This is a genomic window from Pseudomonas sp. GW456-12-1-14-TSB6 (assembly GCF_059424205.1).
The window spans coordinates 226309-313018 of record NZ_JBWKZE010000003.1 but is presented as its reverse complement, the minus strand read 5'-3'; the positions used below and the strand labels follow the sequence as shown (position 1 = coordinate 313018).

At 60.5% G+C, this 86710-nt stretch carries 98 protein-coding genes (1 of these 98 cut by a window edge); 58 read left to right on the top strand and 40 right to left on the bottom strand.

Annotation, left to right across the window (positions count from 1 at the left end; all coding sequences use genetic code 11):
- The 31 genes from AC07Y2_RS04650 to bfr all read left to right on the top strand — a co-directional run.
- The coding region (locus AC07Y2_RS04650; protein ID WP_494990410.1) for an EF-Tu C-terminal domain-related protein at positions 1 to 672 on the top strand (672 nt) is incomplete at its 5' end.
- Positions 673 to 829: 157 nt separating this feature from the next.
- On the top strand, positions 830 to 1141 hold the full coding sequence (gene rpsJ / locus AC07Y2_RS04645; RefSeq protein WP_003186070.1) for a 30S ribosomal protein S10: 312 nt from the start codon (positions 830 to 832) through the stop codon (positions 1139 to 1141).
- Positions 1142 to 1221: 80 nt separating this feature from the next.
- A complete protein-coding gene (rplC, locus tag AC07Y2_RS04640; protein ID WP_007955641.1) occupies positions 1222 to 1857 on the top strand; it encodes a 50S ribosomal protein L3 in 636 nt (211 codons plus the stop codon).
- A 12-nt stretch (positions 1858 to 1869) separates the two neighbouring features.
- Complete coding sequence (rplD, locus tag AC07Y2_RS04635; protein ID WP_003228735.1) at positions 1870 to 2472, top strand: 50S ribosomal protein L4; 603 nt, start codon at positions 1870 to 1872, stop codon at positions 2470 to 2472.
- Positions 2469 to 2768, top strand: a complete 300-nt coding sequence (gene rplW, locus AC07Y2_RS04630) for a 50S ribosomal protein L23 (RefSeq protein WP_002555488.1) — start codon at positions 2469 to 2471, stop codon at positions 2766 to 2768. The genes rplD and rplW overlap by 4 nt, the downstream gene beginning before the upstream one ends.
- Positions 2769 to 2782: 14 nt before the next feature.
- Positions 2783 to 3607, top strand: coding sequence for a 50S ribosomal protein L2 (rplB, locus tag AC07Y2_RS04625; protein WP_003186055.1), 825 nt, complete (start codon positions 2783 to 2785; stop codon positions 3605 to 3607).
- 16 nt (positions 3608 to 3623) lie between these two features.
- On the top strand, positions 3624 to 3899 hold the full coding sequence (gene rpsS / locus AC07Y2_RS04620; protein WP_011336172.1) for a 30S ribosomal protein S19: 276 nt from the start codon (positions 3624 to 3626) through the stop codon (positions 3897 to 3899).
- 11 nt (positions 3900 to 3910) lie between these two features.
- A complete protein-coding gene (gene rplV, locus AC07Y2_RS04615) occupies positions 3911 to 4243 on the top strand; it encodes a 50S ribosomal protein L22 (protein ID WP_003103908.1) in 333 nt (110 codons plus the stop codon).
- Between the two features lie 13 nt (positions 4244 to 4256).
- Positions 4257 to 4943: a 30S ribosomal protein S3 gene (gene rpsC, locus AC07Y2_RS04610; protein WP_003176422.1), complete on the top strand. Its 687-nt coding sequence runs from the start codon at positions 4257 to 4259 to the stop codon at positions 4941 to 4943.
- Positions 4944 to 4955: 12 nt separating this feature from the next.
- Positions 4956 to 5369, top strand: a complete 414-nt coding sequence (gene rplP / locus AC07Y2_RS04605; protein ID WP_003228729.1) for a 50S ribosomal protein L16 — start codon at positions 4956 to 4958, stop codon at positions 5367 to 5369.
- On the top strand, positions 5369 to 5560 hold the full coding sequence (gene rpmC / locus AC07Y2_RS04600) for a 50S ribosomal protein L29 (RefSeq protein ID WP_002555481.1): 192 nt from the start codon (positions 5369 to 5371) through the stop codon (positions 5558 to 5560). Before rplP ends, rpmC begins: the two co-directional genes overlap by 1 nt.
- Positions 5561 to 5562: 2 nt before the next feature.
- Complete coding sequence (gene rpsQ, locus AC07Y2_RS04595; RefSeq protein WP_003194644.1) at positions 5563 to 5829, top strand: 30S ribosomal protein S17; 267 nt, start codon at positions 5563 to 5565, stop codon at positions 5827 to 5829.
- A 23-nt stretch (positions 5830 to 5852) separates the two neighbouring features.
- Positions 5853 to 6221, top strand: a complete 369-nt coding sequence (rplN, locus tag AC07Y2_RS04590) for a 50S ribosomal protein L14 (protein ID WP_002555479.1) — start codon at positions 5853 to 5855, stop codon at positions 6219 to 6221.
- Positions 6222 to 6232: 11 nt separating this feature from the next.
- Positions 6233 to 6547, top strand: coding sequence for a 50S ribosomal protein L24 (rplX, locus tag AC07Y2_RS04585; RefSeq protein ID WP_003186046.1), 315 nt, complete (start codon positions 6233 to 6235; stop codon positions 6545 to 6547).
- Positions 6548 to 6567: 20 nt separating this feature from the next.
- The gene (gene rplE, locus AC07Y2_RS04580; RefSeq protein WP_003210069.1) at positions 6568 to 7107 is read left to right on the top strand and encodes a 50S ribosomal protein L5; all 540 of its coding nucleotides are present in this window, start codon (positions 6568 to 6570) and stop codon (positions 7105 to 7107) included.
- A 13-nt stretch (positions 7108 to 7120) separates the two neighbouring features.
- Entirely contained in the window at positions 7121 to 7426 is a 306-nt protein-coding gene (gene rpsN / locus AC07Y2_RS04575) for a 30S ribosomal protein S14 (RefSeq protein WP_007955639.1), read from the top strand.
- Between the two features lie 209 nt (positions 7427 to 7635).
- Positions 7636 to 8028 (top strand): 30S ribosomal protein S8, encoded by a 393-nt coding sequence (gene rpsH / locus AC07Y2_RS04570; protein WP_003228724.1) that lies wholly within the window; start codon positions 7636 to 7638, stop codon positions 8026 to 8028.
- Positions 8029 to 8040: 12 nt separating this feature from the next.
- Complete coding sequence (gene rplF, locus AC07Y2_RS04565; protein ID WP_011336170.1) at positions 8041 to 8574, top strand: 50S ribosomal protein L6; 534 nt, start codon at positions 8041 to 8043, stop codon at positions 8572 to 8574.
- Between the two features lie 10 nt (positions 8575 to 8584).
- On the top strand, positions 8585 to 8935 hold the full coding sequence (gene rplR / locus AC07Y2_RS04560; protein ID WP_003186037.1) for a 50S ribosomal protein L18: 351 nt from the start codon (positions 8585 to 8587) through the stop codon (positions 8933 to 8935).
- Between the two features lie 3 nt (positions 8936 to 8938).
- Positions 8939 to 9439 carry a 30S ribosomal protein S5 gene (gene rpsE, locus AC07Y2_RS04555; protein WP_007955637.1) on the top strand — a complete coding sequence of 167 codons (501 nt, stop codon included), beginning with the start codon at positions 8939 to 8941 and terminating at the stop codon, positions 9437 to 9439.
- A 2-nt stretch (positions 9440 to 9441) separates the two neighbouring features.
- The gene (gene rpmD / locus AC07Y2_RS04550; protein WP_003176408.1) at positions 9442 to 9618 is read left to right on the top strand and encodes a 50S ribosomal protein L30; all 177 of its coding nucleotides are present in this window, start codon (positions 9442 to 9444) and stop codon (positions 9616 to 9618) included.
- 3 nt (positions 9619 to 9621) lie between these two features.
- A complete protein-coding gene (gene rplO / locus AC07Y2_RS04545) occupies positions 9622 to 10059 on the top strand; it encodes a 50S ribosomal protein L15 (RefSeq protein WP_003228720.1) in 438 nt (145 codons plus the stop codon).
- Positions 10060 to 11388, top strand: coding sequence for a preprotein translocase subunit SecY (gene secY, locus AC07Y2_RS04540; RefSeq protein WP_003228718.1), 1329 nt, complete (start codon positions 10060 to 10062; stop codon positions 11386 to 11388). It begins immediately after the preceding gene.
- 27 nt (positions 11389 to 11415) lie between these two features.
- Entirely contained in the window at positions 11416 to 11532 is a 117-nt protein-coding gene (gene rpmJ, locus AC07Y2_RS04535; RefSeq protein WP_002555468.1) for a 50S ribosomal protein L36, read from the top strand.
- Between the two features lie 130 nt (positions 11533 to 11662).
- A complete protein-coding gene (rpsM, locus tag AC07Y2_RS04530; RefSeq protein WP_009045849.1) occupies positions 11663 to 12019 on the top strand; it encodes a 30S ribosomal protein S13 in 357 nt (118 codons plus the stop codon).
- 30 nt (positions 12020 to 12049) lie between these two features.
- A complete protein-coding gene (rpsK, locus tag AC07Y2_RS04525) occupies positions 12050 to 12439 on the top strand; it encodes a 30S ribosomal protein S11 (RefSeq protein WP_002555466.1) in 390 nt (129 codons plus the stop codon).
- Between the two features lie 18 nt (positions 12440 to 12457).
- Positions 12458 to 13078 carry a 30S ribosomal protein S4 gene (rpsD, locus tag AC07Y2_RS04520; protein WP_011336168.1) on the top strand — a complete coding sequence of 207 codons (621 nt, stop codon included), beginning with the start codon at positions 12458 to 12460 and terminating at the stop codon, positions 13076 to 13078.
- Between the two features lie 26 nt (positions 13079 to 13104).
- Positions 13105 to 14106, top strand: coding sequence for a DNA-directed RNA polymerase subunit alpha (locus AC07Y2_RS04515; protein ID WP_003186012.1), 1002 nt, complete (start codon positions 13105 to 13107; stop codon positions 14104 to 14106).
- Between the two features lie 42 nt (positions 14107 to 14148).
- Entirely contained in the window at positions 14149 to 14535 is a 387-nt protein-coding gene (rplQ, locus tag AC07Y2_RS04510; RefSeq protein WP_007955635.1) for a 50S ribosomal protein L17, read from the top strand.
- A gap of 238 nt (positions 14536 to 14773) precedes the next feature.
- Positions 14774 to 16228: a catalase gene (locus AC07Y2_RS04505; protein WP_074691683.1), complete on the top strand. Its 1455-nt coding sequence runs from the start codon at positions 14774 to 14776 to the stop codon at positions 16226 to 16228.
- A gap of 149 nt (positions 16229 to 16377) precedes the next feature.
- Entirely contained in the window at positions 16378 to 16845 is a 468-nt protein-coding gene (gene bfr, locus AC07Y2_RS04500; RefSeq protein ID WP_064382244.1) for a bacterioferritin, read from the top strand.
- A gap of 65 nt (positions 16846 to 16910) precedes the next feature.
- Here the strand turns inward: bfr and uvrA are convergent, their stop codons facing one another.
- Positions 16911 to 19745, bottom strand: a complete 2835-nt coding sequence (gene uvrA, locus AC07Y2_RS04495; RefSeq protein ID WP_103385521.1) for an excinuclease ABC subunit UvrA — start codon at positions 19743 to 19745, stop codon at positions 16911 to 16913.
- 191 nt (positions 19746 to 19936) lie between these two features.
- On the opposite strand from uvrA, the gene AC07Y2_RS04490 reads away from it, so the two are divergent.
- Positions 19937 to 21334, top strand: a complete 1398-nt coding sequence (locus tag AC07Y2_RS04490) for an MFS transporter (protein WP_039771979.1) — start codon at positions 19937 to 19939, stop codon at positions 21332 to 21334.
- Between the two features lie 9 nt (positions 21335 to 21343).
- Positions 21344 to 21862: a single-stranded DNA-binding protein gene (locus AC07Y2_RS04485; protein ID WP_007966163.1), complete on the top strand. Its 519-nt coding sequence runs from the start codon at positions 21344 to 21346 to the stop codon at positions 21860 to 21862.
- A gap of 76 nt (positions 21863 to 21938) precedes the next feature.
- Here AC07Y2_RS04485 and AC07Y2_RS04480 read toward each other — a convergent pair whose 3' ends face one another.
- The 7 genes from AC07Y2_RS04480 to AC07Y2_RS04450 all read right to left on the bottom strand — a co-directional run bounded on the left by AC07Y2_RS04480 (position 21939) and on the right by AC07Y2_RS04450 (position 27114).
- A complete protein-coding gene (locus tag AC07Y2_RS04480; RefSeq protein WP_103385520.1) occupies positions 21939 to 23096 on the bottom strand; it encodes a glutathionylspermidine synthase family protein in 1158 nt (385 codons plus the stop codon).
- Positions 23097 to 23098: 2 nt separating this feature from the next.
- Positions 23099 to 23791: a DUF1190 domain-containing protein gene (locus AC07Y2_RS04475; RefSeq protein ID WP_039771974.1), complete on the bottom strand. Its 693-nt coding sequence runs from the start codon at positions 23789 to 23791 to the stop codon at positions 23099 to 23101.
- A 17-nt stretch (positions 23792 to 23808) separates the two neighbouring features.
- On the bottom strand, positions 23809 to 24234 hold the full coding sequence (locus AC07Y2_RS04470; protein WP_074691674.1) for a DUF350 domain-containing protein: 426 nt from the start codon (positions 24232 to 24234) through the stop codon (positions 23809 to 23811).
- A gap of 13 nt (positions 24235 to 24247) precedes the next feature.
- Entirely contained in the window at positions 24248 to 24898 is a 651-nt protein-coding gene (locus AC07Y2_RS04465; protein WP_103385519.1) for a DUF2491 family protein, read from the bottom strand.
- 123 nt (positions 24899 to 25021) lie between these two features.
- Positions 25022 to 25720, bottom strand: a complete 699-nt coding sequence (locus AC07Y2_RS04460) for a PspA/IM30 family protein (RefSeq protein ID WP_103385518.1) — start codon at positions 25718 to 25720, stop codon at positions 25022 to 25024.
- A 17-nt stretch (positions 25721 to 25737) separates the two neighbouring features.
- On the bottom strand, positions 25738 to 26406 hold the full coding sequence (locus AC07Y2_RS04455; protein WP_039771966.1) for a YjfI family protein: 669 nt from the start codon (positions 26404 to 26406) through the stop codon (positions 25738 to 25740).
- A gap of 153 nt (positions 26407 to 26559) precedes the next feature.
- Positions 26560 to 27114: a cysteine hydrolase family protein gene (locus AC07Y2_RS04450; protein WP_085668109.1), complete on the bottom strand. Its 555-nt coding sequence runs from the start codon at positions 27112 to 27114 to the stop codon at positions 26560 to 26562.
- Positions 27115 to 27214: 100 nt separating this feature from the next.
- On the opposite strand from AC07Y2_RS04450, the gene AC07Y2_RS04445 reads away from it, so the two are divergent.
- The 3 genes from AC07Y2_RS04445 to AC07Y2_RS04435 all read left to right on the top strand — a co-directional run bounded on the left by AC07Y2_RS04445 (position 27215) and on the right by AC07Y2_RS04435 (position 30242).
- Entirely contained in the window at positions 27215 to 28210 is a 996-nt protein-coding gene (locus AC07Y2_RS04445) for a GlxA family transcriptional regulator (RefSeq protein WP_103385517.1), read from the top strand.
- Between the two features lie 177 nt (positions 28211 to 28387).
- Positions 28388 to 29494 carry a DUF3182 family protein gene (locus tag AC07Y2_RS04440; RefSeq protein WP_103385516.1) on the top strand — a complete coding sequence of 369 codons (1107 nt, stop codon included), beginning with the start codon at positions 28388 to 28390 and terminating at the stop codon, positions 29492 to 29494.
- A complete protein-coding gene (locus tag AC07Y2_RS04435; protein WP_007955615.1) occupies positions 29484 to 30242 on the top strand; it encodes an alpha/beta hydrolase family protein in 759 nt (252 codons plus the stop codon). Before AC07Y2_RS04440 ends, AC07Y2_RS04435 begins: the two co-directional genes overlap by 11 nt.
- Here the strand turns inward: AC07Y2_RS04435 and AC07Y2_RS04430 are convergent.
- From AC07Y2_RS04430 to AC07Y2_RS04410, 5 genes are all read right to left on the bottom strand, one after another.
- A complete protein-coding gene (locus AC07Y2_RS04430) occupies positions 30230 to 31231 on the bottom strand; it encodes a lysylphosphatidylglycerol synthase domain-containing protein (RefSeq protein ID WP_103385515.1) in 1002 nt (333 codons plus the stop codon). The genes AC07Y2_RS04435 and AC07Y2_RS04430 overlap by 13 nt on opposite strands.
- Positions 31228 to 32514 (bottom strand): cardiolipin synthase ClsB, encoded by a 1287-nt coding sequence (gene clsB, locus AC07Y2_RS04425; protein ID WP_103385514.1) that lies wholly within the window; start codon positions 32512 to 32514, stop codon positions 31228 to 31230. Before clsB ends, AC07Y2_RS04430 begins: the two co-directional genes overlap by 4 nt.
- On the bottom strand, positions 32511 to 33308 hold the full coding sequence (locus AC07Y2_RS04420) for an endonuclease/exonuclease/phosphatase family protein (RefSeq protein ID WP_039771952.1): 798 nt from the start codon (positions 33306 to 33308) through the stop codon (positions 32511 to 32513). The genes clsB and AC07Y2_RS04420 overlap by 4 nt, the downstream gene beginning before the upstream one ends.
- Positions 33305 to 34231, bottom strand: a complete 927-nt coding sequence (locus AC07Y2_RS04415) for a DUF72 domain-containing protein (RefSeq protein ID WP_039771950.1) — start codon at positions 34229 to 34231, stop codon at positions 33305 to 33307. Before AC07Y2_RS04415 ends, AC07Y2_RS04420 begins: the two co-directional genes overlap by 4 nt.
- A 101-nt stretch (positions 34232 to 34332) precedes the next feature.
- Positions 34333 to 35544: an MFS transporter gene (locus tag AC07Y2_RS04410; RefSeq protein WP_103385513.1), complete on the bottom strand. Its 1212-nt coding sequence runs from the start codon at positions 35542 to 35544 to the stop codon at positions 34333 to 34335.
- Between the two features lie 331 nt (positions 35545 to 35875).
- On the opposite strand from AC07Y2_RS04410, the gene AC07Y2_RS04405 reads away from it, so the two are divergent.
- Entirely contained in the window at positions 35876 to 37981 is a 2106-nt protein-coding gene (locus AC07Y2_RS04405) for a mechanosensitive ion channel family protein (RefSeq protein ID WP_103385512.1), read from the top strand.
- Here AC07Y2_RS04405 and AC07Y2_RS04400 read toward each other — a convergent pair.
- Positions 37975 to 42270 carry a DEAD/DEAH box helicase gene (locus AC07Y2_RS04400; RefSeq protein ID WP_103385511.1) on the bottom strand — a complete coding sequence of 1432 codons (4296 nt, stop codon included), beginning with the start codon at positions 42268 to 42270 and terminating at the stop codon, positions 37975 to 37977. The genes AC07Y2_RS04405 and AC07Y2_RS04400 overlap by 7 nt on opposite strands.
- A gap of 179 nt (positions 42271 to 42449) precedes the next feature.
- Here AC07Y2_RS04400 and AC07Y2_RS04395 point away from each other — a divergent pair, with 179 nt between their 5' ends.
- Together AC07Y2_RS04395 and AC07Y2_RS04390 are read left to right on the top strand one after the other, a co-directional pair.
- The gene (locus AC07Y2_RS04395) at positions 42450 to 43334 is read left to right on the top strand and encodes a sugar nucleotide-binding protein (RefSeq protein WP_039771944.1); all 885 of its coding nucleotides are present in this window, start codon (positions 42450 to 42452) and stop codon (positions 43332 to 43334) included.
- A complete protein-coding gene (locus tag AC07Y2_RS04390; protein WP_103385510.1) occupies positions 43327 to 44256 on the top strand; it encodes an NAD-dependent epimerase/dehydratase family protein in 930 nt (309 codons plus the stop codon). The genes AC07Y2_RS04395 and AC07Y2_RS04390 overlap by 8 nt, the downstream gene beginning before the upstream one ends.
- Positions 44257 to 44433: 177 nt before the next feature.
- On the opposite strand, the gene AC07Y2_RS04385 is transcribed toward AC07Y2_RS04390, so the two are convergent.
- The 5 genes from AC07Y2_RS04385 to AC07Y2_RS04365 form a co-directional block, all read right to left on the bottom strand.
- A complete protein-coding gene (locus AC07Y2_RS04385) occupies positions 44434 to 45132 on the bottom strand; it encodes an OmpW/AlkL family protein (RefSeq protein ID WP_039771940.1) in 699 nt (232 codons plus the stop codon).
- Positions 45133 to 45287: 155 nt separating this feature from the next.
- Complete coding sequence (locus tag AC07Y2_RS04380; protein WP_103385524.1) at positions 45288 to 45806, bottom strand: DUF3299 domain-containing protein; 519 nt, start codon at positions 45804 to 45806, stop codon at positions 45288 to 45290.
- Between the two features lie 11 nt (positions 45807 to 45817).
- Positions 45818 to 47083 carry an ABC transporter permease gene (locus tag AC07Y2_RS04375; protein WP_085648658.1) on the bottom strand — a complete coding sequence of 422 codons (1266 nt, stop codon included), beginning with the start codon at positions 47081 to 47083 and terminating at the stop codon, positions 45818 to 45820.
- A 1-nt stretch (position 47084) separates the two neighbouring features.
- Entirely contained in the window at positions 47085 to 47795 is a 711-nt protein-coding gene (locus AC07Y2_RS04370) for an ABC transporter ATP-binding protein (RefSeq protein ID WP_064599743.1), read from the bottom strand.
- A 14-nt stretch (positions 47796 to 47809) separates the two neighbouring features.
- On the bottom strand, positions 47810 to 48403 hold the full coding sequence (locus tag AC07Y2_RS04365) for a DUF2796 domain-containing protein (RefSeq protein ID WP_103385509.1): 594 nt from the start codon (positions 48401 to 48403) through the stop codon (positions 47810 to 47812).
- A 134-nt stretch (positions 48404 to 48537) separates the two neighbouring features.
- On the opposite strand from AC07Y2_RS04365, the gene AC07Y2_RS04360 reads away from it, so the two are divergent.
- Positions 48538 to 48897: a hypothetical protein gene (locus AC07Y2_RS04360; protein ID WP_103385508.1), complete on the top strand. Its 360-nt coding sequence runs from the start codon at positions 48538 to 48540 to the stop codon at positions 48895 to 48897.
- Positions 48898 to 48901: 4 nt separating this feature from the next.
- Here the strand turns inward: AC07Y2_RS04360 and trxA are convergent, their stop codons facing one another.
- From trxA to AC07Y2_RS04345, 3 genes are read right to left on the bottom strand one after another with little or no spacing between them, the layout of a single operon-like run.
- Complete coding sequence (trxA, locus tag AC07Y2_RS04355) at positions 48902 to 49774, bottom strand: thioredoxin (protein ID WP_007955581.1); 873 nt, start codon at positions 49772 to 49774, stop codon at positions 48902 to 48904.
- 39 nt (positions 49775 to 49813) lie between these two features.
- The gene (locus AC07Y2_RS04350) at positions 49814 to 50470 is read right to left on the bottom strand and encodes a class I SAM-dependent methyltransferase (RefSeq protein ID WP_103385507.1); all 657 of its coding nucleotides are present in this window, start codon (positions 50468 to 50470) and stop codon (positions 49814 to 49816) included.
- Positions 50467 to 50931, bottom strand: coding sequence for a YbaY family lipoprotein (locus tag AC07Y2_RS04345; protein WP_011336139.1), 465 nt, complete (start codon positions 50929 to 50931; stop codon positions 50467 to 50469). Before AC07Y2_RS04345 ends, AC07Y2_RS04350 begins: the two co-directional genes overlap by 4 nt.
- Positions 50932 to 51059: 128 nt before the next feature.
- On the opposite strand from AC07Y2_RS04345, the gene nrdR reads away from it, so the two are divergent.
- From nrdR to AC07Y2_RS04285, 12 genes are all read left to right on the top strand, one after another.
- Positions 51060 to 51524, top strand: coding sequence for a transcriptional regulator NrdR (gene nrdR, locus AC07Y2_RS04340; protein ID WP_003228656.1), 465 nt, complete (start codon positions 51060 to 51062; stop codon positions 51522 to 51524).
- Positions 51521 to 52654, top strand: coding sequence for a bifunctional diaminohydroxyphosphoribosylaminopyrimidine deaminase/5-amino-6-(5-phosphoribosylamino)uracil reductase RibD (gene ribD / locus AC07Y2_RS04335; protein ID WP_103385506.1), 1134 nt, complete (start codon positions 51521 to 51523; stop codon positions 52652 to 52654). The genes nrdR and ribD overlap by 4 nt, the downstream gene beginning before the upstream one ends.
- 47 nt (positions 52655 to 52701) lie before the next feature.
- Entirely contained in the window at positions 52702 to 53364 is a 663-nt protein-coding gene (locus tag AC07Y2_RS04330) for a riboflavin synthase (protein ID WP_039771924.1), read from the top strand.
- A gap of 16 nt (positions 53365 to 53380) precedes the next feature.
- The gene (gene ribBA / locus AC07Y2_RS04325) at positions 53381 to 54472 is read left to right on the top strand and encodes a bifunctional 3,4-dihydroxy-2-butanone-4-phosphate synthase/GTP cyclohydrolase II (RefSeq protein ID WP_039771922.1); all 1092 of its coding nucleotides are present in this window, start codon (positions 53381 to 53383) and stop codon (positions 54470 to 54472) included.
- Between the two features lie 91 nt (positions 54473 to 54563).
- Positions 54564 to 55040: a 6,7-dimethyl-8-ribityllumazine synthase gene (gene ribH / locus AC07Y2_RS04320; protein ID WP_003228649.1), complete on the top strand. Its 477-nt coding sequence runs from the start codon at positions 54564 to 54566 to the stop codon at positions 55038 to 55040.
- Positions 55037 to 55537: a transcription antitermination factor NusB gene (gene nusB, locus AC07Y2_RS04315; protein WP_024014489.1), complete on the top strand. Its 501-nt coding sequence runs from the start codon at positions 55037 to 55039 to the stop codon at positions 55535 to 55537. The genes ribH and nusB overlap by 4 nt, the downstream gene beginning before the upstream one ends.
- Before the next feature lie 27 nt (positions 55538 to 55564).
- Entirely contained in the window at positions 55565 to 56530 is a 966-nt protein-coding gene (gene thiL / locus AC07Y2_RS04310) for a thiamine-phosphate kinase (protein WP_103385505.1), read from the top strand.
- On the top strand, positions 56527 to 57030 hold the full coding sequence (locus AC07Y2_RS04305; protein WP_007910933.1) for a phosphatidylglycerophosphatase A family protein: 504 nt from the start codon (positions 56527 to 56529) through the stop codon (positions 57028 to 57030). Before thiL ends, AC07Y2_RS04305 begins: the two co-directional genes overlap by 4 nt.
- A 28-nt stretch (positions 57031 to 57058) precedes the next feature.
- Positions 57059 to 57784, top strand: coding sequence for a substrate-binding periplasmic protein (locus tag AC07Y2_RS04300; protein ID WP_039771917.1), 726 nt, complete (start codon positions 57059 to 57061; stop codon positions 57782 to 57784).
- A gap of 132 nt (positions 57785 to 57916) precedes the next feature.
- On the top strand, positions 57917 to 58534 hold the full coding sequence (ribA, locus tag AC07Y2_RS04295; RefSeq protein WP_007955551.1) for a GTP cyclohydrolase II: 618 nt from the start codon (positions 57917 to 57919) through the stop codon (positions 58532 to 58534).
- Positions 58531 to 58950 (top strand): hypothetical protein, encoded by a 420-nt coding sequence (locus AC07Y2_RS04290; RefSeq protein WP_011336131.1) that lies wholly within the window; start codon positions 58531 to 58533, stop codon positions 58948 to 58950. The genes ribA and AC07Y2_RS04290 overlap by 4 nt, the downstream gene beginning before the upstream one ends.
- A complete protein-coding gene (locus AC07Y2_RS04285) occupies positions 58950 to 59750 on the top strand; it encodes a cobalamin-binding protein (RefSeq protein WP_103385504.1) in 801 nt (266 codons plus the stop codon). The genes AC07Y2_RS04290 and AC07Y2_RS04285 overlap by 1 nt, the downstream gene beginning before the upstream one ends.
- Here AC07Y2_RS04285 and AC07Y2_RS04280 read toward each other — a convergent pair.
- The 5 genes from AC07Y2_RS04280 to AC07Y2_RS04260 all read right to left on the bottom strand — a co-directional run bounded on the left by AC07Y2_RS04280 (position 59747) and on the right by AC07Y2_RS04260 (position 66120).
- Entirely contained in the window at positions 59747 to 61630 is a 1884-nt protein-coding gene (locus AC07Y2_RS04280; RefSeq protein WP_103385503.1) for a TonB-dependent receptor domain-containing protein, read from the bottom strand. The two genes, AC07Y2_RS04285 and AC07Y2_RS04280, sit on opposite strands and share 4 nt — an antisense overlap.
- 139 nt (positions 61631 to 61769) lie before the next feature.
- Positions 61770 to 63668 (bottom strand): 1-deoxy-D-xylulose-5-phosphate synthase, encoded by a 1899-nt coding sequence (gene dxs, locus AC07Y2_RS04275; protein ID WP_085668093.1) that lies wholly within the window; start codon positions 63666 to 63668, stop codon positions 61770 to 61772.
- Positions 63669 to 63759: 91 nt separating this feature from the next.
- Entirely contained in the window at positions 63760 to 64647 is an 888-nt protein-coding gene (gene ispA / locus AC07Y2_RS04270; protein WP_007955546.1) for a (2E,6E)-farnesyl diphosphate synthase, read from the bottom strand.
- Complete coding sequence (locus tag AC07Y2_RS04265) at positions 64644 to 64886, bottom strand: exodeoxyribonuclease VII small subunit (RefSeq protein ID WP_007894317.1); 243 nt, start codon at positions 64884 to 64886, stop codon at positions 64644 to 64646. Before AC07Y2_RS04265 ends, ispA begins: the two co-directional genes overlap by 4 nt.
- An 88-nt stretch (positions 64887 to 64974) precedes the next feature.
- Positions 64975 to 66120, bottom strand: a complete 1146-nt coding sequence (locus AC07Y2_RS04260) for a Fic family protein (protein ID WP_103385502.1) — start codon at positions 66118 to 66120, stop codon at positions 64975 to 64977.
- A gap of 277 nt (positions 66121 to 66397) precedes the next feature.
- On the opposite strand from AC07Y2_RS04260, the gene AC07Y2_RS04255 reads away from it, so the two are divergent.
- From AC07Y2_RS04255 to AC07Y2_RS04230, 6 genes are read left to right on the top strand one after another with little or no spacing between them, the layout of a single operon-like run.
- Positions 66398 to 67189: a YfaP family protein gene (locus tag AC07Y2_RS04255; protein ID WP_085648667.1), complete on the top strand. Its 792-nt coding sequence runs from the start codon at positions 66398 to 66400 to the stop codon at positions 67187 to 67189.
- Between the two features lie 35 nt (positions 67190 to 67224).
- Complete coding sequence (locus AC07Y2_RS04250) at positions 67225 to 68937, top strand: DUF2138 domain-containing protein (protein ID WP_103385501.1); 1713 nt, start codon at positions 67225 to 67227, stop codon at positions 68935 to 68937.
- On the top strand, positions 68907 to 69572 hold the full coding sequence (locus tag AC07Y2_RS04245; protein ID WP_041475438.1) for a DUF1175 domain-containing protein: 666 nt from the start codon (positions 68907 to 68909) through the stop codon (positions 69570 to 69572). The genes AC07Y2_RS04250 and AC07Y2_RS04245 overlap by 31 nt, the downstream gene beginning before the upstream one ends.
- Complete coding sequence (locus AC07Y2_RS04240; protein WP_103385500.1) at positions 69569 to 74134, top strand: alpha-2-macroglobulin family protein; 4566 nt, start codon at positions 69569 to 69571, stop codon at positions 74132 to 74134. Before AC07Y2_RS04245 ends, AC07Y2_RS04240 begins: the two co-directional genes overlap by 4 nt.
- Before the next feature lies 1 nt (position 74135).
- Complete coding sequence (locus AC07Y2_RS04235; RefSeq protein WP_103385499.1) at positions 74136 to 75755, top strand: DUF2300 domain-containing protein; 1620 nt, start codon at positions 74136 to 74138, stop codon at positions 75753 to 75755.
- A gap of 3 nt (positions 75756 to 75758) precedes the next feature.
- Positions 75759 to 76571, top strand: coding sequence for a YfaP family protein (locus AC07Y2_RS04230; RefSeq protein ID WP_103385498.1), 813 nt, complete (start codon positions 75759 to 75761; stop codon positions 76569 to 76571).
- A gap of 23 nt (positions 76572 to 76594) precedes the next feature.
- Here AC07Y2_RS04230 and AC07Y2_RS04225 read toward each other — a convergent pair whose 3' ends face one another.
- The 13 genes from AC07Y2_RS04225 to eutC all read right to left on the bottom strand — a co-directional run.
- A complete protein-coding gene (locus AC07Y2_RS04225) occupies positions 76595 to 77029 on the bottom strand; it encodes a hypothetical protein (protein ID WP_039772002.1) in 435 nt (144 codons plus the stop codon).
- 15 nt (positions 77030 to 77044) lie between these two features.
- Positions 77045 to 77602, bottom strand: coding sequence for a hypothetical protein (locus AC07Y2_RS04220; protein ID WP_039771897.1), 558 nt, complete (start codon positions 77600 to 77602; stop codon positions 77045 to 77047).
- Between the two features lie 187 nt (positions 77603 to 77789).
- Positions 77790 to 78875 (bottom strand): type II toxin-antitoxin system antitoxin DNA ADP-ribosyl glycohydrolase DarG, encoded by a 1086-nt coding sequence (gene darG, locus AC07Y2_RS04215; protein WP_039771896.1) that lies wholly within the window; start codon positions 78873 to 78875, stop codon positions 77790 to 77792.
- A complete protein-coding gene (gene darT / locus AC07Y2_RS04210; protein ID WP_074691609.1) occupies positions 78872 to 79516 on the bottom strand; it encodes a type II toxin-antitoxin system toxin DNA ADP-ribosyl transferase DarT in 645 nt (214 codons plus the stop codon). Before darT ends, darG begins: the two co-directional genes overlap by 4 nt.
- Positions 79513 to 80094 (bottom strand): DarT ssDNA thymidine ADP-ribosyltransferase family protein, encoded by a 582-nt coding sequence (locus tag AC07Y2_RS04205; protein ID WP_103385497.1) that lies wholly within the window; start codon positions 80092 to 80094, stop codon positions 79513 to 79515. Before AC07Y2_RS04205 ends, darT begins: the two co-directional genes overlap by 4 nt.
- Before the next feature lie 185 nt (positions 80095 to 80279).
- Entirely contained in the window at positions 80280 to 81200 is a 921-nt protein-coding gene (locus tag AC07Y2_RS04200; RefSeq protein ID WP_039771891.1) for a restriction endonuclease, read from the bottom strand.
- A gap of 130 nt (positions 81201 to 81330) precedes the next feature.
- Entirely contained in the window at positions 81331 to 81762 is a 432-nt protein-coding gene (locus tag AC07Y2_RS04195; protein WP_080770657.1) for a hypothetical protein, read from the bottom strand.
- 453 nt (positions 81763 to 82215) lie between these two features.
- Complete coding sequence (locus AC07Y2_RS04190) at positions 82216 to 82956, bottom strand: S24 family peptidase (RefSeq protein WP_039771890.1); 741 nt, start codon at positions 82954 to 82956, stop codon at positions 82216 to 82218.
- 221 nt (positions 82957 to 83177) lie between these two features.
- Positions 83178 to 83705 carry an inorganic diphosphatase gene (gene ppa / locus AC07Y2_RS04185; protein ID WP_007990564.1) on the bottom strand — a complete coding sequence of 176 codons (528 nt, stop codon included), beginning with the start codon at positions 83703 to 83705 and terminating at the stop codon, positions 83178 to 83180.
- Positions 83706 to 83820: 115 nt separating this feature from the next.
- Complete coding sequence (locus tag AC07Y2_RS04180; protein ID WP_085668087.1) at positions 83821 to 84633, bottom strand: M90 family metallopeptidase; 813 nt, start codon at positions 84631 to 84633, stop codon at positions 83821 to 83823.
- Positions 84634 to 84637: 4 nt separating this feature from the next.
- Positions 84638 to 85288, bottom strand: a complete 651-nt coding sequence (locus AC07Y2_RS04175; protein ID WP_039771888.1) for a DedA family protein — start codon at positions 85286 to 85288, stop codon at positions 84638 to 84640.
- Positions 85289 to 85515: 227 nt separating this feature from the next.
- Positions 85516 to 85977, bottom strand: a complete 462-nt coding sequence (locus AC07Y2_RS04170; RefSeq protein ID WP_074691599.1) for a GNAT family N-acetyltransferase — start codon at positions 85975 to 85977, stop codon at positions 85516 to 85518.
- 116 nt (positions 85978 to 86093) lie between these two features.
- Positions 86094 to 86710 carry the 3' portion of an ethanolamine ammonia-lyase subunit EutC gene (gene eutC, locus AC07Y2_RS04165; protein ID WP_408980492.1) on the bottom strand. 217 nt of this gene lie beyond the right edge of the window, so the window shows 617 of its 834 coding nt (coding positions 218-834); its start codon lies off the right edge, out of view — the gene reads right to left on this strand; it ends in the stop codon at positions 86094 to 86096.

Genomic DNA, 86710 nt, shown 5'->3' with positions numbered 1-86710 from the left:
GCTCGTATGGCGCTGGAAGGCAAAGACGACAACGAAATGGGCACCACCGCTGTTAAGAAGCTGGTGGAAACTCTGGACAGCTACATCCCAGAGCCAGAGCGTGCTATCGACAAGCCGTTCCTGATGCCAATCGAAGACGTGTTCTCGATCTCGGGTCGCGGTACTGTTGTAACTGGTCGTATCGAGCGCGGTATCGTTCGCGTTCAGGACGCCCTGGAAATCGTTGGTCTGCGTGACACCACCACCACCACCTGCACCGGTGTTGAGATGTTCCGCAAGCTGCTGGACGAAGGTCGTGCTGGCGAGAACTGCGGCGTTCTGCTGCGTGGTACCAAGCGTGACGACGTTGAGCGTGGTCAGGTTCTGGTTAAGCCGGGTTCGGTTAAGCCGCACACCAAGTTCACCGCAGAAGTTTACGTTCTGAGCAAGGAAGAAGGCGGTCGTCACACTCCGTTCTTCAAAGGCTACCGTCCACAGTTCTACTTCCGTACTACTGACGTGACTGGTAACTGCGAGCTGCCAGAAGGCGTTGAAATGGTAATGCCAGGTGACAACATTCAGATGACTGTTACCCTGATCAAAACCATCGCGATGGAAGACGGTCTGCGTTTCGCAATCCGTGAAGGCGGCCGTACCGTTGGTGCTGGCGTCGTAGCTAAAATCATCGAGTGATCTCTTTATTGAGTCAGCTCTGATGAGTTGAAAAAGCCCCCGCTTAGCGGGGGCTTTTTTATTGGGTTGACACCTATCTGGGGCGTCTATAGAATTGCGCCTCCTTTTAACGGGCGTATTGCGCCCGGTGGGAATAGCAGCCGGAGTCTGAAATCCAATGCAAAATCAGCAAATCCGTATCAGGTTGAAGGCTTTTGACCATCGCCTGATCGACCAATCAACCCAGGAAATCGTGGAAACCGCGAAACGTACTGGTGCTCAAGTGCGTGGTCCAATTCCACTGCCTACCCGTAAAGAGCGGTTCACCGTTCTGGTTTCCCCGCACGTCAACAAAGACGCGCGTGACCAGTACGAAATCCGCACTCATAAGCGCGTTCTGGACATCGTTCAGCCAACGGATAAAACCGTTGATGCACTTATGAAGCTTGATCTTGCGGCCGGTGTGGAAGTGCAGATCAGCCTCGGCTAAGACTCGGTCTTGGTCGTGTAACGCTCTGAAATGGGCGGCCATAGCGGGTGAAAGCCCCGTACACTCATGAGGTTTACAACATGACTATTGGTGTAGTCGGTCGTAAAGCGGGTATGACCCGTATTTTCACCGAAGAAGGTGTCTCCATTCCGGTCACGGTCATTGAGATCGAGCCGAATCGCGTCACCCAGTTCAAAACTGAAGAAACCGATGGCTATCGTGCAGTGCAAGTCACTGTCGGCGAGCGTCGTGCTTCCCGTGTTACAGCTGCTCAAGCTGGCCACTTCGCCAAGGCGAACGTTGCCGCTGGTCGTACCGTAATGGAATTCCGTCTTGAAGAAGGCGAGTACCAGGCCGGCGATCTGATCAACGCTGAAATCTTCGCTGCTGGTCAACTGGTTGATGTAACCGGTCAGTCCAAAGGTAAAGGCTTCCAGGGTACGATCAAGCGTTGGAACTTCCGCGGGCAAGATAACACCCACGGTAACTCCGTATCCCACCGCGTCCCAGGCTCTATCGGCCAGTGCCAGACTCCTGGTCGTGTATTCAAGGGCAAAAAAATGTCCGGTCATATGGGCGCTGAGCGCGTGACCGTGCAGTCCCTGGAAGTAGTGCGCGTGGACGCTGAACGCAATCTGTTGTTGGTCAAGGGCGCTGTACCTGGCGCTACTGGCGGCAACCTGGTTGTACGTCCGGCAGCCAAGGCTCGCGGTTAAGGGGAAGCTGACATGCAATTAAATGTAAATGACGCTCAAGCGATCGAAGTTTCCGAACTGACATTTGGCGGCGAGTTCAACGAGACGCTGGTTCACCAAGCAGTCGTGGCCTACATGGCTGGCGGCCGTCAGGGTAGCAAGCAGCAGAAGACCCGTTCCGACGTTCGTGGTGGCGGCAAGCGCCCATGGCGTCAGAAAGGTACTGGCCGTGCTCGTGCCGGTACTATCCGCAGCCCAATCTGGCGCGGCGGCGGCACCACCTTTGCAGCTCGTCCACAGGATCACTCCCAGAAGCTGAACAAGAAGATGTATCGCGCAGCAATGCGTTCCATCCTTGCTGAGCTGGTGCGTACTGATCGTCTGGTCGTGGTTCAGGATTTCGCAGTTGAAACTCCGAAAACCAAAGACCTGCTGGGCAAACTGAATAACATGAGCCTGACCGATGTTCTGATCGTGTCGGACGCTGTTGATCAGAACCTGTACCTGGCTGCTCGCAACCTGCCACACGTTGATGTACGTGACGTGCAAGGTTCCGATCCAGTTAGTCTGATCGCATACGACAAGGTGTTGATCACCGTGTCGGCCGTGAAGAAATTCGAGGAGCTGCTGGGATGAACCAGGAACGCGTATTTAAAGTTCTGCTTGGCCCGCACGTTTCCGAGAAGGCTACGGTTCTGGCAGACAAGAAAGGCCAGTTCGTTTTCAAGGTTGCTACTGATGCAACCAAGCTGGAAATCAAGAAGGCCGTCGAAAGCCTGTTCAGCGTGAAAGTTGAGCGTGTTACTACCCTGAATGTTCTGGGTAAGAGCAAGCGCACCGCTCGCGGTCTGGGCAAGCGTAATGACTGGAAGAAGGCAGTTATCTCCCTTCAGCCAGGCCAAGATCTCGATTTCAGCAGCAGTGCTGAGTAAGGAAGGGGTGCATCATGGCAATCGTTAAATGCAAACCGACTTCCCCTGGCCGCCGTTTTGTGGTCAAGGTGGTCAACCAGGAGCTGCATAAAGGCGCTCCTCACGCACCGCTGCTCGAGAAAAAATCGAAGTCTGGTGGTCGTAACAACAATGGCCGTATTACCACTCGTCACATCGGTGGTGGTCATAAGCAGCATTATCGTCTGGTCGACTTCCGTCGCAACGACAAAGATGGCATCGCTGCCACTGTCGAGCGTATCGAATACGATCCAAACCGTACTGCTCACATCGCTCTGCTGCTGTACGCAGATGGCGAGCGTCGCTACATCATCGCCCCTAAAGGCGTGAGCGCTGGCGACCAGCTGATCGCAGGTGCTCTGGCACCGATCAAGCCGGGCAACGCTCTGCAACTGCGCAACATTCCAGTTGGTAGCACCGTACACGGCATCGAACTGAAGCCAGGTAAAGGCGCGCAAATCGCTCGTTCCGCTGGCGCTTCGGCTCAGCTGATCGCTCGTGAAGGCGTTTACGTGACCCTGCGTCTGCGTTCCGGTGAAATGCGTAAAGTACTGGCTGAGTGCCGTGCGACCCTGGGCGAAGTCTCGAACTCCGAGCACAGCCTGCGTTCGCTGGGTAAAGCTGGTGCCAAGCGCTGGCGTGGCGTTCGCCCAACCGTTCGTGGTGTTGCCATGAACCCGGTTGACCACCCACATGGTGGTGGTGAAGGTCGTACCTCTGGTGGTCGTCATCCGGTATCGCCATGGGGCTTCCCGACTAAGGGCGCGAAGACTCGTGGTAATAAGCGTACCGACAAAATGATCGTCCGTCGTCGCAAGTAAATAGAGGGATACGACAGTGCCACGTTCTCTGAAAAAAGGTCCTTTTATTGATCTTCACCTACTGAAGAAGATCGAAGTGGCGGCGGAAAAGAACGATCGCAAACCAATTAAGACTTGGTCGCGTCGTTCGATGATCCTGCCACAAATGGTCGGTCTGACCATCGCAGTACACAACGGTCGTCAGCACGTCCCAGTTCTCGTTAACGAAGACATGGTCGGCCACAAACTGGGCGAGTTCGCCGGTACCCGCAACTATCGCGGGCACGTGGCAGACAAGAAAGCCAAGCGTTAAGGGGTAAGGAAATGGAAGTAGCCGCTAAGTTGTCGGGCGCTCGAATCTCCGCCCAGAAAGCCCGCTTGGTCGCCGACCAGATCCGCGGGAAGAAGGTGGGCGAAGCGCTCAACCTGTTGGCTTTCAGCAGTAAGAAAGCCGCCGAGATCATGAAAAAAGTGCTGGAGTCGGCCGTAGCCAACGCCGAGCATAACGAAGGCGCAGACGTTGATGACCTGAAGGTCAGCACTGTTTTCGTCAACGAAGGGCGTTCGCTGAAGCGCATCATGCCACGTGCCAAAGGCCGTGCTGATCGCATCGTCAAGCGGTCTTGCCATATCACTGTCAAGGTTGCTGACAAGTAACGGAGTCGAAGAGATGGGTCAGAAAGTACATCCCATTGGCATTCGCCTGGGAATCGTCAAGGAGCACACCTCCGTCTGGTACGCAGACGGTCGGACTTATGCGGACTACTTGTTCGCTGATCTGAAGGTGCGTGAATACCTCCAAGACAAACTAAAAAGCGCGTCCGTAAGCCGTATCGATATCCATCGTCCGGCTCAAACTGCACGCATCACCATCCACACCGCTCGTCCAGGTATTGTTATCGGGAAGAAAGGTGAAGATGTTGAGAAACTGCGTCAGGACCTGACCAAGCAAATGGGTGTGCCTGTGCACATCAATATCGAAGAGATCCGCAAGCCGGAGCTCGACGGTATGCTGGTTGCGCAGAGCGTAGCTCAGCAGCTGGAGCGTCGTGTAATGTTCCGTCGCGCCATGAAGCGCGCTGTACAGAACGCCATGCGCATTGGTGCCAAAGGCATCAAAATCCAAGTGAGCGGTCGTCTCGGCGGTGCTGAAATCGCACGTACTGAATGGTATCGCGAAGGTCGTGTGCCACTGCACACCCTGCGTGCCGACATCGACTATGCCAACTACGAAGCTCACACCACTTACGGTGTGATCGGTGTAAAGGTTTGGATCTTCAAAGGCGAAGTAATTGGTGGTCGCCAAGAAGAGCTGAAGCCACAAGCACCAGCGCCTCGTAAAAAAGCTGCTAAGTAAGGGGTACGCCAAATGTTGCAACCTAAGCGTACGAAGTTCCGCAAGCAGATGACCGGCCACAACCGTGGTCTGGCACTGCGCGGTAGCAAAGTCAGCTTCGGCGAGTTCGCGCTGAAGTCTGTAGCTCGTGGTCGTCTCACCGCTCGTCAGATCGAGTCAGCGCGTCGTGCACTGACCCGTCACGTAAAACGTGGCGGCAAGATCTGGATCCGTGTATTCCCGGACAAGCCGATCTCCAAGAAGCCTCTCGAGGTTCGTATGGGTAAAGGTAAGGGTAACGTGGAGTACTGGGTTGCCCAGATTCAGCCAGGCAAAGTCCTGTATGAAATCGAGGGTGTTTCTGAAGAGCTGGCGCGTGAGGCTTTCGCCCTGGCTGCTGCAAAGCTGCCGCTCGCCACCTCCTTTGTTAAACGGACGGTGATGTGATGAAAGCGAATGAACTTCGTGAAAAATCCGCACAGCAGCTGAACGAGCAACTGCTCGGCTTGCTGCGCGACCAGTTCAATCTGCGTATGCAGAAAGCAACTGGCCAGTTGGGGCAGTCTCATCTGCTCTCGCAAGTTAAGCGTGACATCGCTCGCGTGAAGACTGTGCTCAACCAGCAGGCAGGTAAGTGATCATGGCTGAAGCCGAAAAAACTGTCCGTACGCTGACTGGCCGTGTTGTCAGCGACAAGATGGACAAAACCATCACCGTTCTGATCGAGCGTCGCGTTAAGCACCCGATCTACGGTAAATACGTTAAGCGTTCGACTAAGCTGCACGCGCACGACGAAACCAATCAGTGCCACATCGGCGACAAAGTCACTATTCGTGAAACTCGTCCGATGGCCAAGACCAAGTCTTGGGCGCTGGTTGATGTTCTCGAACGCGCTGTGGAAGTCTAAGGGCTAGGGGTCGGAGAAATTATATGATTCAGACTCAATCCATGCTCGATGTGGCCGATAACAGCGGCGCTCGCCGTGTTATGTGCATCAAGGTGCTGGGTGGCTCCCATCGTCGTTACGCTGGTATCGGTGACATCATCAAAGTTACCGTGAAGGAAGCAATTCCTCGCGGTAAGGTGAAAAAAGGCCAGGTGATGACTGCTGTTGTAGTCCGCACTCGTCACGGCGTACGTCGTGCTGATGGCTCCATTATCCGCTTTGATGGCAACGCTGCTGTTCTTCTGAACAACAAGCAAGAGCCGATCGGCACCCGTATCTTTGGGCCAGTGACCCGTGAACTTCGTACTGAGAAGTTCATGAAGATCGTCTCGCTCGCCCCAGAAGTGCTGTAAGGAGATCCGACATGCAAAAGATTCGTCGTGACGACGAGATCATCGTGATCGCCGGCAAAGACAAAGGTAAGCGCGGTAAGGTGCTGAAGGTTCTTGCTGACAACCGTCTGGTTGTTGGTGGTCTGAACCTGGTCAAGCGTCATACCAAGCCTAACCCGATGTCGGGCGTACAGGGCGGTATCGTCGAGAAAGAAGCGCCACTGCACGCTTCCAACGTCGCCATCTTCAACGGCGAAACCAACAAGGCTGACCGCGTTGGTTTCAAAGTAGAAGACGGTAAGAAAATTCGTGTCTTCAAGTCGACCCAAAAAGCGGTTGATGCTTGAACACTGCTAGGTAGAAGACCATGGCACGACTAAAAGAGATTTACCGGAAGGAAATCGCTCCGAAACTTAAGGAAGAACTTAAGCTTTCGAACGTGATGGAAGTTCCGCGCGTTACCAAGATCACCCTGAACATGGGTCTGGGCGAAGCGATCGGCGACAAAAAAGTCATCGAGCACGCTGTTGCTGACCTGGAAAAGATCACCGGCCAGAAAGTCGTTGTGACCTACGCTCGCAAATCCATCGCTGGCTTTAAAGTCCGTGAAGGTTGGCCGATCGGCGTCAAAGTGACCCTGCGCCGTGAGCGTATGTACGAGTTCCTGGATCGTCTGCTGTCGATCTCCCTGCCTCGGGTTCGCGACTTCCGCGGCCTGAATGCCAAGTCCTTCGATGGTCGTGGCAACTACAGCATGGGCGTGAAAGAGCAGATCATTTTCCCGGAAATCGACTACGACAAGATCGATGCTCTCCGCGGTCTGGACATTACCCTGACCACCACTGCTAAGAACGATGACGAAGGCCGCGCTCTGCTGCGTGCTTTCAAATTCCCGTTCCGCAACTGATTGGAGTAGGAAAATGGCCAAGAAGAGCATGAAAAACCGTGAGCTGAAGCGTCAGCTCACCGTTGCTAAATACGCCGTCAAGCGTGCAGCGCTGAAAGCTATCATCGTCGATCTGAACGCAAGTCCAGAAGCGCGTTGGGAAGCTACCGTAGCTCTGCAGAAGCAACCGCGTGACGCAAGCGCTTCGCGCATGCGTAACCGTTGCCGTCTGACCGGTCGTCCGCACGGCGTTTACCGCAAGTTCGGCCTCGGCCGTAACAAACTGCGTGAAGCGGCAATGCGTGGTGACGTACCAGGTCTGGTTAAAGCCAGCTGGTAATTGCTGTCAAAGCCTTGATGGTCGGGGTCGCAAGAACCTGACCATCGGTGGCCTTGAACTTGAATCAAGCCCCTTTTGGGGCTTGATTCATTTCTGGGGTATGTCTAGAATGACCGGCTCGCCTGAGCCCGTGTTTTTTACGCCCGGAATTCCTCGGCGACAAGTAGTAGCCGCAAGGCTAATTTTTCTGTATTAGGAGCGTCTAGCCCATGAGTATGCAGGACCCGTTAGCGGACATGCTAACTCGAATCCGTAATGCCCAGATGGCTGAAAAGTCCGTCGTAAGCATGCCGTCTTCCACGTTGAAGGTGGCTGTAGCAAAAGTCCTGAAGGACGAAGGTTACATCGCGGGTTATCAGATCAGCAGCGAAACCAAGCCGCTGCTGTCCATCGAGCTGAAATACTTCGAAGGCCGTCCGGTCATCGAAGAAGTGAAGCGCGTTAGCCGTCCAGGCCTGCGTCAGTACAAGTCCGTCGAAGATCTGCCAAAGGTACGTGGTGGTCTCGGTGTGTCTATCGTCTCCACCAACAAAGGTGTGATGACTGATCGTGCTGCGCGCGCTGCCGGTGTCGGCGGCGAAGTTCTTTGCACTGTGTTCTAAGGGGGGATAAGCATGTCTCGCGTCGCTAAGAACCCCGTTAAGCTGCCAGCCGGTGTCGAAGTAAAATTCGCAGGCCAACAGCTTTCGGTGAAGGGTGCCAAGGGTACTCTTGAACTGAACGTCCATTCGTCCGTTGAAGTCGTTGAAGAAGCTGGTGAGCTGCGTTTTGCTGCTCGCAATGGCGATCAACAGACTCGCGCAATGGCCGGTACCACTCGTGCGTTGGTAAACAACATGGTCCAGGGCGTAAGCCAAGGCTTCGAGCGCAAGCTCCAGCTGGTCGGTGTTGGTTACAAAGCGCAAGCAAAAGGTCAGGTGCTGAACCTGGCTCTTGGCTTCTCGCACCCAGTGGATTACGAACTGCCGGAAGGCATCACCGCTGAGACTCCTAGCCAGACCGATATCCTGATCAAGGGCATCGACAAGCAGCTGGTAGGTCAAGTGGCCGCCGAGATCCGCGACTTCCGTCCACCAGAGCCGTACAAAGGCAAAGGTGTGCGCTACGCGGACGAAGTCGTCCGTCGTAAAGAAGCCAAGAAGAAGTAGGGCATAGCAAATGACCGACAAAAAAGTTACTCGACTGCGTCGCGCTCGCAAAGCACGCCTGAAAATGCACGAACTCGAAGTCGTGCGTCTCTGCGTGTTCCGCTCTTCGCAGCACATCTACGCCCAGGTCATTTCGGCCGACGGCAACAAAGTCCTGGCAAGCGCCTCGACTTTGGATAAAGAACTGCGTGATGGCGCCACTGGCAACATCGACGCGGCCACTAAGGTTGGCCAGCTGGTCGCTACGCGTGCTAAGGCCGCTGGCGTCTCGCAGGTGGCTTTCGACCGCTCTGGCTTCAAGTACCATGGCCGCGTGAAAGCGCTGGCTGATGCTGCTCGTGAAGCTGGGCTGGAGTTCTAAGTTATGTCAAATAACGACCAAAAGCGCGACGAAGGCTACATCGAGAAGCTGGTTCAAGTTAACCGCGTAGCCAAAACCGTTAAAGGCGGCCGTATCTTCACTTTCACCGCGTTGACCGTGGTTGGTGATGGTAAGGGCCGTGTTGGCTTCGGCCGTGGCAAGTCGCGTGAAGTGCCTGCTGCGATCCAGAAGGCAATGGAAGCTGCTCGCCGCAACATGATCCAAGTTGATCTGAACGGCACCACTCTGCAGTACGCAATGAAGTCTGCTCATGGCGCTTCGAAGGTGTACATGCAGCCTGCTTCTGAAGGTACCGGTATCATCGCTGGCGGCGCTATGCGTGCTGTCCTCGAAGTTGCTGGCGTTCAGAACGTTCTGGCCAAGTGCTACGGCTCGACTAACCCTGTAAACGTGGTTCACGCCACTTTCAAGGGTCTGAAGGCTATGCAGTCTCCTGAGTCCATTGCAGCCAAGCGTGGCCTGCGTGTTGAGGAGATCAAGTAATCATGGCTACCGTTAAAGTTACGCTGATCAAAAGCATGACCGGCCGCATCCCTAACCACAAATTGTGCGTTAAGGGTCTGGGTCTGCGTCGCATCGGTCACACTGTAGAAGTCCAGGATACTCCCGAGAATCGCGGGATGATCAACAAGGCTTACTACATGCTGCGTGTCGAGGGTTAATCGATGAAACTCAATGATCTGAGTCCAGCGCCGGGTTCCCGTCGCGAAAAGCATCGTCCGGGCCGTGGTATCGGTAGTGGTTTGGGTAAGACTGGTGGCCGTGGTCACAAAGGTCAGACTTCCCGCTCCGGTGGCACCATTGCTCCAGGCTTTGAAGGCGGTCAACAGCCGCTGCATCGTCGCCTGCCGAAGTTCGGTTTCGTTTCCCTGAAAGCCATGGATCGCGCAGAAGTGCGTCTGTCCGAGCTGGCTAAAGTGGAAGGCGACATCGTCACCGTGCAGTCCCTGAAAGATGCCAACGTGATCAACGTCAACGTACAGCGTGTGAAAATCATGCTGTCCGGTGAAGTGACTCGCGCTGTCACTATCGGCAAGGGAATCGGCGCCACCAAGGGTGCGCGTGCGGCTATCGAAGCAGCTGGCGGCAAGTTCGAGGAATAAATGGCTAAGCAAGGTGCTCTCTCTGCGCTCGGCAAAGGCGGTATGTCTGAACTTTGGGCTCGTCTGCGTTTTCTGTTCCTGGCGATTATCGTCTACCGAATAGGCGCACACATCCCGGTTCCAGGTATCAACCCGGACCGACTCGCGGACCTGTTTCGACAGAATGAGGGGACCATTCTTAGCTTGTTCAACATGTTTTCCGGCGGCGCGCTGGAGCGGATGAGCATCTTTGCACTGGGGATCATGCCGTACATTTCGGCATCGATCATCATGCAACTGATGACCGCCGTCAGCCCGCAGCTGGAGCAGTTGAAGAAGGAAGGTGAAGCTGGCCGTCGCAAGATCAGCCAGTACACCCGCTACGGCACCGTCGTCCTCGCTCTCGTTCAGGCCATTGGCATGTCCATTGGCCTGGCGGGGCAGGGCGTTGCGTTCACTGGTGACTTTGGCTTCCATTTCGTCGCGGTCTCCACGTTTGTGGCTGGCGCGATGTTCATGATGTGGCTGGGTGAGCAGATTACTGAGCGTGGTGTAGGCAACGGTATCTCGATGTTGATTTTTTCGGGTATCGTCGCCGGTCTTCCGAGAGCAATCGGGCAGTCTTTCGAGTCTGCGCGTCAGGGCGATATCAATATCTTCGCCTTGGTTGCCATCGGTTTGCTGGCAGTAGCGATTATCGGTTTCGTGGTGTTCATTGAGCGTGGTCAGCGTCGTATCGCTGTTCACTACGCCAAGCGTCAGCAGGGCCGCAAGGTTTTTGCTGCGCAGACAAGCCACTTGCCGCTGAAGGTGAACATGGCCGGTGTTATTCCGGCTATTTTCGCGAGCAGCATTTTGCTGTTCCCGGCTTCGTTGGGTGCCTGGTTTGGTCAGTCTGAAGGTATGGGCTGGTTGCAGGACATCTCGCAGTCGATCGCTCCTGGTCAGCCGTTGAATATTCTGCTGTTTAGTGCAGGGATTATTTTCTTCTGCTTCTTCTATACGGCGTTGATGTTCAATCCGAAAGACGTAGCGGAAAACCTGAAGAAGTCCGGTGCCTTTATTCCGGGCATCCGTCCAGGTGAGCAGTCCGCACGCTATATTGATGGCGTTCTGACTCGCTTGACCATGTTCGGTGCTCTTTACATGACGGCCGTGTGCTTGTTGCCCCAGTTCCTGGTGGTTGCAGCAAACGTTCCGTTCTACCTTGGCGGGACCTCGTTGCTGATCGTGGTCGTGGTTGTGATGGACTTCATGTCCCAAGTACAATCGCACCTCGTTTCGCACCAGTACGAATCCCTGATGAAGAAAGCCAACCTGAAGGGTTACGGCAGCGGCATGTTGCGCTGAGTACCCATAAGGTTCGAGGAGTTGGTGATGAAAGTTCGTGCATCGGTGAAAAAGCTGTGCCGTAACTGCAAGATTATTCGCCGCGAAGGTGTTGTTCGAGTAATTTGCAGCGCGGAACCGCGTCACAAACAGCGCCAAGGCTGAGTGTGATTGTGCTTCAAGCCCGGTAGCTAGTGCGCTACCGGGTTGATTATTTGTTATTACAGCGATATTATCTCGCGCCCTATTTCTTGGCTTCCGGGGCGTAGGTAGCTGTCAATTGGAGTCCCACTGAATGGCCCGTATTGCAGGCGTTAACATTCCAGATAACAAGCATACTGTTATCTCGCTGACCTACATCTATGGTGTTGGTCGCACTACTGCACAGAAGATCTGTGCAGAGACTGGGGTAAACCCAGCCGCAAAGATCAAGGATCTGAGCGACGAGCAGATTGAACAGCTGCGTGGCGAAGTGGCGAAGTTCACCACTGAAGGTGACCTGCGTCGCGAAATCAACATGAAAATCAAGCGCTTGATGGACCTCGGTTGCTATCGCGGTCTGCGTCATCGTCGTGGTCTGCCAGTACGCGGTCAGCGTACCAAGACCAACGCGCGTACCCGTAAAGGTCCGCGTAAGCCGATCCGCAAGTAATCGCCCCAGCGAATCGACAGGAATTTAATCATGGCAAAACCTGCTGCTCGTCCTCGTAAAAAAGTTAAAAAGACAGTGGTTGATGGCATCGCCCACATCCATGCCTCTTTTAACAACACCATCGTGACCATCACCGACCGTCAAGGTAACGCTCTTTCCTGGGCTACCTCCGGTGGTTCGGGTTTCCGCGGTTCCCGCAAGTCCACCCCGTTCGCTGCTCAAGTAGCTGCTGAGCGTGCTGGTCAAGCTGCGCTGGAATACGGCCTGAAAAACCTCGACGTGAATGTCAAGGGCCCAGGTCCAGGTCGTGAATCCGCAGTCCGCGCTTTGAACGGCTGTGGCTACAAGATCGCCAGCATCACCGACGTGACGCCAATCCCGCACAACGGGTGCCGTCCGCCGAAGAAGCGCCGCGTGTAATCCAGGAGATTGTAAAGAATGGCTCGTTACATTGGTCCAAAATGCAAACTCGCTCGTCGCGAAGGCACCGATCTCTTCCTGAAGAGCGGCGTGCGCGCGATCGAATCGAAGTGCAACATTGAAGCAGCACCTGGTATCCACGGCCAACGCCGCGGTCGCCAGTCCGATTACGGCACCCAACTGCGCGAAAAGCAGAAGGTCCGTCGTATTTACGGCGTTCTCGAGCGTCAGTTCAGCGGCTACTACAAAGCTGCTGCCAGCAAGAAAGGTGCAACTGGTGAAAACCTGCTGCAACTGCTCGAATGCCGTCTGGACAACGTTGTATACCGTATGGGCTTCGGTTCGACTCGTGCCGAATCCCGTCAGCTGGTATCGCACAAGTCGATCAGCGTTAACGGCCAGACCGTAAACGTTCCGTCCTACCAGGTTCGTGCTGGTGACGTGGTTGCTGTTCGCGAGAAGGCAAAGAACCAACTTCGCATTGTCCAAGCTCTCGAGCTGTGCGCCCAACGTGGTCGCGTAGAATGGGTAGAGGTAGATGCTGAGAAGAAGTCGGGCGTTTTCAAGAACGTTCCTGCTCGCAGTGATCTGTCCGCCGACATCAACGAAAGCCTGATTGTCGAGCTCTACTCCAAGTAAGTAAGGGCTAGAAAATAGGTGCATCCATGCAGATTTCGGTAAATGAGTTCCTGACACCCCGCCACATTGATGTGCAGGTTGTCAGTCCAACCCGCGCCAAGATCACTCTCGAGCCTCTCGAGCGTGGTTTTGGCCACACCCTGGGCAACGCGCTGCGCCGCATCCTGTTGTCCTCAATGCCCGGCTGCGCAGTAGTCGAGGCCGAGATTGACGGTGTGCTCCACGAGTACAGCGCCATCGAAGGTGTACAGGAAGACGTAATTGAAATCCTGTTGAACCTTAAAGGTCTGGCCATCAAGCTGCACGGTCGTGACGAAGTTACGCTGACCTTGTCGAAGAAGGGTTCGGGGGTGGTTACCGCTGCCGATATTCAGCTGGATCATGATGTCGAGATCGTTAATCCCGATCACGTAATCGCTAACCTGGCGTCTAACGGCGCCCTGAACATGAAGCTCACTGTAGCTCGTGGTCGTGGTTATGAACCAGCCGACTCGCGTCAGAGCGATGAAGACGAAAGCCGCAGCATCGGTCGCTTGCAGCTTGACTCTTCGTTCAGCCCGGTTCGCCGTATCGCATACGTGGTGGAAAACGCCCGTGTCGAGCAGCGTACCAACCTGGACAAGCTGGTTATTGATCTGGAAACCAACGGTACCCTGGATCCTGAAGAGGCTATCCGCCGCGCTGCAACCATCCTGCAACAGCAGTTGGCTGCGTTCGTCGACCTCAAAGGTGACAGTGAGCCAGTGGTTGTCGAGCAGGAAGACGAGATCGATCCGATCCTGCTTCGCCCGGTTGACGATCTGGAACTGACTGTACGTTCGGCTAACTGCCTTAAGGCGGAAAACATCTACTACATCGGCGACCTGATTCAGCGTACCGAAGTAGAGCTGTTGAAGACTCCGAACCTGGGCAAGAAATCCTTGACTGAAATCAAGGACGTTCTGGCCTCCCGCGGTCTGTCCCTCGGCATGCGCCTCGACAACTGGCCGCCTGCAAGTCTTAAGAAGGACGACAAGGCGACTGCCTGATCGTCGTAATCACCGAACGTAGTGTTTGGTAAGGAATGAACCATGCGTCATCGTAAAAGTGGGCGTCACCTGAGCCGCACCAGCTCGCACCGCAAGGCCATGTTCCAAAACATGGCGGTGTCGCTGTTCGAGCACGAGCTGATCAAAACTACTCTGCCAAAAGCCAAAGAACTGCGCCGCGTTGCCGAGCCGCTGATCACTCTGGCCAAGACAGACAGCGTTGCTAACCGTCGTCTGGCTTTCGACCGTACTCGTTCGAAAGCTATCGTTGGTAAGCTCTTCAACGACCTGGGCAAGCGTTACGCTACCCGTGAGGGTGGCTACCTGCGCATCCTCAAGTGCGGTTTCCGCGCTGGCGACAACGCGCCTATGGCGTACGTCGAACTGGTTGATCGTGCTGTCGGCGGTGAAGCTGTATCCGCTGAGTAAGACGTCGGTCTTAAACAAGGAACCGGGCCTAGTGCCCGGTTTTTTGTGCCTGTAAGAAATGCGCTGTTCGTACAAGCTTCTACCCTGTTTGGGTCTGCACTATGTGCGGGGATTCGGTGTTAGTTTTTCTCTATTGATGACCATAAGTTAATGAATTTGTGGCTGTCATACTGATGATCGATACTCCCCAACAAGCCGATTAGCCGGCAGTTCAAGACCGATAGAGGATGAAGATCGCATGAGCCAGAACAAGACGCTTACGACCGCCAGTGGCGCACCTGTCGCCGATAACCAGAACTCTCGCTCCGCTGGCCCTCGTGGCCCGTTGCTGCTCGATGACTTCCACTTGATCGAGAAGCTTGCCCACTTCAACCGGGAAAACATTCCTGAGCGTCGTGTACACGCCAAGGGGTCGGGTGCCTACGGCACTTTCACCGTTACCCGTGACATTACTCAGTACACCAGCGCCAAACTGTTTTCTGCCGTCGGCAAGCAAACCCCGACATTCCTGCGCTTCTCCACCGTCGGTGGTGAGCGTGGCTCGGCTGACACCGAGCGCGATCCGCGTGGTTTCGCCCTCAAGTTCTATACCGAAGAAGGCAACTGGGACATCGTTGGCAACAACACCCCGGTGTTCTTCATCCGTGATCCACTGAAATTCCCTGACTTTATCCACACCCAGAAGCGACTGCCGCAAAGCAACCTGAAAAGCGCGCAGATGATGTGGGACTTCTGGTCGCATTCGCCTGAAGCGCTGCACCAGGTCACGATTCTGTTCTCTGATCGCGGTATTCCGGACGGATATCGCCATATGCACGGTTTCGGCAGCCACACCTACAGCCTGATCAGTGCTCAGGGCGAGCGTCACTGGGTGAAGTGGCACTACAAGACCAAGCAAGGGATCAAGAACCTTGCGCCGGCAGACGCTGCACGCCTGGCGGGCACTGATCCGGATTACGCACAGCGTGACCTGTTCGAAGCCATCGAGCGTGGTGACTTCCCGAAATGGAGCGTATGCATCCAGATCATGACCGAAGCCCAGGCCGCTGCGCACTATGAGAACCCGTTCGACGTGACCAAGACCTGGTCGCAAAAGGAGTTTCCACTGATCGAAGTGGGTGAACTGGAACTGAACCGTAACCCGCTCAACTACTTTGCCGAAGTCGAGCAAGCCGCGTTCGGCCCGAGCAACATGGTGCCTGGCGTAGGTCTGTCGCCAGATCGCATGCTGCAAGGTCGGGTATTCGCGTACGCCGATGCCCACCGCTACCGCGTAGGTACCAATCACCAGCAACTGCCAGTGAACGCCCCACGCAGCCCGGTGAATACTTACCAGCGCGACGGTTCGATGGCATTTGGCAGTAACGGTGGCGCAGCGCCTAACTACGAGCCGAACAGCTACGTAGAGTCGCCGAAACAAGCGCCGCACTATGCCGAGCCTGCACTGGCCCTGAACGGCGCGGCTGATCGCTACGATCACCGCGAAGACACCGACTACTACAGCCACGCTGGCGCGCTGTTCCGCTTGATGAGCGACGAACAGAAAGCGTTGCTGGTCAGCAACATCGCCGGGGCGATGGCGGGGGTGTCGAGTGACGTCGTCGATCGTCAGCTGCAGCATTTCTACAAGGCCGATCCGGCGTACGGAGAAGCAATCGCAAAGCTGCTCAACGTACAGCTTAACGAAGTCTAAACGAGAAGCAGAACCGCCCTCATTTGGGCGGTTTTTGCGTTATTTAGGCTGCTTTTCTCAGAATATCTTCGCTTTTATTGCGCGAAGTGAGTGACCTTCCAGTCAGGTTGGTTCAAACTACAGACTTTCAAGCAGGGAGATGTAGGGCGATGCAAGGCCACCCAGACGTTATCGATTACCTCAACACGTTGCTGACCGGCGAACTGGCCGCGCGTGACCAATATTTCGTTCACTCGCGGATGTATGAGGACTGGGGATTCACCAAGCTCTACGAACGAATCAACCACGAGATGGAAGAAGAGGCCGGTCATGCCGATGCGCTGATGCGCCGGATTCTGATGCTTGAAGGCACCCCGCGCATGCGCCCGGATGATCTGGATGTCGGCACTACGGTGCAAACCATGCTCGAAGCGGATCTGCGCCTGGAGTACAAGGTGCGCGCCGCGCTGTGCAAGGGCATCGAACTGTGCGAACAGCACGGCGACTATGTCAGCCGCGAGATCCTGCGGGTTCAGCTCAATGACACCGAAGAAGATCACACCTACTGGCTGGAAAAGCAGCTCGGCCTGATCAAGCTGATCGGTATCCAGAACTACCTGCAGTCCCACGCGTCCTGATTGCAATTGATACAAAAAAGCCCCTGTCACTGACGAAGTGACAGGGGCTTTTTCATGCCCGGCAATCAGGCCCGATCGCGAATCAACAGCGGCTTGAGATAGTGACCGGTGTGAGATTGCTTCATCTCGGCCACTTCCTCCGGCGTACCGGTGGCGATGATCTGGCCACCTTTCGAACCACCCTCGGGGCCAAGATCCACCAGCCAGTCGGCCGTCTTGATCACGTCGAGGTTGTGCTCGATCACCACCACGGTGTTGCCGTGGTCGCGCAGGCGATGCAGTACGTCGAGCAGTTGCTGGATATCCGCGAAGTGCAGACCGGTGGTCGGCTCATCGAGGATGTACAGGGTTTTGCCGGTATCGCGCTTGGACAGTTCGCGGGACAACTTGACCCGTTGGGCCTCACCACCCGACAGCGTCGTGGCCGACTGCCCGAGCTTGATGTACGACAGGCCCACATCCATCAGCGTTTGCAGCTTGCGCGCCAGCGCCGGCACCGCGTCGAAGAACTCCCGCGCTTCCTCGATAGTCATCTCGAGGGTTTCGTGGATGCTCTTGCCCTTGTATTTGATCTCCAGGGTTTCGCGGTTGTAGCGCTTGCTCTTGCACACGTCACACGGAACGTAGATGTCCGGCAGGAAATGCATTTCCACCTTGATCAAACCGTCGCCCTGGCAGGCCTCGCAACGCCCGCCCTTGACGTTGAACGAGAAACGCCCCGGCCCGTAACCACGGGAGCGGGACTCGGGCACGCCGGCGAACAGTTCGCGAATCGGCGTGAACAGGCCGGTGTAGGTCGCCGGGTTGGAGCGCGGCGTGCGGCCGATCGGGCTCTGGTCGATGTCGACGACCTTGTCCAGATGTTCCAGGCCCTTGATGCTGTCGTGGGCTGCCGCTTCCAGGGTGGTCGCGCCATTGAGTGCCGTGGCGCTCAGCGGGAACAGCGTGTTGTTGATCAGCGTCGATTTGCCGGAGCCGGAGACGCCGGTCACGCAGGTCAGCAGGCCGATCGGGATTTCCAGGTCGACGTTGCGCAGGTTGTTACCCCGCGCGCCCTTGAGCGCCAGCACCTGTTTCTTGTTGCGCGGCGTGCGCTTGGCCGGCACTTCAATCTTCACCCGGCCCGACAGGTATTTACCGGTCAGCGAGTCCGGGTGTGCCATGACTTCGTCCGGCGTGCCTTCGGCGACGATCTGCCCGCCATGAACCCCGGCGCCCGGGCCGATATCCACTACGTAGTCAGCGAGACGAATCGCGTCTTCGTCATGCTCGACCACGATCACCGTATTGCCGATGTCGCGCAGGTGCTTGAGGGTGCCGAGCAGGCGGTCATTGTCGCGCTGGTGCAGGCCAATGGACGGCTCGTCGAGGATGTACAGAACACCCACAAGGCCCGCGCCGATCTGGCTGGCCAGACGAATCCGCTGCGCTTCACCGCCAGACAACGTATCGGCACTGCGATCCAGCGACAGATAGTCCAGGCCGACGTTGACCAGAAACTGCAGGCGCTCGCGAATTTCCTTGAGAATCTTGTCGGCGATCTCGCCGCGGCGGCCGGTCATCTTCAGCGCGCCGAAGTAATCGCAGGCGTCGCCGATCGGCAGGTTGGTCACCGCCGGCAGGGTTTTCTCGCCGACCCACACGTGTCGCGCTTCGCGACGCAGGCGGGTACCACGGCAATCCGGGCACGACTGGGTGCTGAGGAACTTCGCCAGCTCTTCACGCACACTGGCCGATTCGGTTTCGCGGTAGCGGCGCTCAAGGTTCGGCACGATGCCTTCGAACGGGTGCGAGCGTTTGACGATGTCGCCCCGGTCGTTGAGGTATTTGAAATCGACGTTCTGCGAACCGCTGCCGTGCAGGATGAACTTCTGCTGATCGGCCGGCAGCTCGTTGAACGGCTGCTCCAGGCTGAAGCCGTAATGCGCGGCCAGTGATCCGAGCATCTGGAAGTAATAGACGTTACGCCTGTCCCAGCCACGGATCGCGCCTTCGGCCAGGGTCAAATCACCGTTGACCAGTCGCTTGATGTCGAAAAACTGCTTCACCCCCAGACCGTCGCAGGTCGGGCAGGCGCCGGCCGGGTTGTTGAAGGAAAACAGCTTGGGTTCCAGCTCGCTGATTGCGTGGCCGCAGATCGGGCAGGCGAAGCGCGCGGAGAAGATCATCTCTTCGCCCGGCTCGTCGTCCATCGGCGCCACCAGGGCGATGCCGTCGGCCAGCTTCAGTGCGGTTTCGAAGGATTCCGCCAGACGCTGCTGCAGGTCGGCGCGTACCTTGAAACGGTCGACAACGACTTCAATCGTATGCTTCTTCTGTTTATCCAGTTTCGGCAGTTCGTCCAGCTCACAGAGCCGGCCGTTGACCCGGGCCCGGACGAAGCCCTGGGCACGCAGTTCTTCGAACACCGACAGGTGCTCGCCCTTGCGCTCGCGGATCACCGGCGCCAGCAGCATCAGCTTGCTGCCTTCCGGCTGGGCGAGTACCAGGTCGACCATCTGGCTTACAGTCTGCGCTTCCAGCGGAATGTCGTGATCCGGGCAGCGTGGCGTACCGACGCGGGCATAGAGCAGACGCAGGTAGTCGTAGATTTCGGTGATCGTGCCGACCGTGGAACGCGGGTTGTGCGAGGTCGACTTCTGTTCGATGGAGATCGCCGGCGACAGGCCTTCGATGGTGTCGACGTCGGGTTTTTCCATCATCGACAGGAACTGCCGGGCATAGGCCGACAGGGATTCGACATAGCGGCGCTGACCTTCGGCGTACAGCGTGTCGAAAGCCAGGGAAGACTTGCCGGATCCGGACAGGCCGGTGATGACGATCAGTTTGTCCCGTGGCAGGGTCAGGTCGATGTTCTTCAGGTTGTGGGTGCGGGCCCCACGAATCAGGATCTTGTCCAAAATGGCCTCGCTCGGCGGGCGTCGAAAACACAGGAGTATACGGCCAAATACTGGATGGATGCACACTATCAAGTGAAGGGTTTTTTGCCTTACATGAAGAGAGTTTCATCTGTACGCGTCAAAGCGTCGCGATATACCCCGTCTCTCGATGGGACTGGTAGAATCGCCGCCGGTTCACACGAGGTTTTTCCATGCACGATCCCCACAGCGAACGCATGAGTGGCAGCGAGACCCGCGCGGCGAGCGGTCTGGCCCTGGTGTTCGCCTTCCGTATGCTTGGCATGTTCATGGTGTTGCCGGTACTGGCGACCTACGGCATGGATCTGGCGGGAGCGACCCCGGCCCTGATCGGGCTGGCGATCGGCGCTTACGGCCTGACCCAGGCGATTTTCCAGATTCCGTTCGGGATCATTTCCGACCGCATCGGCCGGCGTCCGGTGATTTACCTGGGGCTGATCGTCTTCGCCCTCGGCAGTGTGCTGGCGGCTCAGGCCGATTCGATCTGGGGTGTGATCGCCGGGCGGATTCTGCAGGGCGCCGGGGCGATTTCTGCGGCGGTCATGGCCCTGCTCTCCGACCTGACCCGCGAACAGCACCGCACCAAAGCCATGGCCATGATCGGCATGACCATCGGCCTGTCGTTCGCCGTGGCCATGGTGGTCGGCCCGCTGCTGACCCGTGCGTTCGGCCTGTCCGGCCTGTTTCTCGCCACCGGCGGCATGGCCCTGGTCGGGATCGTGATCGTGATGTTCATGGTGCCGAAGTCCACCGGGCCGCTGAGTCATCGCGAGTCCGGCGTTGCACGCCAGGCGTTGATGCCGACGCTCAAGCACCCGGACCTGCTGCGGCTGGACCTGGGCATTTTTGTGTTACATGCGATGTTGATGTCGAGCTTCGTCGCACTGCCCCTGGCGCTGGTCGAAAAGGCCGGTCTGCCCAAGGAGCAGCACTGGTGGGTGTACCTCACCGCACTGCTGATTTCCTTCTTCGCCATGATTCCGTTCATCATCTACGGCGAGAAGAGACGCAAAATGAAACGAGTTCTGCTCGGCGCCGTGATGACGCTGATGCTGACTGAGCTATTCTTCTGGCAGTTCGGCGACAGCCTGCGGGCTCTGGTGATCGGGACGGTGGTGTTCTTCACCGCGTTCAATCTGCTGGAGGCATCGCTGCCGTCGCTGATCAGCAAGGTTTCACCGGCAGGTGGCAAGGGCACGGCCATGGGCGTGTACTCCACCAGTCAGTTCCTCGGTTCGGCACTCGGCGGTATTCTCGGCGGCTGGATGTTCCAGCATGGCGGTCTGTCGGTTGTGTTCCTCGGATGTGCCGGGCTGGCTGCACTTTGGCTGGCCTTTGCTGTTACCATGCGCGAACCTCCCTACGTGACGAGCCTGCGCCTGCCGTTGTCGCCCGAAGCGATCCGCGAAGCGGGTCTGGTCGAGCGTCTCAAGGCCCTCGTAGGGGTAACTGATGCAGTGATAGTCGCTGATGAAGCGGCGATCTACATCAAACTGGACACCGAATTAATGGATCGCACCACTCTCGAACGCCTGGTGAACAACCCGGCGCAGACTGCGTGCGAAGCCTAGGAGAACGTTATGGCCCGTGGGGTTAACAAAGTCATTCTGGTCGGTACTTGCGGCCAGGATCCCGAAGTACGCTACCTGCCCAACGGTAACGCCGTGACCAACCTGAGTCTGGCGACCAGCGAGCAGTGGACCGACAAGCAGACCGGTCAGAAGGTCGAGAAGACCGAGTGGCACCGCGTATCGATGTTCGGCAAGGTTGCCGAAATCGCCGGCGAATACCTGCGCAAAGGTTCGCAGGTCTACATCGAAGGCAAGCTGCAGACCCGTGAGTGGGAAAAAGACGGTATCAAGCGTTACACCACCGAGATCGTGGTCGACATGCAAGGCACCATGCAACTGCTCGGCGGCCGTCCGCAACAGGGCGACCAACAAGGCGGTGGCAACAACTATCAGCAGCAGGCGCCACGCCAGCAGGCTCCGCGTCCGCAGCAGTCGGCACCTCAGCAGCGTCCGGCCCCGGCTCCACAGCAGGCCGCACCGCAACCGGCTCCGGATTTCGACAGCTTCGATGACGATATTCCGTTCTGATTCGCTGCTGTATCCGCGTTAAATAAAAAAGGCCCGTCGCTGAATGCGACGGGCCTTTTTCATGTGTGCAGGTTTTTCAGTCAAGAATCAAATGCGGCAGGAACCGGCTCGAATCCTTGGTGATCAGGCTGTTGTCTTCGCGCACGCCAATCCCCGCCGCCTGATCACCGATCACCCAGGAACCGATCAGCGTGTAGCTGTCGTCGAACTTCGGCAAAGGGGCAAATTCCTGCAGGATGAAGGGCGCATCGGTGTAGGGCCCATCCTCTTTGACGATCAGGCCTTCAGCGGTCTGCAACTCGATGTTGGCGCCTTCCCGGGAGAAGTACGGTTTGCGTACCCAACCCTTGGGCACCGCGCTGCCCGGGTTCGGGTCGAGATGTGCGGCGAGCAGGTTCGGATGGCCCTTGTGCAATTCCCAAAGCAACGGCAGGGCGCCCTTGTTGGAAAGAATCGACTTCCACGCCGGTTCGAAAAACTGGGTGTCGCATTCGGCGATCGCCGCGCCGAATGGCTCATGAAAGATGAACTCCCAGGCGTGCAGCTTGAACAGGTGCGGAATCCAGCGGTCCTCGAGATCGACGAAACGACCGTCAGCGCTCAGGCCGATGTCTTCGATGTCGATGTGCCGCGATTCGATGCCGACTTTTTCTGCGATCAGCCGCAGGTAATCCGTGGTGCCCTTGTCTTCGACCGAGTCTTTCATCGAGGCGAAGTAAAACGGCCGCGTGAGTTTCAGTTGGGCGAAGGCTTCGTGCAGCCGGGTGTCGATGCTGTTGAACTGATCGGCATGGCGCGGCAGCATCCCGCGCTCGATGCATTGCTCCAGCCAGCCCCACTGAAACGCCGCCGTTTCATAAAGGCTGGTGGGCGTGTCGTAGTTGAGTTCGAGCAGCTTCGCCGGGCCGTTGCCGCTGTAGGAGAAGTCCATGCGCCCGTACAGATGCGGATGACCTTCCAGCCAGGATGTTCGGATCATGTCGTAGTACGGCGCCGGAATGCTCAGGCGATCCAGCAGTTCTTCGCTGTGTACGACGCGGTCGACCAGGTCCATGCACATCTCGTGCAGTTCAGTGGTCGGATCCTCCAGATCGTTTTCGATCTGTGCGAGCGTGAACTGGTAGTAGGCGCGCTCGTCCCAGTACGGCTCGTCGTCGATGGTGTGAAACAGAAAACCGAGGCTCTCGGCGGTCTGCTTCCAGTCGTGGCGCTCGGCGCAGTGGATCTTCTTCATGGTCAGCTGCTCGAACGGCCCCAGCCGCCCCAACCACTGCGTGCGCTGGACTGGCTGCCGAAGCCGCCACGGGAGGTGGACGCCGCGACGTTGACCGGTTTGCGGTAATCGCTGTCGTAGTCCCGCTGGCTGCGGCTCGGCGCCGATTCGATGCGACGGTTCAGCGTCGAGGTGTCGTAGGTCTGGCGGGTATTGCGCTCACGATAAACCGGCCGCGAGTCGATCGCGCGGTTGTTGCTCATGGCATTGCCGATCAGCCATCCGGTGAGCCAGCCATTGCCTGCACCGCTGGACGAGTGCGAAGTGCTGGTCTGATTGCTCTGCACGGCGGCCGCGTCGCCGGCGGGCATCTGGGCATTGGCGATCGCATCGAGGTTCTGCGCCGGCTCACCGTCCTGCGGCACTTTGAAGCCACCGAGTTTCGGTACGAAACGGCCGGCGGAATTTTTCTGACACCAGTCGGCGGCGAAGTCCGCGTCGCAGGCAGCCTTGTCGTCGTAGGCCGGGGAGATCCGCCGGTGTTCGGCCAGGGCTGCGACGTAGGCGTTCGAGCAGACATCCGGTGCCACTTCGGCATCGACGCACTGTTCGACGCTCTGGAAGTTGCGTTGCTGTTCCTGGGCGGCCACTTCACCAGAAATCGCCAGAGCCACCGAAGCGGCCAGCGACAGTTGAACGTACTTGCTTCGTTTCATCTCAGGCTTCCTGCCGATCAGTAGGACGGGGTCATGCACGCGGCGTTGAGCATGCCGACGCTGATCGCCACCGCCGCCACATAGATGCCCGCGGCGATTTCACCGTTGGCGATGCGTTGGGACGTGCCCTTGAGCACCAACCCGGTCGCCAGGAAAGCCAGCAATTGCACCGCGGCCGCGATCACCGCCCAGAGGACGAAGTCAAGGACGTTGATCGAATGAGCGATCACGTTGCTGGCCGGAATCGCGAAACCGATGATCGCGCCGGACAGGGCAATGGCGGCGGCGACGTTGCCGGAACGGATCAGCTCGAATTCCTTGTGCGGCGTGACGCGGGTGTAGACGAACTGAAACAGCATGAACAGCAGCACGGCGCCGATCAGGTAGGCAACGAAACCGACCAGCGCGGCTTTGTTCAGGGAAATGGACAACGCTTCCAGCATGGAAAACTTCCTTTTAAATGGTGCTCAAATCGGTGGTGTACAGCGAGATTCCCAGCGAGGTGCTCAGGCTGACGGTGCCTTCTTCGTCCTGTTCGACGGAGAACAGCAAGAGTTCGCGGCGATCGGTCAGGCCGGTCTCCCGGGCGTAGAGCATCGAGTGATGGTTGATGGTGTAGGACTCGTCCGGGTTGATCACCTGTTCGGTCAGCGGCACCAGTTCGGTCTGACCGCGTTCGGTGCCCCACTCACGGGTGTATTCGACGCCTTCGTGGCGATAGGTCGGTAGGCCGATCAGGCTGTTCGGGCCGGCCAGACGCTGCAATTCGGCGTCACTGTTGACCGTCACGTAGCTAACGTAGTTGAACAGCGTCACCGACTCGATCTGGTCATCACCGGTGACATGGATCTGTACCCAGAATTCTTCATCGTTCAGATAGTAGCGATGCAGTTTGTTCGACTGACCGAGGTCGATCCAGCCGGCGCTCCAGATGGCCTGGGCGTCGGGAACCCGCACTGAAGTGCTGCCGTCGAGCAACAGGCCGAGGGTCGTGTCGAAGCGAATCGCCTTGCCCTGCGCCAGTCCGAGCGGGCCGCCGGCAGACCCGGACGCTGGCGCGGCCGACTGCCAGTTGCTGGTGCCGAGCAAATCTTTGAACCATCCCATGGGTACATTCCTTGAAGCGGGTGGAGGTATTCGTTGGCAAAACGCCGCTAGTGTACCGGCCTCGTGACAAACGAGCAGGCAAAAAAGAAGGGCACCCGGTGCCCTTCTGTTTTCTCGCCGCCGTTACTGGGCGGACTTCTGCTTCAGACGCTCGAGGATGGCGTTGGCGCTGCCTTCGTTCGGCGTGATGCCGGCTTCGCGCAGCTTGCGATCCAGGTCGTTGCCGGTCGACGCATCGGCCAGTTCGTCGGCAGCGCTCAGCTCGGCAGCGCGTTGCTGCTGTTTGGCTTGCAGGCGGTTCAGGGTACCGACGGCGGTTTCCAGCTTGCCGTTGGCGCCGCCGCTGGCGATCGAGGCGCTGACCTGCGCTTTCTGCACGCTCTCACGGGCCTTGGCCATGTCCACTTGCTGGCGCAGGCTCTTGATCCGCGCTTCGGCCTTGTTGATGTCCTTGCGCATGTTGTCGGCGTAGGTGCCGAATTCGTCGCTTTGTTTCTTCTCGACGCCCAGGTCGTTGGTCAGGGTCGAGATCGCTTCGGCCACTTCCAGCGCCAGGTCTTCACGGCCGGCGTTCAGGGCGGAAACGGCCTTGGCTTCCAGGTCCCTGATCTTGGCTTCGTACTCGCTCACGCGGTCGGCGGAGAGTTTGTGCTTGGCCATGATGGTGACCAGTTCGCGACGGGCATTGGACAGCGCGCTGTCGGCGTCACGGATTTCCTGATCGAGGATGCGCAGGGCCTGTTGGTCGGCGATCGCTTCGCCGACTTCGTTGGCGCCGCCGCGCAGCGCGGTGAACAACTTGCTCCAGATGGACTGAGTCATTGGATATTCCCTGTTGATTACTTGAAGAAGTGTTCGAAGGCTTCGCTGGCGCGCTGCACGTTGTCGACCAGGGTTTTCACCTCGGTGACCACGTTGGTCAGGCTCGAGTCGGCACTCAGTGCACCGAACATGTTGTAGACGGTCTGGCCGTTGGGCATGGTCTCGATGCCGATCGACGACAGCGGGAACATTTCCCGGCTGCGCAGTACCGCGTCGTTGAAGGCGCGCACATCGGTGATCGAATCGATGTCCACCAGCACGGTGTCGACGATGATCTGCTGACCGGCGAGGGCGATGTGAATCGGCAGACCGCCGAATTCGTTCATTTCCAGCTTGAGGCTGGGTTCGGAACTCTGGATCAGAGACAGCGTGATCTCTTGCGAAGCCACCTCGTCCAGCGCCTTGAAAGCGTTGTAGAGGCTATCGATGTTCCAGTTGTTGCCTGCGCTCATGTAATTCTCCGACATGAAAGAGCCAGCCAGAATCGGTTGGCGTAGCTGTTGCTCCATTTGCTTGAGCAAGCTTCGGTTTTCCGGAAGCACCCAAGTTTCGTGTTTCACATAACCGGCGGCAGCCAGGCCCGCGCGCATCTGCTTCATGTAGAAGCTCGACGGTTTTTTCGCGGACGGTGTCGAGCGCACTCCCTTTGGGCTCTCTGACTGGGTGGCAGGGGAGCGGCTTTTCATGGCGATGACTCCGTTATGAACATCTCACGCGTGAGCCACACTACAACCAAATCAAAATGCCATCAATGGCTCACGCGTGAGATTTTCTTGAGCCACAAAAAAACGCCCGCAGCGAGGCGGGCGCAGGTATTTCCAGTTGTATCAGAGCAGAGCTCAGCGGCTGGCGGCGAGGAACTCGTCGGTGGACACCACGCTGGCGTAGGCAAACCCCAGCGCCGACATGAACGCCGCATGCACGTGGGCGGCGGGCACGGTCAGACCGTTGAATTCCAGGTCACGGCTGGCGCAGGCATCGTGGATCACCGTAACGGTGTAACCCAGATCGGCCGCCGCACGGGTGATGCCGTCGACGCACATGTGGCTCATGCTGCCGACCACCACCAGCTCGTTGATGCCTTGTTCGTCGAGGATCGATTGCAGCTCGGTTTCGCGGAACGAGTTGACGAAGTGCTTGAGCACCACCGGCTCATCGGCGCGGTTGAGCACTTTCGGATGCAGTTTCGCGCCTTCGGAGCCCGGGGTGAAAAACGGTGCCTCGGGCGAGGTGAATTCGTGGCGGATGTGCACCACCGAATCACCGGCTTCACGGAAGGCCGCGATCAGCCGGGCGGCGTTGTCGGCGGCGGCGTCGGCACCGACCAGCGGCCACTTGCCTTGGGGGAAGTAGTCGTTCTGGATATCGACTACGATGAGCGCTTGCTTGGCCATGGGTGTGTCCTCGAAGTGTGGGTTGGCGTGGGTTCAGTATTGGCGCTGGCCACGGTTTCGAGGATTGGCCGCACCGACAATACACAGGGGAAAACTGACAATGGGTGCAGAAAGGACCGTCGCGGAACTGGGCGTGCTGATGTATCCCGGGGCGCAGATGGCGGCGGTGCATGGCCTGACCGACCTGTTCGGGGTCGCCAACCGGATCGCCGCCGAACACCAGGCCACGCAATTGCCGCTGCTGCGGATCAGCCACTGGCAGGTCGATGACGACCGCCCGCCCGTGCGGGTTTACGACAGTCATCCCGGAGCCGACAACGGTTTGCTGGCGGTGTTGATCCCGCCGTCGATTGCCGGTTTTTCCGCGGCACAGATGCCGGCCGGGCTGCAGCCCTGGCTGCGTGAACAACATGCTCGTGGCGCGACGCTTGGCGGGGTTTGTGTCGGCTCGTGGCTGCTGGCGGAGAGCGGGTTGCTCGATGGTCGCAGCGCTACCACGCACTGGACTTCGGCCAAGGCCTTCGCCGAGTGTTACCCGAAGATCAGGCTCAAGGCCGACACGCCGATTGTCGACGACGGTGACCTGATAACGACGGCGGGGCTGATGGCCTGGTCAGAGCTTGGTTTGCGTCTGGTGGACCGATTGCTCGGGCCGAGCATCGCCAGCAGCACCGCGCGGTTTCTGGTGGTGGAGCACAGCGACAGCGCCAGTGCGTGCGGCAGCAATTTTGCGCCGATCCTCAATCATGGCGACGGGCCGATTCTTCAGGTTCAGCATTGGCTGCAGGGCACCGGCGCAACCGATGTCTCGCTGACGGCAATGGCCGAACGTGCGGGTCTGGAGGAGCGAACATTTCTGCGCCGGTTCCGTGCGGCGACCGGCTTGAAACCCACCGAATACTGTCAGCACCTGCGGGTCGGCAAGGCCCGGGAAATGCTCGAATTCACCAATGGCACCATCGATCACATTGCGTGGACGGTGGGCTATCAGGATCCGGGCGCCTTTCGCGCGACGTTCAAGAAAATCACCGGGCTGGCGCCGAGTGAATATCGCGCGCGATTCGGCGTCAGTCCGCCGCCTGCCGTGGCGAAGTAAAACGTACCCGTCGTGCAAAATGCCGGACCCTGCAGCGCGGTCGTGCAGATTGAAACGGGCGCGGTGCCAGTACGGGTTTTTCAAGTGGCTGATTTTCAGAGTGTTTCAGGCGAGCCCCGGTTGGCCTGATCTCTGCACCCTCTGACCTACATTCAACCCGCCGTTGGAGGGGGACGCATGACCCCGACATCCCGCAGGAAAGTGGTCGTCGCCCATTCGGTCCGGCCCGGCGCACCACAACATGAAGTGCAGACCAACAAGGCCCTCGCGCGATGGCTGGCGCAGATCCTCGGCCTCAAGTTCGGCGGCAGTTACGACGCTGAAAAACATCGCGGCCGGGATATTTATCTGCTGCCGACCCAGACCCTCGTTGGCGCTGCGGCCCGCGAACTGGGCGTGAGCGGCCCGGACGATTTGTGGGGCGGTTTTGTCGAGCACGATTTCATCTGCACCAAAGCCATCAGCCACGGTTTGCTCAGCCATCAGGCCCATGCGCCGCAAGGCTGGTCGCCATTGTTTTCCGAGCGGGTGCGCACCGTGGTGCTGGACGGGCTCAGTGTTTTTGCGCTGGAGGATGCACGGCCCGCCGCCGAACATCTGTTGTACAGCGGCCCGATCCGGATCAAGCCCATCCACGCCTGTGCCGGGCGGGGTCAGGAAGTGATCAAGAGTCTCGATGCGTTCGACGAAATCCTCGCCCGACCCGAGGCTGAAGCATTGTTCAGTGATGGCGTGGTGCTGGAGCAGGATTTGAGTCAGGTGGTTACCCACAGCGTTGGTCAGTCGTTCATCGGCGACCGGGTGCTGAGTTACTGCGGTGATCAATACTTGACCAAGGACGCCCACGGTGAAGAGGTGTACGGCGGCTCGAACCTGCTGGTGGTGCAGGGCGGTTACGAGGATCTGCTGACGCTGGATCTGCCCGACGACGTGCGTCTGGCCATTCAGCAGGCGCAGGTGTTCGACCGGGCGGCGGACGAAGCTTATCCGCGTTTCTATGCCTCGCGGCGCAATTACGACATCGCCCAGGGCCTGGACAGCGAAGGCCGGCCGCGCAGTGGCGTGCTCGAGCAGTCCTGGCGCATGGGCGGCGCCAGCAGCGCGGAAGTGGCGGCGCTGCAAAGTTTCGTCAACGATCCCTCGATGCGCGCGATCCGCGTGTCGTCGGTGGAAACCTATACCGATCAGGACCTGCCGGCGGATGCCATCGAGGTGTATCGCGGGCCGGCAGAGAACAGCGACTTTCTCCTCAAATACGTAACGGTCAAATCCTATGACGGCTAGAAGCGAAAGCATTCAAATCGACATTGATGATGAACAGATGAGCGGGACGTTTCTCAGTCCCAAATCGAAAGTCCCCGGTGTGTTGTTCGTGCACGGCTGGGGCGGCAGTCAGGAGCGGGATCTGGAACGGGCCAAAGGCATCGCCGGCCTGGGTTGCGTGTGCCTGACGTTCGACCTGCGCGGGCACACCGGCGGCACCGGCATTCCGCTGAGCCGGGTCACCCGTGAAGACAACCTGCGTGACTTGCTGGCGGCCTACGATCGGCTGCTCGCCCATCCGGCGCTGGACACCTCGGCCATCGCGGTGGTCGGCACCAGCTATGGCGGTTATCTCGCCTCGATCCTCACCTCGCTGCGCCCGGTGCGCTGGCTGGCGCTGCGGGTGCCGGCGCTGTATCGCGACGAGCAATGGCACACGCCCAAACGCGATCTGGACAAGGCCGACCTGCGCGACTATCGCGGCACCCTGGTGCGCGCCGACAGCAACCGCGCCTTGCACGCCTGCTCGCAATTCACCGGGGACGTGCTGCTGGTGCAGTCGGAAACCGATGACTACGTGCCCCACGCGACCATCATGAGTTACCGCGCCGCGTGCCAGCAGACCCACTCGCTGACCCACCGCATCATCGACGGCGCCGACCATGCCCTGAGCGATCCGACCTCTCAGCAGGCCTACACCTCAATCCTGGTCGACTGGATCACCGAGATGGTGGTGGGTGAGCGGTTGAGCATCATTCAGTCCCGCTGATCAGATTTGGGTTTCTTCTCGATCCGCAACGCCTTGGCCTTGGCTTCCACCACCAGGTACATCAGCACGGTGATCAGCAGCGGCAGCAGGAAATAAATCGCCCGATACGCCAGCAGCCCCGCCACCAGACTGCCGCGTGAGGCCTCGTGTTGCAGCAGCGCCACGAACACTGCCTCCAGCACGCCCAGCCCGGCGGGAATGTGGGTGATGACCCCGGCAATCGCACTGATCAGCAGCACCCCGAGCACCAGCGGATAGTCGAGCTTGCTCGGCAGCAAGGTGAAAATCACCGCCGCCATCAACGACCAGTTGAGCGCCCCGAGCAGCAATTGCAGAACCGCCATGCGCAGCGATGGCAGGTTGATTTCCACCCCGCGAATCGACCACTCGCGACGCCGGGAAAACTGGCAGGCAACCAGATAACCGACACTGACCAACAGCAGCAACACGCCAATGCCCTGCAACGCGCCGCTGCTGACTTTCCAGCCCGGTGGCATGCGCACCAGCCCGCTGGCGAACACCACGCCGGCGATGGTCATGTAGCCGAACCAGTTGGTCGCCAGGCTCAGGCCGAGGATCTTGGCGATGTTGCTTTTGCTCACCCCGAGCCGCGAGTACAACCGATAACGCATGGCGATCCCGCCGACCCACGCGCTGAGGTTGAGGTTGAACGCATAGCTGATGACGCCCACCGGCAGGATCTGTTTCCACGTCAGGTCCTGACGAATGTAGGTGCGGCCGATCAGGTCGAAACTGGCGTACACCAGAAAGCTCAGCAAGGTCAGGCTGGAGGCGATGATCAGCGTGCGCACCTTGAAGTCGGCGAGGGTTTGCAGCACTTCGGCCCATTCGATGCGACTGGCGAACATCGTCAGCAAAACGATCAGCGCCAGAAAGAACAACAGGGTCAGCGGACGTTTCCAGCGACTCCAGCGGGACTTGCTCGCCGGTGCCGGATGCACGGCTGCGTGGGCTTCGGAATGGCTCATGAAGGATCGCTCCCGGCGGCATGGGAAAAGGGTTTGAGTCGTGGCTTGTGCGCCGGCAGCCAACCGGCCATGGCCGGAAAATGCCGCAGGAAGTGAAACACCAGAAAGCCCACGGTCATGTGCCAGATCCGTCCGCGTGGCGATTTCGTGGCGTCCATCGCCTTGCAGTGGTTGTGGCTGAGGTCTTCGAGGCGTTCGAACAGGTGGCGATTGAAGGCGCGGTCGCGGATCAGCACGTTGGCTTCCAGGTTCAGCGACAGGCTCAGCGGGTCGAGATTGCTCGAGCCGACGGTGCTCCATTCCTCGTCCACCAGTGCGACTTTGCCGTGCAGCGGCCGCTCGCAATATTCGTGAATCTGCACCCCGGCCTTGAGCAGGTAGTCGTAGGTCATGCGCGCGGCGAGCTTGGCCACCAGCATGTCCGGCTGCCCCTGCAGAATCAGCCGCACCTCGACCCCGCGCCGGGCAGCGTTACGGATTTCGCGCAGCAGGCGATAGCCGGGAAAGAAGTAGGCGTTGGCAATCACCACCCGCCGTTGGGCGCGGCGCAGTACCTGCAAATAGACATCTTCGATATCGGTGGGGTGGCGATCGTTGTCGCGGAACACCAGACGCACCTGACCGTCGTGATCATCGAATGCCATCTCGGCGCGCCGCTGTCGACGGCGTTGCCACCAGAACCTCGCCCGTCCCGGACGGCCGCTTTGCAGCAGGGCGAAATGATGGATGTCGGCCACCGCGGGGCCCTGAATTTCCACCGAGTAATCCTGCTTCGCTTCGGGACCGAAATCGGCCAGATGATCGCCGGAAAAATTGATCCCGCCGATGAACGCAACCAGCCCGTCGACCACCACAATCTTGCGGTGCAAACGGCGGAACCAGTTGGTGCGAATACCCAGATGCTTGGGGGCCGGATCGAAGATCTGCAGGTGGACGCCGGCTTCGCTCAGCGCGGCCAGATAACCGGTGCTCAATTCGCCGCAACCGAAGCCGTCGAGGCTGACGGTGGTGCGCACGCCACGGCGGGCGGCATCGATCAGAATTTCCTGCAACTCTTTCCCGACCTTGTCTTCGAAGACGATGAAGGTCTCCAGCAGGATTTCGCTTTTTGCTGCGCGCATCGCTTCGAAGACCCGGGGGAAATACTCTTCGCCGTTTTCCAGCAACTCGACGCGGTTGTTACCCTGCCAGCGATACTCGACATCGACGGTGCCGGGCTGGCGCACGGGTGGGTTGATGCTGACCGGCTCTACGGCGGATTTCTCCAACGGTGCACTGCTCATAGTTCAATCTCCACCGATAGCGGTGCGTGGTCGGAAAGGTGTGACCAGGGACGGTTCGCCAGCACTTTGGGCTGGCTGGCTTTGAGGTTGCGCACGTAGATCCGGTCCAGGCGCAGCAACGGCATGCGGGCCGGAAAACTGCGCGCCGGTTTGCCGTGATGCGCCGCAAACACTTCACGCAGGCCACAGGGTTCAAGCAAGGCATCGGCGCGCTGGCGCCAGTCGTTGAAATCGCCGGCGACGATCACCGGCGCATCCTCAGGCAGTTCGGCCAGGCGCTTTTTCAGCAGAGCCAACTGATCGTTGCGATGGCTTTCGCGCAGGCCCAGATGGACGCAGATCGCGTGCACCTCACGGTCGTCTCCCGGCAGGCGCAGCACGCAATGCAGCAGCCCGCGGTTTTCGTGGCCGCTGATCGACACGTCGAGGTTGTCATGGCGCACGATCTGGAATTTCGACAGCACCGCATTGCCATGATCGCCCTCCGGGTACACGGCGTTGCGGCCGTAGGCGAACTGCGGCCAGAGACTGTCGGCGAGAAATTCGTACTGCGGCATCGTCGGCCAATTGTTGTAGCGCTTGGGATGATGTTCGTGGGTGCCGTGGACTTCCTGAAGAAACACCACGTCGGCGGACACGCTGCGCACCGCTTCGCGCAATTCCGGCAGGATGAAGCGCCGGTTCAGGGCGGTGAAACCCTTGTGGGTGTTTACCGTCAGCACAGTGAAACGGCGCTCGGTGGTGATGACCGTGGACTGCTCGTCGGTGAAGCCGAGCGGCTCGGGAATGCTCATGCGAGTACCCCTTCGGCGGCTGGCTCACCGGGCACGGTTTCAAGGTTTTTATCCAGATCGAAACGCTGCAACAGGCTGCGGGCATCGAAAGGCGCGCGAACCTTGATGTCGTTGTCGAAGTAGCAGAAAACCTCGCGGGATTTACGGGCCCGAGGCTTCAGGCGCGGCGCGATCAAATGGGCGTCGCGCGGTTGCCTGCCGTGGTGCCAGGCGTCGATCCGTTCGGCCCAGCGTTGCAGCGCGGCGCGGGTGTAACCGCTGGCATAGAGCTCTTCGGCACCGTGCAGGCGCAGGTAGACGAAATCGCTGGTCAGGTCTTCGCGGTACGGCCATTTCCCGGCGGTGTCGGCGATCACCAGCGCAGTGTTGTAGCGCTTGAGCAGGCGCACGAAGTCGGGATCGATGAAACTGTCGTTGCGGATTTCCACGGCATGGCGCAGCGTTTTTTTGCCGTAGGCCTTCAGGCTCGCGTGGCCGTGCAGGTGTGAGTCGTGCTGACGGGCGAGGGCGGCAGCGGCCTGGGTGTCGTGGGGCAACTGGTCGAGAAAGGCTTCGAAACGCTCGGGGTCGAAAGTGAAGTTGGGCGGGAATTGCCAAAGGACCGGCCCGAGTTTTTCCTTCAGTTCCAGCACCCCGGAGGCGAAGAAATTGGCCAGGGGTTTTTCGATATCGCGCAGACGGCGGATGTGGGTGATGAAACGGGGTGCCTTGATGCTGAACACGAAATCGTCCGGCGTTTCGGCGTACCACTGGGCGTAGCGTTCCGGCCGTTGCAGGGCATAGAACGATCCGTTGATTTCGATGCTGTTGACCGCCCGTGAGGCGAACTGCAATTCGCGTTTCTGCGCCAGCCCCTTCGGGTAAAAGTCCCCGCGCCACGGGGCGTAACGCCAGCCTGAAATACCGATGTGAATCGTAGCCATGCCGCCTCCCGTCGAAAGTCCCCATACGGCCTCTGTCTGTGGATGACTGCGGGCGGTCGCGGAAAGTTTCGACGGGATTACGGACGGTCGGGCTGGCTTGATCAGTGCCCGGTGACGATCCGGGCCGAGCCTTCGGCGGGTTCGGCGTATACCGGGCCCAGGCGATCGAGGCGACCGCTCCAGGCCGTCAGGGCCAGTGCCACCAGCACCACCAGGCCGCCGATCCACGCGGTGTGAATCAGGCCGATGTGCTCGACGATCAAACCACCACCCCACGCACCGCCGGCAATCCCGAGGTTGAACGCGGCAATGTTCAGCCCCGATGCTACATCCACGGCGTGCGGTGTGTGATGTTCAGCCTGACGCACCACGTACACCTGCAAGCCCGGCACGTTGCCGAAGGCGACCGCGCCCCAGACCAGCACGGTGGCCAGTGCCAGCCACGGGTTGGCGGCGGTGAAGGTGAGCACGAACAGCACGGCGGCGAGCAGGGCGAAGATGATTTTCAGTGCGCTGATCGGCCCGCGTTTGTCCGCCAGTTTGCCGCCCCAGAGGTTGCCGACCGCCACCGACACGCCGTACACCAGCAACACCAGGCTGACGGTGCCGGCGCTGAAACCGGAGATGTCCTGGAGGATCGGCGCCAGGAACGTGAAGGCGATGAACGAGCCGCCGTAGCCAATGGCGGTCATGGCGTACACCAGCAACAGGCGTGGTTGCTTGAGCACCTGCAATTGCTGCAACAGCGTCGCCGGTTTGCTGTGGGCAATGTTGTTCGGCACGTACAGCAGGCTGCCGATGAATGCGATTACGCCGAGTGCCGACACGGCGAGGAAGGTTTCACGCCAGCCGAAATGCTGACCGATGAACGTGCCCAGCGGCACGCCGGTGACCAGCGCCACGGTCAGGCCGGTGAACATGATCGCAATCGCACTGGCGGCTTTCTCCTTGGGCACCAGACTGGTGGCGATGGTCGAGCCGATCGAAAAGAACACGCCATGGGCCAGACCCGTGACGATCCGCGCCAGCACCAGCGATTCATAACTCGGCGCCAGCCAGGCCAGCAGGTTGCCGAGGGTGAACAGCACCATCAGCGACAGCAGCAACAGTTTGCGCGGGACCTTGCCGGTGAGGGCGGTCAGCACCGGCGCACCGATGGCTACGCCGAGGGCATACAGACTGACCAGCAGACCGGCGGACGGCAGGCTGACGCCGAGATCGGCGCCGATGGTGGGAAGCAGGCCAACGATGACGAACTCGGTCGTCCCGATGGCGAAAGCGCTGAGGGTCAGCGCGAGCAGGGCAATGGGCATGACGGCACTCCGGTTGAGGATTGAATGGAGCGCAGTGTCGGGGTTTGGTGGGGGTGGAAAAATACAGGGATGGGCATTTGATATTTGCGTGCGACGCAAATATCAGCCCCTTGAGGTGATCGCAAGGTGATCGTTCCCACGCTCTGCGTGGGAATGCCTCCGTGGACGCTCTGCGTCCGCTCTTCGAGACGCGGAGCGTCTCTGGCTGCATTCCCACGCAGAGCGTGGGAACGATCAGTGAGGGGGCGTGGGCGTGGGAACGATCAAAACCGAACTTGCCGGGCCAAAACCGATCAGTTCCTTACAGGTTCAACCAAGGGAGCTCTGCGTTTTGACCAGGTTCAGGATCGCGATTCTATTGGGGGCATTGCTGTTGTTCGGCGGCCATGCAGTGCAAGCCGCCAGCCTGCCGGGCGTTGCGGCGGCCAGTGAAGAGCCGGCCAAACCGGAGCCCATCGTGCAGGGCGGACTGCTCGGCGCCATCAGTTCCAGCATCGACGACGTGCAGGACAAGCTCGACCTCAACGAGCATCTGGTCGACGCCTGGCGCCTGCGCGCCGATCGGGCGGCGGATGAAGTCGACAGGCTGGTCAATCAACCTTCGAACCGCTCGGGCTGGAGCGTGGCGGGGGATTTCCTGATGCTGTCCGGCGTGTGGCTGGGCACGTTTGCCGTGTTGACGGTGCTCGGCAGCGTGCTGGGCAAGCGTCTGCGGGAAGGGCGCTGGCTGCGCACCCGCCAGCGCAGTCAGGACCTGCTCGGTTACCTGTTGCCCTACACGCTGCCCGCGCTGATCTGCCTGCCGCTGACCCTGTACGTCAGCCATTTTCTGTCGGCCTCGGTGGGGCGAGCGCTGGCGCTGTGTTTTGCCTACGCCACCAGCAGCGGGATATTTTCCACGTCGATGCTGTTGTGCGTGGTGGTGATGTTCAATGTCGGCCACAAGCGCCGCGCCGTGCAGATCATCCGCGACTACTGCCCGAAACCGCTGTTCCTGATCGGCTTTCTCGCCGCGTTGAGTGACGCCCTGACCAGCCCGCAGATCGCCCGGCAACTGGGCGGCAACATCACCAGCAGCATTGCGGTGTTCACCGGTCTGCTGGCGTCGATCATCTTCGGCCTGCTGGTGATTCGCCTGCGTCGGCCGGTGGCGCACCTGATCCGCAATCGCCCGCTGGCCCAGCGCCTGAAGCAACCGTCGATGCAGGAGTCGCTGCGGATTTTTTCCGGGCTCTGGTACTGGCCGATCGTGCTGATGGTGCTGGTCTCGGCGGTCAATCTGATCGGCATCGGCGAAGATAATCAGAAAGCCTTGCGCTGCGCGTTGTTCACCACGGTGCTGCTGATCGGCACGGTGTTTCTCAGCACGATTCTTCAACATCTTTTCAAGTCGCGCAGGGCCGAGGCGATCCAGCGCAGCAGTGCCTACAAGGAACGCTTTCTCAGCCTGTTGCACGCCTTGCTGCGGATCGTCATTGCGATTGCGTTCATCGATATTCTCGGGCGGATCTGGGGGGTGTCGCTGCTCGACTTCGCGCAAAGCAGCACGGTCGGTCGGGCGATCAGCAATGCGCTGAGCAGCATCGGCCTGATCTTCCTCGTGACGTGGCTGTTGTGGGTGGTGCTCGACACGGCGATTCAGGAAGCACTCAAACCACCGGTCAGCAAACGCTCGGCGCGCCAGCCCAGCACCCGGGTGAAAACCATCCTGCCGCTGCTGCGCAATGCGATCAAAATCATCCTGGTGGTGATCTGCGCGATCACCACCATGGCCAATCTCGGGATCAACGTCGCACCGCTGCTGGCCGGTGCCGGGGTGGTCGGCCTGGCCATCGGTTTCGGCTCGCAGCAACTGGTGCAGGACGTGATCACCGGGCTGTTCATCATCATTGAAGACACCCTGTCGATCGGCGACTGGGTGGTGCTCGATTCCGGGCATGCCGGCACGGTCGAAGGCCTGACCATTCGCACCCTGCGCCTGCGCGATGGCAAGGGCTTCGTGCATTCGGTGCCGTTTGGCCAGATCAAGGCCGTGACCAACCAATCGCGGCAGTTTGCGTTCGCCTTTTTCTCGGTGCAGTTCACCTATGACACTGATGTCGACAAGGCCATTGAGCTGATCCGCGAGGCGGGGGATTCGATTCGCGAAGACCCGTTCCTCAAGTACAACCTGCAAGGGCCGCTGGATGTGTTCGGGGTGGACAGGATGGACCTGAACGGCGTGGTGCTGACCGCGCAATTCCGCACGGTGTCGGGCGGGCAGTATGCGGTGAGCCGCGCGTTCAATCAGCGTCTGAAAAAGCTTGTGGATAACAGCCCGTGGGTGCATTTCGCCCAGACTTATCCACAGCAGGTTTTGCTGCCCAAGCGCCAGGAAGAAGAGGTGGCGCCGGCGCATTCGTCGGTGGTGTTGCCGGAGCAGGCGCGCACTCAGTGACGGGTGAGCCTGTTGCGGATTTCGCTCATGGCGGCGGAGTCCAGTTCCACCCAGAATTGCGGCTTGCCCGCGACCTCGGCAGCGACCGGCAATCCGTCGCGATACACCAACCGATTGCTCGCCAGTGCCGGCACTTTCGCCCCCGGCAACAAGGTGCCGGCGAGGTTCAGCGGATCGACGCCGCACACCGCGATCAGGCTGCCGTCATGGGGGCGACGGCGGACTTCGCGCAGCAACGGAATCGCCTCGGGCAGGGCGAATTGCTCGCCGGCCAGACCGCTGACAAAACGCCCGCCACGAATCTCGCCCCGGGCTTCCAGGCGATGGAATGTGCGCAGCAGTTCGCGCCAGCTCGGCAACCAATCGGCTTCGCGTTCCAGCAGGCGCCAGAACACCACGCCGTAGCGACGCAACAAGGTCACGGCGACATGTTCAAGTGTTTCGGGCGACGCTGTTTGTCGGTTTTCCACAACCGGCCCGCGACGCAATAACGCCCAGCGCCCGGCATCGTCCATGCCACCGACAAGCGCCCCGCGCCCGCGCCGACTGCTGCGCTGCTGGCGCTTGCTCGCCGGGGTGATCAGCGCCCGCAATCCGGCAAAGCTGTCGGCATTCACCAGCCCGGCGCCGACCAGTTCCTGCAAGGCGATTTCCAGCTCGGTGCGTAGCAGGTGCGCTTCATGAATCAGTTCATCGAAAAACAGCGCGCCGTGCTGACTTAGTGCGTCGAAAACTTTGCGGGTCTTGGGCGAGAGTTCACTGACCGGCGTCTGTTCGGCCAGTGCACTCCACAAGCCGACCTGAGTGCGCGGCAGCAACACGATCGGCGTGCTGCGCAATGCCGTGCCACTGCTGTTTTGCCGGGCGCTGAGGCGCGTCCATACCAGTTTGCCGCTGCGGCACAGATCATCCAGCCAGCTCGGTGAGTAATCCTTGAGCCGCGCCGGAAGAATGTCGCTGTCCCAGGCCGAAGCGGCGGCCGGGTAGCCTTCGAATTGGCCGACAATCACCGGCAATACGGCGTTGCCCTGACCACGGGTGGACGGGGACACATGCTGCCAGTCGAACAGAAACCGCATGAAATCCTGCAACGCCACCGGCTCGATTTCCCGGCGCAGACGCTTGACGGTGTAGCGGTGAATGCGCGCCAGCAGATGCCGTTCGCACCATTCTTCAACGGTCGATCCCGGCGTGAAGCGGCCGCGCAGTACATAACCTTCACGCTCCAGATGAGCGAGGGCTTGATGAACAGCGGCCGGCATCAGGGCCAGCGGCTCGGCAATCGCCACCAGCGGTTGCGGACCGAATGCGCCGAGCCGCGCGCGGATCACTTCGATCAGTGCCTCATCGGCGGTCCATGCTTCGTCGAAACCGGGCAACGCGGCCAGTTCAGAATGCGCCTGTGGATAAAGCGCCTGCAGACAGGTCAGGCGTTCTCTCGCCAGCCACAGTGAGTGCTCGGGATCGATCTGCAATCGGCAGGCTCGCCCGGTTTCGGCCAAAGCATTCAGCCACTCGCGCCATTGCGGATTGGCCTCGACTTCGCCGTCGCTGATGCAGGCCAGGCTCATCAGCGCTTCATGCATTTCATCGGCGCTGTTCGGCGTTGGCCACGCTTCTTCGCGCACGGCGTTGATTGCGTCAGCGTCCAGCGCGCCGAGGTCATCGGTGGATTGCGGGTCGCTCCAGCGGCGGTTGAGCACGGCCTGGGTGCGCCGCTCTTCCAGCGGCGCATCGTCGAGAAAGGTGTAGGGGCGGGCGCTGAGGATTTCCGCCGCCAACGGCGAGGGCGCCGGCAGGTCGCGGGCGATCAGGCGCACTTCGCCGCGCTCCATGCGCCGCAGCAGTTCGAGCCAGCCTTCGCTGTCCATCGCTTCGTGCAGGCAATCGTCGAGGGTCTGTTCCACCAGCGGATGCTCGGGAATTTCCCGTTCACCGGCGAGGTTTTCCAGGCAGGCGATCTGATCGGGAAACACGCTGGCGATCAGGTCTTCGCTTTTCATCCGCTGCAATTGCGGCGCGACCTTGCGCCCGCCGGTGTAGCGCGGCAAGGCCAGCGCCACGCCGGCATTCCAGCGCCAGCGCACACCGAACAGAGGCGCATCCAGCACCGCTTGAATCAGGATGTGCTCGGCGCTGTTGCTGTGCAGATAACGCCAGACTTCATCGAGTTCGAAACTGTGGCTGGTGGACAGCGACAGCACGATCGCGTCTTCGCTGGCGGCGGCCTGCAATTCGAAGTTGAAGGTGCGGCAGAAACGCTTGCGCAGGGCCAGGCCCCAGGCGCGGTTGATACGACTGCCGAACGGCGAGTGAATGATCAGCTGGGTGCCGCCGGACTCGTCGAAAAACCGCTCCATCAGCAGCGTGTCCCGCGACGGCAAGGCGCCGAGGGCGAGGCGGGCGCGGGCCAGGTAATCCACCAGTTGTTCGGCGCTGGCCAGGTTCAGGCCGAGGGTGTCGGTCAGCCAATCGAGCGCCGGTTGCAGGTTGCCGGGGCTGGCGCTGAGCAGTTGATCCAGCTGCGCGTGCAGGCGCGCCACGGCCGCCGACAGTTCATCGCTGCGTCCCGGCGCCTCACCGAGCCAGAACGGAATGGTCGGCGGCAGGCCCTGGGCGTCTTCGACCCGCACCTTGCCGGAGTCCACCCGCAGGATCCGATAAGAGGCGTTGCCGAGCTGGAACACGTCGCCGGCAATGCTTTCCACGGCGAAGTCTTCGTTGACGCTGCCGATGTTCAGCCCTTGGGGTTCGAGCAAGACGCTGTAGTCGGCATTGTCGGGGATGGTGCCGCCGCTGGTGACTGCGGTCAGCCGTGCGCCGCGTCGTCCGCGCAGGGTTCGGCTCACGGCGTCGCGGTGCAGGTAGGCGCTGCGGATGCCCTGACGGCCGTTGTAGCCTTCGGCGAGCATGCCCAGCAGCGCCTGATAATGTTTTTCGTCGAGGCGGGCGTAGGGCTCGGCCCGGCGGAACAGCGCGAGCAAATCGTCTTCGGCCCATTCCTGGCAACTGACCTCGGCGATGATCTGCTGCGCCAGCACATCCAGCGGCGCTTCGGGTATGTGCAGCGTATCGAGTTCACCCCGGCGCACGCAGTCGAGCAGGGCAGCGCATTCGATCAGGTCGTCGCGGGTGGTGGCGAACAGGCGCCCCTTGGGCGTGCCGCCGACCTGGTGCCCGGAGCGGCCGACCCGTTGCAGAAAACCGGCAATCGAGCGCGGTGAAGCGATCTGGCAGACGAGGTCGACTTCGCCGATATCGATGCCCAGCTCCAGCGATGCGGTGGCGATCAGCACTTGCAGCTCGCCACGCTTGAGCCGTTGTTCGGCGTCGAGGCGAAACTCCTTGGCCAGACTGCCGTGGTGCGCCGCCACCGCGTCTTTTCCGAGGCGTTCGCTGAGGTGTCGACTCAGGCGCTCGGCCAGACGTCGGGTGTTGACGAAAATCAGCGTGGTGCGGTGTTCACGGGCCAGTGCCGCGAGGCGGTCGTAGACCAGTTCCCAGACGTCGTTGGCCATCACCGCCGTCAGCGGCACCGGCGGCACTTCGATGCCCAGATCCCGTGGGCGCGCGTGGCCGATGTCGATGATTTCGCACGGGCGCCCATGGCCTACCAGAAACCGCGCCACCGCATCGATCGGTTTTTGCGTGGCCGACAGGCCGATGCGGGTCAGCGGTTCAGGACACAGCGCCTGCAAGCGTTCGAGACTCAAGGCCAGGTGACTGCCGCGTTTGCCGGCGGCGATGGCGTGGATTTCATCGACGATCACCGTGCGCGTGGTGCCGAGCATTTTGCGCCCGGACTCGGAGCCGAGCAGCACGTAGAGCGATTCCGGGGTGGTCACCAGAATGTGCGGCGCGCTCTTGCGCATGGCGGCGCGGTCTTTCTGCGGGGTGTCGCCGGTGCGCACGGCGGTGGTGATTTCCAGCGCCGGCAGGTCCATCTGGCGTAACTGCTCGGTAATCCCGGCCAGCGGGTTCTGCAGATTGATGCGTATGTCGTTGGACAGTGCCTTGAGCGGCGAAACGTAGACCACCAGGGTTTCGTCCGGCAGGCCGTCAGGCGTTTCCAGGCCGCGGTGGACCAGTTCGTCGAGCACGGCAAGGAACGCGGTGAGGGTCTTGCCGGAACCGGTGGGCGCGGCGATCAGCGTCGAACGGCGCTGGCGGATCAACGGCCATGCGCGGGCCTGGGCGGCGGTTACCGTCGGGAAGGTGCTGCTGAACCAGGCGCTGACGGCGGGGTGAAAGCCTGCCAGCGCCGCGTCCGTGGGAAGGGGCAGATTCATGGCTCCAGTTATGCGGGTGGGTGGGCGAAGTTGCAAGTACCGCTCGGGATCTACACTTTACGGGTGACGGTTGCGCACTAAACCCGCAAAATGCAACGATTCCGGCAATTATCGACGACGGTGTCACAAAGCATCGTCGCCAAAGCCATCGTTCCAATCAGACTGGGCCTGCTGACTCTATGCGAATGCGCCTTATGTTACTGGGCGGCGGAAATGCCCTTGGGCAGGCGCTGATTCGCCTCGGTGCGGAGGAAGACATCGGTTTCCTCGCCCCCCGCCCGCCCGAAGACGGCTGGGATGCCGCGAGCCTGACCCAATTGCTCGACGACACCCGTCCCGATGCATTGATCAACCTTGCCTACTATTTCGACTGGTTCCAGGCCGAGGTCGTCAGTGAAAGCCGTCTGGCCGGGCAGGAACGCGCCATCGAACGCCTGGCCGAACTGTGCCAGCACCACAACATCGTGCTGGTGCAGCCGTCCAGTTATCGAGTGTTCGACGGCTCCCGCGCCACCGCCTACAGCGAAAAGGACGAACCGGTGCCATTGGGCCTGCGCGGTCAGGCGTTGTGGCGGATCGAACAGAGCGTTCGCGCCACTTGCCCGCAACATGTGCTGCTGCGCTTTGGCTGGCTGCTCGACGACAGCCCGGAAGGGATCCTCGGACGCTTCCTGGCCCGTGCCGAGCAACCGGATGAATTACTCCTGGCAGACGACCGGCGCGGCAACCCGACGCCGGTCGATGATGCGGCACGGGTGATCATTTCGGTGCTCAAACAACTCGATTGCGCCGCGCCGCTGTGGGGCACATACCACTACGCCGGCCACGAGGCGACCACGCCGCTGGCGCTGGGCCAGGCGATTCTCTCCGAAGCGCGCAGCCTGCACCCGCTGGCCATCGAAGCGCCGACCGCCCAGGCCCACGCCGCGCGGCCGGATGCCGCCGAAGAACCGCAACACGCGGTGCTCGCCTGCAAGAAAATTCTGCACACCTTCGGGATCAAGCCGCGCGCCTGGCGTGCCGCACTCCCGGGCTTACTGGATAGGTTTTATCGTCATGGCTGAAGGCCCTGTTCTCATCACCGGCGGTGCCGGTTTCATCGGCTCGCACCTGACTGACGCGCTGCTTGCCAAGGGCCATTCGGTGCGGATCCTCGATGACCTGTCGACCGGCAAGCGCAGCAATCTGCCGCTGGATAATCCCAGGGTCGAACTGATCGTCGGCGATGTGGCCGATGCCGCATTGGTCGCACAGGCAATGCAGGGTTGCAGCGCGGTCGCACACCTCGCCGCCGTCGCTTCGGTGCAGGCATCGGTGGACGATCCGGTGAAAACCCACCAGAGCAATTTCATCGGCACGCTGAACGTCTGCGAAGCCATGCGCGAGGCCGGCGTCAAACGCGTGCTGTATGCTTCCAGCGCGGCCGTCTACGGCAACAATGGCGAAGGCGAGTCGATTGACGAAGACACGCCCAAGGCACCGTTGACGCCTTACGCGTCGGACAAACTGGCCGGCGAGCAGTACTTCGATTTCTACCGCCGCCAGCACGGTCTGGAACCGGCGATCTTCCGTTTCTTCAACATCTTCGGCCCGCGCCAGGATCCGTCCTCGCCGTACTCCGGGGTGATCAGCATCTTCAGCGAACGCGCGCAGAAAGGCCTGCCGATCACCGTGTTCGGCGATGGCGAGCAGACCCGGGATTTCATGTACGTCGAAGACCTGGTCGATGTGCTGGTGCAGGCGATCGAGACGCCGCAAGTGGACGTCGGTGCGGTGAACGTCGGCTGGAATCAGGCGACCAACCTCAAGCAGATGCTGGCCGCGCTCGAAGCGGTGGTCGGCGAGTTGCCGCCCGTCAGCTACGGTCCGGCGCGCTCCGGTGACATCCGTCATTCGCGGGCGAACAACCGCCGGCTGCTGGAGCGATTCAAGTGCCCGACGCCAACGCCGATGAGCGTCGGCCTGGCCCGTCTGCTCGGCCGCTGAGTTTCTCCCGGACATGAAAAAGGCGCCTTTTGACAGGCGCCTTTTTCACGGCCGGAATTCGGGTTTCAAACCGGTTTCCTGTAGCGAGGGAGCTTGCTCCCCGGTCGATTGCGAAACATCGCCGTCAGTTCTGAGCTGCCCGCCACCAAGCCTCATTCACCACCACGTGAACGTTCTTTAGAACTTGTAGCCTAGACCAACCATGTAGATGAAGGGATCAACGTCCACATTCACCCGTGCACGGGTGCCCGGGGCCACGGCGTTGTTCTCGACGGTGGCGCGGGTATCGATGTCGATGTAGCGCACCTGGGCGTTGAGCATGATGTTGTCGGTCAGCATGTAGTCGGCGCCGACCTGCCAGGCCAGGCCCCAGGAGTTTTTCGCCTTGAAGTTGCTGAAACCGTTGGACTGGGCTTCGCTGCCGACGTGCTCGTCGTAGATCCAGGTGTAGTTGATGCCGCCGCCGATGTACGGCTGGAAGGCCGACTTCGCGTCCAGCGGGTAGTAGACGACGCTCAGGGTCGGCGGCAGGTGTTTGAGGGTGCCGAGTTTGCCGTTGGCGGCTGGCAGGGCAGTGCCCTTGAGCTTCACGTCATGTTCGAACGGCGAGGCGGCCAACAGCTCGATACCGATGTTGTTGGTCAGCATGTAGGCGAAGTTCAGGCCCAGTTGGGTGTCGCTGCTCATGGTCGCCTTGCCGCCCAGGTTGGTGCCGCTCAGCGGACCCTGATCGACCTTGACGCTGGAGCTGTCGGCCTTCGGGTTGACGGTGATCGCACCGGCACGAACGATGATGTCGCCGGCTTCGTGGGCGTGGGCGAGCGGGGCTGCGAGCGCGAGGGCAAACAGCGAGGCGCTGAGCAAGGACTTGTTCATGGAAGCTCCCAAAGGACGTTAAAAATGTTTGATGTCCTATGGTACGAATCCGTCTGATACGGTCTTTTGACTCAGCTCAATGAAACAGTGATGCCCCGGATTTTTGTGGAACTTTCATGGCCTCATCGCTGACAAGCAATAAAGAACCAGCAGATTTACTCCGGCAGTTCGTACACATAAATCTTGTCAGCTTCCATCTGATACCCGGCATCGGCCAGTTCGCTGGTGGACTGCTTGACCTGCAACGGCCCTTCCACCCAGTACGGCTGATACAGTTCGTCGAGCTTCACGCCGAGTTCGCTTTTCACGTGCACGATCTGGTTCGATGGCGGTGGCGGCACGTGGATGCAGGCGCCGAAATACGGCACCAGCAGGAAGTCCGTGGTGCGGCCCTCTTCGCTCACTTCCAGCGGCACGATGTAGCCCGGCAGGCGGATGTTCTGGCCGTCGAGGCTTTGCACCACGGGGGCGTTGGGCATGTCCTGTTTGGCGGCCGGCGCGGACTCGGCGGGCAGCGCATCGCCCATCTTCGACAGGTCATGCAGCGGCGTCATGTTCGGCACTTCGGGCGCTGCGTCCGGCGGGATCATCTCCGACCAGGTCAGGTCTTTCGGCGCCGCCGCCCACACGGGCAGGGCGACCAGCAACAGCAGCGCAAGCACGGCGCGGGGCATGGTGAACATCCTCATAAACGGATCGACAGGCCGTCGGCCAGAGATTGGCGATACGCGCGCCAGGCCGGCACGCTGCCCATCAGCAGCGCGGCCGCCAGAATGCCACCGAGCAGCGTCCATTCATACTCGCTTGGCCAGGCCAGCGGCAGATACAGACCGTAATTGGCCTGCACATAACCCTGTGCCGCAGCGATGCCGACGTACAGCAACGCCAGTCCGGCGATCACCCCGGTCAGCGCCAGAGCGAACGCTTCCAGCACCAGCAGGCTTGCGATGTGCCACGGTCGCGCGCCCACCGAACGCAGGATCGCCATTTCGCGGCGACGCTCGTTGAGGCTGGTGAGAATCGCCGTGAGCATGCCGATCAGCCCGGTCAGCACCACGAACAGCGAGACCACGAACAACGCTTTTTCAGCGGTGCTCATCAGGCTCCACAACTCCTGCAAGGCCACGCCCGGCAGAATCGCCAGCATCGGCTCGCCACGGAACTCGTTGATCTCCCGTTGCAGGGCGAAGGTCGAGATCTTGCTGTTGAGGCCGAGCATGAACGCGGTGATGGCTTGCGGCGTCAGGTCCATGTTGCGTGCCTGATCGGCGCTGATTCGCCCGTTGCCACGGGCCGGCACGCCGTTGTGCCAGTCAATGTGGATCGCCTCCATGCCGCCGAGGCTGATGTGCAGCGTGCGGTCCACCGGGGTGCCGGTGCGCTTGAGAATGCCGACCACGGTGAACGGCTTGTCATCGTGCTTGACCAGACTGATCGCCGCCACGCCGTGGGCCAGCACCAGTTTGTCGCCGAGCTTGTAATGCAGCGCTTCGGCCACTTCGGCACCGAGCACCACTTCGAACGGATCGGTGGCGAAGGCGCGGCCATCCGCCAGTTGCAGATGTTGCTGACGCCCGTACTGGTAATGCTCGAAATAGGCTTCGGTGGTGCCCATCACCCGGTAGCCGCGATGGGAATCGCCGAGGGACATCGGGATCGCCCACTTCACCTTCGGGTTGCTGGCGAAGTGTTCGAAGCTGTCCCAGCGGATGTTGTTGGTGGCGTTGCCGATGCGAAACACCGAATACAGCAACAGGTTCACCGAACCGGAACGGGCGCCGACGATCAGGTCAGTGCCGCTGATGGTGCTGGCGAAACTGGCCTTGGCTTCAGTGCGCACCCGTTCCACGGCCAGCAGCAGGCAGACGGAAAGGGCAATGGCGAAAGCAGTGAGCAGGGCGGTGAAACGCCGGTTGGCGAGGCTGGCCATGGCCAGACGGAACAGATACATCTCAGACCTCGGCAGACGTGGCGGCGCGATTGAGTTCGGCCAGGGACAGGTGACGGTCGAACAGCGGCGCGAGGCTCTGGTCGTGGCTGACGAACAACAGGCTCGAGCCAGCTTCGCGGCATTCGGCGAACAGCAGACGAATGAAGTTTTCCCGGGCGTCGTAATCCAGTGCCGAGGTCGGTTCGTCGGCAATCACCAGTTCCGGTTGCCCGATCAATGCGCGCGCTGCGGCGACGCGTTGCTGCTGACCGATCGACAGCGAATCGGCGCGGCGACTCAGGAGGCTTTCGTCCTTCAAACCCAGGTGGGCGAGCAGGGTGGCGGCGGCCTGATCGACGCTGCCGTGGCGTTGCTTCGCACGTTCGGCACGCAGCTTCGAAAAGTGGCACGGCAGCTCGACGTTCTCGCGCACCGAGAGAAAGGGCAACAGGTTGAACTGCTGGAAAATGTAGCCGGTGTGGTCGACCCGAAAGCGATCCCGGGCGCCGGCACCCAGTTCGGTCAGTTCCTGGCCGAGCAGGCGAATGCTGCCGCGACCGGGTTTCTGCACCCCGCCAAGCAGTCCGAGCAGGGTGGTCTTGCCGCTGCCGCTGGGGCCCTTGAGGAACAGGGTTTCGCCGGCTTCCAGGCGAAACGCCGGGATGTCCAGCAGCGGCGGGTGACCGGGCCAGTTGAAGCCCAGGTCGGACAGTTCGATGAGTGCTTGGGTCATGGCGCCGTTTCGTGTCAGAACTTCAGGGCGGCGGCCTTGGCCGTCACTTCCGTGCCTTGCTGGCCGCTCGGGCCGATCAGTTGTACCTGAATTTTCTGGGTGGCCGGGAAGGTAGTGAACAGGTTCGCCAGATCCAGGGTTTTCAACGCGCCCGGCGCCGCGCAGCTGAACTGGTAGTGGGCGTGGATTTCGCTGTGGTCGTGATGATGCTCGTGACCGTCCTTGCCGGCCTCCTCTTCGTCGTGATCGTCGGCATCCGGCTTGTCGCCGAACAGCGGGCTTTCCAGCTCCTGATGGGTGACTTTGCAACCGGCGGCGGCCGGCAGACTGAACAGCGCCTGCGGTTTTTCCAGTTGCGCGCGGGCGGCGGCGACCTTGGCCTTGTCGGCATCGCTGGTGGCGACGTGTTCAAAACCCACAAGGTTCATCGCCGGGCTTTCCAGCTCCAGCTCCAGGGTCTGGCCGTCGAGCGCGGCGTTCAGGCGTCCAACGCCATGTTCGTGGGTAGCGAGGCTGCCGTGCTCATGGTCGTGATCATGCTCATCGGCAGCCTGGGCGATGGCCAGCGGCAACAGGGCAAACGGCAAAGCGAGCAGCAGACGACGCATGGCGGTCTCCGGGAAGTAAAGTGAAGAGTTTGTTATGTAATCTTATAACGAAAGTGCGCAGAGTTTGCCCGCCCGCTTGGCGTTACACAAGTGCCATGGGAGCATGCAGGTCAGAAATGTGCGGGAGAAAGCTTATGTTGCGGATACGCGGAACCGTCGGCGAGTTGCCGGTGGATTTGACCCTGGAACTGGATGAAAGCGACTGGGCGCGGCTCGGTGCGCAGTTTGGCGTGCAGGTGCAGACGGCCCAGCCGCAGACAGCAGCGGCGGCGCCTGTGGCGAAACCGGTGAGTCAGGACGATGCGTTGTGGCAGGTCGCCAGGGATTTGCTGCGCAAGGCCGGGCAGCTCAGCGGCCCGGATCTGCTGGATCAGCTCGAAGGGCTGACCGGCAGCGCAGCGGCGGGCAAGCGCTTGCTGGTGCGCCTGCGTCATTCATCCGACGTGAAAGTGGCGAGCGGCGGCGATACGCCGCTCTACAGCTGGATCGAGTAAGCGCTTAGTACAGCGCGGCAAACACCTTGCGCCGGTAAGCGGTCACCAGCGGGTGATCGTTGCCCAGCAGTTCGAACACTTGCAGCAAGGTCTTGTGCGGCAGGCCTTCGCCGTAGCTGCGGTTGCGGATGAACAGCTTGAGCAATGCGTCCAGCGCCGCTTCGTATTGCTGACGGGCCAGTTGCTGGATCGCCAGTTGATACACCGCTTCATCGTCCTGCGGGTTTTGCGCCAGACGGCTCTTCAGGTCGGCGGCGTCCGGCAGGTCTCGGGCCAGGCCGAGGAACTTGATCTGCGCCTTGGCGCCAGCCAGCGCGGCTTTGTGCTCGTCGCTCTTGACCGCGTCGAGCACGGTTTGCGCTTCGCCCAGCTCACCGCGTTCGGTCAGGCAGCGAGCATAGAGAATCAACGCCTTGGCGTTGGTATTGTCTTCGCCCAGCAGCGTGACCAATGTCGCTTCCGCGTCGGCGTAGCGGCCCTCGTCAAACAGTGCCTGAGCCTGTTCGAACGGATCGGCAGCCGACGGCGCGGGCATCTGCACATGGGGTTCGAGCAGGGCGCGCACGGCGGATTCCGGTTGCGCGCCGGCAAAGCCGTCCACCGGTTGACCGTCCTTGAACAGCACCACGGTCGGCAGGCTGCGGATGCCGAAGCGGGCGACGATGTCCTGCTCGATATCGCAATTGACCTTGGCCAGCAGCAACTCGCCCTGATAGCTCTCGGCGATCCCTTGCAGCATCGGCATCAGCGCCTTGCACGGCGCGCACCATTCGGCCCAGAAATCCACCAGCACCGGTTTTTGAAAGGAAGCCTCGATCACCGACTGGTCGAAGTCGGCCGTCGTGGCGTCGAAGATGTACGGCGTTTGCTGACTCATGGGGTATCTCGTAAAAGCGTGAATGGGGCAACTATACGGTCAGGCGCGGGCCGCGTGGTAGAGGCTGACATGGCGAAACTCTTCCGGTTCGGCCAGATCCGGCAGGGTCATGGCTTCCAGCATTTCGATGCGCCGGTACAACGGATGACGGAAATCCCGAACCCGCGAATCCGCCACCAGCGCTTCGCGGCCACGGCTCAGGAAGGCGTCGAGCAGCGGCAGGTTTTCCCGGTCGTAGAGAACGTCGGCCACCAGGATCAGATCGTAGCGATCGGCCTCGGCGAAGAAATCCGTGGAATAACTCATTTGCACATCATTGAGTTCGGCATTCGCCCGACAGGCGGCAATCGCCAGCGGGTCGAGGTCGCAGGCCACCACTTCCAGGGCTCCGGCTTTCACCGCTGCGATGCCGGCGATTCCGGAACCGGCGCCGAAATCCAGCACCCGTTTGTCCCGGACCCACTCGGGGAATTGCGCGAGATAGCGCGCCACCGCCAGACCGCTGGCCCAGCAGAAACTCCAGTAGGGCGGTTCATGCAGGATGCGTTGGGTTTCTTCCTGGCTGAATTCGCGGGCCATGTTGTCGCCATCGATCAGCCACAGCTGCAAATCGGTGTCCGGCAACGTACAGGCTTTCAGTCGAGCGTCGCCGAGCAACTCGCCTAGCGACTGTTGCAGGTCTGACGGGGCATTCATGGGGCTTTGACAAATTGCAGCTGGCCCAACGCCTGGGTGGTTGGCTGAGTGATGGTCTGCGACGGCAGGTGCAGGATCAACTGGCCGGACTGGCTGGCGCGGCCGCGCAATTCAACCCGCGCGCCAACCGGGAAGGATTCGGGGTTGAAGCGCAGGTGAAACGGCAGAATCTGGTTGTTGCCGATCAGGCTGGAACTGGCGAGCAATTGTTGCGGGCGATCCTTTTCGTCGATCACCAGCAGCGCCAGTTCGACTTCGGCGCCGGCCGGCACGCCTTGCAGGGTGCCGCTCAGTTCGCGCTGATACGCCGGCAGCGGGCCGAGGTCGGCGGCTTCCCGGGCTTTTTTCTGCGCCTGTTGCGGCGCCGGGCCCGGCGTAGGCGGCTGAGGCTTGGGCGCGTCGCTGCCACAGGCCACCAGCAGGCTGAAAACACTGAGCAAAACGAGCGGTCGTAGGGACATTGGTGGCTCCAGCAAAATGAAATCCATGGATCAATCGATCATGGCAGTCTGTATACCGCAAAGCCTATGGCTTGTCTTGCCACCGGGATGCGCTACCATGGCCCTCCCTTTTTTTGTTGCCAGCCACCATGCACTGTCCCTTCTGCGGTGCCAACGACACCAAGGTCATCGACTCGCGTCTGGTCGCCGAGGGCGAACAGGTGCGCCGCCGGCGTGAATGCCTGGCCTGCGGCGAACGTTTCACGACGTTCGAGACGGCCGAACTGGTGTTGCCGCGCCTGATCAAAACCGACGGCAGCCGCCAACCGTTCGACGAAGAAAAACTCCGCGCCGGCATGCAACGCGCCCTGGAGAAACGTCCGGTGAGCGTCGAGCGCCTCGAATCCTCGCTGGTCCATATCAAGCACAAGCTGCGCGCCACCGGCGAGCGCGAGGTCAAATCCCTCGTGGTCGGCGAACTGGTGATGGCCGAGCTGCAAAAGCTCGATGAAGTCGCCTACATCCGTTTCGCTTCCGTGTACCGCCGCTTCCAGGACCTCAACGAGTTCCGCGAAGAGATCGACCGCCTCGCCCGTGAGCCGGTGAAAGAATGACCACCGCCGCCGATCAGGCCATTCTCGACGCTCACTTCATGGCCCGGGCCCTGGAGCTGGCGCGCAAGGGGCATTACACGACTCACCCCAATCCACGGGTCGGCTGCGTGATCGTGCGCGACGGGCAGATTGTCGGCGAAGGCTGGCATGAACGGGCCGGCGAACCCCATGCCGAAGTCCACGCCCTGCGCGCCGCCGGTGAACGGGCCCGGGGCGCCACGGCTTACGTCACCCTCGAACCTTGCAGCCACCACGGCCGTACGCCGCCGTGCGCCGATGCGCTGGTGAATGCCGGTATTGGCCGGGTGGTTGCGGCGATGCGTGATCCGAATCCTCAAGTCGCCGGACGCGGCCTGCAGCGCTTGACCGATGCCGGCATCGCCACCGAAAGCGGTGTGCTGGAAGCTGAGGCGCGCAAGCTCAATCAAGGTTTTCTGAAGCGCATGGAACACGGCTTGCCGTTCGTGCGGGTCAAGTTGGCCATGAGCCTCGATGGCCGTACAGCGATGGAAAGCGGTGAGAGCCAATGGATCACCGGCCCTGCCGCGCGTTCGGCGGTGCAGCGTCTGCGCGCCCAAGCCAGCGTGGTGCTGACCGGCGCCGACACGGTGCTGGCCGATGGTGCACGCCTGACCGTTCGCGGCGATGAGCTGGGGCTGGATGCCGAACAAACCGCGCTGGCCCTGAGCCGTCCGCCGCTGCGGGTGTTGATCGATGGTCGTCTGCGGGTGCCGCTGGATGCGCCGTTCTTCAAGGCCGGCCCGGCGCTGGTCGCCACCTGCGTGGCCATCGAAGAACAGTACGCCCACGGTCCGGAATGCCTGATCGTGCCGGGCGATGACGGTCAGGTCGATCTGCATCAACTGCTGATCGAACTGGCCAACCGTGGCGTCAACGAAGTGCTGGTCGAGGCCGGTCCGCGACTGGCCGGCGCATTTGCCCAGCTTGGTCTGGTCGACGAGTTCGTGATCTTCATTGCCGGCAAGTTCCTCGGCTCCACGGCGCGTCCGCTTCTGGACTGGCCGCTGGCCTGTATGAAGGATGCGCCGGAGCTGAAAATCACTGAAATTCGCGCGGTTGGCGATGACTGGCGAGTCACTGCCATCCCTGTCCCATCGGCGAGCGTATAATTCCCGGCCATCGCGTTAGCGCTGGCTTCGTTCTCAAGGAGAACCCCATGTTTACCGGCATCATCGAATCCATCGGCAGTATCCGCGCACTGACCCCAAAGGGCGGTGATGTGCGGGTGCATGTCGAAACCGGCAAGCTCGACCTGAGCGACGTCAAACTCGGCGACAGCATCGCGGTCAACGGCGTGTGCCTGACCGCGGTTGAACTGCCGGGCAACGGCTTCGCCGCCGACGTCAGTCGCGAAACCCTCGACTGCACCGCCATGAATGACCTGAAAAGCGGCAGCCCGGTCAACCTGGAAAAAGCCCTGACCCCGACCACCCGTCTCGGCGGTCATCTGGTCAGCGGTCACGTCGACGGTGTCGGCGAAGTGGTTTCGCGCAGCGACAATGCCCGCGCCGTGGAATTTCGCATCCGCGCGCCGAAAGAGCTGGCCAAGTACATCGCCCATAAAGGCTCTATCACCGTCGACGGCACCAGCCTGACCGTGAACGCGGTTGATGGCGCCGAATTCCTGCTGACGATCATCCCGCACACCCTGAGCGAAACCATCATGGCGTCCTACAAGCCAGGTCGCCGGGTGAACCTGGAAGTCGACCTGCTGGCGCGTTATCTGGAGCGTCTGCTGTTGGGCGACAAGGCTTCAGAGCCAACGTCCGGCGGCATCACTGAAAGCTTTCTGGCCGCCAACGGCTACCTCAAATCCTGACTGAAGGGGGTGCCTTGTGGCGCTCAATAGCATCGAAGAACTGGTTGAAGACATCCGCCAAGGCAAGATGGTCATCCTCATGGATGACGAAGACCGCGAGAACGAAGGCGACCTGATCATGGCCGCCGAATGCTGCAAGGCCGAGCACATCAACTTCATGGCCAAATACGCCCGTGGCCTGATCTGCATGCCGATGAGCCGCGAGCGCTGCGAAACCCTGAAGCTGCCGCTGATGGCTCCGCGCAACGGTTCCGGTTTCGGCACCAAGTTCACCGTCTCGATCGAAGCGGCCGAAGGCGTGACCACCGGCATTTCCGCCGCTGACCGTGCGCGCACCGTGCAAGCGGCCGCCGCGAAAGACGCCAAGGCCGAAGACATCGTCAGCCCGGGCCACATTTTTCCGCTGATGGCCCAGGCCGGTGGCACCCTGGCCCGCGCCGGCCACACCGAAGCCGCCTGCGACCTGGCGCGCATGGCCGGTTTCGAGCCGAGCGGCGTGATCTGCGAAGTGATGAACGATGACGGCACCATGTCCCGTCGCGCCGAGCTGGAAGCCTTCGCCGCTGAACACAACATCAAGATCGGTACCATCGCCGACCTGATTCACTACCGGATGATCCACGAACGTACCGTTCAGCGGATTGCCGAGCAGCCGCTGGACAGCGAACTGGGCCAATTCAACCTGGTGACCTATCGTGACTCCGTGGAAGGCGACGTGCACATGGCACTGACCCTGGGCACCGTTTGCGCCGAAGAACCGACCCTGGTTCGCGTGCACAACATGGACCCGCTGCGCGACCTGCTGATGGTCAAGCAACCGGGCCGCTGGAGCCTGCGCGCCGCCATGGCTGCGGTTGCCGAGGCCGGCAGCGGTGTGGTGCTGTTGCTCGGTCATCCACTGGATGGCGATGTGTTGCTGGCGCACATCCGCGAAACCGGCGATCAGGCCGCACCGAAAAAACCGACCACCTACAGCATTGTCGGTGCCGGTTCGCAGATCCTGCGTGACCTCGGTGTGCGCAAAATGCGCTTGATGTCGGCACCGATGAAGTTCAATGCGATATCCGGTTTCGATCTGGAAGTTGTAGAATACGTGCCCTCCGAATAATGACCGGTTGTTTCCGGCCTTGTATTCGCGGCAAATAAATCACTGAGGGACGCGAAACAGACGCGTCCCGGCTCTTTAAGAGATCTGACGAATGACCCTGAAGACCATCGAAGGTACCTTCATCGCCCCTAAAGGCCGCTACGCTTTGGTAGTGGGCCGCTTCAACAGCTTCGTGGTTGAAAGCCTGGTCAGCGGTGCAGTTGATGCCCTGGTTCGCCACGGCGTGAGCGAAAGCGACATCACCATCATCCGCGCACCTGGCGCCTTCGAAATCCCGCTGGTTGCGCAGAAAGTCGCCCAGAAAGGCGAGTTCGCAGCAATCATCGCCCTGGGCGCGGTCATTCGTGGCGGTACTCCGCACTTCGAATACGTGGCTGGCGAGTGCACCAAGGGCCTGGCCCAGGTGTCCATGGAGTTTGGCGTACCGGTCGCTTTCGGCGTCCTGACCGTTGATTCCATCGAGCAAGCCATCGAACGTTCCGGCACCAAGGCCGGCAACAAAGGTGCTGAAGCTGCCCTGTCCGCTCTGGAAATGGTCAGCCTGCTGGCGCAGTTGGAGGCCAAGTGATTAGCGACGAAAGCGATCGTTTCAACCCGCGCGATCCGAAACCTGCGGATGCCGGCAAGCCATCGAAAAGCGCCAAGCGCCGCGAAGCCCGTCAGCTCGCGACCCAGGCCCTGTATCAGTGGCACATGGCTCGGCAGTCGTTGAACGAGATCGAAGCGCAGTTCCGGGTCGATAACGATTTCACCGATGTCGACGGGGCTTACTTCCGCGAAATCCTCCACGGGGTTCCGCAGTTCAAGACTGAAATCGACACCGCGCTCACGCCTTGCCTGGACCTGGCGATCGAAGAGCTGGACCCGGTTGAACTGGCAGTTCTGCGCCTGTCCACCTGGGAACTGCTCAAGCGCGTCGACGTGCCGTACCGCGTTGTGATCAACGAAGGTATCGAGCTGGCCAAGGTGTTCGGTTCGACCGACGGCCACAAGTTCGTCAACGGCGTGCTCGACAAGCTGGCTCCGCGCCTGCGTGAAGCTGAAGTGAAGGCGTTCAAGCGCTGATCGGCGCTTGAATACTTTTTCTCAGCCATGGGCGAGTTTGAGCTGATCCGCAATTTCTTCGCCGCCGCGCCTTGTGCGCAGGGCGGCGAAGGCGTTGCACTGGGGATCGGTGACGACTGCGCCTTGCTGGCGGTCCCTTCCGGGGAACAGCTGGCGGTTTCCACCGATACGCTGGTGGCCGGTGTGCATTTCGCCGACCCCTGCGATCCGTTTCTGCTCGGTCAGCGCTCGCTGGCCGTGGCGGTCAGCGACCTCGCTGCCATGGGCGCCACGCCCGTCGCCTTTACCCTTGCCCTGACTCTGCCGACGGTGACTGCCGATTGGCTGCAAGCCTATGCCCGCGGTTTGAACCGCATGGCGCAGGGCTGCGGCGTGGCACTGGTGGGCGGCGACACGACCCGCGGGCCGTTGAGCCTGACCGTCACCGTGTTCGGCCGCGTCCCGGCCGGCATAGCGTTGACCCGCAGCGGCGCGCAGCCGGGCGATCTGCTGTGTGTCGGCGGTGAGCTGGGCAATGCCGCCGGGGCCTTGCCGCTGGTGCTGGGTCAGCGTGACGCCGAGTCTCACATCGCCCAGCCGCTGCTTGATCATTACTGGTCGCCGCAACCGCAACTCGCTCTCGGTCAGGCCCTGCGTGGCAAGGCCACTTCGGCGCTGGACATCTCCGATGGGCTGCTCGCCGATTGCGGTCACATCGCATTGGCCTCGAAGGTCCGCCTCGAAGTCGAGCGCGAGCGCGTTCCGTTGTCGGAGGCGCTGGTGGCGTTTCTCGGTCAGCGCGGCGCCGAACGTGCGGCGTTGAGCGGTGGCGATGACTACGTGCTGGCCTTCACCCTGCCGGCCGTCGAGTTGCCGGCGCTGCTCGCCGATGGCTGGCCGATCCATGTGATCGGTCGTGTGACGCAGGGCCAGGGCGTGGTGCTGCTGGATCGCGACGGGCACGACATCACCCCGCAAACCCGGGGTTATCAACATTTTCAGGAGTCACCGTGACAGATCACCCGAAACAGGTTCCGGCCGAATTCGTTCCGCCGTCGGTCTGGCGCAATCCCTGGCATTTCCTCGCGTTCGGTTTCGGCTCGGGCACCTTGCCCAAGGCGCCGGGCACTTGGGGCTCGTTAGTTGCGCTACCCTTTATTCCGTTGTGGCAAATGCTGCCGGACTGGGGTTACTGGCTGATGCTCGGGATCACCATGCTGTTCGGCTTCTGGCTGTGCGGCAAAGTGGCGGACGATCTGCGGGTGCACGACCACGAAGGCATCGTCTGGGACGAAATGGTCGGGATGTGGATCACCCTGTGGCTGGTGCCGGAAGGCTGGTACTGGTTGCTGGCCGGGTTCCTGGTGTTCCGCTTCTTCGACATTCTCAAGCCGTGGCCGATCCGCTGGATCGACCGGCATGTTCACGGCGGCGTCGGCATCATGCTCGACGATGTGCTGGCCGGCGTGTTCGCCTGGTTGGCGATGCAGGGGCTGGTGTGGATTTTCGCCTGATTTCCAGGCGTGGATGAGGGGCACAGGGATGACTCGACGCTGGTTGGCGATAGTGGTTTTGACCTTGCTTGGCGCCGTGGCCCAGGCACAGGACGCACCGCCGTCGGTCATTCACCTGGCCAGTGAAGATTGGGAAGACTACACCGCCGCCGACGGCCATGGCCTGGCCTGGGATGTGTTGCGCAAAGTCTTCGAGCCGGCCGGTGTGACCCTGGATATTCGCACCGTGCCCTACACGCGCTCGGTCGGGCTGGTGCAGTTGAAGGAAGCCGACGCACTGGTCGGTTCCTATCGCGGCGAAGCCGAGCAGGTGCTGTACCCGAAATGGAATTTCGATTCCGACCACATCTACGCGCTCGGCCTGGCCAGCAATCCGCCGCCAACCCAGGCAACGCTGGGCAAGTACCGACTGGCCTGGGTGCGCGGCTATCGCTACGAAACCTATCTGCCGAACGTCAAACGCTTCAACCAGATCGAGCGCCGCACCGGGATCCTGTCGATGCTCAAGCAGGGGCGGGCGGATTACTACATCGATGCGCTGACGGAAATCGAAGCGGTGCTGCGAAACGCCGCCGATCCTTCGCAGTACCGTTATTCGCATCTGGCGGAATTGCCGCTGTACCTCGGCTTCGCCGACACCCCGCAAGGCCGGGCGCTGATGTCGATCTACGACCAGCGCATGGAGCAACTGGTGAAAAGCGGCGAGTTGAAGCCGATCTTCGAGCGCTGGAAGCAGCCGTATCCGTTCGAGTAAAGGCGATAGCGACGAGCCTGTCATCAAACTTTTTGATAGTTATCCCCGATAATTCAGCCTAAGCGCCTCTGGGAACCTGCTGTTACAATGCCGCCCAGCGAATCTCGGACTTTTCAGATCAGGAGCACACCGGTGCCTGTCGTTTTTGTCGCCGCTTCCAAGCTGCCAACGCCTTTTGCGCAATTCACCATGCACGGTTTTCTCGACGAAGCCACCGGCCGCGAGCACGTCGTGCTGAGCCTGGGCGAGATTGCCGACGGTGCCCCGGTACTCGGCCGTCTGCACTCCGAATGCCTGACCGGCGATGCCTTGTTCAGCCAGCGTTGCGACTGCGGTTCGCAACTCGAAGGCGCCCTCAAGGCCATCGCTCGCGAAGGCCGTGGCGTGTTGCTGTACCTGCGTCAGGAAGGGCGCGGCATCGGTCTTTTGAACAAGATCCGTGCCTACGAATTGCAGGACGGCGGCGCCGACACCGTTGAAGCCAACGAGCGTCTGGGCTTTGCCGCCGACCAGCGTGACTACGCCATGTGCCTGCCGATGCTTGAGCATCTGGGCGTCAAATCCCTGCGTCTGATGACCAACAACCCGCGCAAGGTCAAAGCCTTGACCGACATGGGCATCGTCGTCGCCGAGCGCGTGCCGCTGCACACCGGCCACAATCCGCACAACAAACTCTATCTGGCGACCAAGGCCAGCAAGCTCGACCACATGATGGGCAACGAGCATCAGGGCGAGGTAGACCGGGCGTGACCCGCGGGCAAGTGCGGCGCCGTCTGTCGATCGCCTGGTGGAAATACCTGGCGCTGGCGCTGTTGCCGCTGTTCGTGATCAACGGAGTGTTCGGCCAGGGCGAGGCGATTCTGCCGGTCTTGGCGATGCCTTTGTTTATCGCTGGCGTGGCGTCGATGTTTGTCAGCCTGAAGTTTTTCGGGCGCTACAAACATGCGCTGATCGCCACGCAAAAAGCCCTCGATACCCCTGAAGAACCCGCTGCCTGGATCGCCCTGGCGGCCTGCCTTCGCAGTGCATTCGTGGTCGCGGCGCTGCCGGCATGGATCGGCGCGCTGGCGGTGTTCGTCGGCCTTGAAGCGGTGCCGCTGATGTTGCTGGCGCTGTCCACGGCGGTGCTGTTCTACCTCTACCGTATCCCGCGTCAACTCGCCTGATGCGGCGTCTCTGGCTGGCGGTTCTGCTGCTGGCCGTCAGCGGTGAAACGCTGGCCGCCCTGCGGGTGGTCAGCCTCGCGCCATCCCTGTCTGAAATCGTGGTTGAACTGGATTCGGCCGATCTGCTGGTCGGCGTGCTGGATGCCGGTGAGCGTCCTTCCGCGATCAAGGACGTGCCTTCGGTGGGGCGTTACGGCCAGCTCGACATGGAACGGCTGCTCAGCCTCAAACCTGACTTGTTGCTGCTATGGCCCGGCAGTGTTGGCCCGGCCCAGCGCGATCAGCTCAAGCGTCTGAACATTCCGACTTTCGTTGCCGAGCCCCACAGTCTCGAGCAACTGACCGCGCAGATTGAAGCCATCGCGACACAGCTGGGTCGCCCGGAGCGTGGGGTTGAACGGGCCGCCGAGCTACGGCGCAACCTCGATGAGCTGCGCCAGCGCTACCGCCGCGAAGTACCGCTGCGGGTGTTCTACCAGGTCTGGGACAAGCCGCTGTACACCGTCGGTGGCGGACAGATCATCAGCGATGCGCTTGAAGTGTGTGGCGCACGCAATGTGTTCGCCGACCTGAGCCTGCCAGCGCCACAGGTGAGCATCGAAGCGGTTTTACAGCGTGATCCCGAAGTGATTCTGGCTGGCGATCAGCCGCAACTGGATGCGTGGAACGCCTGGCCACAGGTGACAGCGGTCAAGCACGGGCAGTTGCTGCTGGTCACCGACAAAGGCCTTGAGCGTCCGAGCGGGCAGATGATCGAGGCGACCGCCAAGCTCTGCCAGCTGATCGCGCCAGATCGTTAGAGCTGCGGCGTCCAGGTCACGCCGAACATGAACGCCCGACCTTCCTCGCGATAGCCAAACTGACTGCCGTCATGGCTGTACAGCGCCCGGCTGTAACCCTTGTCCAGCAGGTTATCGACCTTGAAATCCAGCTTGATCTCGCGGTTCAGCGCCCAGCTGCTGCGCAGTCCGAGCAGTGCATAACCGCCCAATGGTTGCTGATTGTTCAGGTCGTCATAACTGCTACTGACGGCCTGCCAACTGGCGCCGAGGCCAAGGCGATCGAACTGTCGGTCCAGATCCCAGCTCAAGGTGCGCCTAGCACGACGTGCCAAGGTGTGGCCGGTGTCGCGGTCGCGGGGATCGATGATCGCCACGCCGAGGTTGCTCTGCCAGCCGAACAGCTCCTGTTTCAGCGCTGCTTCGAAGCCGTTGATCCGCGCCGAGGCGACGTTTTCCGGGCGTGAGTTGCTGCCGAAGATGATCGCGTCTTCCAGATCGGTCCGATACAACGAGGCTTCGAGGCGAGTGCTGTCGCTCAACTGGCTGCGCCATTGCAGCTCGTAGCTTTTCGAGGTTTCCGGTTTCAGGTCGGGGTTGCTGAAGTCCGGGTAATACAGATCGTTGAAGGTCGGCGCGCGGAAGCCTTCGCTGTAGCTGAGCAGCAGATCGTTGTCCGGGTTGACCGGCAAGGTCAGCGTGCCGCTCCAGCTGTTCTGGCCGCCGAACTGCTGGTTGTCATCGCGACGCAGACCCAGTTCGGTGGAGAAGCTGTCTGCCTGGAAGCGATGCTGGACGAAGGCTGCGCGGTTCCAGCGACTATCTTCGTCGAACGCGGTGCTGCTGTTGACCCGGTCTTCGTACCAGTCGCCGCCTAGGATCAGGCTGTTGCGCGCATCGAGGGTCAGGTCGTTCTGCCAGGTCACCGAGTCGCGGTAGGTGTTGAACACCGAGCGTTCGTCGCTGAGCTTGTCGAAGGACTTCTCGCGGTTTTCGCTGTGGCCGAGTTCCAGGCGCGACTTCCAGCGCTCGTTGATCCGCGCGTCGATGTAGCTGCTGAAACTGCTGACGGTGAAATCGCTGTACGGTTGCTGCTGCACAGAGTCGAAGGTCACCGGGTCGAAGCGCCCGAACGGGTTGTCGAACTCGCTTTTGCCACGGTTATCCAGCAGGTTGGCGCCGACTTCGATGTCATCGGTCAGCGCATGGCTGAGGCTCAGGCTGATGGATTTGTTGCGGTAGGCGTCATGATCGCTGTCGCTGGGATACGACTCGTGGGTGCGGTCGAGGCCGGCGGTTTCATCGAGGCTGGCGCCGAGGTTGAAACGGGTTTTCTCGTCACCTCCGGAGAGGCCGGCACTGCGTTCCCAGGTCTGGTTGCTGCCGAATCCCACATGCATCCGGGGCTGCAAGCCTTGTTCGCCGCCGCGCCGGGTGAAGATCTGGATCACCCCGCCAATCGCATCGCTACCGTAAATCACCGAGCGCGAACCGCGCAGCACTTCCACGCGCTCGATCTGCTCGATGTTCAGGTGTTGCAGGTTGCTGTCACCGGAGGTGGAGTTGCCGATGCGCTGGCCGTCGACCAGCACCAGGCTCTGCGCCGATTGCGTGCCGCGAATGTAAATTCCCGGCAGGCTGCCGCGTCCGCCGGTTTGCGCCACTTGCACGCCCGGCACCCGCTGCAGCAGGTCGGTGACGCTACGAGGTTGCAGGCGTTCGATTTCTTCACGGGTGAACACGGTGTTGGCGGCGCTGCTGTCGTTGCGCGCTTCGACCTGGCGGTTGGCGCTGATCAGCACGTCCGGCAGCTTCAGGGCCTGATCGCGTTCGAAGGTGTCGGCGAGGGTGTTGGCGGATGGCAGCAGCAGGAGGGGCAGGGCGAGACGCGAGAGGTTCATCGGAGTCCGTTGGTACTTGAGGTGTTCACAAATCAAATGTGGGAGCGAGCCTGCTCGCGATTGCGGTGTGTCAATCGGCATTTAAGTGACTGACAGTGCGCTATCGCGAGCAGGCTCGCTCCCACATGGGCATTGCGTTTTACTTGTTAAGCAGTTCCAGGCGCTCACGCACCGCCGCTTCGATCCCGGCCTCATCCAGCCCGCACTCGGCCAGCATCTGCGCCGGCTTGGCGTGCTCGACGTAAACGTCCGGCAAGCCCAGGTGCAGCACCGACTTGAGGATGTTCTCGCGGGCGAGGAATTCGCTGACCGCGCCACCAGCGCCGCCCATGATCGCGTTTTCTTCGATGGTTACCAGCAGATCGTGGCTGTTGGCAATCTCGCGCACCAGCGCTTCGTCCATCGGCTTGACGAAACGCATGTCGACCACGGTCGCGTCCAGCGTCTCGGCGACTTTCAGGGCTTCGGCCATTTGCACGCCGAACACCAGCAGGGCGACCTTGCTGCCCTGACGACGCACCACACCCTTACCGATCTCGATCGGTTCGAGGTCTTTTTCGATGGTCGCGTTCGGGCCGTTGCCGCGTGGATAGCGCACCGCCGCCGGGCCGTTGTACAGGTGGCCGGTGGTGAGCATTTTGCGCAGTTCGTTTTCATCGCTCGGGGTCATGATGACCATGCCCGGGATGCAGCGCAGGAACGACAGGTCGAAACTGCCGGCGTGGGTCGGGCCGTCTTCGCCCACCAGACCGGCGCGGTCGATGGCGAACAGCACGTCGAGGTTCTGCACCGCGACGTCATGCACCAACTGGTCGTAACCGCGTTGCAGGAATGTCGAGTAGATCGCCACCACCGGTTTCGCGCCTTCGCAGGCCATGCCGGCCGCGAGGGTCACGGCGTGTTGCTCGGCAATCGCCACGTCGAAGTAGCGCAGCGGGAAACGCTCGCTGAACGCCACCAGATCCGAGCCTTCCTTCATCGCCGGGGTGATGCCCACCAGACGCGGGTCGGCAGCGGCCATGTCGCACAGCCATTCACCGAACACGCCGGAATACTTCGGCCCGCCGGCCTTTTTCGGCGCAGCGGCCGGGGCGTCCAGCGGTTCGAGTTTGGTGATGGCGTGGTAACCGATCGGGTCGACTTCCGCCGGGGCGAAGCCTTTGCCTTTCTTGGTGACGATGTGCAGGAACTGCGGGCCTTTCAGATCGCGCATGTTGCGCAGGGTGGCGATCAGGGTCGGCAGGTCGTGGCCATCGATCGGGCCGATGTAGTTCCAGCCCAGTTCTTCGAACAGGGTGCCGGGGACCAGCATGCCTTTTGCGTATTCTTCGGTACGACGGGCGATTTCCCAGGCGCCGGGCAGGCGCGACAGCACTTTCTTGCTGCCTTCACGCATGCTCGCGTAAGTGCGGCTGGAAAGGATTTTCGCCAGATAGTTAGACAGCCCGCCGACGTTGCGCGAGATCGACATGTCGTTGTCGTTGAGGATCACGAGCATGTTGGCGTCGACTTCCGGCGCATGGTTCAGCGCCTCGAACGCCATGCCGGCGGTCAGTGCACCGTCGCCGATCACCGCAATCGCCTTGCGATCACTGTTCTGCAGGCGGGCGGCGATGGCCATGCCCAGCGCGGCACTGATCGAGGTGCTGGAGTGGCCGACGCCGAAGGTGTCGTACTCGCTCTCGGAGCGGCGCGGGAAGGCGGCGATGCCGTCCTTCTGGCGCAAAGACTCCATGCGCTCGCGACGACCGGTGAGGATCTTGTGCGGATAAGCCTGATGACCGACGTCCCACACCAGCCGGTCGTCCGGGGTGTCGAAGACGTAATGCAACGCGATGGTCAGCTCGATGACGCCCAGGCCGGCACCGAAATGCCCACCGGTCTGGCCGACCGTGTAGAGCAATTCCAGGCGCAACTCATCAGCCAGGGTTTCCAGCTCGGCTTCGCCTAACCGGCGCAGGCCGTCCGGCGTATTAGCGCGGTCGAGCAGGGGCGTGGTCGGGCGCTTGCGGGGAATCTCATGAAACGTCGTGGGCATCAGGCGAATCGTTATAGGTATAAAAGATGCGGCAGTTTACCTGATGCATCGCCCCCTGCCCACGCGTTGGTCTTTTTTGGCAGATAAGCCTTCAGTTGCGCCGGTCGACGATATACCGGGCCAGATCGCGCAACGGCTCGGCAGCCGCGTCAAACGGTCGCAGCGCGTGCAGGGCCTGATCGCGCAGTTCCAGTGCGTAAGCCTTGGCCGCGTCGAGGCCCAGCAGGGCCGGGTAAGTTGGCTTGTCACGGGCAATGTCGGCGCCCTGGCGTTTGCCGAGGGTTTCGGTATCGCTTTCGACGTCGAGGATGTCGTCCTGGACCTGGAATGCCAGGCCGATGGCCTGTGCATAAGTCTGCAGGGACTTGAGTTCATCCCTCTCGGCACGGCCGCTGGCCAGGGCGCCGAGCTTGACGCTGACTTCGATCAGCGCGCCGGTCTTGTGCCGGTGCATCTGTTCCAGCGCTTTCTGATCAAGCTTGAGGCCGACCGAACCGAGGTCGATGGCCTGACCGCCTACCATGCCGGCCGGGCCCGCCGCGTGCGCCAGCGCTGTGACCTGTTGCAGGCGGATGTCCGCGCTCAGGTCGCTCAGACGCGGGTCGAGCAGGGCGCTGAACGCCAGGCTCTGCAAGCCGTCGCCGGCCAGAATCGCGCAAGCTTCGTCGAATTTCTTGTGGGTGGTCGGCTGGCCGCGACGCAGATCGTCGTCGTCCATCGCTGGCAAATCGTCGTGCACCAGCGAATACGCGTGAATCAGCTCAACCGCACACGCCGCGCCGTTGGCCTGTTCGGCCTTGCCGCCGAGGGCTTCGCATGCCGCGTAGGCCAGCAGCGGACGCACGCGCTTGCCGCCGTTCATCACGCTGTAGCGCATGGCTTCATAAAGGCGCGCCAGTTCTGGCAGCGGGGCGTTGAACAGGGTTTCCAGTGCCGCATTGACCCGTGCCTGGCTGGTGGCCGAATACGCTGCAATCATTCTGGCTGATCCGCGTCGAAGGGTTCCTCGGCGAGTTCGCCATCGCGCTCCAGCAACACCTGGACCTTCTGCTCGGCCTGGGCCAGCGCCGCCTGGCAGTCACGGGTCAGGCCGATGCCCTGCTCGAAAGCGGTCAGCGAGTCTTCCAGCGACAATTCACCGTTCTCCAGACGCTCCACCAGCGTTTGCAGGTCGGCGAGGGACTGTTCGAAATCCAGTGCAGCTTTTTTGCGGGCCATGGCGGCTAATTCCGGTTGACGTTAAACCGGCGCGACACTAGCAGATAGGGGGGGTATGGGCAAATGAGCGGGCCGACGGACAAGGGTGTCAGTCGGTCAATTCGCCAGGATATTGAATCTGATACCGAGTGCTGCGTCCGCCGCCCGGAAGACGTTGCAGGCAGCCCTTTTCCAGCAGTTCCGCCAGATGTCGGGTGGCCGTGGCTTTGGAGACCTTGGCCACACTCTGGTATTGCGCTGCGCTGATACTGTGCTCGAAACCGCGCTCACCACCGTCGAGCAAACGATTGAGCACTTTGATCTGCTCCGCCGACAGCCCGGATTCCCGGTGCGCCTGCCAGAAGCGTGATTTTCCCAACACACTTTCAATCCGCGCGATGGCCTGTTGCAGACTGCGCAGCAGGGTTTGCAGGAACCATGCGAGCCAGTCGGTGATGTCCAGCGTGGCTTTCTGGCTGGATTCGAGAATCCGGTAATAGCCCGCACGATCATCGAGAATGCTGGCGGACATCGCATAAAAACGAATGGCCTGCGCTTCGCCCTGAGCCAATGCCAGATCGGTGAGGGTGCGAGTCAGGCGCCCGTTGCCGTCATCGAACGGGTGCAAGGTGACGAACCAGAAATGCGCGATGCCTGCTCGCAGCAAAGGATCGAGGCCTGCCTGATGCTGACTGGCGTCGAACCATTTGAGAAAACTGTCGAGTTGTCGCTCGAGGCCTTGTCGCGGTGGCGCCTCGAAATGCACGGTCGGGCGGTCGATTCGCCCTGAAACCACCTGCATCGACTCATCGCCGCGTAAAGCGCCGACATTGATCGCGCGCGCGAAGAATCCGTTTTCCTGTTCTGGAAACAGCCACGAATGCCATTCCAGCAGACGCTCCAGCGTCAGCGGTTCGGCGAAGCGCCGGGTCGCATCAAGCATGAGCTGCGCCAGCCCCTCGCTGCGTTGACTGACTTTGTCGCCATCGGGTAATTCCAGCCCCAGGCGCAGTGCCAGCGAAGATCGCACGGATCCGACATTCAACTGCTCACCCTCGATGGCCGAGGAGGTCACGATGTTTTGCAGCAAAGCGTCCAGCTCTGTCTGCGCGCTCAGTGAATGGCTCACCGATCCCGCCATGCCCATCAATTGACCTTGTGCCTGAACACACTCGCGCAACAACGGTGCCAGGCATTCCGCCTGCCAGTTGAAGTCGGGCCAATCAGGCTGCTGCCAGATCCAGTGAGTCGCCATTAATTGCTGATCCTGAGTGCGTGAGCCGATTGGAAACGCTATTCGGCTCATTTCGTGAGCCGAATATGACGCCTAATCGGCTCATCGTCCACTGGTCGCCGTGATTCCTACCGCAAATCCAGATGTATCCGATTGTTAAAAAACTGCCGAATCGCTAACCTTCGCGCCTTCTACGACCCGACAGTCACGGGTCTTTAAGACGAAACGCAGTTTTCACCGCTGTGAAGTACCGAGGATCGGGTGCAAGGTTTCGTTCAGGCATGGCAGGAGGCATCACATGCGTTCACTTCTTTTGCTGCTGATCGGGTTGGCCTGCGCGCCCGCGCTGCTGGCAGCGCCGAGCGCGGAGCTGTCGGAGCCGGTGGGCGGCTGGCGCTATCACGGGCTGCTCGATCGCACGGAAAACCCGCAGGTCGCCTATCCCACGCCGCCCATCGATCGAGGCATCCAGCGCAATCGCACAATGATCCAGGGTCAGCTCAAGGCGATCGGGCATCTGCGCCCGCCCCACAGCCTGGCGGTGAATGGCAATCCACTGAATCTGTACACCGACGACGATGGGCGTTTCGCCCGGCCGTATGCGTTCGGCGCCGGCTCCAACAGCGTCGAAGTGATCAGCGCCGACGGCCAGCCGCTCAAGCGCGTTCAATTCTACGAAGCCAATAACCTGCGCACGCCGGCGCGGATCCGCGTGGTGCTCGGTTGGGACGACCCTAAAGCCGAACTCGACCTGCACGTCATTACGCCTGACGGCCAGCACGCCTTCTGGGCGCGCCCGGCGATGAGCAATGGCGGCGGGCTCGATCCGGACGGTGTCGACGGCCCCGGCCCGGAAATGTTCACCATGACCGCGCCGCTGCACGGCACCTATCTGGTTTACGTCAACTATTGGGGCAACTTCGGTAACGGCGGCTATAACTTCGAGGAGACCAGCAACCAGAACGAGGTCATCACCTCGCAGATCACGCTGGTGCTCAACGAAAACACCGTCGACGAAAAACGCGAAACGTTCATCGTGCCCCTGCGGGCCATCGGTGATCTGCTGCTGGTCAAGACTTTCAACTATTAAGCATCCCGCCACGGATGAACTCGGGTTCTGGAAAGATGAGCGATAACACTGCTGCACCGGCCGCCGTAACACCTGCCGGCAAACCTTCCCGGCGCTGGCCGTTACTGGCGGTCGGGCTGTGCCTTGTCGCCGGCGTGGCGGGCGGGCTCGGCTGGCTGATGCACAAACCGAAGGCGCCGCCGGCGGAACTGGCCAGCGACAAGCTCGGCTTGAGCCGCCCGGACGCGCTGCTGGAAACCCGCTCCCTGAGCCAGTTGCCGAAGGACCTGCTGACGGTGCCGTTCCTCAAGGCCACGCTTACCGAGGATTTCGTCTTCTATTACGAAACCCACGCCGACCGTCTCGGGTTGATCGGCAGTCTGCGGCGGATCATTTACGAGCATGACCTGAAGTTGCAGGACAGCCTGATCGAGCAGCTCTTCGATCAACCGGCAGACGTGGCGTTGTGGCGCGGCGCCGATGGTCGCCTGAAGGATTTCCTGCTGGTGATGGATCGCGGCGGTCTGGCCAAGGTGTTGGAGCCGCTGGCGAAAGTCGCCCTGGATGATTCGCAACTGAGCGTGCTCAGCACCCTGAAAGCTGGCGGCGACGAAGTGCCGCTGTATCAGCTGACCTACAACGCCGGCAAATCCCTGTTGTTCGCCTCCCGTGGCGACAAACTGGTGGTGCTGTCCAATCCGGCCAAATTCTACGACCCGGAAAGTGGTGCTTCGGAGGACTCCGGTCACGTCTCGCCGCAGGCGCTGGCGGCGTTGCTCAATGGCGAAAAACTGTTCCCCGAAGCGTTCGGATTGCCGGCCAAGACGCCGGAAACCAAGCAGCGGCTGTCGGTCAATTCCAGTGTCCTGGCCATGGGTTATCAGCGTTTCATTCCGAACTTCGCCGGCCTGCGTTTCGACATGGATGACAAGGGCTGGCACAGCTATCTCGCCATGGACGAACTGGAGAACCAGCCGGACTTCGATTTCAAACCGGTCTGGCAAGCCATGCCGCTGGGCGCCAGCGCCTGCGTGACCTTGCCGGTGGCCGCCGAACCGCAAAAACCGTTGCTGGTGAAACTCGGCGCCGAAGAAGCCGTGGCGCAAAAGCTCACCGAACACGTGGCCGGCGCGGCGGGTCTGTGCTGGTACGCCGATTCGCGGCTGTACACGCCGTTGCTGGTGGCCAGTCTGAACGACGAAGACAACGGCAAACTCGACGCAGATATCGGCACGCTGTTCGATTCGATGGTCGGCGCCTACGAAGGCAAGGTCGACGAGCACGCGTTCCCGGTGGTCGAGAAACAGGAAGGCCAGAGCCACCTCTGGCAGCGTCAGGTCAGCTCCAACTTCGGCCCGTATGCAGCAAAAGATGCCGAGAATCCGGAAGCGATCACCGGCCGTGCGTTCATGAAAGTCAGCCTGGCGCGCCACGGTTCGACGCTGCTGTTTTCCCTCGACGACAAACTGGTCGACAAGGCCCTCGGCACCCTCGACAAACGCTTCCCGCCGATGGCCGACGTACTGCCGAAAGACGTGCTGATGCCGATCTACTTCGGCCCGGATTCGATGGCGCAACTGATCCAGCAGGAAACCCTCGACAGCCTGCCGCAGGACATGGAGCCGGTGTTCTATAACGCCGCGCAAACCTACCTGATCCCGAAACTGCGCACCCTCGGCGGCATGGGCAAATACGCCCTGACTTTGCCGGAAGGCAGCGAGCCTGACGGGCACTGGCAATGGCTGCCGCTGGAGTGGAAAGCGCTGTGACCGGACTGATTCGCAGCCTCGGCTTGCTGGCGCTTTTGCTCAGCGCCGGTGCCCGAGCCGTTGAGACTCCGGCCCTCGATCCGCAGCAGTCCCAGGTCTTTCGCGCCTGGTTCGTGCGCATCGCCCAGGAACAATTGAGCAAAGGTCCGAGCCCGCGCTGGTATCAGCAGGACTGCGCGGGACTGGTGCGTTTCGCCGCCAACGAAGCGCTGAAAGTCCATGACGACAAATGGCTGCGCAGCAATGGCGTGTCCAACCGCTACCTGCCGCCGGAGCTGGACCTGAGCGCCGATCAGCGCAAGCTCGCCCAGCAATGGCAGCAGGGCGGCGGCAAGGTCGGGCCCTACGTCAACGCGATCAAACTGATTCAGTTCAACAGCCATCTGATCGGCCGCGACGTGTCCCAGGCACGGCCCGGCGATCTGATGTTTTTCGATCAGGGCGACGACCAGCACCTGATGATCTGGATGGGCCGCTACATCGCCTATCACACCGGCACGACCACCCCAACCGACAACGGCATGCGTTCGGCAAGCCTGCAGCAACTCATGACATGGAAGGACACCCGATGGATACCCGACGCAGCCAACCCCAACTTCATCGGCGTCTATCGACTGAATTTTCTCTCCCAATGACCGGTGCCCGCATGCTGCGTTTACTGCCTTTTCTGTTGCTGTTGACCCTGCCGTTTTCGGCCGTGAATGCCGAAGACACCGTGGAGCCAAGCGGCTACACGCCGGTGTCCGGTGAAAGCTTTTTCCTGCTGGCCGACAGCAGTTTCGCCGCCGACGAACAGGCGGTGGTACGCCTCGAAGCGCCGGGCCGTGACTATCGTCGCTTCCGTATGGAGCCGTACGGCGGCGCCGATATCCGCGTGTACAAGATCGACAAGCCGCTGGACTTCCTCAAGCGCCAGAAGAACCTGCACCGCGTGGTCAGCGACGGCCAGTTCAAGGGTGAAGGCCTGTCGAACACCCTGGCGTACCTGTGGGACAACTGGTACCGCAAATCCCGTCGGGTGATGCAGCGTGCGTTCTCTTACGAGTCGCGCCAGCAAGTCACCGAGGAAGTGCCGGAGCTGAAGATGGGCAATGCCATCGCCGCGCCGACGCCGTACGACGCGCAACCGCAGTTCGCCCTGATTCCGGGTCTGCCGGTGGTCAGCCAGTTCCGTTATCCGCTGTGGCAAGCGAAGCCGATCCAGCCGCCGACCGGCGTCAATCTGGCCGGGTCTTCCAGCGAGTTTGTCAGCGTTGCGCCGGGTAACGTCTACATCCCGCTGGGCAATCTGAAACCGGGCCTGTATCTGGTCGAAGCGCTGATTGGCAAGTACCGCGCAACCACCATGGTTTTCGTTTCCAACACCGTTGCGGTGAGCAAGATTGCCGGTGATGAATTGCTGGTGTGGGCCGCGCGCAAACACGAAGGCAGCTCGGTGCCGAAGGTCAACGTGCTGTGGACCGACGGCCTCGGCGTGATGAGCAGCGGCGCCACCGATACCGATGGTCTGCTGCGCCTGAAACACGTCAGCCCGGAGCGTTCGTTCGTGATTGGCGAGGACGAAGAGGGCGGTGTATTCGTCTCGGAAAACTTCTATTACGACAGCGAAATCTACGACACCAAACTCTACGCCTTCACCGATCGGCCGCTGTATCGTCCGGGTGATTGGGTGTCGCTGAAAATCGTCGGCCGTGAATTCAAGAACGCGCGGGATTCGGTATTGCCGGGCGCGGCGGACGTCAATGTCAGCGTGCTCGATGCCACCGGCACCGAGTTGCAGCGCCTCGATCTGAAACTTGATTCCAAGGCCGGCACCCAGGGCCGTTTCCAGTTGCCGGACAACGCCGTGGCCGGTGGTTACGAGCTGCGTTTCAACTACAAGGATCAGGCCTACAGCAGCGCGTTCCGTGTGGCCGAGTACATCAAGCCGCACTTTGAAATCTCGCTGAATCTGGCCAAGCAGGATTACCGCACGGGCGAGCCGGTGAAGGGCAGCCTGGTGCTGCTGTATCCGGACGGCAAACCGGTGGCTAACGCCAAGCTGACCCTGAGCCTGCGTGCCCAGCAACTGTCGATGGTCGACAATGAGCTGCAATACCTCGGGCAATTCCCGGTGGAGCTGACCAGCACCGAACTGACCACCGACAGCAAGGGTAACGCGACCCTCGACCTGCCGGCCGCCGACAAACCGAGCCGCTACATGCTCACCGTGTTTGCCAGCGACGGCGCGGCGTATCGGGTCAAGACCACCAAGGAAATCCTCATCGACCGCGGCGCCGCCAGCTTCCGCCTGAGCGCGCCGCAGCGTTTCAGCGCGGTCGGTGACAAAGTTGCGTTCAGCTACGCCAACGAGGGTGGCAGCGAACAGGCGCAGGCCGTGGTGCCGAGCAGCTACAGCTGGGTGCGTCTGGAAGACCAGACCACCGGGGAAGGCAAACTGGCGGCGAAAGACAAAGGCTTCAGCGTCGCTTTCGATCGCCCGGGCACCTACAACCTGTCGCTGAAAGATCAGCACGGCCGGGTGCTGGGTGCGACCGGTCATTCGGTCACCGGCGACGGCGTCAAGGCTGTGCCGGGCACCGTGGAAATCGTCCTCGACAAACCCGAGTACAAGGCCGGCGACGAAGCGCTTGCGCTGATCACATTCCCGGAGCCGGTCAGCGATGCACTGTTGTCGCTGGAGCGTGACAAGGTCGAAGCCACCGCGCTGCTGGCCAAGGGCGGCGACTGGCTGAAACTGGAAAAACTCAGCGACACCCAATACCGCGCACGCATTCCGGTGAAGGACAATTTCGCGCCGAACCTGACGTTCTCCGTGCTGTACACCAAGGGCGGTCAGTACAGCTTCCAGAACGCCGGGATCAAGGTTGTTGCGCCGCAGATCGACGTGGCGATCAAGACTGACAAAGAGACCTATCAGCCGGGCGATACCGTGACCGTCGACCTGACCACGCAGTTCGCCGGCAAGGCTGTGCCGGCGCACCTGACGGTCAGCGTGGTCGACGAAATGGTCTATGCGCTGCAACCGGAAGTCGCGCCGACCATCGACCAGTTCTTCTATCACCCGCGCCGCAACAACGTGCGCACCAGCGCCAGCCTGTCGTTCATCAGCTACGACGTGGCGTTGCCGGGCAGCCCCGGCGCACCGGGCAAAGCCAACCGCAGCGAGCGTGGGGTGAAAGTGCTGGAGCGGCCGCGTCGCGAAGACGTCGATACCGCTGCGTGGCAGCCGGAATTGCTGACCGACGCTGACGGCAAAACCCGTTTCACCTTCAAGATGCCGGACTCGCTGACCCGCTGGCGCATCACCGCGCGAGCGATTGCCGATGACGGTCAGGTCGGGCAGAGGAAGCAGTTCGTGCGCTCGGAAAAACCGCTGTATCTGAAGTGGAGCGGGCCGAGCAAATTCCGCAAGGGCGATCAGCCGCAACTCGGCGTGTTCGCCTTCAGCCAGGCCGAAAAACCGGTCAAGGCTGAACTGGTCACTCACTACGCCGGCGCCGAACAGCGCCTGCCGGTGACCCTCAACAACGGCATCAACTACCTGCCGCTGCCGGCCTTCGCATTGGCCACCGGCGAATGGACCGCCGAACTGGTGCAGGACGGCAAGACCGCCGACGCCCTCGCGGTGCGCCTGACCGCCACCGGCGAAGGCTGGCAAGTAACGCAGACCCAGAGCCTCGACGTGGCCAGCGGTGACACACCGTTGAGCCTGCCGGCAGACGCCACCGATATTCGCCTGCGTCTGGATGACAGTCCGCAAGCGCTGTTCCGTTCGGCCCTCGACGATCTGCTCAGCTATCCGTACGGCGGCGTCGAACAGACCGCCAGCCGCTTGCTGCCGCTGAGCATCGCTTATCCGTCGCTGGCGTCGAGCCCGCAGATCCGCGACCGCTTGCGCCTGATCATGCAGAACAGCCGTCTGCGCCTGGTGCAAATGGCCGGGCCGTCGGCGAGCTTCACCTGGTGGGGTTTCGATGGCGAGCCGGATGCGTTCCTCACCGCTTACGCCTATTACGCCGACTGGAACGCCAGCCAGGTGCTGGATCTCACCTTGCCACCGGAGCACTGGCAGCGGGTGCTGGAGGTCTACGCCAAGCAGGCGCCGAACACACCGTTGCTGCAACGGGCGCTGATCCTGTCGTTCGCCAAGCAGATGCATTTGCCGGTCAACACACTGCTCAGCGGTTTGCTGGACGATCTGGCCAAGGCCGGGGAAGGCAATGCCGAAACCCTGATGGACGACGGCGAAGACAGTCTGGTGATGGGCGATCCGGATTCGGCGCTGGGTCTGGCGGCGGCGCGGGTCTTGGCCGCATCGTTGGCCACCCAGTCGAAAGTCGCTTTGCCGGACGCGTTCAATCGTCAGCTGGGCGCTGCGCAACAGCGCTTGTCCGTCAGTTCGCAGCCGTTTGCCGAAGCGCTGAACCTGTCGCTGCAACCGTTCGATCAGGCTCGTGCGACAGCGTTGTTGCAACGCCTGTTGCCACAGCAATCGACCCTTGAACGTGCGCTGGCGCTGACCTGGCTGCAACGCAGCATCGCCCAGGCCTCGCCGACCATCGCGCTGGCTCCGGGCGAAGGCTGGAAGAAAAACTACGGCGCGACCGGCGAGATGTACTGGACGTGGCAAGGGACTGCGCCGGTGCCGAGCGTGTTGTCGGTGTCGGGCACTCAGGAGCGTCCGTTGCGTGCCGCGCTGAGCTTCCAGACCCAGCAACCGGCGGTCGATCCGATGGCCGTCACTATCACTCGTCGCCTGTCACGTCTGGTGCCGGGTGATGAAGCGTTCACCTTCAAACTGGAGCCGGTCGGCACTAAACCGCTGTCCAGCGACAGCCTGTATCTGGACGAGGTGATCCTCACCAGCAAGGCACCGAAACCGCTGCGCTACGGCATGCTCGAAGTGCCGCTGCCGCCGGGCGCCGATGTTGAGCGCACCACGTGGGGTATCAAGTTGCAGGGCAAGGACGGCACCGAACCGACCGCGCTGGAAAAAGCACGGTTCGAACCGGGTCAACTGGCTTACGCGGTGCCGGTGGATGCGCTGAGCGGCGAATTGCGTCTGCGCCATTTGGTGCGGTTCTCGCAGAAGGGCCAGTTCAACCTGCCGCCGGTGCGCTTCACTCAGGTCTACGCACCGCAGCATCAGGCCCGGGAAGCGAAAGCCGCCCTCGGTCAGGTTACGGTCAACTGACATGACCCGGCCGCTGGTGTGGCTGCTGATGTGTGTGATTCCTGCGCTGGCGACGGCGCAGGATGAACCGTTGCGCGTGGCCTACAAGGGCGAACTGCTGTCGCTGAACACTACGCAACTGACTGCTCGCGAGCCGTTGCCTTCGTCGCTGGATACGCCGCTGGGTAGTTTGTGGAAGGTGTTTGTCTACGCGTGGCTGGTGGATACCGGTGCGCGGGAACCGGCGTATGCATGTCGCGGGCAGTCGAAGGAAGAAGTTTATTGCTGCACGGCGGGCGGGAAGATCGAGCGTGATCAGGCGCTGGTGAAATCCTGCGGGCTGTATTTCGAGCCGGCGCGGTTGGGGATTTCCTCTGCTGATTGGCGGACTTATTGGCAGGCGCGCGGTGGGCCTTCGTGGTTGCTGGAGTTGCCTTCGCTAAAGCCTGAGACGCGCGTTTCGGTGGCTGAATTGCTGGGCTTTCTGGCTCGGCTGCCGGCTCAGGAGCAGATGCGTCGGGTGCTGCTCGACGTGGTGCTGAATGCGGCGGACGGCAATGTCGCCGGTGAACTCGGCGGGCGCTTGCGGGTGAAAACCTGGAGCTGGCTCGGCGATCAGGACCCGCAATCACGTCAGGGTGGATTCGCCGGCTGGACGGCGGATGGCTCGCCGATCTGGGCCGGTGGCCGGGGCACCAGTCAGATGGTTTTGCGGCATTACGGTGCTGCGTTGGCGACAGTGTTGCCTGCTTCCTGGCCGGCGGAAGCGGGGCGTTGTGTCGAGGTGGGATTGTTCTCGCGATATCCGGTTTCGCGGGTTCTGTCCGGTGATCGGGGGATGAGTTCCGGCCCGTTGCAGGGCGATTACCGCGTGGAGTTCGCCAATGGCAATGCGCTGGATATCCACAGCGACGGCGAACTGTTTCTGCTCAACGACAAACTGGTCGCCCGGCTGGATCGCGAGGAGTACGTCGCCCGTGTGCTGGAGCGTGAAGCCAAACCTGAGCCGGCCGAAGCCGCGAAAGCGTTAGCCGTGGCGATCCGCACGTATCTGCTGCAAAACGCCACGCGCAATGGCGAATGTTTGAGCATCGACGACAGCAGCACTCGCCAGCGTGTTGCACCGCGTCCTGCTTCCGCCGAATCCCGCAACATCGCCGCATGGACGGCGGATCTGGTGTTGGCCGGCAGCACCGTCACCTATCACTCCGATCAGCCCGGCCCCGACAAACTGGCCTGGCAACAAGCGGTCGAACAAGCCAAGGCCGGCCAGCGTTACGACGCGATTCTGCTGCACGCCTACCCGCGCGCCAGCCTGAGCCGTTGGGACAACCCGGTGGCGTCCTGCGAAGCGCTACCTGCTGCCCAAGACTGGCTGCAAAAACAGCGGCGCGGCTGGCGTCCCAGGCTGGAAAGCGAAACCGGCTACAACGAAGTCAGCACCTTCGCCGTCTGCAAACTCGCCTTCGGCCGCCCCTTCGTCGACCGCGAACGCCAGCGCATCTACGTGCGCGGCGTGCTGTCCTTGCAGGATCGCCTGGACCTGACTCACGAATACCTGCACCTGGCCTTTGAAGCTCACCCCAATGGCCAGGATGAAACCTATATCGAAGGGCTCGCCCGTCACCTTTTGCTGGAATAGACCATGACACTCCGTTATCCACAGGTCTTGCTGTTGCTCTGCGTCTTTGCCGGTGTTTCACCGGTGATCGCCGCTGACGGCGTCAAACTCGACACCCCGGTCGGCGGCTGGCGCAGCGGCGCGCCCGAAGGCGAGGGCGAGAGCTTCCGCCAGACCGTCAACTACCCGGCCTCCTCGGTGAACACCCCGCTCGGCCAGGCCAACACCGCCCGTATCAGCGGTGAAATCAAAGCCACACCAAAAAACAAAGAGCCCGGCCGCCTGATCGTCAACGGCGTCAGCATGCCGCTGAAAATCGACGAAAGCGGCCGCTTCGATCGCCCGTTCTCCTTTCCCAACGGCAGCAACAGCGTCGAAGTCCGCAGCCCGGACGGCCAGCAACGGCACCGCACGCAATTTCTCAACACCAGCGGCGGCGCTACTCCGGCGAAACTGCGGGTGTTGTTGGCGTGGGACAGTGACGGCACCGACCTCGATTTGCACCTGATCACACCCGACGGCGCGCACATCTGGTACGGCGACCGCGTCGCCCCCAATGGCGCTGCTTTGGACGTCGACGTGACCACCGGCTACGGCCCTGAAATCTTCGCCATGCCGGCGCCGATCAAGGGGCAGTATCTGGTGTATGTGAATTATTTTGGCGGTGGGTATCGTGGGGATGACGAAGGTGGGGAAGAGGCGGTGCAGCCGCTGACGACCGCGCAGGTGACGGTGATTACCGAGGAAGGAACGCCTAGCGAGAAGATGGAGACGTTCCTGGTGCCGATGCGGGCGGTGGGGGAATTGACGTTGGTGAAGTCGTTTAGTTATCCCTGAGCAGAAGCCTGCTCAGGGATGCATTAGAAGCCGGGCGGAATATAGCCGGGCACGAACGGGACGTTGATGCACTTCCCGTGAATGATCTTCCCGTCTTCAATCCTGAACAGCACGATCTTCTTGGCTTTGTTGACGGTGGCCTCCAGTTTGCAATCCGAACTGTGACCGACTGTCTCGTAGTACTCGGTGTAAACCATGCCGTTGCCGGTATGGTTCATTGAAGTCCCGGCCGCTTCTGTAGTGGTCCAGCTGGAGGATTTGAACCAGGTGAGAACCGCCAGATTCTCACCGTTGGCACCGGTCTGTTTTTTCATCGAGTCGGGTTTGCCGAACAGGTCGAGTGCTTCCTGGACATCGCGCCCTTCCCATCGAGACTGAGCAATCAGGTGGCAGCCATGCAGCAGCAATAGTGTGGGTGTCAGCAGGACCGCCAGTAACGTTTTAGTCCATTGATTCATCATGCGTTCCGCCGCTTACTTGTTACCGAGGATCGAATCCAGGTTGTCCATCATCTGCCCCTTCTCCTGAATCGGTGCCAGCTTGAAGAACATCTGTTGCATGCCCTGAATCATCTGCAAGGGCTCCATCTTGCCCAGCGCGATCATGTCCTTTTTAGCGGGGGAGCAAACAAACTCGGCGGCGCGCTGTACCCAGAACTCCTTCGGCTGCTGCCATTGGTCGTTAACTTTCAGGTGCCGCATCATGTAGGCAATGCGATCTATGGATTGCCCATTAAGAAAGCGGACCTTGTTCGTGGAGCACTGCACTTCGAGGTTGTAGGCATCGATCATCGGTTTGCCGGGTTCTTCATACACCAGCGTCACGGCCACCAATTTCGCACCCTTGGTATGGTTCGACGGCACGACTGAAGTGCTGTCGGCTACATACATGATGTTCTTGTTGGGAATGCCGTTGCCGTAAATGATCCACCAGTCACCGACGGGGTTCGGTTCTTCTGCCTGCGCGCAAGTAGTGGCGGTCAGAAGTGCGGTTACTAGAACAAGGGATTGATTGAGTTTGAAAAACGACATGGTGTTGCTCCATTCCTTGGTGCTTTTGCAATGCACAAAAACAGAATGGAAATTTAGTGGCGAGGTTGGGTGAGCGGCAATTAGGGCGGATGTGCTAATGGCTTATTGCGATGGTTCAATAATCGCCTGAGCCGTCTACTCATTGCACGTGCCAAGCGGACAGGCAAACTCGCATTTATTGTCTGCGTCAGGCCGCTATTTTCGGGCTGAAACTGCTGGAGATCAGGCGATTAATCGCAATTTCAAGAGCTTGATCATCGAATAGTTTATTTTTGCGCACCGCAGCTCCACCCCCGCCGTCCCAGTTTCTCAGTGCTTCACGTACCGCAGAAACGGTCGGAACAACCCCTTCCTTAATCAGCAACCAATCGACGGTCGCGAGTAATTCCATTCCGAAGGGGGATTCAAAGCCATCGATTAATTCAGCTGTGCGCTCTAAAGCTTGGGAATATTCCCTGGCTTCAGTCTTTAGGTAGGTCTGCAAAAAAGCCTTGCGATCTTGATCAAACCAAATCACATCGGTGATTTCCGCATCACTGATACGCTTGTCGCAATGTAGATAGCTACCATCCAGATTGTTGAGCAGATGCTCCAGTCGATTGGCGTATGGCCCGAATTTATGAGCGATAAATTTCAGGTTTAGCGGGTTCTCTGTACTTGGAAGTTTTTCAATTGCCCGCTCAAGAAACCAAGCCAGTTTTTGAATCTCGAGCAGACTGCATTCCATGCCCAACACCCAATAGCGTCGAACCAGTTCAGCGATAAGGGCACGGGCCGGCGTGAGCGTCTCTACACCGTTGCGCTTGGCGACATTCAGATATTGATTGGTCGGCTCGAACACCAGCACGTCGACATCCAGATCCCCCAAAACCTCAACGATCTGTTCGCGGACTTCAGGCCAACTCAATCCACCGTTACCAGCACCCAGTGGCGGGATAGCGACGGATTTCACGTCATTCTCAATTAGAAAACGACGCAGGTCGTGCAGACCTTCTGTTATCCAGGCCATTTGCGAAGGTGAACGCCAGTGACGTTTGGTCGGGAAATTGACGATCCAGCGAGGTCCTTCAAGTTCGTTGGTGGCGGTCACGTGCATCTTGCCGGTTTCAACTTCCTTGGCCTTGCACGCCGCTGCGTACAGGCGATAGTTCTGTGCAAAGCGTTCTTTGAACATCAGCGCGATGCCTTTTCCCATCACGCCCACGGTGTTCACCGTGTTGACGAGGGCTTCGGTCTTGGCTTCCAGCAGGTTGCCTTGGGTAAATCTGATCATTGGAAATACCATTTGGGACGCGCATGGACAGACAACGTCAGGCCTCGAGCGGCGACGTCTTGTTCTATGCGTTCTTTCATTGCATCGGTGTGGCACATGATGCCCAGTAGTCCCGTAATCGGTAAGTGATGGTGGATCAGCGCTTCCGCTTGATAACGCTCTATTTTACGAGGGTCATCAGGATCGCGCTTGAAGTCGCGCCGTTGAAGGATAGTCCAATCGATCTGGTCGAGATTCGCCAGATCGCTGTAATAGTCTGTCCAACTCGGATAGGCATGTGCGTTTGTAAAGACAAACGGTAGGCCGAGCTCTTCAACGCGATGGAGGCTTGAGACCAGAATGACGATCTCGTCATTGCTGCGTTGCTGCACGCTCCACCCGGAGTGGATGTTCTGCATCATCACCGAGAAGGGCGTGAAATAGAAGGGCACGTAGTCGGCCAGGACGCCTTCGGGTGCGATAGGCACCTGACGGGAACGGCGCTTGTCGATCAAGTCGACGTTGCCGATGTTCACGTAATGAGGTGCCTGTACTTCCGAGTTTGCGCAATGCAGGCCGTTGTCCAGAATCCAGGGCAGGTTATCGCGATGGACGATACGCCAAATCAGAGCTTTCTCTGGATTCAGGCTGGTGTAGTTCATTGATAAAACATTCTCTGATTCACGCTGGTCTGCACATTAACATCCGCTGCCTGCAATTTAGCTACGCAAAGTGCATCGACTTCTTCGCTGGGGGTAAAGATTTTGAAGAAGGCCTCAGGTTTAACAACCCCCGGTGCGAGACACTCGGCCATGCAGATGCTTTTGCAATGAGGGTCCAGGTAATCGCGACTGCTCATGACATCCCACTCGATGGCTTCGAAACCCTGTTCGTAATCAAGTAGCTGTATTGAGTCGCCTGCTAACGGGTGGCGTGGAATGATTTTCCAGCCGTATTGCCTGGCCGTTGATCTGTAGACCGAGATCAGTACAAATTGGGCCTCTGGCCTGTTGCGCTGGACGCTTCCGTCAAATGGATTCTTCGCAAACCAGTGGAAGGGCACGTAATTGTCGAGCTGCAGAGCCTGCCGCTTTTTCAGGATTTCAGCATCTGCGACGTCTTTGAAACCCGAGAGGCCAGCGCGAGGTTTCAAACCATCCTTGAAAATTCCATCCAGGTTTTCAACTGAAGTGAGATGGTAGAGAAGCTTCTGATCCTTGATGCTTTTAACGTCCGCCATAGTGGTCTCCTTGACCTGCACATCAACCTAAACTGGATTCAGTTCCGGCCTCGCCCCGTGCTGATGTAACCCTCGATCCGTAGGGGTTGGTAGAACAATCGCTGTGATTCTAGTGTGCCATCACTTTTGGCCACAAGCCCACTAAGGAAATTGGTTAGCAGGGTCAAGCAGCAACACGCCCGAACTCACTCTTCATCAAAATAATCGCGATCCAGCGTCGGCAACCGCAACAAACGCGATGTCACGCCCACCTCATGATCCATCATCAGATGCACCAGTCGCGTCCCGTCTACCAGCACAATACCGTCCACCGATTTGGCGAAGTCGACGGCGTGCGCCGTAAAACCAGAGGTGGTAATGAACACACCGCGCTTGGCCTTTTGTCCTGCGAGCGCGCCATAGAACGCCTGTAACTCAGGTCGGCCAACCGTGTTCTGCCAACGCTTGGCCTGTACGTAAACCTTCTCCAACCCCAATTTATCGAGCGAGATAATGCCGTCGATGCCGGCATCTCCGGACCCTCCGACACGTTGCAAGTCGTTGCGACTGGCGCCGTAACCCAAGCGATGAAGAACATCCAGCACGATTACTTCAAAACGGTTAGGGCTTACTTGCAGCAAGTTGTCCAAAAGGTCGGCCGCCGTGGCATCGCGTAATTCCTTAAGCGCTCGCTCCAGTCGGTCGTCGGGGCTCTCGGTGGCGGAGGCTAGATCGGGCTCCACATTTGGTTGGTCATCCAGTGGCTCGGCGTCAGGCGCGACTTTCAGCTTCACATTCATGTAGCCGATTGCTATGTGCTCCACATCCGTGGTCGACAGTGGAAATGCATGCTCCTTGGCGTACTGCACGCCTGCGTCGGTCAACTTCCAATAACCGCGTTTGGCACTGCTGGAAAGACCAGCGCGCTTGAGTCGATCGTGTGCCCAGCCTGATCGGTTCTTGTAGGTAGCCTGACCACTGGCGATCAGTTCTTCGCGCTGAGCTTCACTCAGTTGCAGCATTTTTGCTGCTGATTCATGAGCGTCCCGAGCGATTGCACCCTCGGGTTTTGTGGCGAGAAAGCGAAGGATCGGCTCAATGAACTGATCGTAGGTTGGAACGGACATGGGCGCATCCCTGTGCTGAAAGTGTTTTCGTGCCGATCGGATGGCGATTGTAAATCAACGGTGGATATGGAGGGCTTCGCGACTAAAGCGTCTGCAGGTGAAAGCGTAAGTCGCTATGTCAGTTTCACCATCAATCCGCAAAAACACCGCAAAGCGCATTGCCTTGGTAACCATGAACGATCGGTCCCAACATCATGAATGGGCCGCAAGCGTAGAAAGGGGATGGGACTTTTTGCTGCGAGTCGAGCAGAACGGCTTCGTTTCCGAACTCGTCGTTGCCGAAGGACTGCTCGAAATACGATGTGCACACCGGTAGTTTCAATGGCACCGGAATGATCAGTGCCCAAACGGTGATCCCGCACCATTCCCGTGTAGGCGTCGACGTGACCGTTCTGCTGATTTGCGGTGTGATTGATCGATAGCTTTGCGCTTTGTAAGCGTCTGTCTTGACGGTTGTTTTTTCCGGGAGCGATACGATTGCTCCAACACATCCTGAAAGACAAAGGCACGAGGCAGCTGTCAGGCCAACTGATTTCATGTTTGAAGTGATGGTTTTGGGCATCAATGTTGAACGTCCTTGTGGGGTGACTTGAGCAATCTAAGTTGCCGTCGCTTCCAGCAGGCGGGGCTCTGTTATGCGATGAGTTGTGCAAGCACCATTACACAGCGCTCTGCCCGTAAACCGACCCCCGGCCGGTTTTTCAGCAGGCATTAAAAAGCCGGCTTGTGGCCGGCTTCTCGGGGACTGGCTTGGTTTATTTTTGGTAAACCGCGCCAGCCTTCAAAACGTACATCCGGATCTTGCGTCCGGCTGCGGGACTTGGTCAGACAGTGGTCTGCCGCGTCAGGCGTCATCTGGGCCGCTTGGCGGGTCGATGCGCGAATGTGGGGCGCAGGATACTGAGTTTTGTTGGGGATTCCCAGTGCGAAGTGCGGGATAGAGCGTTCTATCCAGGAAAAATCCCGTATTTGTACCGACTATCCGGGCCGGTTGCCCCTCACGACAGAAGCTGGCTCAGAGAAACGGCACCACCGGCCGCCGCTTGCCCAGCGTCGACCACCAGAACACCCACCCCAATACATGAATCCGCTGTTCCTCAATTTGCGCCGCGCGGAAGATCTCGTCCGGGTATTCGGCGCTGTTGTGGCTGCGCAGGCGCAGGGCGTTGCCGGGCATGCGGTGCAGGTATTTGATGCGCAGCATGCCGTCATGTTCGATGGCGTAGATTTCGCCGTCCACCACCTGGGTGAGGCCGCGGTCGATGGCGAGGGTTGAGCCGTCTTCGATTTTCTCGGCCATGCTGTTGCCGATCATTTGGGTACAGATGGCATCGGTGGGGCGGATTTCCAGGGCTTCGAGGTGGCTGCGGGGCAGGCGAATGGTTTGGTCCGGGTCCTTGATGACGTGGGTCTTGTCGGAGCCAGGAGCAGTCGGGGCTTCCTTGTAGAGAGGCAGTTCGATGTCGTTGGTTTCGAGCACCGTGTAGACGCCGCGAATGGCATGGGCATCGAGGATGTCGCCTGAGTCCGTATGCAGGTGCGGGGCCTCTTTCGGGCCTTCGCCGGTCTTCAGCCATTGGCTGTTGACGGACAGCAGGCGTGCGACCTCTTCCAGGCGGTACGCGGGTACGCCCCGGGTGTACCAGTTATGAACGTTTTGGGCTTCCGTGCCCCAGAACTTTGCGAATCCCGTGGTGGTGATGTTCGCAGCTTCCAGGAGTGCCTTGAATCTTGGACCGCTAGTGTTCTTTCTCATAAACACGAGTCTACGGCCGGCCTAGAGCGGTTTGAATAAACCTTGCGTTCAAAATCAGGGCAAATTTTGCGACGGGATGTAAGACGTCCTTGTGGGAAATTACACACACTAAAACTTTTCTGTAGGCCGACATAAACAAGCTGTTTAAGCGCCTTTCGGGCAGGCACAAAAAACCCCGGATCAACCGGGGTCTTCTTCAAGCGTGTCGTAGGTCGTGAGGCTTAGCCTTTGTAGGCAGCAACCGACTTGGTGATCGCTTCGCGGGCGGCGTCTGCGCCCGCCCAGCCTTCGATTTTCACCCACTTGCCTTTTTCGAGATCCTTGTAGTTCGCGAAGAAGTGCTCGATCTGCTGGATCAGCAGGGCTGGCAGGTCGGTGTATTCCTTCACGTCCACGTACAGCTGGGACAGCTTGTCATGTGGAACGGCGATGACTTTGGCATCGCCGCCGCCGTCGTCGGTCATGTTCAGGATGCCGACCGGACGCGCGCGGATCACCGAACCTGGAGCAACCGGGTAAGGGGTCACGACCAGCACATCGAGGGGATCACCGTCGTCAGCCAGGGTGTTCGGGATGTAACCGTAGTTGGCCGGGTAGAACATCGGGGTGGCCATGAAACGGTCAACGAACAGGCAATCGCTGTCTTTGTCGATTTCGTATTTGATCGGCGCGTGGTTGGCCGGGATCTCGATCGCGACGTAGATGTCGTTCGGCAGGTCTTTGCCAGCCGGAATCTTGCTATAGCTCATTGGGCGTTGCCCCCGTTAGTTGGCCAAAAAACACTTGGCCGGATTGACCAAAAAGTGGCGGCGATTATAGGCATATTCTGCCGTGGACGCCATGTACCGGAAGTCGTGCAGACCTTTACTCGTGAGCCTGATAGACCGGGTCGCTGGCCTGAAGTTGCTTCAGGCGGGTCAACGGATCCTGGCGGTAGAAAAGCTGCAGCTGCGCATACACCTGTGGATAAGCGTCGTGCAGCAGATCCGGGGCGCTGAAGAAGTACTCGCTGGTGACGGCGAAGAACTCGGCCGGGTTCTCGGCGGCATACGGGTCGATGGCGGTTTCGGCGTCGGGATGGCGGTCGAGCTGGCGGTTGAGATCGTCGTACGCCGCCTGCATCACTTCGGCCCAGTCGCTGACCCGCATGTCGGCGTGCAGCGGCGGCAGGCCGTTGGCGTCACCGTTGAGCATGTCCAGCTTGTGCGCCAGTTCATGGATCACCAGGTTGTAGCCTTCCCAGCCACCACTGGCCATCACGCCGGGCCAGGCGAGGATGATCGGCCCTTGTTGCCACGCTTCGCCGCTGTGTTCGCCGTCCCACTCATGCTCGACGCCGCTGGCATCGCGATGGCGCTGGGGGCTGAGGAAATCGTCGGGGTAGAGGACGATTTCGTGGAAACCCTGATACCAGTTCAGATCGCCAAGATGCAAAAGCGGCAATTGCGCCTGGGCGGCGAGCAGCAGGCGTTGTTCCTGGTGCAGCTCGACGCCGGGCAGGGCGGTCAGGTGCTTGTCTTCGAGGAACAGCACGCTGGCTTCACGCAGCCACTGGTCTTCAGCGGGCGTGATGCCATCGAGAAAACTCAGGTGATGGCGCACCCGCTGCCACAGTTCGTCGGCAATCGGGCGCCTGGCCAGAATGCGCCGGCGGCGCCAGGCGCTCAGCGACCACATCGGCTTAGTGCGATTGGGCTTTGGTGCCGCCGAAACGGCTGCGAACCACGCCGATGATCATCGGAATCAGCGACAGCAGGATGATGCCGACCACCAGTAGCGACAGGTTCTTCTTGATGAACGGCACGTTGCCGAAGAAATAACCCAGCGTCACCAGACCGCCAACCCACAGGACCGTCCCAAACACGCTGAAACCGAAGAAGCGCGGGTAAGGCATCTTCGCAACACCGGCGACGAACGGTGCAAAGGTGCGAATGATTGGCAGGAAGCGCGCCAAGGTCACGGTTTTGCCGCCGTGCTTGTCGTAGAAATCGTGGGTCTGTTGCAGATAGTCGCGGCGGAAGATTTTCGAGTTCGGATTGCTGAACAGCTTTTCACCCGCCGTTCGCCCGATCACGTAGTTGGTACTGTCGCCGAGAATCGCCGCGAGCATCAGCAAGCCCGCCAGCAATACCGGGTCCATGCCGCCGCCCGCAGCGACCGCGCCGGCGATGAACAGCAGCGAATCACCCGGCAGGAATGGCATCACCACCAGGCCGGTCTCGCAGAAGATCACCAGAAACAGGATGGCGTAGATCCATGGCCCGTAATTATTCACCAGCAGGTCGAGGTAAACGTCGAGATGCAGGACAAGATCGAGCGGGTTGAAATCCATGGAGGCACCTGTGGTGACGGCCTGACTCGGCAGACCTGTGCGGATGACTTCGTGTAAGCCTACAAGCGGGTGTAGTTTTTCTTACAAGCCGGAAAGATCGGGATTATACGGGCAGAGGGGTGAAAAGCGCGTTGGTTTTGTAGCGGGGGATGTCGGTGTGAATAAATGTCGGGTTGGCATTCATTTTGAGGAGGGAGTCTGCTCCCTCCCCGCAGGGCACCCCGCGATCAGAGTTCTTCGCTGATCGGCAGCACGTAGTTCTTGAACTCGGTGTCTTCCTTGAACCCGATGGATTCGTAGGTTTTCTGCGCCACTTCGTTGTCGGCGCTGGTGGAGACGCGCATGCGCACGGCCTGGGTTTCCTTGGCCATTTTCTTCGCGGTGCGGATCAAGTTGTCGGCTACCAATTGGCGGCGGGCGTCCTCGGCGACATAGATGTCGTTGAGAATCCACACGCGCTTGAGCGACAGGGAGGAAAAGCTCGGGTAGAGCTGGCAGAAGCCCATGAGCTTCTTGTCGTCGTCATCGGCCAGGGCCAGATAGATCACCGATTCCTTGCGTCGCAGGCGCTTTTCGAGAAAGGCCCGGGACGAGTCCGGATAGGGCAGGGAGCCGTAAAACTCGCGGTACTTAACGAACAACGGGGTCAGCAAATCCAGGTGTTCGAGGGTCGCTTGGATAATCCGCATGGTAGGTCTCGTCCTTCAAGTGGCTGTCTTCACGTGCTCTGACGGCGATGGGAAACCCGGGCGGCCGTGCATCGATCCTGCCTGAAACCGGCGCAGAAAGGCAATGCGGAAACGGTTCAGGCTGGGGGCGGATCGAGTAGGAAATTACTCTTCATGTCTGCACCGGCTTCCGATTCCAGCGTCTGAACCTGCGCTTCGTCCTTCAGATTGACGCCCGACAGCTGGCGCCGACAGGCTTCGCGCATCAGATACAACAAGCGATGTGCCGCCATGCCGTAGCTGAGCCCTTCCAGCCGCACGTTGGAGATGCAATTGCGGTAAGCATCCGTGAGGCCGACCTTGGGATTGTAGGTGAAATATAAACCCAGGCTGTCCGGTGAACTGAGGCCCGGACGCTCTCCAATCAGCATCACGACCATTTTCGCGCCCAGCAACTGGCCGATTTCATCGCCAATCGCCACTCGGCCCTGTTCCACCAGCACTACTGGCGCTGTCGACCATTCGTCGGCGCTCATCTGCTCTTCCAGACGGGTGAGAAACGGCAGGGTATGCCGATGCACCGCCAGCGCCGATAGACCGTCCGCCACCACAATCACCAGATCCACACCGCCCGGATGCGCCTGGGCGTATTCGCGCAGGGTTTGCGCCGATTGATCGCTCAACTTGCGCCCCAGATCCGGGCGTTGCAGGTAGCTGTTGCGATCCACCGCCGCGCTGTGCAGCACAAGACTTT

Coding starts and splice junctions, on each gene's coding strand:
- rpsJ (WP_003186070.1), top strand. CDS start 830: ATGCAAAATCAGCAAATCCGTATCAGGTTGAAGGCTTTTGACCATCGC.
- rplC (WP_007955641.1), top strand. CDS start 1,222: ATGACTATTGGTGTAGTCGGTCGTAAAGCGGGTATGACCCGTATTTTC.
- rplD (WP_003228735.1), top strand. CDS start 1,870: ATGCAATTAAATGTAAATGACGCTCAAGCGATCGAAGTTTCCGAACTG.
- rplW (WP_002555488.1), top strand. CDS start 2,469: ATGAACCAGGAACGCGTATTTAAAGTTCTGCTTGGCCCGCACGTTTCC.
- rplB (WP_003186055.1), top strand. CDS start 2,783: ATGGCAATCGTTAAATGCAAACCGACTTCCCCTGGCCGCCGTTTTGTG.
- rplV (WP_003103908.1), top strand. CDS start 3,911: ATGGAAGTAGCCGCTAAGTTGTCGGGCGCTCGAATCTCCGCCCAGAAA.
- rpsC (WP_003176422.1), top strand. CDS start 4,257: ATGGGTCAGAAAGTACATCCCATTGGCATTCGCCTGGGAATCGTCAAG.
- rplP (WP_003228729.1), top strand. CDS start 4,956: ATGTTGCAACCTAAGCGTACGAAGTTCCGCAAGCAGATGACCGGCCAC.
- rpmC (WP_002555481.1), top strand. CDS start 5,369: ATGAAAGCGAATGAACTTCGTGAAAAATCCGCACAGCAGCTGAACGAG.
- rpsQ (WP_003194644.1), top strand. CDS start 5,563: ATGGCTGAAGCCGAAAAAACTGTCCGTACGCTGACTGGCCGTGTTGTC.
- rplN (WP_002555479.1), top strand. CDS start 5,853: ATGATTCAGACTCAATCCATGCTCGATGTGGCCGATAACAGCGGCGCT.
- rplX (WP_003186046.1), top strand. CDS start 6,233: ATGCAAAAGATTCGTCGTGACGACGAGATCATCGTGATCGCCGGCAAA.
- rplE (WP_003210069.1), top strand. CDS start 6,568: ATGGCACGACTAAAAGAGATTTACCGGAAGGAAATCGCTCCGAAACTT.
- rpsN (WP_007955639.1), top strand. CDS start 7,121: ATGGCCAAGAAGAGCATGAAAAACCGTGAGCTGAAGCGTCAGCTCACC.
- rpsH (WP_003228724.1), top strand. CDS start 7,636: ATGAGTATGCAGGACCCGTTAGCGGACATGCTAACTCGAATCCGTAAT.
- rplF (WP_011336170.1), top strand. CDS start 8,041: ATGTCTCGCGTCGCTAAGAACCCCGTTAAGCTGCCAGCCGGTGTCGAA.
- rplR (WP_003186037.1), top strand. CDS start 8,585: ATGACCGACAAAAAAGTTACTCGACTGCGTCGCGCTCGCAAAGCACGC.
- rpsE (WP_007955637.1), top strand. CDS start 8,939: ATGTCAAATAACGACCAAAAGCGCGACGAAGGCTACATCGAGAAGCTG.
- rpmD (WP_003176408.1), top strand. CDS start 9,442: ATGGCTACCGTTAAAGTTACGCTGATCAAAAGCATGACCGGCCGCATC.
- rplO (WP_003228720.1), top strand. CDS start 9,622: ATGAAACTCAATGATCTGAGTCCAGCGCCGGGTTCCCGTCGCGAAAAG.
- secY (WP_003228718.1), top strand. CDS start 10,060: ATGGCTAAGCAAGGTGCTCTCTCTGCGCTCGGCAAAGGCGGTATGTCT.
- rpmJ (WP_002555468.1), top strand. CDS start 11,416: ATGAAAGTTCGTGCATCGGTGAAAAAGCTGTGCCGTAACTGCAAGATT.
- rpsM (WP_009045849.1), top strand. CDS start 11,663: ATGGCCCGTATTGCAGGCGTTAACATTCCAGATAACAAGCATACTGTT.
- rpsK (WP_002555466.1), top strand. CDS start 12,050: ATGGCAAAACCTGCTGCTCGTCCTCGTAAAAAAGTTAAAAAGACAGTG.
- rpsD (WP_011336168.1), top strand. CDS start 12,458: ATGGCTCGTTACATTGGTCCAAAATGCAAACTCGCTCGTCGCGAAGGC.
- AC07Y2_RS04515 (WP_003186012.1), top strand. CDS start 13,105: ATGCAGATTTCGGTAAATGAGTTCCTGACACCCCGCCACATTGATGTG.
- rplQ (WP_007955635.1), top strand. CDS start 14,149: ATGCGTCATCGTAAAAGTGGGCGTCACCTGAGCCGCACCAGCTCGCAC.
- AC07Y2_RS04505 (WP_074691683.1), top strand. CDS start 14,774: ATGAGCCAGAACAAGACGCTTACGACCGCCAGTGGCGCACCTGTCGCC.
- bfr (WP_064382244.1), top strand. CDS start 16,378: ATGCAAGGCCACCCAGACGTTATCGATTACCTCAACACGTTGCTGACC.
- AC07Y2_RS04490 (WP_039771979.1), top strand. CDS start 19,937: ATGCACGATCCCCACAGCGAACGCATGAGTGGCAGCGAGACCCGCGCG.
- AC07Y2_RS04485 (WP_007966163.1), top strand. CDS start 21,344: ATGGCCCGTGGGGTTAACAAAGTCATTCTGGTCGGTACTTGCGGCCAG.
- AC07Y2_RS04480 (WP_103385520.1), bottom strand. CDS start 23,096: ATGAAGAAGATCCACTGCGCCGAGCGCCACGACTGGAAGCAGACCGCC.
- AC07Y2_RS04475 (WP_039771974.1), bottom strand. CDS start 23,791: ATGAAACGAAGCAAGTACGTTCAACTGTCGCTGGCCGCTTCGGTGGCT.
- AC07Y2_RS04470 (WP_074691674.1), bottom strand. CDS start 24,234: ATGCTGGAAGCGTTGTCCATTTCCCTGAACAAAGCCGCGCTGGTCGGT.
- AC07Y2_RS04465 (WP_103385519.1), bottom strand. CDS start 24,898: ATGGGATGGTTCAAAGATTTGCTCGGCACCAGCAACTGGCAGTCGGCC.
- AC07Y2_RS04460 (WP_103385518.1), bottom strand. CDS start 25,720: ATGACTCAGTCCATCTGGAGCAAGTTGTTCACCGCGCTGCGCGGCGGC.
- AC07Y2_RS04455 (WP_039771966.1), bottom strand. CDS start 26,406: ATGAAAAGCCGCTCCCCTGCCACCCAGTCAGAGAGCCCAAAGGGAGTG.
- AC07Y2_RS04450 (WP_085668109.1), bottom strand. CDS start 27,114: ATGGCCAAGCAAGCGCTCATCGTAGTCGATATCCAGAACGACTACTTC.
- AC07Y2_RS04445 (WP_103385517.1), top strand. CDS start 27,215: ATGGGTGCAGAAAGGACCGTCGCGGAACTGGGCGTGCTGATGTATCCC.
- AC07Y2_RS04440 (WP_103385516.1), top strand. CDS start 28,388: ATGACCCCGACATCCCGCAGGAAAGTGGTCGTCGCCCATTCGGTCCGG.
- AC07Y2_RS04435 (WP_007955615.1), top strand. CDS start 29,484: ATGACGGCTAGAAGCGAAAGCATTCAAATCGACATTGATGATGAACAG.
- AC07Y2_RS04430 (WP_103385515.1), bottom strand. CDS start 31,231: ATGAGCCATTCCGAAGCCCACGCAGCCGTGCATCCGGCACCGGCGAGC.
- clsB (WP_103385514.1), bottom strand. CDS start 32,514: ATGAGCAGTGCACCGTTGGAGAAATCCGCCGTAGAGCCGGTCAGCATC.
- AC07Y2_RS04420 (WP_039771952.1), bottom strand. CDS start 33,308: ATGAGCATTCCCGAGCCGCTCGGCTTCACCGACGAGCAGTCCACGGTC.
- AC07Y2_RS04415 (WP_039771950.1), bottom strand. CDS start 34,231: ATGGCTACGATTCACATCGGTATTTCAGGCTGGCGTTACGCCCCGTGG.
- AC07Y2_RS04410 (WP_103385513.1), bottom strand. CDS start 35,544: ATGCCCATTGCCCTGCTCGCGCTGACCCTCAGCGCTTTCGCCATCGGG.
- AC07Y2_RS04400 (WP_103385511.1), bottom strand. CDS start 42,270: ATGAATCTGCCCCTTCCCACGGACGCGGCGCTGGCAGGCTTTCACCCC.
- AC07Y2_RS04395 (WP_039771944.1), top strand. CDS start 42,450: ATGCGAATGCGCCTTATGTTACTGGGCGGCGGAAATGCCCTTGGGCAG.
- AC07Y2_RS04390 (WP_103385510.1), top strand. CDS start 43,327: ATGGCTGAAGGCCCTGTTCTCATCACCGGCGGTGCCGGTTTCATCGGC.
- AC07Y2_RS04385 (WP_039771940.1), bottom strand. CDS start 45,132: ATGAACAAGTCCTTGCTCAGCGCCTCGCTGTTTGCCCTCGCGCTCGCA.
- AC07Y2_RS04380 (WP_103385524.1), bottom strand. CDS start 45,806: ATGCCCCGCGCCGTGCTTGCGCTGCTGTTGCTGGTCGCCCTGCCCGTG.
- AC07Y2_RS04375 (WP_085648658.1), bottom strand. CDS start 47,083: ATGTATCTGTTCCGTCTGGCCATGGCCAGCCTCGCCAACCGGCGTTTC.
- AC07Y2_RS04370 (WP_064599743.1), bottom strand. CDS start 47,795: ATGACCCAAGCACTCATCGAACTGTCCGACCTGGGCTTCAACTGGCCC.
- AC07Y2_RS04365 (WP_103385509.1), bottom strand. CDS start 48,403: ATGCGTCGTCTGCTGCTCGCTTTGCCGTTTGCCCTGTTGCCGCTGGCC.
- AC07Y2_RS04360 (WP_103385508.1), top strand. CDS start 48,538: ATGTTGCGGATACGCGGAACCGTCGGCGAGTTGCCGGTGGATTTGACC.
- trxA (WP_007955581.1), bottom strand. CDS start 49,774: ATGAGTCAGCAAACGCCGTACATCTTCGACGCCACGACGGCCGACTTC.
- AC07Y2_RS04350 (WP_103385507.1), bottom strand. CDS start 50,470: ATGAATGCCCCGTCAGACCTGCAACAGTCGCTAGGCGAGTTGCTCGGC.
- AC07Y2_RS04345 (WP_011336139.1), bottom strand. CDS start 50,931: ATGTCCCTACGACCGCTCGTTTTGCTCAGTGTTTTCAGCCTGCTGGTG.
- nrdR (WP_003228656.1), top strand. CDS start 51,060: ATGCACTGTCCCTTCTGCGGTGCCAACGACACCAAGGTCATCGACTCG.
- ribD (WP_103385506.1), top strand. CDS start 51,521: ATGACCACCGCCGCCGATCAGGCCATTCTCGACGCTCACTTCATGGCC.
- AC07Y2_RS04330 (WP_039771924.1), top strand. CDS start 52,702: ATGTTTACCGGCATCATCGAATCCATCGGCAGTATCCGCGCACTGACC.
- ribH (WP_003228649.1), top strand. CDS start 54,564: ATGACCCTGAAGACCATCGAAGGTACCTTCATCGCCCCTAAAGGCCGC.
- thiL (WP_103385505.1), top strand. CDS start 55,565: ATGGGCGAGTTTGAGCTGATCCGCAATTTCTTCGCCGCCGCGCCTTGT.
- AC07Y2_RS04300 (WP_039771917.1), top strand. CDS start 57,059: ATGACTCGACGCTGGTTGGCGATAGTGGTTTTGACCTTGCTTGGCGCC.
- AC07Y2_RS04285 (WP_103385504.1), top strand. CDS start 58,950: ATGCGGCGTCTCTGGCTGGCGGTTCTGCTGCTGGCCGTCAGCGGTGAA.
- AC07Y2_RS04280 (WP_103385503.1), bottom strand. CDS start 61,630: ATGAACCTCTCGCGTCTCGCCCTGCCCCTCCTGCTGCTGCCATCCGCC.
- dxs (WP_085668093.1), bottom strand. CDS start 63,668: ATGCCCACGACGTTTCATGAGATTCCCCGCAAGCGCCCGACCACGCCC.
- ispA (WP_007955546.1), bottom strand. CDS start 64,647: ATGATTGCAGCGTATTCGGCCACCAGCCAGGCACGGGTCAATGCGGCA.
- AC07Y2_RS04265 (WP_007894317.1), bottom strand. CDS start 64,886: ATGGCCCGCAAAAAAGCTGCACTGGATTTCGAACAGTCCCTCGCCGAC.
- AC07Y2_RS04260 (WP_103385502.1), bottom strand. CDS start 66,120: ATGGCGACTCACTGGATCTGGCAGCAGCCTGATTGGCCCGACTTCAAC.
- AC07Y2_RS04255 (WP_085648667.1), top strand. CDS start 66,398: ATGCGTTCACTTCTTTTGCTGCTGATCGGGTTGGCCTGCGCGCCCGCG.
- AC07Y2_RS04250 (WP_103385501.1), top strand. CDS start 67,225: ATGAGCGATAACACTGCTGCACCGGCCGCCGTAACACCTGCCGGCAAA.
- AC07Y2_RS04245 (WP_041475438.1), top strand. CDS start 68,907: ATGGCTGCCGCTGGAGTGGAAAGCGCTGTGACCGGACTGATTCGCAGC.
- AC07Y2_RS04240 (WP_103385500.1), top strand. CDS start 69,569: ATGACCGGTGCCCGCATGCTGCGTTTACTGCCTTTTCTGTTGCTGTTG.
- AC07Y2_RS04235 (WP_103385499.1), top strand. CDS start 74,136: ATGACCCGGCCGCTGGTGTGGCTGCTGATGTGTGTGATTCCTGCGCTG.
- AC07Y2_RS04230 (WP_103385498.1), top strand. CDS start 75,759: ATGACACTCCGTTATCCACAGGTCTTGCTGTTGCTCTGCGTCTTTGCC.
- AC07Y2_RS04225 (WP_039772002.1), bottom strand. CDS start 77,029: ATGAATCAATGGACTAAAACGTTACTGGCGGTCCTGCTGACACCCACA.
- AC07Y2_RS04220 (WP_039771897.1), bottom strand. CDS start 77,602: ATGTCGTTTTTCAAACTCAATCAATCCCTTGTTCTAGTAACCGCACTT.
- darG (WP_039771896.1), bottom strand. CDS start 78,875: ATGATCAGATTTACCCAAGGCAACCTGCTGGAAGCCAAGACCGAAGCC.
- darT (WP_074691609.1), bottom strand. CDS start 79,516: ATGAACTACACCAGCCTGAATCCAGAGAAAGCTCTGATTTGGCGTATC.
- AC07Y2_RS04205 (WP_103385497.1), bottom strand. CDS start 80,094: ATGGCGGACGTTAAAAGCATCAAGGATCAGAAGCTTCTCTACCATCTC.
- AC07Y2_RS04200 (WP_039771891.1), bottom strand. CDS start 81,200: ATGTCCGTTCCAACCTACGATCAGTTCATTGAGCCGATCCTTCGCTTT.
- AC07Y2_RS04195 (WP_080770657.1), bottom strand. CDS start 81,762: ATGCCCAAAACCATCACTTCAAACATGAAATCAGTTGGCCTGACAGCT.
- AC07Y2_RS04190 (WP_039771890.1), bottom strand. CDS start 82,956: ATGAGAAAGAACACTAGCGGTCCAAGATTCAAGGCACTCCTGGAAGCT.
- ppa (WP_007990564.1), bottom strand. CDS start 83,705: ATGAGCTATAGCAAGATTCCGGCTGGCAAAGACCTGCCGAACGACATC.
- AC07Y2_RS04180 (WP_085668087.1), bottom strand. CDS start 84,633: ATGTGGTCGCTGAGCGCCTGGCGCCGCCGGCGCATTCTGGCCAGGCGC.
- AC07Y2_RS04175 (WP_039771888.1), bottom strand. CDS start 85,288: ATGGATTTCAACCCGCTCGATCTTGTCCTGCATCTCGACGTTTACCTC.
- AC07Y2_RS04170 (WP_074691599.1), bottom strand. CDS start 85,977: ATGCGGATTATCCAAGCGACCCTCGAACACCTGGATTTGCTGACCCCG.